The organism is Pandoraea pneumonica (assembly GCF_049918595.1).
Taxonomy (GTDB): Bacteria; Pseudomonadota; Gammaproteobacteria; order Burkholderiales; family Burkholderiaceae; genus Pandoraea; species Pandoraea pneumonica_A.
In genome coordinates this window covers 228821-342049 of the sequence record NZ_JBNCRZ010000005.1, presented here as the reverse complement: position 1 = coordinate 342049, position 113229 = coordinate 228821, and the positions used below count along the sequence as shown (strand labels likewise).

Annotated in this window: 103 protein-coding genes, 1 tRNA gene and 2 riboswitches (1 of these 106 running past the window's edge); of the genes, 59 read left to right on the top strand and 45 right to left on the bottom strand. The window is 63.3% G+C overall.

Annotation, left to right across the window (positions count from 1 at the left end; all coding sequences use genetic code 11):
* Positions 1-835, bottom strand: the 5' portion of a protein-coding gene (locus ACPWR9_RS21665) for a LysR substrate-binding domain-containing protein (protein ID WP_426300487.1). Its footprint begins 152 nt before the window's first position; the window shows 835 of its 987 coding nt (coding positions 1-835); its start codon is at positions 833-835; its stop codon lies beyond the left edge, outside the window.
* Positions 836-1045: 210 nt separating this feature from the next.
* Here ACPWR9_RS21665 and xdhA point away from each other — a divergent pair, with 210 nt between their 5' ends.
* From xdhA to ACPWR9_RS21630, 7 genes are all read left to right on the top strand, one after another.
* Positions 1046-2518 carry a xanthine dehydrogenase small subunit gene (gene xdhA / locus ACPWR9_RS21660; RefSeq protein ID WP_426300485.1) on the top strand — a complete coding sequence of 491 codons (1473 nt, stop codon included), beginning with the start codon at positions 1046-1048 and terminating at the stop codon, positions 2516-2518.
* A gap of 13 nt (positions 2519-2531) precedes the next feature.
* Positions 2532-4880: a xanthine dehydrogenase molybdopterin binding subunit gene (gene xdhB, locus ACPWR9_RS21655; RefSeq protein WP_426300483.1), complete on the top strand. Its 2349-nt coding sequence runs from the start codon at positions 2532-2534 to the stop codon at positions 4878-4880.
* Positions 4880-6007, top strand: a complete 1128-nt coding sequence (gene xdhC / locus ACPWR9_RS21650) for a xanthine dehydrogenase accessory protein XdhC (protein ID WP_426300481.1) — start codon at positions 4880-4882, stop codon at positions 6005-6007. Before xdhB ends, xdhC begins: the two co-directional genes overlap by 1 nt.
* A gap of 133 nt (positions 6008-6140) precedes the next feature.
* Complete coding sequence (locus ACPWR9_RS21645; RefSeq protein ID WP_426300478.1) at positions 6141-7181, top strand: adenosine deaminase; 1041 nt, start codon at positions 6141-6143, stop codon at positions 7179-7181.
* Between the two features lie 287 nt (positions 7182-7468).
* Positions 7469-8893, top strand: a complete 1425-nt coding sequence (locus tag ACPWR9_RS21640; RefSeq protein WP_246182674.1) for an NCS2 family permease — start codon at positions 7469-7471, stop codon at positions 8891-8893.
* 19 nt (positions 8894-8912) lie between these two features.
* On the top strand, positions 8913-10241 hold the full coding sequence (guaD, locus tag ACPWR9_RS21635; protein ID WP_426300476.1) for a guanine deaminase: 1329 nt from the start codon (positions 8913-8915) through the stop codon (positions 10239-10241).
* 291 nt (positions 10242-10532) lie between these two features.
* Positions 10533-10716, top strand: a riboswitch (yybP-ykoY riboswitch).
* Positions 10717-10739: 23 nt separating this feature from the next.
* On the top strand, positions 10740-11297 hold the full coding sequence (locus ACPWR9_RS21630; protein WP_426300474.1) for a TMEM165/GDT1 family protein: 558 nt from the start codon (positions 10740-10742) through the stop codon (positions 11295-11297).
* A gap of 118 nt (positions 11298-11415) precedes the next feature.
* Here ACPWR9_RS21630 and ACPWR9_RS21625 read toward each other — a convergent pair whose 3' ends face one another.
* Positions 11416-12027 carry a DUF4136 domain-containing protein gene (locus ACPWR9_RS21625; RefSeq protein WP_426300472.1) on the bottom strand — a complete coding sequence of 204 codons (612 nt, stop codon included), beginning with the start codon at positions 12025-12027 and terminating at the stop codon, positions 11416-11418.
* Between the two features lie 213 nt (positions 12028-12240).
* Between ACPWR9_RS21625 and pepN the strand changes: the two genes are divergently transcribed.
* Positions 12241-14952, top strand: coding sequence for an aminopeptidase N (gene pepN, locus ACPWR9_RS21620; RefSeq protein WP_426300470.1), 2712 nt, complete (start codon positions 12241-12243; stop codon positions 14950-14952).
* A gap of 118 nt (positions 14953-15070) precedes the next feature.
* Here pepN and ACPWR9_RS21615 read toward each other — a convergent pair whose 3' ends face one another.
* The 4 genes from ACPWR9_RS21615 to ACPWR9_RS21600 all read right to left on the bottom strand — a co-directional run bounded on the left by ACPWR9_RS21615 (position 15071) and on the right by ACPWR9_RS21600 (position 20456).
* Complete coding sequence (locus tag ACPWR9_RS21615; RefSeq protein WP_426300468.1) at positions 15071-15664, bottom strand: class I SAM-dependent methyltransferase; 594 nt, start codon at positions 15662-15664, stop codon at positions 15071-15073.
* A 50-nt stretch (positions 15665-15714) separates the two neighbouring features.
* Complete coding sequence (locus tag ACPWR9_RS21610; protein WP_426300654.1) at positions 15715-17139, bottom strand: MFS transporter; 1425 nt, start codon at positions 17137-17139, stop codon at positions 15715-15717.
* A gap of 298 nt (positions 17140-17437) precedes the next feature.
* Complete coding sequence (locus ACPWR9_RS21605) at positions 17438-19381, bottom strand: aconitase family protein (protein ID WP_426300466.1); 1944 nt, start codon at positions 19379-19381, stop codon at positions 17438-17440.
* Positions 19382-19523: 142 nt separating this feature from the next.
* Positions 19524-20456, bottom strand: a complete 933-nt coding sequence (locus ACPWR9_RS21600) for a LysR family transcriptional regulator (protein WP_426300464.1) — start codon at positions 20454-20456, stop codon at positions 19524-19526.
* 135 nt (positions 20457-20591) lie between these two features.
* On the opposite strand from ACPWR9_RS21600, the gene ACPWR9_RS21595 reads away from it, so the two are divergent.
* The 4 genes from ACPWR9_RS21595 (at position 20592) to ACPWR9_RS21580 (ending at position 23257) form a co-directional block, all read left to right on the top strand.
* Positions 20592-21875, top strand: a complete 1284-nt coding sequence (locus ACPWR9_RS21595; protein WP_058377817.1) for an aspartate carbamoyltransferase — start codon at positions 20592-20594, stop codon at positions 21873-21875.
* A 105-nt stretch (positions 21876-21980) separates the two neighbouring features.
* A complete protein-coding gene (locus ACPWR9_RS21590) occupies positions 21981-22994 on the top strand; it encodes a class 1 fructose-bisphosphatase (RefSeq protein WP_426300462.1) in 1014 nt (337 codons plus the stop codon).
* Between the two features lie 6 nt (positions 22995-23000).
* Positions 23001-23129, top strand: a complete 129-nt coding sequence (locus tag ACPWR9_RS21585) for a hypothetical protein (protein ID WP_426300460.1) — start codon at positions 23001-23003, stop codon at positions 23127-23129.
* Between the two features lie 52 nt (positions 23130-23181).
* Positions 23182-23257: transfer RNA gene (locus ACPWR9_RS21580), tRNA-Thr, on the top strand.
* A gap of 154 nt (positions 23258-23411) precedes the next feature.
* Here ACPWR9_RS21580 and ACPWR9_RS21575 read toward each other — a convergent pair.
* The gene (locus ACPWR9_RS21575) at positions 23412-24065 is read right to left on the bottom strand and encodes a DUF1415 domain-containing protein (protein WP_426300458.1); all 654 of its coding nucleotides are present in this window, start codon (positions 24063-24065) and stop codon (positions 23412-23414) included.
* Between the two features lie 111 nt (positions 24066-24176).
* Here ACPWR9_RS21575 and ACPWR9_RS21570 point away from each other — a divergent pair, with 111 nt between their 5' ends.
* A complete protein-coding gene (locus ACPWR9_RS21570; RefSeq protein ID WP_426300456.1) occupies positions 24177-25409 on the top strand; it encodes a hypothetical protein in 1233 nt (410 codons plus the stop codon).
* A gap of 41 nt (positions 25410-25450) precedes the next feature.
* Here ACPWR9_RS21570 and ACPWR9_RS21565 read toward each other — a convergent pair whose 3' ends face one another.
* Complete coding sequence (locus ACPWR9_RS21565; RefSeq protein ID WP_426300454.1) at positions 25451-26089, bottom strand: TetR/AcrR family transcriptional regulator; 639 nt, start codon at positions 26087-26089, stop codon at positions 25451-25453.
* A 102-nt stretch (positions 26090-26191) separates the two neighbouring features.
* Between ACPWR9_RS21565 and ACPWR9_RS21560 the strand changes: the two genes are divergently transcribed.
* Both ACPWR9_RS21560 and hmpA read left to right on the top strand, forming a co-directional pair.
* Positions 26192-26812, top strand: a complete 621-nt coding sequence (locus ACPWR9_RS21560; RefSeq protein ID WP_426300452.1) for a flavodoxin family protein — start codon at positions 26192-26194, stop codon at positions 26810-26812.
* A 103-nt stretch (positions 26813-26915) separates the two neighbouring features.
* The gene (hmpA, locus tag ACPWR9_RS21555) at positions 26916-28115 is read left to right on the top strand and encodes an NO-inducible flavohemoprotein (protein WP_426300450.1); all 1200 of its coding nucleotides are present in this window, start codon (positions 26916-26918) and stop codon (positions 28113-28115) included.
* Between the two features lie 14 nt (positions 28116-28129).
* Here the strand turns inward: hmpA and ACPWR9_RS21550 are convergent, their stop codons facing one another.
* From ACPWR9_RS21550 to ACPWR9_RS21525, 6 genes are all read right to left on the bottom strand, one after another.
* Positions 28130-28957, bottom strand: a complete 828-nt coding sequence (locus ACPWR9_RS21550; protein WP_150681475.1) for a phosphodiesterase — start codon at positions 28955-28957, stop codon at positions 28130-28132.
* 7 nt (positions 28958-28964) lie between these two features.
* Entirely contained in the window at positions 28965-30008 is a 1044-nt protein-coding gene (locus tag ACPWR9_RS21545) for an ABC transporter ATP-binding protein (protein ID WP_426300448.1), read from the bottom strand.
* A gap of 31 nt (positions 30009-30039) precedes the next feature.
* Positions 30040-30843 carry an ABC transporter permease gene (locus ACPWR9_RS21540; protein WP_426300446.1) on the bottom strand — a complete coding sequence of 268 codons (804 nt, stop codon included), beginning with the start codon at positions 30841-30843 and terminating at the stop codon, positions 30040-30042.
* A 5-nt stretch (positions 30844-30848) separates the two neighbouring features.
* Positions 30849-31673 (bottom strand): ABC transporter permease, encoded by an 825-nt coding sequence (locus ACPWR9_RS21535; protein ID WP_426300444.1) that lies wholly within the window; start codon positions 31671-31673, stop codon positions 30849-30851.
* A gap of 36 nt (positions 31674-31709) precedes the next feature.
* Positions 31710-32723: an extracellular solute-binding protein gene (locus ACPWR9_RS21530; protein ID WP_426300442.1), complete on the bottom strand. Its 1014-nt coding sequence runs from the start codon at positions 32721-32723 to the stop codon at positions 31710-31712.
* Positions 32724-32977: 254 nt separating this feature from the next.
* Positions 32978-34015, bottom strand: a complete 1038-nt coding sequence (locus ACPWR9_RS21525) for a LacI family DNA-binding transcriptional regulator (RefSeq protein ID WP_426300440.1) — start codon at positions 34013-34015, stop codon at positions 32978-32980.
* Between the two features lie 252 nt (positions 34016-34267).
* Here ACPWR9_RS21525 and ACPWR9_RS21520 point away from each other — a divergent pair, with 252 nt between their 5' ends.
* The gene (locus tag ACPWR9_RS21520; protein WP_426300438.1) at positions 34268-34834 is read left to right on the top strand and encodes an SRPBCC family protein; all 567 of its coding nucleotides are present in this window, start codon (positions 34268-34270) and stop codon (positions 34832-34834) included.
* 30 nt (positions 34835-34864) lie between these two features.
* On the opposite strand, the gene ACPWR9_RS21515 is transcribed toward ACPWR9_RS21520, so the two are convergent.
* Entirely contained in the window at positions 34865-35989 is a 1125-nt protein-coding gene (locus ACPWR9_RS21515) for a hypothetical protein (protein ID WP_426300436.1), read from the bottom strand.
* A gap of 275 nt (positions 35990-36264) precedes the next feature.
* A complete protein-coding gene (locus ACPWR9_RS21510) occupies positions 36265-37500 on the bottom strand; it encodes a hypothetical protein (RefSeq protein ID WP_426312900.1) in 1236 nt (411 codons plus the stop codon).
* A gap of 262 nt (positions 37501-37762) precedes the next feature.
* Between ACPWR9_RS21510 and ACPWR9_RS21505 the strand changes: the two genes are divergently transcribed.
* The 11 genes from ACPWR9_RS21505 (at position 37763) to ACPWR9_RS21455 (ending at position 47842) form a co-directional block, all read left to right on the top strand.
* Positions 37763-39235, top strand: coding sequence for a 2-hydroxymuconic semialdehyde dehydrogenase (locus ACPWR9_RS21505; protein WP_426300432.1), 1473 nt, complete (start codon positions 37763-37765; stop codon positions 39233-39235).
* 97 nt (positions 39236-39332) lie between these two features.
* On the top strand, positions 39333-39773 hold the full coding sequence (locus ACPWR9_RS21500; RefSeq protein ID WP_150681484.1) for a RidA family protein: 441 nt from the start codon (positions 39333-39335) through the stop codon (positions 39771-39773).
* A 54-nt stretch (positions 39774-39827) separates the two neighbouring features.
* Complete coding sequence (locus ACPWR9_RS21495; protein ID WP_426300430.1) at positions 39828-40364, top strand: 3-hydroxyanthranilate 3,4-dioxygenase; 537 nt, start codon at positions 39828-39830, stop codon at positions 40362-40364.
* A 60-nt stretch (positions 40365-40424) separates the two neighbouring features.
* Positions 40425-41420, top strand: a complete 996-nt coding sequence (locus ACPWR9_RS21490; RefSeq protein WP_426300428.1) for an amidohydrolase family protein — start codon at positions 40425-40427, stop codon at positions 41418-41420.
* A 210-nt stretch (positions 41421-41630) separates the two neighbouring features.
* Entirely contained in the window at positions 41631-42824 is a 1194-nt protein-coding gene (locus tag ACPWR9_RS21485; RefSeq protein ID WP_426300426.1) for an ABC transporter substrate-binding protein, read from the top strand.
* A gap of 166 nt (positions 42825-42990) precedes the next feature.
* Positions 42991-43863: an alpha/beta hydrolase gene (locus tag ACPWR9_RS21480; protein WP_426300424.1), complete on the top strand. Its 873-nt coding sequence runs from the start codon at positions 42991-42993 to the stop codon at positions 43861-43863.
* Positions 43860-44780: a branched-chain amino acid ABC transporter permease gene (locus ACPWR9_RS21475; RefSeq protein ID WP_426300422.1), complete on the top strand. Its 921-nt coding sequence runs from the start codon at positions 43860-43862 to the stop codon at positions 44778-44780. Before ACPWR9_RS21480 ends, ACPWR9_RS21475 begins: the two co-directional genes overlap by 4 nt.
* An 8-nt stretch (positions 44781-44788) precedes the next feature.
* A complete protein-coding gene (locus tag ACPWR9_RS21470; RefSeq protein ID WP_426300420.1) occupies positions 44789-45763 on the top strand; it encodes a branched-chain amino acid ABC transporter permease in 975 nt (324 codons plus the stop codon).
* A complete protein-coding gene (locus ACPWR9_RS21465) occupies positions 45760-46530 on the top strand; it encodes an ABC transporter ATP-binding protein (protein ID WP_426300418.1) in 771 nt (256 codons plus the stop codon). Before ACPWR9_RS21470 ends, ACPWR9_RS21465 begins: the two co-directional genes overlap by 4 nt.
* Positions 46527-47237: an ABC transporter ATP-binding protein gene (locus ACPWR9_RS21460; RefSeq protein WP_426300416.1), complete on the top strand. Its 711-nt coding sequence runs from the start codon at positions 46527-46529 to the stop codon at positions 47235-47237. The genes ACPWR9_RS21465 and ACPWR9_RS21460 overlap by 4 nt, the downstream gene beginning before the upstream one ends.
* Before the next feature lie 245 nt (positions 47238-47482).
* Complete coding sequence (locus ACPWR9_RS21455) at positions 47483-47842, top strand: helix-turn-helix domain-containing protein (protein ID WP_426300414.1); 360 nt, start codon at positions 47483-47485, stop codon at positions 47840-47842.
* Positions 47843-47927: 85 nt separating this feature from the next.
* On the opposite strand, the gene ACPWR9_RS21450 is transcribed toward ACPWR9_RS21455, so the two are convergent.
* Both ACPWR9_RS21450 and ACPWR9_RS21445 read right to left on the bottom strand, forming a co-directional pair.
* A complete protein-coding gene (locus ACPWR9_RS21450) occupies positions 47928-48884 on the bottom strand; it encodes a LysR substrate-binding domain-containing protein (protein WP_426300412.1) in 957 nt (318 codons plus the stop codon).
* An 11-nt stretch (positions 48885-48895) separates the two neighbouring features.
* Positions 48896-49540 (bottom strand): TetR/AcrR family transcriptional regulator, encoded by a 645-nt coding sequence (locus ACPWR9_RS21445; RefSeq protein ID WP_426300410.1) that lies wholly within the window; start codon positions 49538-49540, stop codon positions 48896-48898.
* Between the two features lie 447 nt (positions 49541-49987).
* Here ACPWR9_RS21445 and ACPWR9_RS21440 point away from each other — a divergent pair, with 447 nt between their 5' ends.
* The 4 genes from ACPWR9_RS21440 to ACPWR9_RS21425 all read left to right on the top strand — a co-directional run bounded on the left by ACPWR9_RS21440 (position 49988) and on the right by ACPWR9_RS21425 (position 52985).
* Complete coding sequence (locus ACPWR9_RS21440; protein WP_426300408.1) at positions 49988-51151, top strand: MFS transporter; 1164 nt, start codon at positions 49988-49990, stop codon at positions 51149-51151.
* 358 nt (positions 51152-51509) lie between these two features.
* Positions 51510-51950 carry a hypothetical protein gene (locus ACPWR9_RS21435; RefSeq protein WP_426300406.1) on the top strand — a complete coding sequence of 147 codons (441 nt, stop codon included), beginning with the start codon at positions 51510-51512 and terminating at the stop codon, positions 51948-51950.
* A gap of 121 nt (positions 51951-52071) precedes the next feature.
* On the top strand, positions 52072-52317 hold the full coding sequence (locus ACPWR9_RS21430; protein WP_150681496.1) for a glycine zipper 2TM domain-containing protein: 246 nt from the start codon (positions 52072-52074) through the stop codon (positions 52315-52317).
* Between the two features lie 71 nt (positions 52318-52388).
* Positions 52389-52985, top strand: coding sequence for an EF-hand domain-containing protein (locus ACPWR9_RS21425; RefSeq protein ID WP_426300404.1), 597 nt, complete (start codon positions 52389-52391; stop codon positions 52983-52985).
* 120 nt (positions 52986-53105) lie between these two features.
* Here ACPWR9_RS21425 and ACPWR9_RS21420 read toward each other — a convergent pair whose 3' ends face one another.
* The 4 genes from ACPWR9_RS21420 to ACPWR9_RS21405 all read right to left on the bottom strand — a co-directional run bounded on the left by ACPWR9_RS21420 (position 53106) and on the right by ACPWR9_RS21405 (position 58256).
* The gene (locus ACPWR9_RS21420; RefSeq protein ID WP_426300402.1) at positions 53106-54476 is read right to left on the bottom strand and encodes a DUF3100 domain-containing protein; all 1371 of its coding nucleotides are present in this window, start codon (positions 54474-54476) and stop codon (positions 53106-53108) included.
* Positions 54477-54740: 264 nt separating this feature from the next.
* Positions 54741-56255 (bottom strand): aldehyde dehydrogenase family protein, encoded by a 1515-nt coding sequence (locus ACPWR9_RS21415; protein WP_426300400.1) that lies wholly within the window; start codon positions 56253-56255, stop codon positions 54741-54743.
* Positions 56256-56330: 75 nt separating this feature from the next.
* Complete coding sequence (locus tag ACPWR9_RS21410; RefSeq protein WP_426300398.1) at positions 56331-57251, bottom strand: NAD(P)-dependent oxidoreductase; 921 nt, start codon at positions 57249-57251, stop codon at positions 56331-56333.
* Positions 57252-57350: 99 nt separating this feature from the next.
* The gene (locus ACPWR9_RS21405; RefSeq protein ID WP_426300396.1) at positions 57351-58256 is read right to left on the bottom strand and encodes a VOC family protein; all 906 of its coding nucleotides are present in this window, start codon (positions 58254-58256) and stop codon (positions 57351-57353) included.
* 172 nt (positions 58257-58428) lie between these two features.
* Between ACPWR9_RS21405 and ACPWR9_RS21400 the strand changes: the two genes are divergently transcribed.
* Both ACPWR9_RS21400 and ACPWR9_RS21395 read left to right on the top strand, forming a co-directional pair.
* Entirely contained in the window at positions 58429-59367 is a 939-nt protein-coding gene (locus ACPWR9_RS21400) for a LysR family transcriptional regulator (RefSeq protein WP_426300394.1), read from the top strand.
* A gap of 518 nt (positions 59368-59885) precedes the next feature.
* Positions 59886-60947 carry a porin gene (locus ACPWR9_RS21395; RefSeq protein WP_426300392.1) on the top strand — a complete coding sequence of 354 codons (1062 nt, stop codon included), beginning with the start codon at positions 59886-59888 and terminating at the stop codon, positions 60945-60947.
* Between the two features lie 90 nt (positions 60948-61037).
* Here ACPWR9_RS21395 and nrdR read toward each other — a convergent pair whose 3' ends face one another.
* From nrdR to ACPWR9_RS21380, 3 genes are all read right to left on the bottom strand, one after another.
* A complete protein-coding gene (gene nrdR, locus ACPWR9_RS21390) occupies positions 61038-61520 on the bottom strand; it encodes a transcriptional regulator NrdR (RefSeq protein WP_058377782.1) in 483 nt (160 codons plus the stop codon).
* Positions 61521-61538: 18 nt separating this feature from the next.
* Positions 61539-62786 carry a serine hydroxymethyltransferase gene (glyA, locus tag ACPWR9_RS21385; protein ID WP_426300390.1) on the bottom strand — a complete coding sequence of 416 codons (1248 nt, stop codon included), beginning with the start codon at positions 62784-62786 and terminating at the stop codon, positions 61539-61541.
* A gap of 97 nt (positions 62787-62883) precedes the next feature.
* Positions 62884-62991: riboswitch (ZMP/ZTP riboswitch) on the bottom strand.
* Between the two features lie 31 nt (positions 62992-63022).
* Positions 63023-64033 (bottom strand): zinc-dependent alcohol dehydrogenase family protein, encoded by a 1011-nt coding sequence (locus ACPWR9_RS21380; RefSeq protein WP_426300652.1) that lies wholly within the window; start codon positions 64031-64033, stop codon positions 63023-63025.
* Between the two features lie 127 nt (positions 64034-64160).
* On the opposite strand from ACPWR9_RS21380, the gene ACPWR9_RS21375 reads away from it, so the two are divergent.
* Entirely contained in the window at positions 64161-65177 is a 1017-nt protein-coding gene (locus ACPWR9_RS21375) for a LysR family transcriptional regulator (protein ID WP_426300388.1), read from the top strand.
* Here ACPWR9_RS21375 and ACPWR9_RS21370 read toward each other — a convergent pair.
* Positions 65164-66609: a hypothetical protein gene (locus tag ACPWR9_RS21370; protein WP_426300386.1), complete on the bottom strand. Its 1446-nt coding sequence runs from the start codon at positions 66607-66609 to the stop codon at positions 65164-65166. The genes ACPWR9_RS21375 and ACPWR9_RS21370 overlap by 14 nt on opposite strands.
* 173 nt (positions 66610-66782) lie before the next feature.
* On the opposite strand from ACPWR9_RS21370, the gene ACPWR9_RS21365 reads away from it, so the two are divergent.
* Positions 66783-67343: a DUF523 domain-containing protein gene (locus tag ACPWR9_RS21365; protein WP_426300384.1), complete on the top strand. Its 561-nt coding sequence runs from the start codon at positions 66783-66785 to the stop codon at positions 67341-67343.
* 108 nt (positions 67344-67451) lie between these two features.
* Here the strand turns inward: ACPWR9_RS21365 and ACPWR9_RS21360 are convergent, their stop codons facing one another.
* Complete coding sequence (locus tag ACPWR9_RS21360) at positions 67452-68033, bottom strand: DJ-1/PfpI family protein (protein ID WP_426300382.1); 582 nt, start codon at positions 68031-68033, stop codon at positions 67452-67454.
* Positions 68034-68168: 135 nt separating this feature from the next.
* On the opposite strand from ACPWR9_RS21360, the gene ACPWR9_RS21355 reads away from it, so the two are divergent.
* A complete protein-coding gene (locus tag ACPWR9_RS21355) occupies positions 68169-68837 on the top strand; it encodes a TetR/AcrR family transcriptional regulator (protein WP_426300380.1) in 669 nt (222 codons plus the stop codon).
* Between the two features lie 138 nt (positions 68838-68975).
* Here ACPWR9_RS21355 and boxA read toward each other — a convergent pair whose 3' ends face one another.
* The 4 genes from boxA to ACPWR9_RS21335 form a co-directional block, all read right to left on the bottom strand.
* The gene (gene boxA / locus ACPWR9_RS21350; protein ID WP_426300378.1) at positions 68976-70241 is read right to left on the bottom strand and encodes a benzoyl-CoA 2,3-epoxidase subunit BoxA; all 1266 of its coding nucleotides are present in this window, start codon (positions 70239-70241) and stop codon (positions 68976-68978) included.
* A 47-nt stretch (positions 70242-70288) separates the two neighbouring features.
* Positions 70289-71716 carry a benzoyl-CoA 2,3-epoxidase subunit BoxB gene (gene boxB, locus ACPWR9_RS21345; protein ID WP_150681509.1) on the bottom strand — a complete coding sequence of 476 codons (1428 nt, stop codon included), beginning with the start codon at positions 71714-71716 and terminating at the stop codon, positions 70289-70291.
* 76 nt (positions 71717-71792) lie between these two features.
* A complete protein-coding gene (boxC, locus tag ACPWR9_RS21340; RefSeq protein ID WP_426300376.1) occupies positions 71793-73448 on the bottom strand; it encodes a 2,3-epoxybenzoyl-CoA dihydrolase in 1656 nt (551 codons plus the stop codon).
* A 112-nt stretch (positions 73449-73560) separates the two neighbouring features.
* Positions 73561-74475 carry a helix-turn-helix transcriptional regulator gene (locus ACPWR9_RS21335; RefSeq protein WP_426300374.1) on the bottom strand — a complete coding sequence of 305 codons (915 nt, stop codon included), beginning with the start codon at positions 74473-74475 and terminating at the stop codon, positions 73561-73563.
* Positions 74476-74611: 136 nt separating this feature from the next.
* Here ACPWR9_RS21335 and ACPWR9_RS21330 point away from each other — a divergent pair, with 136 nt between their 5' ends.
* From ACPWR9_RS21330 to ACPWR9_RS21315, 4 genes are all read left to right on the top strand, one after another.
* Positions 74612-75082, top strand: coding sequence for a DUF4863 family protein (locus ACPWR9_RS21330; RefSeq protein ID WP_426300372.1), 471 nt, complete (start codon positions 74612-74614; stop codon positions 75080-75082).
* Between the two features lie 85 nt (positions 75083-75167).
* Positions 75168-76745 (top strand): 3,4-dehydroadipyl-CoA semialdehyde dehydrogenase, encoded by a 1578-nt coding sequence (locus tag ACPWR9_RS21325; RefSeq protein WP_426300370.1) that lies wholly within the window; start codon positions 75168-75170, stop codon positions 76743-76745.
* Between the two features lie 177 nt (positions 76746-76922).
* Positions 76923-78497 carry a benzoate-CoA ligase family protein gene (locus ACPWR9_RS21320; protein ID WP_426300368.1) on the top strand — a complete coding sequence of 525 codons (1575 nt, stop codon included), beginning with the start codon at positions 76923-76925 and terminating at the stop codon, positions 78495-78497.
* A 14-nt stretch (positions 78498-78511) separates the two neighbouring features.
* Positions 78512-79351: an alpha/beta fold hydrolase gene (locus ACPWR9_RS21315; protein WP_426300366.1), complete on the top strand. Its 840-nt coding sequence runs from the start codon at positions 78512-78514 to the stop codon at positions 79349-79351.
* A gap of 21 nt (positions 79352-79372) precedes the next feature.
* On the opposite strand, the gene ACPWR9_RS21310 is transcribed toward ACPWR9_RS21315, so the two are convergent.
* Positions 79373-80053 carry a TetR/AcrR family transcriptional regulator gene (locus tag ACPWR9_RS21310; protein ID WP_426300364.1) on the bottom strand — a complete coding sequence of 227 codons (681 nt, stop codon included), beginning with the start codon at positions 80051-80053 and terminating at the stop codon, positions 79373-79375.
* Positions 80054-80197: 144 nt separating this feature from the next.
* On the opposite strand from ACPWR9_RS21310, the gene ACPWR9_RS21305 reads away from it, so the two are divergent.
* Entirely contained in the window at positions 80198-81448 is a 1251-nt protein-coding gene (locus ACPWR9_RS21305; protein ID WP_426300362.1) for an FAD-dependent monooxygenase, read from the top strand.
* Here ACPWR9_RS21305 and selD read toward each other — a convergent pair.
* A complete protein-coding gene (gene selD, locus ACPWR9_RS21300; protein ID WP_426300360.1) occupies positions 81332-82420 on the bottom strand; it encodes a selenide, water dikinase SelD in 1089 nt (362 codons plus the stop codon). The two genes, ACPWR9_RS21305 and selD, sit on opposite strands and share 117 nt — an antisense overlap.
* Before the next feature lie 211 nt (positions 82421-82631).
* On the opposite strand from selD, the gene ACPWR9_RS21295 reads away from it, so the two are divergent.
* Together ACPWR9_RS21295 and ACPWR9_RS21290 are read left to right on the top strand one after the other, a co-directional pair.
* Complete coding sequence (locus ACPWR9_RS21295; protein ID WP_426300358.1) at positions 82632-83792, top strand: transglutaminase-like domain-containing protein; 1161 nt, start codon at positions 82632-82634, stop codon at positions 83790-83792.
* 34 nt (positions 83793-83826) lie between these two features.
* Entirely contained in the window at positions 83827-84426 is a 600-nt protein-coding gene (locus ACPWR9_RS21290; RefSeq protein ID WP_426300356.1) for a TlpA family protein disulfide reductase, read from the top strand.
* 64 nt (positions 84427-84490) lie between these two features.
* Here the strand turns inward: ACPWR9_RS21290 and ACPWR9_RS21285 are convergent, their stop codons facing one another.
* Positions 84491-86332: a sigma 54-interacting transcriptional regulator gene (locus ACPWR9_RS21285; protein ID WP_426300354.1), complete on the bottom strand. Its 1842-nt coding sequence runs from the start codon at positions 86330-86332 to the stop codon at positions 84491-84493.
* A 352-nt stretch (positions 86333-86684) separates the two neighbouring features.
* Here ACPWR9_RS21285 and ACPWR9_RS21280 point away from each other — a divergent pair, with 352 nt between their 5' ends.
* From ACPWR9_RS21280 to ACPWR9_RS21255, 6 genes are all read left to right on the top strand, one after another.
* Entirely contained in the window at positions 86685-87581 is an 897-nt protein-coding gene (locus ACPWR9_RS21280; protein WP_426300352.1) for a VOC family protein, read from the top strand.
* 174 nt (positions 87582-87755) lie between these two features.
* Complete coding sequence (locus ACPWR9_RS21275) at positions 87756-88340, top strand: flavin reductase family protein (protein ID WP_426300350.1); 585 nt, start codon at positions 87756-87758, stop codon at positions 88338-88340.
* A 68-nt stretch (positions 88341-88408) separates the two neighbouring features.
* A complete protein-coding gene (locus tag ACPWR9_RS21270; protein WP_426300348.1) occupies positions 88409-89878 on the top strand; it encodes a 4-hydroxyphenylacetate 3-hydroxylase family protein in 1470 nt (489 codons plus the stop codon).
* 4 nt (positions 89879-89882) lie between these two features.
* A complete protein-coding gene (dmpE, locus tag ACPWR9_RS21265; protein ID WP_426300346.1) occupies positions 89883-90677 on the top strand; it encodes a 2-oxopent-4-enoate hydratase in 795 nt (264 codons plus the stop codon).
* Positions 90678-90741: 64 nt separating this feature from the next.
* Entirely contained in the window at positions 90742-91614 is an 873-nt protein-coding gene (gene bphD / locus ACPWR9_RS21260) for a 2-hydroxy-6-oxo-6-phenylhexa-2,4-dienoate hydrolase (protein ID WP_426300344.1), read from the top strand.
* Between the two features lie 22 nt (positions 91615-91636).
* On the top strand, positions 91637-92569 hold the full coding sequence (locus ACPWR9_RS21255) for a SphA family protein (protein WP_426300342.1): 933 nt from the start codon (positions 91637-91639) through the stop codon (positions 92567-92569).
* 54 nt (positions 92570-92623) lie between these two features.
* On the opposite strand, the gene ACPWR9_RS21250 is transcribed toward ACPWR9_RS21255, so the two are convergent.
* Positions 92624-93550, bottom strand: coding sequence for a LysR family transcriptional regulator (locus tag ACPWR9_RS21250; RefSeq protein WP_426300340.1), 927 nt, complete (start codon positions 93548-93550; stop codon positions 92624-92626).
* 160 nt (positions 93551-93710) lie between these two features.
* On the opposite strand from ACPWR9_RS21250, the gene ACPWR9_RS21245 reads away from it, so the two are divergent.
* Together ACPWR9_RS21245 and ACPWR9_RS21240 are read left to right on the top strand one after the other, a co-directional pair.
* The gene (locus ACPWR9_RS21245; protein WP_426300338.1) at positions 93711-94343 is read left to right on the top strand and encodes a chromate transporter; all 633 of its coding nucleotides are present in this window, start codon (positions 93711-93713) and stop codon (positions 94341-94343) included.
* On the top strand, positions 94340-94870 hold the full coding sequence (locus tag ACPWR9_RS21240; RefSeq protein ID WP_058377762.1) for a chromate transporter: 531 nt from the start codon (positions 94340-94342) through the stop codon (positions 94868-94870). Before ACPWR9_RS21245 ends, ACPWR9_RS21240 begins: the two co-directional genes overlap by 4 nt.
* Before the next feature lie 7 nt (positions 94871-94877).
* Here ACPWR9_RS21240 and ACPWR9_RS21235 read toward each other — a convergent pair whose 3' ends face one another.
* Positions 94878-96125 (bottom strand): hypothetical protein, encoded by a 1248-nt coding sequence (locus ACPWR9_RS21235; RefSeq protein ID WP_426300336.1) that lies wholly within the window; start codon positions 96123-96125, stop codon positions 94878-94880.
* 531 nt (positions 96126-96656) lie between these two features.
* Here ACPWR9_RS21235 and ACPWR9_RS21230 point away from each other — a divergent pair.
* The 3 genes from ACPWR9_RS21230 (at position 96657) to ACPWR9_RS21220 (ending at position 100120) form a co-directional block, all read left to right on the top strand.
* On the top strand, positions 96657-97283 hold the full coding sequence (locus tag ACPWR9_RS21230) for a LysE family translocator (protein WP_426300334.1): 627 nt from the start codon (positions 96657-96659) through the stop codon (positions 97281-97283).
* Positions 97284-97329: 46 nt separating this feature from the next.
* Positions 97330-98091, top strand: coding sequence for a DUF3047 domain-containing protein (locus tag ACPWR9_RS21225; protein WP_426300332.1), 762 nt, complete (start codon positions 97330-97332; stop codon positions 98089-98091).
* Between the two features lie 244 nt (positions 98092-98335).
* Positions 98336-100120, top strand: coding sequence for a peptidoglycan D,D-transpeptidase FtsI family protein (locus ACPWR9_RS21220; protein ID WP_426300330.1), 1785 nt, complete (start codon positions 98336-98338; stop codon positions 100118-100120).
* Between the two features lie 235 nt (positions 100121-100355).
* On the opposite strand, the gene ACPWR9_RS21215 is transcribed toward ACPWR9_RS21220, so the two are convergent.
* From ACPWR9_RS21215 to ACPWR9_RS21195, 5 genes are all read right to left on the bottom strand, one after another.
* The gene (locus tag ACPWR9_RS21215) at positions 100356-100721 is read right to left on the bottom strand and encodes a cytochrome o ubiquinol oxidase subunit IV (RefSeq protein WP_426300328.1); all 366 of its coding nucleotides are present in this window, start codon (positions 100719-100721) and stop codon (positions 100356-100358) included.
* The gene (locus ACPWR9_RS21210) at positions 100722-101348 is read right to left on the bottom strand and encodes a cytochrome o ubiquinol oxidase subunit III (RefSeq protein ID WP_426300326.1); all 627 of its coding nucleotides are present in this window, start codon (positions 101346-101348) and stop codon (positions 100722-100724) included. It lies immediately after the preceding gene.
* Positions 101349-101350: 2 nt separating this feature from the next.
* On the bottom strand, positions 101351-103330 hold the full coding sequence (gene cyoB / locus ACPWR9_RS21205) for a cytochrome o ubiquinol oxidase subunit I (protein WP_426300651.1): 1980 nt from the start codon (positions 103328-103330) through the stop codon (positions 101351-101353).
* Between the two features lie 15 nt (positions 103331-103345).
* Positions 103346-104422 (bottom strand): ubiquinol oxidase subunit II, encoded by a 1077-nt coding sequence (cyoA, locus tag ACPWR9_RS21200; RefSeq protein ID WP_426300324.1) that lies wholly within the window; start codon positions 104420-104422, stop codon positions 103346-103348.
* Positions 104423-104933: 511 nt separating this feature from the next.
* Complete coding sequence (locus tag ACPWR9_RS21195; protein WP_426300322.1) at positions 104934-105563, bottom strand: LysE family translocator; 630 nt, start codon at positions 105561-105563, stop codon at positions 104934-104936.
* A 270-nt stretch (positions 105564-105833) separates the two neighbouring features.
* Here ACPWR9_RS21195 and ACPWR9_RS21190 point away from each other — a divergent pair, with 270 nt between their 5' ends.
* Together ACPWR9_RS21190 and ACPWR9_RS21185 are read left to right on the top strand one after the other, a co-directional pair.
* A complete protein-coding gene (locus ACPWR9_RS21190; protein ID WP_150681536.1) occupies positions 105834-106298 on the top strand; it encodes an Lrp/AsnC family transcriptional regulator in 465 nt (154 codons plus the stop codon).
* An 89-nt stretch (positions 106299-106387) separates the two neighbouring features.
* Positions 106388-107935: a diguanylate cyclase domain-containing protein gene (locus tag ACPWR9_RS21185; protein WP_426300319.1), complete on the top strand. Its 1548-nt coding sequence runs from the start codon at positions 106388-106390 to the stop codon at positions 107933-107935.
* On the opposite strand, the gene ACPWR9_RS21180 is transcribed toward ACPWR9_RS21185, so the two are convergent.
* Together ACPWR9_RS21180 and ACPWR9_RS21175 are read right to left on the bottom strand one after the other, a co-directional pair.
* Positions 107851-108891, bottom strand: coding sequence for a LysR family transcriptional regulator (locus ACPWR9_RS21180; RefSeq protein WP_426300317.1), 1041 nt, complete (start codon positions 108889-108891; stop codon positions 107851-107853). The two genes, ACPWR9_RS21185 and ACPWR9_RS21180, sit on opposite strands and share 85 nt — an antisense overlap.
* On the bottom strand, positions 108888-110381 hold the full coding sequence (locus ACPWR9_RS21175; protein WP_426300315.1) for an MFS transporter: 1494 nt from the start codon (positions 110379-110381) through the stop codon (positions 108888-108890). The genes ACPWR9_RS21180 and ACPWR9_RS21175 overlap by 4 nt, the downstream gene beginning before the upstream one ends.
* A gap of 86 nt (positions 110382-110467) precedes the next feature.
* On the opposite strand from ACPWR9_RS21175, the gene ACPWR9_RS21170 reads away from it, so the two are divergent.
* A complete protein-coding gene (locus ACPWR9_RS21170) occupies positions 110468-111112 on the top strand; it encodes a helix-turn-helix transcriptional regulator (protein ID WP_426300313.1) in 645 nt (214 codons plus the stop codon).
* Between the two features lie 16 nt (positions 111113-111128).
* On the opposite strand, the gene ACPWR9_RS21165 is transcribed toward ACPWR9_RS21170, so the two are convergent.
* Positions 111129-111446 (bottom strand): YnfA family protein, encoded by a 318-nt coding sequence (locus tag ACPWR9_RS21165; protein WP_426300311.1) that lies wholly within the window; start codon positions 111444-111446, stop codon positions 111129-111131.
* A 123-nt stretch (positions 111447-111569) separates the two neighbouring features.
* Here ACPWR9_RS21165 and ACPWR9_RS21160 point away from each other — a divergent pair, with 123 nt between their 5' ends.
* Positions 111570-111773, top strand: a complete 204-nt coding sequence (locus ACPWR9_RS21160; RefSeq protein WP_426300650.1) for a SlyX family protein — start codon at positions 111570-111572, stop codon at positions 111771-111773.
* 200 nt (positions 111774-111973) lie between these two features.
* Entirely contained in the window at positions 111974-112534 is a 561-nt protein-coding gene (locus ACPWR9_RS21155) for a DUF1439 domain-containing protein (protein ID WP_426300648.1), read from the top strand.
* A gap of 115 nt (positions 112535-112649) precedes the next feature.
* On the opposite strand, the gene ACPWR9_RS21150 is transcribed toward ACPWR9_RS21155, so the two are convergent.
* Complete coding sequence (locus tag ACPWR9_RS21150; RefSeq protein ID WP_150681542.1) at positions 112650-113075, bottom strand: organic hydroperoxide resistance protein; 426 nt, start codon at positions 113073-113075, stop codon at positions 112650-112652.
* Between the last annotated feature and the right edge of the window lie 154 nt (positions 113076-113229).

Genomic DNA, 113229 nt, shown 5'->3' with positions numbered 1-113229 from the left:
GATAGAAGCGCATCGGCGGGAACTGGAACGGTGACGGCAGCACGCGAATCGGCAGATAGCGCGCATAGTGCTGCGCGAACTGGCGGCCGGTGGTGAACACCAGATCCGTGCGCATCAGCACGTAGGGCACAAGCCCGAAATACGGCATCGTCATCTGGATGTTGCGCCGCAAGCCCTGCTCAGCCAGACAACCGTCGATAAAGCTCTGACGCTCTGCCACATAGGGCGTCGGCGCCAGATGCGGCAATTCCAGATAGTGCTTGAGCGAGATGCCCTTATTCGCGAGCGGATGCTGTGCGCCGAGCATGCACACCACTTCGTCGTCGAACAGGCGCGACATATGCAATTGCGGCGGCGGTTCGAGCCAGTTGCCGATGACGACGTCGAGCGAGCCATTTTCCAGCGCTCCGGCGTAGTCGAACCCCGCATTGATCGGCTGAACGTGCAGTCGTGCCGACGGCGCGTCACGGCGCAGCACTTCGGCGATATTGGGCAGGAAAACGGCGTCCAGATAGTCAGGGGCGCCCAGCCGGAAGGCCCGCGTGGTGGTCTGCGGGGCGAATTCCGTGGCCGGATGGGTAATGCGGTCGATGGCAGCCAGGGCGTCGGTGGCAAAACCCAGCAATTCCCGGCCGCGCTCGGTAGCGACCATGCCGCTCTTGCCGCGCACCAGAATGGCGTCGCCGGTAATTTCGCGCAGGCGGCGCAGCGAGTTGCTCACGGCCGGTTGCGACTGCCCCAGCTTGAGCGCCGCGCGCGAGACACTTTGTTCGGTGAGCAGCGTATGAAGCACCCGCAGCAGGTAGGCGTCGATCTGTTCGCGGGGTCTTTGCATGGGGCTTGGGGGCTCGGTGGACGTATAAAACGTCTGATATCAGGGGGATGGGTCATAGTTTATGACAATGCCGCGTCATCGGGGCGACCGAATAGCCATCATCATGGCCCCGAAATATTTACCTCCCGCGCCGGTGCTATCTTCGCCTCATCCCCATGCCGGAGCAGTCCCGGCACATCGACAACAATTCACTGCACTACACTGAGAATCATGGAGACACAACCCATCCGCTTTTTCTACCGCGGCAAGGTGCACGAGGTCACGGGCGAGGACACGACCCGCACCGTGCTCCAGTACACCCGCGAAGACCTGCATTGCACCGGCACCAAAGAGGGTTGTGCCGAAGGCGATTGCGGTGCCTGTACCGTCGTCATCGGCGAATTGGCTGGCGATGGCGATGTGTCTCTGCGCGCGGTCAACGCGTGCATCCAGTTTCTCCCCACGCTCGACGGCAAGGCCCTGTTCACCGTAGAAGACCTGCGCGCCCCCACAGGCGAGCTGCACCCGGTGCAACAGGCGCTCGTCGACTGCCACGCTTCGCAATGCGGCTTCTGCACGCCCGGCTTCGTGATGTCGCTATGGGCCATGTACCTGAACCGCCCCGAGTCGGCGGGCTGCCCGAGCCGCCGCGAAATCGACGACGTGCTCTCCGGCAACCTGTGCCGCTGCACCGGCTATCGTCCGATCGTCGACGCCGCGCAAAAGATGTACGACCTGCCGCGTCACGAATTCGACCGTGCAGCACTCGCCAAACAGCTCCAAGCGCTGCAACGCGGCGAGATGCTCAGCTACGAGCACGATAACCACCTGTTCCACGCCCCGCGCACGCTCGCCGAGCTGGGCACGCTGCGCGCCGCGCATCCGGAAGCCCGTATTCTCGCGGGCAGCACCGACGTGGGCCTGTGGGTCACCAAGCAATTCCGCGATCTCAAACACCTGATTTATATCGGGCAGGTGGCGGAACTGCGTGAGATTTCGGAAGGTCCGAACGGCATCTACGTCGGCGCAGGCGCCCTGCTCAACGATGCTTTCGATGCCTTGGTCAAGCACTACCCCGAACTCGCCGAACTGCGTCAGCGCTTCGCGTCGTTCCCGATTCGCAATGCGGGCACGCTCGGCGGCAACGTCGCCAACGGCTCGCCCATCGGCGACTCCATGCCGGGCTTGATCGCGTTGGGCACCTCCATCGTGCTGCGCCGCGAAGACCGCGTGCGCGAAATGCCGCTCGAAGACTTCTACATCGCGTATCAGAAGAGCGCCTTGGAAGCCGGTGAATTCGTGCAGGGCATTCGTGTGCCGTATCCGGGCACCGCACAGCGCTTCCGTACGTACAAGCTGGCCAAGCGCTTCGATCAGGACATCTCGGCCGTGTGCGCCGCCTTCGCTGTCGAGCTCGATGGCGATGTGGTGCGCTCGGCGCGTGTCGCATTCGGCGGCATGGCCGCCACGCCCAAGCGGGGTGCGGCCATTGAAGCGGCGCTGAACGGTCAGCCGTGGAACGAGGCGAGCGTGCGGGCGGCGATGGCTGCACTGCCGACGGACTATCAGCCGCTGTCGGATATGCGGGCGACGAGTGCTTACCGGCTCGCAGGCGCGCAGAATCTGCTGTATCGTTTTTTCCTGGAAACGCGTACCGACGCGCCGCTCGCGGCACACGAGGTCAATGCGTTCGCCACTGTCTGACCGGAGTTGCCCCATGAACACGCAAGTTGAAGGCTTCATGACGCAGACCGGTACCACCGCGGCAGCGAGCGCCCAGGTGGGCCGCTCGCGTCCGCATGAATCGGCAGTGCTCCACGTGGCTGGCGAAGCCACTTACACCGACGACATTCCTGAAGTGCAAGGCACGCTGCACTGCGCACTGGGCCCGTCGCCCAAGGCGCACGCACGCATCGTGTCGCTCGATCTCGAGGCCGTGCGCAACGCGCCGGGCGTGGTGGCCGTGCTGACCGCCGCCGATATCCCCGGCGTGAACGATTGCGGTCCGGTCATTCACGACGATCCGATTCTTGCCGACGGCATCGTGCAATACATCGGCCAGCCGATGTTTGCCGTGGTCGCTGAATCGCATGACGCGGCACGCCGCGCAGCACGTCTGGCGAAGGGCGAGTACGAAGATCTGCCCGCCATCCTCACGCCGCAGGCGGCCAAGGCCGCTGGCGCAGGCGTGTTGCCGCCGTATCACCTGCGCCGTGGCGACGCCGACGCCGCACTGCAAGCCTCGCCCAACCGCCTGACAGGCACGTTCGAATGCAATGGGCAGGAGCAGTTCTATCTCGAAGGGCAGATTTCGTACGCCATTCCGAAAGAAAACGATGGCGTGCACGTCTACTGCTCGACGCAGCACCCGACCGAAATGCAGATGCTCGTCTCGCACGCGCTGCATTGGCACAGCCATCAGGTGCTGGTCGAATGCCGCCGTATGGGTGGCGGGTTCGGCGGCAAGGAATCGCAATCGGGCCTGTTCGCCTGTGTGGCGGCCTTGTGCGCCACGCGCCTCAAGCGTCCTGTGAAGCTGCGTCTCGACCGCGACGACGACTTCATGATGACGGGCAAGCGTCACGGCTTCTACTTCGAATACGACGTGGGTTTCGACGACACGGGCCGCATTACCGGCGCGAAAGTCGACATGACCCTGCGTGCGGGCTTCTCCGCCGACCTGTCGGGTCCGGTCGCCACGCGCGCAATCTGTCACTTCGACAATGCGTACTACGTGCCCGACGCCGATCTGCGCGCGCTGTGCGGCAAGACCAACACGCAGTCGAACACGGCATTCCGTGGTTTCGGCGGCCCGCAAGGCGCGCTGATCATGGAAGTGTTGCAGGACGCTATTGCGCGCCGTCTGGGCAAAGATGCGCTCGACGTGCGCCGCGTGAACTTCTACGGCACGACCGATCGCAACACCACGCCGTACGGGCAAACCGTGAAGGACAACATCATTCACGAGCTCGTCAGCGAACTGGAAACCACCAGCGAATACCGCGCGCGTCGCGAGGCCGTGCGCGAGTTCAATCGCACGAGTCCGGTGCTGCGCAAGGGGCTGGCGCTCACGCCGCTCAAGTTCGGTATCTCGTTCAACGTGCAGGCTTTCAACCAGGCCGGTGCGCTGGTGCACGTGTACCGTGACGGTTCGATGCTGGTCAATCACGGTGGCACCGAGATGGGCCAAGGTCTGAACACCAAGGTGGCGCAAGTCGTGGCGCACGAGTTGGGCGTCGATCTCTCGCACGTTCGCGTAACGGCAACCGACACCAGCAAGGTCGCCAACACCTCGGCGACGGCCGCCTCGACCGGCGCCGACCTGAACGGCAAGGCTGCACAGAATGCCGCATGGCAGATTCGCCAACGACTGGCCGCCTTCGCCGCGCAGAAATACGGCGGCTCGGCCGACGACGTGCGCTTCGCGAACGATGTCGTAAGCGCCAACGGCACTGACGTTCCCTTCCCCGACCTCGTGGAAGCGGCGTACTGGGCACGCGTGCAACTGTGGTCGGACGGCTTCTACGCCACGCCGGGTCTGTCGTGGGATGCCGCGAAGATGAACGGCAATCCGTTCTACTACTTCGCGTACGGTGCGGCCGTCTCTGAAGTCGTGCTCGACACGTTGACCGGCGAGTGGCGTCTGCTGCGCGCCGACGTGCTGCACGACGCGGGCAAGTCGATCAATCCGGCGCTCGATATCGGGCAGGTGGAAGGCGCGTTCATTCAGGGCATGGGCTGGCTGACGACCGAGGAATTGTGGTGGAACAAGGACGGCAAGCTGATGACGCATGCCCCCTCCACGTACAAAATTCCCGGCATCAGCGATTGCCCGACCGACTTCCGCGTGGCGCTCTTCGAGAACACCAACGTCATGGATTCGATCCACCGCTCAAAGGCGGTTGGCGAGCCGCCGTTGCTGCTGCCGTTCTCCGTGTTCAATGCGTTGCGCGATGCTGTCGCCAGCGTGAACGACTATCGCGACGAACCGGTGCTCAATGCCCCGGCCACATCCGAGGCGTTGCTCATGGCGATTACCGAGTTGCGCACGCGGAGCGCTGGCTAATGCACCGCTGGGTCGACGCCGCCCACAAACTGCTCGCACGCGGTGAAGCCGCCGTGTTGATTACGATCGCGCGTGTCGAAGGCTCGGCACCGCGCGAAGCGGGCACGCATTTGCTCGTCACACGTGAGCATGTGTGGGAAACCATCGGCGGCGGCCATCTCGAATGGCGTGCGATGGAAGTCGCGCGTCAACTGCTCAAGCAGTACGGGCAACAAGGCGGACGCCATCTCGAGCGTTTCGCCTTGGGCCCGAGTCTGGGCCAGTGTTGCGGCGGTGCCGTCACGCTGGCGTTCGAAGTGCTGACCCTCACCGATCTGGCGTGGGTCAGCGCCTTGCATAAGCGACTAAGCGCTGGCGAATCGAGTCTGCGCAGCGTCGCCTTCGGTGCTCCCGGTGCCAATGCCGTGACGAGCCAGCAGCAAGGCGGCCCGGTGTTGCTGACCGAACTCGATGCCAACGAGCCGCTGGCGCATCCCCATACGTTGACGCGCGATGCCGACGACGCCGCCTGCGCCTTCTGGCAAGGCAGCGACGGTTGGCTGTGGCTCAGCGAGCGACTCGCGCCCAGCGACTTTCATATCGTGCTGTTCGGCGCGGGCCATGTCGGCCAAGCCATCGTGCAGGTGTTGTCCACCCTGCCCTGCCGCGTGACATGGGCCGACGAGCGTCACGAGACGTTCCCCGACACCGTTCCGCCCAATACCGTCGTCGAATCCACCGACACACCCGAAGCCGTTGTCGCCGACGCGCCGCCGGGGGCGTACTTTCTCGTGATGACGCACAACCATGCGCTCGACCAGCGGCTGTGCGAAGAAATCTTCAAACGCGAAGATTTCGCGTATTTCGGGCTGATCGGCTCGATGACGAAGCGCCGCCAGTTCGAGCACCGTCTGCGCGATCGCGGCGTGCCGCCCGAGCGCTTCGAACAAATGATTTGCCCGATCGGTGTGGCCGGTATCACGGGCAAGGCGCCCGCGACGATCGCCATTGCGGTGGCTGCGCAGTTGCTCCGTGTGCGCGAACAGCAGATGCGCCTGAGCGCACCTGCCGGCACCACGGATGACGCCGCCGCAAACCGTGGCGACACTCCCGCCACCCGTCCCGAGCGTGTCGACGCGTCGATCTGACGCGCGGCTTTTCACCGATTGCCCCAACGCCATGCACGCTTCGCACGCCCGACGCGCGCTCAGACGCACGTGACCGGCACAGGCCTGCGACGGTAGAATCCCGCCCAATCCCCCAACGAGAACATCACATTCCATGCCACTCACGCCCGAATTCGCCAAGACCATCTGCGCCATGCCCAAGGCGGAGCTGCATTTGCATATCGAGGGCACGCTGGAGCCCGAGCTGATTTTCCGGCTGGCGGAACGCAATGGCGTCAAGCTGCCGTATCCGAGCGTGGAGGCCTTGCGCGACGCGTACGCCTTCACCGATCTGCAATCGTTCCTCGACATTTATTACGCGGGCGCAAGCGTCTTACTGACCGAAGACGACTTCTGCGACATGACGCGCGCTTACATCGAACGCTGCGCGGCAGACAACGTGCGTCACACCGAAATCTTTTTCGATCCGCAGACGCATACGGCACGCGGCGTCTCCATCGAGACCGTCATCAACGGCATCGAGCGGGCGTTGGTCGAAGCCGAGACCAAATACGGGATCACGAGCCGTCTGATCCTGTGTTTCCTGCGCCATTTGCCGGAAGAGGACGCTTTGCAGACGCTGGAGACGGCACTGCCGTACTTCAACAGCCACGGGCATCGTTTGATCGGTGTCGGCCTCGATTCGTCGGAACAGGGCCACCCGCCGTCGAAATTCACTCGCGTGTTCGAACGTTGCCGTGCGCTGGGTTTGCGCATCGTGGCGCACGCGGGCGAAGAAGGGCCGCCCGCGTACATTCACGAAGCACTGGACACCCTGCGTGTCGAGCGTGTCGATCACGGCGTGCGCGCCATTGAAGACGAAGCGCTGCTGGAGCGCCTTGCGCGTGAAAGGATTGCATTGACGGTGTGCCCGCTATCGAATGTGCGTTTGAAAGTCTTCGAAGAGATGGGGCAACACACGCTGCACCAGTTGTTGAAGCGCGGCTTGGCCGTGACGATCAACTCGGACGACCCGGCGTATTTCGGTGGCTATTTGAACGAGAATTTCCTGGCGACGTTCATCGCTTTGGACATGACGATGGACGATGCCTACACGCTGGCGCGCAATAGCTTTGAAGCGTCGTTTATCGATGAAAGCGCAAAGCACGCGCTAATTCGCGAATTGGATGAATTCCGCGCGGCAAACCCCACGTAAGCATGAAATAAACGCGTCGCGATCACAAAAAACGCCCGAAATCTTTTCGGGCGTTTTTTTATGGTTTGCACGGGAATATGAGACGCCAATCTGAGAACCCACCGCATCCCGCGAGAATGTAAGCACGATGTATTAGCCCCGGGTGATGACCGACATTCCGCATAAGGAATATTTTCAACAGATGCGAATGCTATTTTTCGAGCGTGCCCAAATGCGCGCTAATCGGTGCCCCCACATCGATACGTCAAGAGGCACTCGACATCTAAGAACATCGGAGACAACACCCCATGGACTCATCGCTCAGCCCCCCGGCAGGCAGCGCCGCGCCCGAAGCGGCACAAGACACCACGCGCGTGGCGGGCGCGCAGCCTGCATCGGCACTCGATCGATATTTCGGTATCACGGCACTCGGATCGACTTTCCGTACCGAAGTGATAGCGGGTATCACCACCTTCCTCGCGGCGATGTACATCATCGTCGTGAACCCGGCCATTCTGTCGAAGACCGGCATGGCCTTCCCGGCAGCGCTCACGGCCACCGTGCTCATCAGCTTCTTCGGCAGCTGCGCCATGGGCCTGTACGCCCGTAACCCGGTGCTCGTCGCCCCCGGCATGGGCCTGAACGCCCTGTTCGCTTTCACGATGGTGCACGGCGTCGGCATGCCGTGGCAGACTGCGCTGGGCTGCGTTTTCTGGTCGGGCATTCTGTTCGCGCTGCTCGCTGCACTGAACGTGCGCCGCTTCGTCGTCGAAGCCATTCCGGCGAACCTGCGCTACGCGATTTCGTGCGGTATCGGCCTGTTCATTACGGTGATCGGTCTGGTCAATGCCAAGCTGGTCGTGAGCGACCCGGTCACCGTCGTGCGTCTGGCGCATCTCTCGCCGCCGACGGTCACGTTCCTGATCGGTCTGGCGCTGACTACCGTGCTCGTCGCCCGCCGCGTGAACGGCGCGCTGATGATCGGTATCGTCGTCACCACGCTGATGGCCATTCCCATCGGCCGTTACTGGGGCGACGGCTCGGCGTATTTCCCGAAGGAAATCGCGACCGCCACGCTCGTGAACTTCCAAGGCTTCTTCGCCGCGCCCGACTTCTCCGGCATCGGCCAGCTCGACCTGCTCGGCGCGCTGAAAGTCGCGTACATGCCGTTCATCTTCGTGATGCTGTTCACCGCGTTCTTTGATACCCTCTCGACCTTCATGAGTATCGCCGAAGCCGGTAACATGAAGGATCGCGACGGCAATCCGCGCAATATGCGTCAGGCCATGATCGTCGATTCGTTCTCGGTGCTGATTTCCGGCCCGCTCGGCACGAGCCCGGCCAACGCCTACATCGAATCCGCAGCAGGCATTGCACAAGGCGGACGCACGGGTTTGACCGCCGTCGTGTGCGCGTTGATGTTCCTGCCGTTCCTGTTCCTCTCGCCGATGCTCTCGCTGGTACCGGCCATCGCCACGGCCCCGGCGCTGATTCTGGTGGGCGTGTTCATGATGGAATCGGTCGCGCGCATCGAATGGCACCGCATGGACGAGGCCATCCCGAGCTTCATCGCGCTCGTGATGATCCCGATTTCGTACTCGATTACCGACGGCATCGCATACAGTTTCCTCGCGTTCGTCGTGCTCAAGCTGTTCACCGGGCGCGTCAAGGAAATCAAGCCGGCGATGTGGATCGTCGCCGCGCTGGCAGTGCTGCTGCTCACGCAAATGTAACGACATAAGGACCCTGCAAATGTCCACCACGACCCAAGCCTTGCGCGCCGTACGCGCGCAACTGGTCTACTTCACGCACGACCCCGCACGCGCCTATCTCGACGGCACGCCGGGCACCGTGCATCACACCGACGGTATCGTCGCGTATGAAAACGGCCGCATCACCGCCGTGGGCGACTACGCCAAAGTGGCGCCCACGCTGCCGCCGGGCACGCCCATCGACGACCTGCGCGACAAGCTCATCACGCCAGGCTTCATCGACACGCATATCCACTATCCGCAGACCGACATGATCGCGTCGCCGGCACCCGGCCTGCTGCCTTGGCTCGAGAAGTACACCTTCCCGACCGAGCGCCGCTTCGAAAACCCGGAATACGCCGCCGACGTCGCGCAGTTCTTCCTCGACGAACTGCTGCGCGGCGGCACCACCACCGCACTCGTGTACTGCACCGTGCACCCGGGCTCGGCCGACGCCTTTTTCAAGGCGAGCGATGCGCGCAACCTGCGCATGGTGGCGGGCAAGGTCATGATGGACCGCAACTGTCCGGAATTCCTGCGCGACACCGCCGAGACCGGCGCGCGCGACAGCGAAGCGCTGATTCAGCGCTGGCACAACCACGGCCGCCAACTGTATGCCCTCACGCCGCGTTTTGCACCGACGTCGACCGAAGCGCAACTCGGCGTGTGCGGTGAGCTCGCCCAGCAGTATCAAGACGTGTTCATTCAAAGCCACGTCGCCGAAAACACCGACGAAGTCGAATGGGTGCGCTCGCTCTTCCCGGGCCACCGCAGCTACCTCGACGTGTACGACCACTACAAGCTGCTGCGCCGTCGCGCCGTCTACGGTCACTGCATCTGGCTCGACGACCACGACCGCCGCCGCATGTTCGAGACGGGCACCGTCGCCGCACATTGCCCGACGTCCAATCAGTTCCTCGGCAGCGGGCTGTTCGACTTCGCGTCGGCCGAAGCCACGCGCATGCCGGTGACGCTGGCCACCGACGTCGGCGGCGGCTCCACGTTCTCGATGCTGCAAACGATGAACGAAGCGCATAAGGTCGCACGCCTGTCGGGCTATCACCTCACGGCCGAACGCATGTTCTATCTGGCCACCGAAGGCGCCGCGCACGCGCTGGATCTGCACGGCACTATCGGCACGCTGGCCGTGGGCGCCGAAGCCGACTTCGTGGTGCTCGATCCGAAGGCCACGCCGTTGCTGGCACGCCGCTCGGCGCTGGCCGAATCGCTCGAAGAACTGCTGTTTGCCTTCGCCATGCTCGGCGACGACCGCGCAATCGCCACCACCTATGCCGCCGGCAAGCCGGTGCATCGACGCACGGCGCACTGACGTCGACGCGCCGACGCTGGCGCGCTGCTGCTGGCGCACTGATGCCGTGCATGACTTTGTTGCACTGCTTACGCGTGGGGACGTACGCCGCTGCCTTGGCGCGGCGCACGTTCCTCCGCGGTCGCCGACCGTGCGCAAGGGGCATGCGGTCGGGGATCTCCTTGGGCGGCTTCGGCCGCCCTTTTTTGCATGGGCGCCCCGGCGATTCGCGCGCTGCGCGTCAAGGCGCGGCAAAACGCCACTGATGCGCGGGGCTTCACTTGCGCGTCACGATTCGGATGCTATAATCCGCTCCGATTCATTGGGGAGTAGCCGCCCTGTCGTGCACATTACGCATCACGTGTACCGATAGGGGCGTACGTCAACAGACTTGGCCGATTCCGGCTATGGCGTGCGCAGCCTAAGGGCCTGGCGAGACCGATGACGATGCTTCCGCCAACCGGGCCGGGATGCATTGTCATTGGCTCGCATTTACATGGCCCGGCGGAGAAAAATAAGGTGTCCCCATTCCTCATCTCGACCGGCGTCGTCGGTCTCGCCGAAATCGGCGACAAAACCCAACTGCTGGCCCTCGTTCTCGCTGCGCGCTTTAAAAAGCCCGTACCGATCATTCTTGGCATTCTGGTCGCCACGCTCGTCAATCACGGCTTTGCCGGTGCGCTCGGCGAATGGCTGTCGACCGCCATCAGTCCGTCGATCATGAAGTGGGCCGTCGTCACGTCGTTCATCGGCATGGCGATCTGGATTCTGATTCCCGATAAGGTCGACGACGAAGACGCCACCACCAAGCGCAAGCTCGGCGTGTTCGCCTCCACGGTGCTCACGTTCTTCATCGCCGAAATGGGCGACAAGACGCAGATCGCAACGGTGATGCTCGCCGCGCGCTATCAAGACTTCTTCGGCGTCGTGGCCGGTACCACGCTCGGCATGATGCTCGCCAATGTGCCCGCGGTGCTGGTCGGCCACAAGTTCTCGGGCCGCCTGCCCACGCGTGCCGTGCATGCGGTCGCCGCCATCATCTTCCTGGTGCTCGGCATCATCACGCTGATGCAGTAAAACAAAACGCCGGACAAGGTGCCGCACCCATACCAACGGTGCGACGCCCTGCCCGGCGTTTGTATGACTTGTCACATGACAATGCGGCAAGCGTCGCGCCGCGTTGCCGCTTCACACATCACTTCCCGACTTTCTGCTCCACGTTGACCGTGCGCCCGCTCGGGAACGGCAACTGCTTGAGTGCCGCATCGATCAGGTACGGCATGGTGGACGCCAGCGACGTGCCGCCATCGCTCGTCTCGGCGGACACGCGGTACACCTCTTTGCCGCTCGCCCGATCGGTGAAGCGCAGTTGCAGGCCCTTGAGCGCATACGGATAGTCACGCTCGATATAGGCCGGGCCCGCGCCCCAATACGGGTTGCCGTACCAACCCCACGGGCGGCCCCAAGGCCCCCACGGTCCCGGCGCGAACATCGGGTCATACGCAGGTTCTGCCACACGCATCATCTGCTGGCTGATGCCGTAGCTCATCCCCACCAGATAGTGCGCCGACGACGAACTCTGCTCGGAGAAACCGTCACCGGCCAGCCGGTTGCGCAGCCACTGCTCGTAGGTCGCGTGCTCCTGATTGTTCTGCTGCTCCGGGGTACGCGTGAGCGCATAAGTGCGCGGCCCGTCGAAACCCGGTGAGTCGCCAAACGCGGTCACCTGGCTCGTGACCGTGCTGGCACAACCGGCCAGCAACGCGCTGGCAGCGACCAGCGTCGCCATTCCCCATTTTTTCCACATGATTCACTGCTCCAGAGAAATGCCAAGTACGGCAAAGCGCGCCCCTCGCGCCGATTTAAGCATAGGACGGCACCTCGTGCACCATCCCGACACTTTGACGTGCGAGCCGGCACAAAATTCTGCAAATTTTGCTGGCGCGCACCAAGGCAACAGCCTGCGCGCGCCAATCCGTTACAATTTGTGAATCCTTGGCCGTCCGCAAAATCACCGTCCATGCTCAGAACCGATATCGCTGGCCTTATTCAGCGCTCCGACTATACGCCCCCGGCGTACCTGATCGACACCGTCCAACTCGACTTCGACCTCGCTCCCGACGTCACCACCGTGACCAACCGCATGCGCTTGCATCGCAACCCGGCAGGCGCGGGCGGCGATCTCGAGCTGGTCGGTCAGGGCCTGCAACTGGTGAGCCTCGAAGTCGACGGCAAGCCATGGACCGGCTACCGCACCGGCGACGAAACGCTGAGCGTCGAAGCGCCGCCCGAAGCGTTCGAGCTCACGCTCGTCACGCGCTGCTGCCCGCAGGAGAACACGTCGCTGATGGGCTTGTACGTGTCGGGCGGCAATTTCTTCACCCAATGCGAAGCCGAAGGCTTTCGCAAGATCACCTACTTCCTCGATCGTCCCGATGTCATGGCGACTTACACCGTCACGCTGCGCGCCGATCGCGAAGCGTATCCGGTGCTGCTCGCCAACGGGAATCTGATCGACAAGGGTGACCTGCCCGATGGCCGTCACTTTGCCATCTGGGACGACCCCTTCAAGAAACCGAGCTATCTGTTCGCCCTCGTCGCCGGCCGTCTCGTGTGCCGTGAAGCGCGCATCGTGGCGGGCGACGGACGCGAGAAGCTGTTGCAGGTCTGGGTTCAGCCGCAAGACCTCGACAAGACCGAACACGCGATGGACTCGCTCATCAATTCCATTCGCTGGGACGAAACGCGCTTTGGCCGCGTGCTCGATCTGGACCGCTTCATGATCGTCGCCGTGAGCGACTTCAACATGGGCGCGATGGAAAACAAGGGCCTGAACATCTTCAACACGAAGTATGTGCTGGCCGATGCCGCCACCGCGACGGACGACGACTTCGGCAACATCGAAGCCGTGGTCGGCCACGAGTACTTCCACAATTGGACCGGCAACCGCGTGACCTGCCGCGACTGGTTCCAGTTGAGTCTCAAGGAAGGTCTGACGGTCTTTCGCGACCAGGAATTCTCGGCCGATATGATGGGCTCGGAGTCGGGCCGCGCGGTCAAGCGTATCGACGACGTGCGCGTGCTGCGTCAAGCGCAGTTCCCCGAAGACGCGGGCCCGATGGCCCACCCGGTGCGCCCCGAGAGCTACGTCGAGATCAACAACTTCTACACCGTCACCGTCTACGAGAAAGGCGCCGAAGTCGTGCGCATGTATCAGACGCTGCTCGGCCGCGACGGCTTCCGCAAGGGCATGGATCTGTACTTCGAGCGTCACGACGGCCAAGCCGTAACGTGCGACGACTTCCGTGCCGCAATGGCTGACGCCAACGGACGCGACCTCACGCAGTTCGGCCGCTGGTACAGCCAAGCCGGTACGCCGCGTGTGACCGTCGACGCCTCGTACGACGAAGCCGCCCGCACCTACACGCTCACGCTCACGCAGCGTTGCCCGAAGGTCGGCGTGGAGTTGCACGACACCGCCCTCGTCAAACAGCCGTTCCATATTCCGTTCGCCGTCGGCCTGCTCGACCGCGACGGGCGCGACATGGCACTGCGTCTGGCCGGAGAACCTGCCGATGCACCGACCGCCACCACGCGCGTGCTCGACTTCACGCAGGAGCGTCAGAGCTTCACCTTCGTGGACGTCGATCACTCGCCGATGCCGTCGCTGCTGCGCGGCTTCTCCGCGCCGGTGATCGTGGAGCACGAGTACACCATCGACGAACTCGCGTTCCTGATGGCGCACGACAGCGATCCGTTCAACCGCTGGGAGGCCGGTCAGCGCCTGGCCACGCGTCAGTTACTGGCGCTGGTTGAATCGATTCAGATGGGCCAGTTGCCGAGCGTCGACAGCTACGTGCTCGAAGCCTTCCGTCAGGTACTGCGCGACGAAACACTCGATCCGGCGTTCCGTGCGCAAGCGCTCACGCTGCCCGCCGAGTCGTATCTCGGCGAACAGATGGCGGAGATCGACCCGGCGGCCATTCATGCGGCGCGTCAGTATCTGCGTCAACGTTTGGCCGCTTCGCTGCACACCGAATGGCTGGCGGCGTATCACAATCACCGTGTGCCGGGCGCGTATCGTCCGGACGCCGCCTCGGCAGGCGAGCGCGCGCTGAAGAATCTGGCGCTCTCGTATCTGATGGAATTGTCGGACGCTGGTGTGGCGCAGACCGCACGCACGCAGTACGACACGGCCGATAACATGACCGATCGCTTCGCCGCGCTCACGGCGCTTGTGCAACGTGGCGGTGCTGCACGCGACGGCGATGCGGCGCACGGGCAGAATCACGCGGCCGAAGCGCTCGACGACTTCTATCAACGCTTTGAACACGAAGCACTCGCCATCGACAAATGGTTTGCCTTGCAGGCCATGCAGCGCGGCGACGGCAGCCATTGTGTGATCGATGCGGTGCGTGCGCTCATGCGTCACCCGGCGTTCACGATCAAGAACCCGAACCGCGCCCGCTCGCTGATCTTCAGCTTCTGTAGCGGCAACCCGGCGCAGTTCCACGCCGCCGACGGTTCGGGCTATCAGTTCTGGGCGGAACAGGTGCTCTCGCTCGACGCGTTGAACCCGCAAGTCGCCGCACGCCTCGCCCGCGTGCTCGACCGCTGGCGCAAGTACACGCCGACGCTGCGCGATCACATGCGCAACGCGTTGCAGCAGGTGGCGGCGCACAAGACGCTGTCGAAAGACGTGCGTGAAATCGTGGAGAAGGCGCTGGCCTAAGCAGGGCCTAAGCAGCAGCACCGGCCTCACAGCGGTGACAAAAAAGGCGATGCGAGAAATACGCATCGCCTTTTTTCATGGCAGTCGGTCGCGTCGAAGCGCGTGGCTCCGATAGCGCTCAGGCAGGACGGCGCACGATCAATCGACATACGCGCTTGCCCGAGCTCGCGCTCGTGACGTCCTCTTCGTGCAGCACGACACCCTCGTGCAACGCGGCGCGCACGACGTCCGGCGCGAAGGCGCTATACAGACGTCCGTCCGCATGGCGCTGGTCGGTTCCTTCGGTCACGCGCCACGACACGTAGAGCACACCACCGGGGCGCACCAGCGTCCAGAGTCGGTCGGTCGCAGCGGGCACGTCGGCTGCGTTCAGATGCATGAGCACCGTCTCGCAGACCACGTTATCGAAGGTTTCCGTGACGTTCTCGAGTTGCGGCAGCTTGCCCACATGGAACGAGACCCACGGAAAGTGCTTGCGGGCGAGTTCGACCAGCGCGGGTGAGTTGTCGTAACCCACCACATCGAACCCTGCCTGCGCCAGCCACGCCGCATCTCGCCCGTTGCCGCAGCCGACGTCGACCGTGCGCCCACCCGGCACGAAGTGACGCACCAGCAGCGCGTACATATCGTCGGGCGGCGGCTGGTTGAGCCAATCTTCGCTGTAGCTTGCGGCATTGGCCTCGTAAGCCGCTTCGGTTTTCAGATCCGCCATGGTCTCGTCCTCCAAAGGACGTAAGAAGTCAGAGGTTGAAGCCCCCGGTTTTACTGCGAAATCTTCTCCAGCGCCACGTCACGCGTGCGCGGCCCCATCAGGCCGATCGACAGCATGACCACGAGCATCGCCAGCGAGATGAACACGAATACGCCCGTCACGCCGAAATTGCGCAGCACCGATGCGATCAGGAACGCCGTGAAAATCGCGGAGAAACGGCTCCACGAATACACGAAGCCGACCGCGCGAGCGCGAATGCCCGTCGGGAACAATTCCGTCTGATAGGCGTGATAGCTGTACGACATGATGTTGTTCGCGAGCGTGAGCCCGATGCCCATCGCGATCAGCAAGAACGACGACGTGACCTGCGAGAACACCAGCCCGCACACGATGCCGATGCCTGCGGTCCATACGATGGCGTGCTTGCGCTCGACCTTGTCGGCCATCCACAGGCCAATCAGCGGCCCGATCGGAGCGGCCAGCGCGATCACGCTCGAATATGCGAGGCTCGTGGTGACGGTGATGCCCTGCTTGATAAGCAATGTCGGCACCCAGTTGGCGAAGCCGTAGAAGCCCACCGTCTGGAAGATATTGAACAGAATCATCATGATGGCGCGCTTGCGATACGGCGGCACCCACATGTCGCCGAAGGCACTCTTAGGCACCACCGGCTCGGGCACGCCCGGCGGCGGCAGCGGCTTGCCGTATTCGGCGGCCACCTTCGCTTCGAGCGCACTCAGCACGCGATCGGCTTCCTCCAGACGCCCTTTTTGCGCCAACCAACGCGGGCTCTCGGGCAGCGCACGGCGAATCCACCACACGAACACGGCCCCGTGCGCGCCGATAAGCACCACCCAGCGCCAGCCTTCGAGCCCCAGAAATTCACGCGGCACGAGCCAGTAGGCGAGGAATGCGACAACTGGCACGGCCGTGAACCCCACCGCCTGTTCGCACGCAAACGCGCGGCCGCGAATCTGCTTGGGCACCAACTCGGCGATATACGTGCCGATGGTGACGAGCTCGACGCCAATACCCAGCCCGACGATGAAACGCCAGAAGTTCACGCCCGTGGCCGTCTCTTGAAACGCCATGATGACGTTGGCGACCGTGTACCAGAGCAGCGAGCCGGTGAAGACTGCGCGGCGCCCGAAGCGATCCGCGAGAAAACCGCAAGCGATCGTGCCGATGAATAAACCCGAGAAGAGCGCAGCAATGAAGCTCGCCACGCCCGTCGTGCCGAATAGCCCCGGCGTGGTCGGCGTCAGAATGCCGCTTTTAACCAGCCCCGGTGCGATGTAGCCGGTGTAGAGCAGATCGTAGAGCTCGAAGAAGAAGCCGAGGCTCAGCAGCACCACCAGTTTCCAGACCGTCCGCGTGGGCGGCAGGCGGTCGAGACGGGCGGAAATGTCACCGGCGGTGAGGCGGGTTGTGGCGCGCGCATTTGCAGCGGCCGATGTGGCGGGCGAAGAAGGCATCGAAACTTGGGGGGATGGCATGAAAGTCGTCTCCGGGCCTGTCCGGTCATGGCCGAACAGCTTTTTGTCGACGCAGCCCCTCACGGATTTACGTGGGCGCTACGCCGCGATACACCATGAATCAACAGGCGCGAGGCCGAAATTCTGCCACGAATGATGCTGCGTCTGTCACCGCTTTCCACTCACTTCTCATGCACAACGAAAAATTGCGATGTTCAGCAACGGCAGCACGGCACCATCGTTGCACCGACACCACACAGCACGTCGTTTCGGTTTCATCTCCCGACACAGCATCGGCTCACGTCGTGCGACGCAACTCGTCGAAACTGGTAATACGTCCCGCCAACGCACTCGCCGCCACCGTATAAGGGCTCGCGAGCCACACGTTGCCCGGCCCCGAGCGTCCCGGGAAATTGCGATTGATCGCACTGATCGTGACCTGATCGGGCGACGTCGATTGCCCTGGCCCACAGTTCGCGCAAGCGCCGCAGCCCGGCATGATCAGCGTGACGCCAGCCGCCTCGAATGTCTTCAAATAGCCGCGCGACTCGCAGTACGCGCGCACATCCATCGTGCCGAATTGCAGGAAGAGCGAACGCCCGGGTGCGACGCGCAGGCCGTGCTCCAGCCCCCACGCGAGCACGTCGTGATAGGCGTCGAAGTCGTCGCGCTTGCCTGCGGTGCATGAGCCGCCGTAGGCAATGTCGATGGATACCGGCGCTTCCAGCGCATTGAGTGCCACGCCGTTGCCGGGGTCCCCCGGGCGCGCAAGCATCGGCGTAAGCGACGACGCATCGATGCGGATCACATCGCGATACACCGCATCGGGGTCGCTCGTCATCCACGCCTCGAGCGTGAAGTCGACGCCACGGCGGTTTTTCAGGAAGGTCACCGTTTTCTCGTCGGGCGCGACGATGCCGGTGAAGCCGCCCAGCTCGGCCACCATATTGGTGAGCGTGGCGCGCTCGTCGATGGACATGGCGCGCACAGCGCCGCCGCCGTATTCGAAGACCAGCCCGATCGCGCCGCCACTGCGAATCGCGTCGAGATGCAGCAAGTGCAGCACGACGTCCTTGGCGGTCACACCCGGCGGCAATTCGCCATCGATGTCGATACGCAGCGTCTCGGGCACCTTGCAGCGCACATAGCCCGTCGTCCAGCTATTCGCGATATCCGTCGCGCCTGCGCCGAAGGCGAGACAGCCGAGCGCGCCCGCGTGAGGCGTGTGCGAATCGGTGCCGATCACGATCTGCCCGGGCAACGCATAACGCTCTGCCATCAGCGCGTGGCAAATGCCGTCGGCCCCCGCGGCACCGTCCAGTTCGCCATGGGCGAGCACGGGGTAGCGCGCGACGAATTCCCGATGCCCATCGGTCAGGTTCGCCACCCCGGGCAACAGCCCCTGTTTGACATGCGGATAACTCTGCGCGGCCAGCACGAGGTGATCCTGAAACGCGATGATGCGGGCCGGATCGTGCAACGGCGCGGGCTCACCGAACGCGCGATGCATCAGGTGGGCGCACATGCCGGTGAAGTAGTCGTGCGAGAACCGCCAGTCGACCGCCACGAACACGCCGTCGCCGCGCGCAGCGCCGGGCGTCGCCGGATGCAAACGGCGCGCGATGATCTTTTCCACGAGCGTTCGCGGCGGTGCGTCGGCCGCCGTCACTTTCGACTCAGTCGCGGGTGACGGCCACTCGGCAAACTTGCTGTACGCGAGCAGCCCGCCGCTGCGGATAATCTGCTGCGTGAGCGCGTCGCGGCCCTTGAGAAATTCGGTAATGGGGATGGCTTCGCCCGCGAGAATACGGTCGAGTACGCCGAAGTCGGTCGTCGTCAGAATGCCGATGTTGTCGCAGTTCTGCTGATAGATGCGCTCGAAACTCTCGGCGACGATCAGCCGGATACCGGCGGACAACTCGGCGAGCGGGCTCGATTCGCGCGACGAGCCTTTGCCGTAGCGCTTGCCCGCCACGGTGACCTGAAAGCCACCGCGACGGATATCGTGCTCGCCGATGGGGAGCTCGTTTCCCGCTTTGAAACCGACGTAGGGATAGCGGCCAAGACGCTCGTCGTAAGTGAGCATGACCGTGACGGGCGTGATCTCGTCGGTCGAGACGTTGTCACGCAGGGCGCCGGCCTCGGCGAGGGTGACGGTGTCGCCCGCGATCTGCCGGCGCACGATGGCCGGGTCGTCGGACAAAAACAGCAAGCGGCCGTCGAAACGAATGGTGTCTTCCATGCAGCGATTACCTCCGAAAGACAGCATAGCGGCGGCGATTCACGCCTGCCGTGCCGTCTTGGCAATCCCGGCATGACGGTTTGCGAAGGCCTCATCGCCGCTCTGGACCGGCCCTCGCACCGCGCGCTTTCCGGCTTGGCCGTTACGCTGACGCGCCTTGTTGGCCCTGTTCTTGCCCTTGCGCGAGGAAATTCACCACGGCCGAGGCAGTCGCACTCAGTTGGTCGCGCGACGGGAACACCATCCACAGCTGCCGATGCGCCCACTCGTCGGTGAGCGGACGCACCACCACATCGAGCTTGCCGACATACAACTGGCCGACCTGCTCCGGCGCGATGGCGATACCCAACCCCGCATGCGCCATGCGGCACAGCGCGTCGAGGCTCGATACGCGGATCTTGATGCGCAACGACGCACCCGCGGCACTCGCTTGCTGGCGCAGCAACTGCGTGAGTGCGCTATTGCCTTGCAGGCCGACGAGCGTTTCGTTCACGCAGGCCGAGAACGGAATCTCGCCCGTACGTGCGGCGAGCGGATGTCCCACCGGCAGAATCACGGCGAGGCGGTCGCGGCGGTACGGCACCATCGTGAACGCTTCGATACCGGCGACCGCGTTGCAGATGCCCACGTCCACGGCACGCTCGGCCACGCGTTGCAGCACTTCATTGCTGTGCTGTTCATCGAGCTCGACGTCGACCGCCGAGAACACGCGACCGAACGCCGCGAGGTCTTCGGGCAGAAACTGCACGATGGCCGACAGATTGGCAGCGATACGCACGCTGCCGCGCGCACCTTCGTGGAATTGCGACAGCTCGGCACCCAGCGACTCGATGGTGCCGAGGATGCGCTCGGCGTAGCGGCGCACGGTTTCGCCCACCGGGGTGACGGTAATACCGCGTTGGTGACGCTGAATCAGTGGCAGGCCGACGATGGCCTCGATGTCGGCAATTCGCCGGCTGATGGCCGACGGCGCGATGAATTCGCGCTCGGCCGCACGTGCCATGCTCCGCTCCTGGCACACGGCGACGAAAAGGCGTAAAGAAGTGAGGTCTAGCTTGCGGAGAAGGTTTTCCATACCTGTGCGGCAATACACCGGAAATGCCGGAAACGCCCGGCTGGCGCGGCCCCGCGAAGGGCACGTCTTTTGCTGGACAAACAACGAATCGACGCCTATTATACGCATCGCGTACACAGCCCTGCCGACCCGACCATGAGTGCACAGCAGACTTTCCTGCGCGACGCGATGCGTCGCCTGAACATGACCCGCGACACCTTCGCCGAGCGTATCGGCGTTCGCCGGCGCGCCCTTGACACCTGGTTGCTTCCCGAAGATTCGAGCGAATATCGCACGATGCCGAGCATCGTGGAGAAATTCGTCGGCGAAATCCTCGGTCGCGAAGCACCGTCTGCGGAATCTACGCAAAGCGCACACAAGCCGCTGCGTGAACGCATGGGCCTCGACGGCAAGCCGCATCTGATCTCCGTCGACCAGTTCTCGCGCGACTCGCTCGAAGAGCTGTTCCACGTTGCCGACATCATGCAACCGATTGCCCGCCGCCAGAAGATCTCGCGCGTGCTCGAAGGTGCTGTGCTCGGCAATTTGTTCTTCGAAGCCAGTACCCGTACCCGCGTGAGCTTCGGCTCGGCCTTCTGCCGTTTGGGCGGATCGGTGTGCGACACCACGGGCTTCACATTCTCGTCGATGGCCAAGGGCGAGTCGATCTACGACACCAGCCGCGTGATGAGCGGTTATGTCGACGCCCTGGTCGTGCGCCACCCGGAAAAGGGTTCAGTCGCCGAATTTGCGCGTGCTACCAATATTCCGGTGATCAACGGCGGCGATGGCCCCGGCGAACACCCGAGCCAAGCCATTCTCGACCTCTATACCATCGGCCGCGAGTTTTCGCGCCTCGGTAAGCTGGTCGACGGTGCGCACGTGGCGATGGTGGGCGACTTGCGCTACGGCCGCACGGTGCACTCGCTGATCAAGCTGCTCGCGTTGTATCGCGGCCTGAAATTCACGCTGATTTCGCCGCCGTCGCTGGAAATGCCGACGTACATTCTCGATCAGATCTCGCAGAACGGTCACGTCATCGTGCAGAGCAACTCGCTCGCCGATCTGGCCGGTGCCGACGTGGTCTACGCGACGCGCATTCAGAAAGAGCGCTTTGCCGACGAGGCGATCGAAGGCTACACGCCGGATTTCCAGATCAACGAAGCGCTCATCAACACGTATTGCGACAGCCGCACGATCATCATGCACCCGCTGCCGCGCGACAGCCGTCCGGGTGCCAACGATCTGTCGACCGATCTGAATCACGACCCGCGTCTGGCGATCTTCCGTCAAACCGACAACGGCATTCCGGTGCGCATGGCGATCTTCGCGATTCTGCTCGGCGTGGACAAGCAAGTGCAGCACAGCATGCGCGACGCCACGTGGCGCTCGCCGTCGCATGTAGGCCCGGACGACGCGTTGTTCGACGGTCTCGACTGATAGAAAGCGCCCGCCCCGCGTTTTTTCGCCGGGGCGGCGGGTCTTTACGGGTAAAATTGCGTCCGTTACGAAATACGAACGCTTTTTTGCTTTTTGGAGGCCGCCATGCGCCGCAAGACCCTCACCCAATACCTCATCGAACAGCAGCGGGAATACAGCAATATTCCCGCTGAGCTGCGTCTGTTGATCGAAGTCGTTGCGCGCGCGTGCAAGTCGATCAGCCACGCCGTGTCCAAGGGCGCCCTCGGCGGCGTGCTGGGCAGCGCTGGCAGCGAGAACGTCCAAGGCGAAGTCCAGAAGAAGCTCGACGTGATCTCCAACGAGATCATGCTCGAAGCCAACGAATGGGGCGGCCATCTCGCGGCCATGGCCTCGGAAGAGATGGAAGACGTCTTCCACATTCCCAACCGTTATCCGCAAGGCGAATACCTGCTGATGTTCGACCCGCTCGACGGCTCGTCGAACATCGACGTGAACGTGTCGATCGGCACGATCTTCTCGGTGCTGCGTTGCCCGGACGGCGTGACGGACCCGACCGAACAGGACTTCCTGCAACCGGGCACGCAACAGGTCGCCGCCGGATACGCCGTGTACGGCCCGCAAACCGTGCTGGTGCTGACGACCGGTCACGGCGTGAACTGCTTCACGCTCGATCGCGAGATGGGTTCGTGGGTGCTCACGCAAGAAGGCATGCGCATTCCGGAGGACACCAAGGAATTCGCCATCAACATGTCGAACGAACGTCACTGGTACCCGCCGGTGCAGCGTTACATCGGCGAGTTGTTGCAGGGCAAGGAAGGCGTGCGCGGCAAGGATTTCAACATGCGCTGGATCGCCTCGATGGTGGCCGACGTGCATCGTATTCTCACGCGCGGCGGTGTCTTTATGTACCCGGCCGACAAGCGCGATCCGGACAAGCCGGGCAAGCTTCGCATCATGTACGAAGCCAACCCGATGAGCTTCCTCGTTGAACAAGCGGGCGGTGCCGCGACCAATGGCGTGCAGCGCATTCTCGATATTCAGCCGCAGAAGTTGCACGAGCGTGTTGCTGTGTTCCTCGGTTCGAAGAACGAAGTCGAGCGCGTGACGGGCTATCACCACGAAGCCGGTCAGAAGTAAGTCGGCGTGAATGCATTCGTCGTCGCGAGGTGGGCGCACTGCCGACAAAAAATTTTTCGCGGCGACGAAGCGCAGGATTTCTGTAATTTCAAGGATTTACGCGGCGCGCCCGCGCTGGCGATAAAAAATCTCTGAAAAAAGTAGTGACAATCGCCGAAAACCTGCTAATATCTCACTTCTTCGCAGCGCCGGAGTAGCTCAGTCGGTAGAGCAGCTCATTCGTAATGAGAAGGTCGGGGGTTCGATTCCTCTCTCCGGCACCAGCGACTTCTTTAGTCCCTGGTCATGCAAGCAGAAGGTAGTTAGCAGTTAAACAAGAAAGCCGCTCGATTTCGTCGCGCGGCTTTTTTGTTTTTGCATCACCCGCTCATCATATTCAGCGATGCCCCACCTGTCGTGGTGGAGCGCCTATCTGACTTATTCCCCTGCCTTCCCCTCACCCGTAACGTTGTCGTTCGCCCCGTCTTCGTCTTCCGCGGGCTCGGCCATCCACGCGTGGTAACCCGCTACGCCCATCTTGCGCAGCAGTGCTTCGTTGCGCCCGAAAATCTCCTCCGCTTCCGGAAACGCTTCGACCGCGCGGTCAATACTGTCTTCGCGCAGGATATGCAGAATCGGATACGGCGAGCGATTGGTGTAGTTCTCTGCGTCTTCCGGGGCGGTGCCTTCGAACTGATAGTCCGGATGAAAACTCGCGACCTGCAACTCGCCTTCCAGCCCTAACTGCTTGAGCATGCGCTCGGCAAAGAACAGCGCGTCGTTGTACTCGTGAAAATCGAGCAGCGCGTCAGGCAGGATCAGCAGCGTGGTGTCGACCGCTTGGGGATCAGCCTCGGCCAGCCACTGCAATTCATGCTCGAGATCGAGCAGCGCGCCCTCCATATCGTGCGCATGGCTCACGACATAGCGGATCTGCCGCTTCACATGCACGGCCTTCGCAAACGGACAAAGATTGAGGCCGATCACGGCGCGCGTGAGCCAATGACGCGTCGCTGCAATGACGGCAGCGGTCGCTTCGTTTTGGAGGTCTGTTTCGGGCGACGTGGCCCCGAGATCGTTCGAATCGGACATGGGCAAACTACTGTAAAAACGCATCAGAGCGACATTGTAAGCGCGTCGCATGCCGCACAGAGTACGCAATGGCGACGCCGGAAGCGACAGCCATCGCGCGAGCGCCCCCGCATGATGCCGCTCTCCTCCACAACGCACGCGCCATCTCTCGCCGCCATGCCATCCTTGCATCCGATTGCACCCGCATCGTCGTCCCGGCCGTCAGCCGTCTCGTCTACCATTTCCAACGCCACCACACCCTACCCGGCCTCGCTGATGACGCTGCCTTTGACGCGGCTTCTCGCCGAGTTCCGCGAAGGCCATCTCGCTACCCCGACCCGCGCACACATACTCAGGCACCCCGAGGGGGTCGCCGCCAAAGAACTGCTCGCCCTATGCGAATTTGCCAGCGCCGCTGGGCAAGAATTCCAGGGCGGCTTGGCGAACCTGCGTCATGCCGCAATTTCGCTGCTAGCCGTGCCGCCATCGCTCCGGACACTGGATCAACTGCGCGATATCGGCATGTTCCGCACGGTGCCACCCCACGAATTCCCGAGTCGCGACGATCTCGACCTACTGTCTTCGGACGACGGGCTATTGCTGTGGTTGAAATACGGTGCGAACGCCGACGGCTATCAACGGCTATTTATCGACTACGTCAGCGAATTCCTGCGCTTCGAGACGACGAACGTCCCGCCTGCGAGCAACATCGGCCCGGCACTGCGGATGCTCGTCGCGATCAAACGCGACGCTGCTTACGATGTCCCCGATCCGTTGAACGCCGGACACGCGCTGCCCCCGCTGTCGCACCTGTGCGCCACGCATGCCCCGGACTGGTTGCCCTTCCTGCTCGACATCAGCGACTGCGCCAATCAGCGCGATCGGTGTGGCTACCCGCTGCTTTATCCCGCCCTTGTCGCCACGACAAACACCTCGCGCGCTACCGGCCGGACACCGCACGAAATCAATCACGCGTTACAGGATTGCGTCGCCCTTCTCGTGAACCACGGGGCCACGCTGACGGTCTCCGACTTCGAAGGCACACCCCTCACCGTCAGGCTCATACGCGACGGCTATATCGATGCCGCGCGCGTATTGATCCAATGCGGCGCGTGTCCCTCGTCGACGGACAGCGAAATGCGCTCGGTGCTGCATCATCTCTCCACCGCGCTTCAACCCACCTCGCTGCGGAACAGCGCCGCAGTTGTCGCGTATATCGCCGCACTCGCGGCGGGTGCCGATCCGCAACGCGCCAACGCCAGAGGGGAAACCGCGTTCGAACTACTCCCTCGGGCCCAGCGTGAACATTTCAGATTCATCTCGGCGCACTATGCCCGCTGGTCGCATTTCGACGCCCAGCCCTAAGTCCTCATTCTTTTCCGGCACTCGCCGGCGTCGTCTCGGCATTAGCGCCTGAGCGCCAACCCTCCGTGGCGCTCACGCAGATAAGCCCCCACAAAACCGTTGAGCTCCCATCGCACCTCCGGCGAAGCCAGTTCGCCACGCGACGCCGCTGCATGCACCACCCCTTCGACGGCGGACGCGAGTACTTTGGCTGCGACGACATCGCCAGGCGTGCACACCGCCTGCGCATCCGGCACGATCAGCGCCTGATAGCGCCGCAAATACTCGCACTCGAACGCGTGGGTGCGCGCCGAGAGCGGCACCTCCTCAAGCAACACGTGATGCATGCGCTGATCGCCTGCGTGAATCCGAATGACACCGTCGATCAAATCGGTCACGCGTGTTCCCAGTTGCACCGAGTCCTGACAGCGATCCGGATCCGGCAACACCGCGAGCACAGCTTCGAGATGCCGCTCGCGAATCGCTTCGGCGAGCGCTAACTTGTCGGGGAAGTATTGATACAGCGAACCGATGCTCGCGCCAGCGACGCTGGCGACTTCATTCGTGTTGAATTTGGCCCAGCCGCGTGCACCCAGAACGCGAGCCGCAGCTTCGATAATGGCGTCGACTGTCGCCCGCGAACGCTGCTGGCGCGGGACTCTGCGGGCTGTCGCAGCCCCTGAGGGAAAGCGAGTAGGCATGGAGGGGGTTCCACGCAAAAATTTGACTATACCTGCGTCGATTCTCTGACGCACGGTGCTCAATCAACACTCACCTCGTCTTGAGAAACAAAGGAGTCAAGTATGTCGAGCCCACGCGTCGCGATTGTATTTCACAGTCGCTATGGTCATACGGCACGCCAAGCGGCCGCCGTCGCCCAAGGCGTCGAGCGTGCCGATGGCGCGCGCGCCACCCTCATCCCCTGCGAGGAAGCCCCGTCGCGCTGGGACGATCTGGAACAAGCCGACGCCATCATCTTCGGTGCGCCGACTTTCATGGGCGGCACATCAGCGGAGTTCCGAGTCTTCGCCGAAGCTACGTCGAATATCGTGATGACGAAAGGCTACGTGTGGCAGGACAAATTCGCCGCTGGTTTCACCAATTCCGGTGCACACGCGGGCGATAAACTCGCCACCCTTATCCAGATGGCGCTCTTCGCCGCGCAACACGGCATGCATTGGGTGAACCTCGGCTTGCCCCCTGCGAACAACTCCTCGAGAGGCTCGCCGGACGATGTCAACCGTCTTGGCTTCTGGCTCGGCGCGGCGGCACAGTCGAACGTCGACCAAGGCCCGGAACAGGCGCCGCCCGAATCCGATCTCGCCACGGCACGTCACCTCGGCTACCGTGTGGCGCAAACTGCACTTCAGTTCGCACGTGGACGGCGCACCCTACAACCATGCGGCATTCGGACGCACCCTTAAAGATGCATTTGTTTTACATCTTATAATCACTCCGCAGTGCGCGACGTCTGACACCCTCAACGTCGCGCCCGACTCATAACCACAACACTTCGGAGTGTGCCCCATGCTTTCCGCTGCTTCCCGCCCGTATATCGACGCCAGCGTGCCGGTGCTGCGCGACCACGGACTCGCCATCACGCGTCACTTCTACGCCAGCATGTTCGAGGCTCACCCCGAACTGCGCGATCTCTTCAACATGGGGAATCAGGCGAGCGGTGCCCAACAGCAATCGCTCGCTTCGGCGGTGTTCGCCTACGCCGCCAACATCGACAACGCTGCCGCGCTCGCCCCGGTGATGGAGCGCATCGTGCACAAGCACGTTTCGGTCGGCATCACGCCCGCGCATTACCCGATCGTCGGCCGCCATCTGCTCGCTGCCATCAAGCACGTCTTGGGAGATGCCGCCACGCCCGAGCTGATTGCCGCGTGGGACGAAGCGTACTGGCTGCTCGCAGGCGAGCTGATTGCCGCTGAAGCCCGCCTGTCGGAGCGCACCCATGCGCCGCTGGGCGCACTGCGCGAATTGGTCGTGACCGATGTGGATCGCGAGACCGAGCACATCGTTTCCTACTATCTGCAAACCCCGGAAGGCACGTCACCGGGCGAGTTCGTGCCCGGACAATATGTGAGCGTGGCCGTCACGCTACCTGACGGCCTGCATCAGCGCCGCCAATACAGCCTGTCGGACGCACCTACCGCACCGCACTGGCGCATCACCGTCAAGCGCGAAGATGCGACTGACGGCAAACCTGCCGGGCAGGTCTCGAACTGGTTGCACGCGAATCTGAAGGCAGGCGATCGGGTGCAAGTCAGCCCGCCGTACGGCGAGTTCACGACGCCGCTCGACGCGGCGCATCCGCTGGTGTTGCTCAGCGCAGGGGTTGGCATCACGCCGATGATGTCGATGCTCGCGACGTTGGCGGCCAATGGCTCGCGTCGCGAGATCGTGTTCGCCCACGCGGCACGCCATGCTTCGCATGTCGCCCTACGCCGTCAATGGCAGCACGCAGGCACCCAACTGCCGCACCTGCGCGTCGCGACGTTCTTCGAGACGCCGCTCGCGAATGAAACCGAAGGCACCGACTACACCTTTGCTGGCCGTATGGATGTGAGCCGTCTGACATTGCCCGACGGCGCAGACTACCTGCTGTGCGGCCCCACGCCGTTTATGCAAACGCAGTGGCGTGCGCTGCGCGACTTGGGCGTGCCCGCCGAGCGCATCCATCGCGAAGTGTTCGGTCCGGAAGCGCTCGATTTGGGTTGATTCAGCCGATCAACTCAGTCGATCAACTTGCCCGCGGCATCGTAAAACGGATGCGCGCCGCCTGCGTCGTCGACGAAGCCGAGGTGCGAGACGAGCCCGCTTTGCGGTGTGTACCGATGCAACTGGAACGCAGGTGGGTCGAGCACCCACGCTGACGGCCCGCCTTCACGCAAGTCGAGGGCGACCTGATGCGCAGGCGATGGGCAAACGCTGGCGATGGTGCCAGCGAAGCGCGTATGAATCGGGCGATGCACGTGGCCGCAAATCAACCGTTCGACGTTATCGAAACGGCGCACGACAGCAGCAAGTTTCGCCGCATCGCCCGCATCCAGCGCTTGCACGTCCATATGCTCGATGCCGCACGCGAACGGCGGGTGATGCATGGCGATGACCGTCGGCGTGGCCGTATCGGCGGCGAGCGTGGCTTCGAGCCAATCGAGCCGCTCGTCGCACAGACGGCCGCCGCCGTTGGGCGGGTCTTGCGTGTCGAGCGCGACGAGCCGCAACGGCCCGAACATCGCCGTGTACTGCACGAAGTCGCCCGGCTTGCCGAGGTACGTATGCTCGGGAAACACCTCACGTAAGGCATCGCGCCCGTCGTGATTGCCGATGACGAGGTAGTACGGAATTTCAAGCGGCGTGAGCAGACGGCGCAGGTGCTCGTACTCTTCGCGCGCGCCGAAGTCCACCAGATCGCCCGTGAGCACGACGAAGTCGGGCCGCGGCACGAGGGTATTCAGACGCGCCACGCAGCGCTCGAGATAAGCGGCGGTATCCACGCGCCGATAGGCCAGTTTGCCGGGCCGTTTGATGTGAAGGTCGCTGATTTGCGCGAACAGCATGAGCGGGTTATCCGTGAAGCGTAAAGACATGAGCGGCAGGCAACGACAGGCCCACCGAATCGCCGACGCGGCATTCGCGACGGCTCGAAACTTCCACCAGCACCGCACCGGCCGGTGACACACCGCCGACCGTCAGGCGCGTGCGATCGCCGAGGAATTGCACGGCTTCGATTTGCCCGACGAGGGGCGCATCGACCGGCGGCACCACAATGGCGTCTTCCGGGCGGAAATACAGCTCTTGTGCATCGGCGCGCACGTCCGGGCAAGCCACCCGCCCGCCTTCCGTATGAAAGTGACCCTCGCGCCACACACCCGCAATGCGATTGAGCGTGCCGATGAAGTTAGCGACATGGCGCGACGCCGGTTGATAGTAAATATCGCGCGGCGCGCCGATCTGCTCGATGCGCCCGGCGCTCATCACCACGATGCGATCGCCCAGCGCCATGGCCTCATCCTGATCGTGCGTGACATACACCGTCGTCACGCCGAGGCCGCGCAGCAGCTTGTCCATATCGGCACGCACGGTTTCGCGCAGCTTGGCGTCGAGGGCCGTCAGCGGCTCGTCGAGCAGCAACACACGCGGCTCCGGTGCCAGCGCACGGGCGAGCGCAACACGTTGCTTCTGACCGCCCGAGAGTTGCGCGATGGCACGGTCGGCGTACGGCGTCAGATGCACGAGATCGAGTAATTCGTCCACGCGCTTGTCGACTTGCGCGGAGGGCAGGCCGCGCAGCTTCAGCCCATAGGCCACGTTGCCGCGCACGGTGAAGTTGGGGAAAAGCGCGTAGTTCTGGAAGACCATGCCGACGCGGCGTTTTTCGATCGGCAGACGCGTGACGTCCTCATCGCCAAAGCACACACGCCCGCCCGCGTCGGGGCGCTCGAGGCCCGCGATCATGCGCAGCGTGGTGGTCTTGCCGCAGCCCGACGGGCCGAGCAGCACCAGCGTCTCGCCCGCACCGATCGTCAGATCGAGCGGCTGCAACACGGTGTTGCCATTGAACGTCTTGGCACAGCGTTCGAGGTGGATCGGGATCGAAGTCAGTTTCATCGCAATTTCCTAGGCATTCGATGGGCGAGGTTTAGGTGCGTCCGCGGGCATTGCGGACTTTGGCGCGCTGCGCCGTCATCTGCATGACGATGAGCAGCGGCACGATCAGCACGAAAAACACCGCCGTATAAGCGCTACCGATCTCCAGACGCAGCGACGCATACGCGTCCGCCAGCCCCACGGGCAGCGTCTTGGTATCGGGCGTGTGCAGCATCCACGTCAGGTTGAATTCACCGAGCGAGAGCGTCACCACAATGAGCGCTGCCGCCACGATTTCGCTACGAATGTTCGGCAGCACCACCGTCATGAACCGGCGCAGGAAGGTCGCGCCGAGGCTCGCCGCGCCCTCTTCCATCAGCTTGATGCGCGTATCGGCACAGGCCGCGGCCACCGCGCGCACCATAAACGGCAGCGTGAAAATCACGTGCCCCACCACGATGAACGCGAGGCTTTCACGAAAGCCCCGCACACCGCCATACACGCTGATGAGCGCCAGCGCACTCGCCAGCCCCGGCAGCGCGATAGGCAGCGTGAGCAACTCTTCGATCCAGCGAGCCATGCGGCTATTCCAGCGCGCGAGCACGTAGCCCGCTGGCACCCCCAGCAGCGTCACGAGAATGAGCGTGGCGGCGCCGACATACAGCGAGTTGAGAATGGCGTCGTGATAGTCCTGCCAGACCTGAATCACCCACTTGAACGTGAGCCCAGCCGACGGACCGCGGAAATAATTCACCGACAATCCGGCGAGAATCGACATCCCCACGGGCACCAGCAAGAACGCGCACATCAGCAGCGTGAGCAGCAGTTGCAACGTGAAAAGGGTTTTCTTGAGCATGCGAATCAGCCTCCGGCGGCAACCGTTTGCCCGGCGAAGTTGCGCGCGAGCATGAGCACGGCCCACGTAACGATGCCGAGAATCACCGACAGCGCCGCCGCCGTCGCCACATTGGCGTTGAGCGTGAACTCGGTGTAGATCGTCATCGGCAGCACGTCGATGTCGGTCGCGAGCGTGAACGCGGTACCGAACGCGCCGACCGAGGTCGCGAAACACATCGCGCCCGAAGCGATCAACGCGGGGGCGAGCGCGGGCAGCGTCACGTCGCGCAGAATGGCAAACGGCCCGGCGCCCAGCGACGACGCCGCTTCCGAGAGGGAATGATCGAGCGACTCCGCCGCCGCCATCACAGCGAGGATCACGCGCGGAATCGAGAAATAGAGGTAGCCGAGAAAGAGCCCGGCCAACGAATACGCAAACACCAGCTTGTGGCCGACGAGCTTTGACGTCAGGTCGCCAATCAAGCCCTGGCGTCCCGCGAGCATGATGACCATGAAGCCGACCACCACGCCGGGGAACGCCAGCGGCAACGTGAGCATCGACACGAGGATCGATTTGCCCGCGAAGTCATGCCGGGTGAGAAAGAGGCCCGCGACGAGCGAGAGCGCCAGCGTAGCGAGCGTGACCAGTGCCGAGAGCACCACCGTCTGCCACAGGCTGTCGAGATAGCGCGCGTTGGTGAGAATGGCGCGATAGGTCTCGAACGCGTGACCGTCGCCGCTCACCTGCACGAGCGCCGCCATCGGCAATAGCCAGAAGGCCAGAAACACCGCCAGCGCCGGCAGCAGGAGTGCCACGCGCCAACCGCGCGGCAGGGTCAGGTCTCGCATCGTCTTGTTCCTCTTCCTCAGTCCCGTCGCCCGTGCTTAGCGCACGTTCTTCAGATATTGCTGACCGAACGCGTCCTGCTGGTCGGCAAGCTTCTGAAGATCGACCGGCTTCACACGCGCGTAGTCGGTGGCGGGCAGGAACTTCGCTGCCACGTCAGCCGGCATCGTGCTAGCACGCACCGGACGCAGGAACGCTTGCGACCAATGAGCCTGGCCCTTGTCGGAGAGCGTGTAGTCGATCACCTTCTTGCCGTTATCCGCGTGCGGTGCGTTCTTCACGAGCGCGATCACGTACGGCAGCGACACGGTGCCTTCCATCGGAATCACGAACTGCACGTTGGCGCGGTCTTTGTAGATCGCACGATAGGCGTTGAAGTCGAAGTCGATCAGGATGGGGATTTCACCCGAGAGCACGCGCGCATAGGCGGTTTGCTTCGGCACGATCGGCGCGTTGGCCTTGAGCTTCTGGAAGAAGCCGATGGCCGGAGCGAAGTTGTCCATCGAGCCGCCCAGGGCCTGATTGGCGGCAATCGCGGCGGCGTAACCGGCGAAGGCGCTGCTCGGGTCCAGATAGCCCACCATGCCGCGATATTCCGGCTTGAGCAGGTCGGCCCACGAACGCGGCACCGGCTTGCCTTCGAGCGCGTCGCGGTTCACGAAGAAGCCGACCGTGCCCGAGTGGATGGTGGTCCACAGACCGTTCGGATCCTTCATGTTGGCCGGCACTTGGTCCCAGTGCGCGGGCTTGTACGGGGCGAGCAAGCCCTTCTTACCGGCTTCGATGGCCGCCGTGATGCCCAGGTAGACAACATCGGCCACCGGCGCTTTCTGCTCGGCGATCAACTGGGCAACGGCCTGCCCGGAGTTCTTGTTGTCGAGCGGCACGCGAATGCCGGTGTCTTGCGCAATCGCCTTGACCTGACCAGCCCAGTCGGCCCATTCCGGCGGGCAGTTGTAGCAGATCGCCGTCTGCTGGGCCTGCGCAGCGCCAGCGCCGAGCAAGGTGAAAAGCGCCAGCGTACGGGCGGCGCGGGTGATCCAAAGCTTCATTTCTCTTAGCTCCTGTGTGTCTGACCATGGGCGGCACTCGCGTGCTGCCGGGTAGGTGCGGTCATACGTTCCGGTCGGGTAGTGCTGGGCCTCGCGGCCTGATGCCTGATTGCCTGATTGCCTTGGCCGTCGCTGCGCTCTCTGTCATGCCTCGATGGAGCGAGTCGTCAGCCAATTTCCTTGTCAACTTCCGGTACTGCCTGCTGAAAACAAATGCGTTGCGCTACGTTTCGCTGCGGTGCCCTGCCTTGCGCTCACTGACGCGGCGGCGCAGCCACCGTGCCGCCACGGCGGATCGCGTGCGGAAGAATGAGCGCATGGTTCGCATCGGCAGAACCGGGCGTGGCCGGGGCCGTGCGCCCGTCGATCTGCGCCAGCAGACGTTGCGCTGCATGGCGTCCGATCTCGACGCTCGGCTGCACCACGGTGGCCAACGTCGGCGAGAGCAATTCGCCCACGGCCAGGCCATCGAAGCCAAGCACGGAGATATCGTCCGGCACGCGCAGCCCGGCTTCGCGCAGCGCACGCATGGCGCCGAGGGCGAGTAAGTCGTTCGAGCAGAACAGTGCCGTGGGGCGTGCGCCGTCGCGCTCGCGCTCTGCGAGCCATTCGCGCACGCGCTCTCCACGGGCACCGCTGTTGAAATCGATTTCGAAGGCCGGCAGCGGTGTCAGCCCTGCGGCCTGCATCGCGTCGCCGTAACCGAGAAAGCGGCGCTTGGCGCGATCGGAGGCATGCAACGCGCCGGTCACCATCACGATGTCGCGATGGCCCGCTTCGATGAGCATCGACACGCCTTGGGCGGCAGCAGCGCGGTTGTCGACCGACACACAGGGCCGGTTCGGCGCGTCGTTGTAGACAAGCTGGCAGGCCACCCCTTCGGAGGCGAGATCATCGACGAGTGCGCTGTGTTCGGCGTCGGCAAGGGTGAGCAGCAAGCCGTCCACGCGCTGTTGCAACAGCGTTTCGATGGCGTTGCGCTCGCGCTCAGGGTCGTATTGGGTGGTGACGAGCAACAGGCGGCGGCCCGTGCCGTCGATGGCGGCTTCGATGCCTTCAAGGCAATCGGCGAATACGGGGTTGCCCAGCGTAGGGAGCATCACGCCGATGAGGCCAGTGCGCTCGCCGCGCAGTTGGCGGCCCAGCGCGTTCGGTCGAAATTTCAACTCGGCGGCGGCGGCCTGCACGCGGGCCAGCGTCTCGGGACGCACCAGTTGCGGCGAATTGAGCGCACGCGACACCGTCGCAATCGAACAACCTGCCCGCTGCGCTACATCCCGAATATCTGCCACACCCAGTCTCCTTTTGTCGTGCCGCCAACGCTTTTGCCCTTCCGAGCAATAACTACCGTTAGCGGCTTTTGCGCAAATGTAAACGTTTACGAAAACGTTTTCACTCGGGAATTCTATGGATGGATTGTGATGAATTGATGACACAAGCGAGCGCCATCGAAGCCTGGGGATGCGACCTATACTGAAATTCCCCTCGCATCGGGCGTGACGGCAACGCAAGCCCACGCCAACCCACTACGACCGGGATCGGCCATGAACGAATATCACTTCCTTACCTTGTGGCGGCTCACAGCACCGCTCGAAGAAGTCTGGGACACCATTCGAGACGTCGACCACTGGGCCCGCTGGTGGCCGTGCGTGCGCGAAGTGCAAACGCTCGACGCAGGGGGCACCGACGGCGTGGGGGCGGTACGGCGTCTGACGTGGCACGGCGCGCTGCCGTATTCGCTCACCATCGACACACGCGTCACCCATATCGAGCCGATGCGTGAGATTCGGGTGGCTGCCAGCGGCGAAGCAGAAGGCACCGGCGTGTGGCGCTTCGACACCGAGGGCACGATCACGGTCGTGCGCTACGCCTGGGATGTGCACACAACGCGCGCGTGGATGAGCAAACTGGCCCCCCTCGCCCAGCCGCTCTTTCGCTGGAACCACAATTACGTGATGCGCCGCGGCGGCGAGGGGCTCGCCGCCGTGCTCAATGCGCATCTGGTGGAGTGTCTCGATACCGACCTGCCGCCCGCGACCATCGGCGAGGACCGCACACCCCGCGACCTTCGTGCTGCGCGGGCACGGGCCAGTCACGATGGGCGGGGTTGAGCGGCAGACGAGCCGCTCAAGTCGGAGAACTCAGGGTGACGAAGAGATATCCACGCACTGCGTCTCTGCGCGCCCGCTCGCAACGTTGGGCGCGGCCGCTGCCAGCAGAGATCCGTCACCGGCCCCCGCGTGTATCCAATACACCACCGCTGGCGGCATGAGGTTTAGCCTGATGACCCTCAGCGGCTGCATCCCGTCGTTAAGGTTCTCCAATGGCTGACCGGTGTCGAGGCACGACATCACCGCCGGAAACGTCCAATGCCGGATAAGCGAGCCGAACTGGCGCGTATCGATACCCCGCGCATTCGCGAACATCGTGGCCTGTGAGGCATCCGTCGTTGGCCCCGCCTGCGCCCCCCACACCGACAGGTCATCGAGACTCACCAAGCGTCCCTGCCAGCCTGCGCCCACAAACGGCACGTGCGGCTCGCGGAGAATAAATTTTTCCGACATGAACGGCGCCATGGCGCTGCGCGGCACGCCCATCGACAGGGCACTTGCCCATAGCTCGCCGTCGCTGCGGACTCGGCCTCGCATTGCGTGGAGATAACGTGCCAAATCTCGGTCCAGCATGATGGTCGGCGAACTGCCGTGAAGCAGTGGCAGACCTTCGTTCGTCACCAATCGATGCAGATCGCCGCTGATGACTTGGGTGTCGAACGCCGCTGAAGTGCTGCTCACCGACGGCGAGGCCACCGTGGATGCTGGCGCGATGTGGGGGACCACTGGTGCACTGCGCACGAGATAGCTCCACGCATCCTGTTCGAACGAGTCGACGTCTTCCTTCTTGACTGTCGGCAAGTCGCGGAACAGTGTGCGCCACTCCGCTGGCCCATCGGAAAAGCTGGGCCACGCACCGGGCACCGCACCCGGCGTATGAAAAATGGTTGCCGCCTCCGCACGCTGGCATTGCCGAATTGCGGCGCCGACCCACGGGAGCGCCTGAAATCTGGGGATGAGACAACTGTAGCAATCGACTTCCTTGTTGCGAACGTTCCGGTGCGTCAGGCTGACGTGCACCGTATCCCGCATCGCCTCGCACGCGCGCTGCACGGCCGAAAATCTGTCGGCCTGCGCCGTGGCTCCCGGCACGCCCACACTGGCGATATCACGTCGCAAGTCATCGTCGAGCCCGGGCGACGATGTTAGTTGCACCGTCCATCCACTGCCATCTGGCAACCCACGTCGGAAATGAAGTGAGGTACGTCCGGCGAAGGCTAGCTCGAGCGGCGTATGAAGTACATGGGCAATGGCTTCGGCGAGCCGCATGTAGGCAGCGCCGCACTCAGGCGGTGGCGCATTGCCCGTCCCAGTGGGGGACCTCACCGCCGACGTTGACCCACTTACCGACGCGGCCGTCGATGCACCGCTGATGCGCGGAGGATAAGGCCCCACGCGTGCCGTGCGTGGTGGCGGATTACGTATGGGATTCATTGGTCGGCTTCCCCCGCTATGCGTTGACGGCAGCTTTTCACGAAGTACAAGGGTGGCGTCGATGGCGCACGCTCGAAGCGGAAGACGCGTAATCCGATGTGTCCTCGATTGAAGTCTTCAAGTGGCCGCCCTTGGCGGTGGAAGGCAACCAGGTCGCCCACCGGGATCCGCCCAATCATGTCCTCGAACTGACTCGAGTCGACATGACGCGTCTGGGCAAACAGGGAAGCCGACGATACCCGGCGTTGCGTCACGTCGAATTGCGCCCCCGTCTCATCCCAAGCGATCAGGTCGTCGAGGCAAACAAAACGGCCGTTCCACACGTGTTCCAACGCCTCCTGACAGTGCACGCGCGGGCTCAGGTCGCCGCATACGAAGGTCGAAATCGCGGCCCGTCTAAAGCCCCATGCTGCAAGATCGTGCCAAATATCACGCGCTGGCCCGAAGCGGCTGCGCGCGAACGCGTAGCGCGCAAGGTCCCGGCTTCGCATCACGGTCGGCGAAGTCCCGTGAAATGCGGGAATGCCTTCGGGGCACGACAGCGAGGGGGTGACAGACACGAACGGCGAAGGGGGCGGGTTATCCAGCGATATCTCGGACGTCACAGACCCGACGGGGCCATGTGGGAGATGCGACGGCGCCGGCATCGAGGCGCACGGGCACGACGCACTTCTCAGGTATCTCGACATATCGAGCGCAAACGCGTCGACCTCGCCACCGTTGACCATCGGTAATCCCAGCGACTCTATGCGCCACGGCGTTTCGGCACCGATGGCACGCGGCGCGAGCATGCCCGGCACCCATTGGAGGCGTTGATATTGCCGGATCATGGCCCCGGCGCTCATGAACGCGCGCATAAACGGAACCGTGCCAGCGTATTGCGTGATTTGGTGTCCGGTGAAATCGAGATGCCTTAGCGTGAGTTGCAACGCCGGGTGGGTCTCCGGCGTCGCGTCCTGTGGCAAAGGCTCGCCTGGTTTGTCGCATGTCGCGAGGTGAATTTCCCAGAAATTGGCTTCGCGCTGCAAATGCGCCAGCCGAATTTTCGGATGCGGGGGACTCACGATGTCGACGTGCAACTGCAACACATGCGTCAGCGCCGCCGCGAACCGCTCGCGAAGCGCTGCGCAATCGGCCGGCAAGTGGAAGCGGGTGACGGCGCTCGGCGGCGCCGGCCTCGGGTAAGGAGACATGCGCACATTGGCGGATGCCGAAGAACAAGTGGGTTTCATACCGTCTGCCCAGTAAAAAGGAGCCGCAATTCTCATCGCCGCCTCGCTGGCCCGCTGTCGACATCCATCCGCGGCTTTCGGGCGCGGGCGTCTCTTGCGGCGCCTCGTCCGCCTCCACAGCTATTCCACAAAGGAATAGTCGCCACGATAGATTTCATTATTTTTTATATCGACAGATGCCTAGACTTGAGGGCATCTGGTGGTGGCATGCCGTCATGGCTGCGCCGCCGCCCCGCAAAACATCAAAGCTTCTGGAGACCTCGTGAGCCTTTCGACTCCGCCGCTGCTGCGGCACTACGTGGATGGTGCGTTCGTTGCCACCGATCGTCAGTTCGATAACGTGAGTCCCGTTGACGGGCACCTCATCGCGAAGGTTTGCGAAGCCGACGCCGCCACGGTCGATCGTGCCGTCACTGCAGCGCGCCGCGCCCTGCACGACGGCCCGTGGGGCAAGACCACGCCCGCCGAGCGCGCCGCTGTACTGCACCGCATCGCCGACGGCATTCAAGCTCGCTTCGACGACTTCGTCGCCGCAGAAGTCGCCGACACCGGACGCCCGGTCGAACAAGCCCGCACGCTCGATATTGCCCGTGGCATCGCCAACTTCCGTATGTTTGCCGACCTGATCAAGACGGCGGGCACCGAGATGCACGAAATGCGCGCGGCCGATGGTGCCGACGTGATGAACTATGTCGTGCGCAAGCCGCTCGGCGTGATCGGCATCATCTCGCCGTGGAACCTGCCGCTGCTGCTCTTCACGTGGAAAGTGGCCCCGGCGCTCGCCATGGGTAACTGCGTCGTCGCCAAACCCTCGGAAGAAACCCCGTCGTCGGCCACGCTGCTGGCCGAAGTGATGGACGCCGCCGGCGTGCCGCCCGGCGTGTTCAACCTCGTGCACGGCTTCGGCCCCAACTCGGCCGGTGAATTCCTGACCAAGCACCGCGATGTCAGCGCCATCACCTTCACCGGTGAATCGCGTACGGGCAGCGCGATCATGAAAGCCGTGGCCGACGGCGTGAAAGAAATTTCGTTCGAACTCGGTGGCAAAAACGCCGCCGTGGTATTTGCCGACGCCGACTTTGACGCCGCCGTCGACGGCGTGGTGCGCTCGTCGTTCACCAACGCAGGCCAAGTCTGCCTGTGCTCCGAGCGGGTGTATGTCGAGCGCCCGATTTACGAGCGCTTCGTTGCCGCCCTCGCCGAGCGCGCCGCCGCGCTGCGCATCGATGCGCCGGACGCACCGGGCGTGCAGATGGGCCCGCTCGTGTCCCGCAAGCACCGCGAGAAGGTGCTCTCGTACTATCAGTTGGCCGTGGAAGAAGGCGCGACGGTCGTCACTGGCGGTGGCGTGCCCGCGTTCGGCGACGCCCGCGATGAAGGTGCTTTCGTGCAGCCGACCGTCTGGACCGGCCTGCCCGATACGGCCCGTTGCGTGCGCGAAGAGATTTTCGGCCCGGTGTGCCACGTGGCGCCGTTCGACAGCGAAGACGAAGTGATTCGCCGCGTGAACGACAGCGACTACGGTCTGGCTGGCTGCGTGTGGACGACCAACCTGTCGCGCGCGCATCGCGTAGCGCGTCAGTTCCAGACGGGCCTCGTCTGGGTGAATACGTGGTTCCTGCGCGACCTGCGCACGCCGTTCGGCGGCGTGAAGCTCTCGGGCCTCGGGCGCGAAGGCGGGCGTCATTCGCTCGACTTCTATTCCGAAATCACCAACATTTGCATCAAACTCTGACCTGACAATGTGAGGCGACGGTGCGGGGGCTATCGATGGGGGTCGATACCCCCGCACCCGTGCGCCATCCCCACAAGAACACGGAGACAAGACACTCATGAGCGCATCGCAATCGCAAGACACCCAAGCCCGCGTGGTCGAAGGCAAGGCCAAGCCGCGCGGCAAATTCCCGCACATCAAACGCGCAGGCGATTTTCTGTACGTCTCGGGCACCAGCTCGCGCCGCCCCGATAACAGCTACGCCGGTGCACAAGTCGATGCGCTGGGCGTGACCCAGCTCGACATTCGCGAGCAAACGCGGGCCGTCATCGAGAACATTCGCGACATTCTCGCCAGCGAAGGCGCGACGCTCGCCGACGTGGTGGAAGTCGGTTCGTTTCTCGTGAACATGAACGACTTCGGCGGCTACAACGAGGTGTACGGCGAATACTTCGACGAGAACGGCCCCACGCGCACGACCGTGGCCGTGCATCAGTTGCCTCACCCGCTGCTGCTCATCGAAATCAAATGCGTGGCTTACTCGCCGCGCGCGCGTTAAGTACAACGCCAACTGAAAAACATTGATTCATCGCGACATGACCCGGGAGACAGCATGTTGACGTATGGCAAACCCTTTAATTTCCAGCGCTGGATCGACGAGCATGCTCATCTGCTCAAGCCGCCAGTGGGCAACCAGCAAGTCTGGCAGGACAGCGATTTCATCGTGACGGTGGTCGGCGGCCCCAACCACCGCACCGACTATCACGACGATCCGCTCGAAGAATTTTTCTACCAGTTCAAGGGCAATGCGTGGCTCAAGCTCTGGATCGATGGCCGTGAAGAGCGCGTCGATCTTAAGGAGGGCGACATTTTCCTGTTGCCGCCGCATGTGCGTCATTCGCCGCAGCGTCCGGAAGCCGACAGCCTGTGCCTCGTGATCGAGCGCCAGCGCCCGGCGGGTCTCGTCGACGGCTTCGAGTGGTACTGCCTGAACTGCGGCACGCAAGTGCATCGCGTCGAAGTGCAATTGAAGAGCATCGTGACCGACCTGCCGCCGCTGTTCGAAGCGTTTTACGGCAGCGAGACGCTGCGCCGTTGCCCCGGCTGCGGAGAGATTCATCCGGGACGTGCTGCCCCGAAAGCTGCCTGACGCGATCGCGCTTCGATAGACGCGGCGCCAAGCCCATCACCCGACACCACTAGCCACTTCATGAAGAAAATCGACATGCACGCCCACTTCTTCCCGCGTATCACGCGCGAAGAAGCGGCCCGACTGGACGCCGCCACTGCGCCGTGGCTGCGTATCGACGAAGGCGGCGAGACCGGCAACATCATGCTCGCCGACAAAGCGTTCCGCCCGGTTTATCGCGCCCTGTGGGACCCGGCGCTGCGCATCGAAGAACTCGACCGCCACGGCATCGACCTGCAAGTGGTTTGCGCCACGCCGATCATGTTCGGCTATCGCTACGACGGCCACGCGGTGATGGACTGGGTGCAGCGCATGAACGATCTCGCGCTGGAGCACTGCGCTTACGCGCCCACGCGTCTGAAAGCGATGGCGCAAGTGCCGCTGCAAGACCTCGACCTCGCCTGCGCTGAGGCGTCGCGCGCCAAGGCCACCGGCCACGTCGGCGTGCAAATCGGCAACCACCTCGGCCCGAAAGATCTGGACGACGAACATCTGGTGGCGTTTTTGCGGCACTGCGGCAACGAACACATCCCCGTCTTGGTGCACCCGTGGGACATGATGACCGACGGCCGCATGAAGAAGTGGATGATGCCGTGGCTGGTGGCCATGCCCGCCGAGACGCAACTCTCCATCCTCTCGCTAATTCTCTCGGGCGCGTTCGAGCGCCTGCCGCGCTCGCTCAAGCTGTGCTTCGCGCACGGCGGCGGCGGCTTCCCGTACTTGCTGGGCCGCGCCGAGAACGCGTGGCATTGCCGCGACATCGTGCGCGCCGATAGCCCGCATCCGCCGTCTCATTATCTGGACCGCTTCTACGTCGACAGCGCCGTGTTCGATCCGCGCGCGCTGCGCCTGCTGGTCGAGACGATGGGCGTGGAGCGCATCATGCTCGGCTCGGACCACCCGTTCCCGTTGGGCGAGCAGGACATCGGCAAGCTGGTGGCCGAACAGCCTGAGCTCGACGCGCACGCCCGCGAGCGCATTCTCGTGGGCAATGCCCGGGAGTTCTTCGGCCTGTAACTGGTGCTTTCCCGAGGTGTTTTTGAAATTGCTTGCCTACGTAATAGGCGTCGTTTAGGCTGGGCACTGAAATATTTGATGCTTAAACAATCTACATAATATCGACGTGCCGGACCGGTCATGACCGCCATGAAGAAGCGTTCAGGCCGCCCGGCACGGATCCTCTGCTGACAGTGTTTGCCAGTTCCGGAACTTAGTTTGGAGACCATGATGACGGGAACGAAGACCACGCAACGCAAAACGATCGCAGTCCTGGGCGCTATCGCCGCAGCTGCCGCCATGTTCACGGCGGGCGGCGCACACGCGCAGGTCAAGATCGGTTTCATCGGCACGCTCTCCGGCCCGGGCGGCGCGCTCGGTCAGGACCAGTACGACGCCTTCATGCTCGCGGTCGAGCAAAAGGGCGGCAAGCTGGGCGGTGTGCCCGTGCAGGTGATCAAGGAAGACGACCAGCTCAAGCCCGACGTGGGTGTGCAAGCCGCGCAGAAGTTGGTGGAGCGCGACAAGGTGTCGATCATCACCGGCGTGACGTTCTCGAACGTCATGATGGCCATTCACAAGAACGTGACCAATGCGGGCGTGGTCATGGTCGGCTCGAACGCCGGCCCGACCCCGATTGCCGGCGCGCAATGCTCGCCGAACTTCTTCTCCACCTCGTGGGATAACGACGAACTGCATGAAGCCGGCGGTCAGCTCTCGACCGATTTGGGCTACAAGAAGATGTACGTCATGGCCCCGAACTATCAAGCCGGTCGCGATGCCGTGAACGGCTTCAAGCGCGACTACAAGGGCCAGATCGTCGACGAGGTGTACACGCAGGTCAACCAGCCCGACTACTCGGCTGAAATTGCCCAGTTGCAGGCCGCCAAACCCGACGCCGTCTACGTGTTCTACCCGGGCGGCATGGGCGTGAACTTCGTCAAGCAATACCGTCAGGCCGGGCTGCTCGGCAAGATTCCGCTGATCTCGGTCTCGACCATCGACGGCTCGACCCTGCCCGCGCTCAAGGAGCTTGCCGTAGGTGCTATTACCAGCGCCCCCTACTCGCCCGATCTCGATAACGCGCAGAACAAGCAATTCGTCACGGCCTTCCAGAAGAAGTACAACCGCGTGCCGTCGATGTACGCCGCGCAGTCGTACGACGCGGCCAACCTGATCGACTCGGCGCTCACCAAGACGAAGGGCAGCGTCGCCGATCGTGAAGCGCTGCGCGCCGCACTCAAGCAAGCCGACTTCTCGTCGGTGCGCGGTCCGTTCAAGTTTGCGAGCAATCAGTTCCCGGTCGCGCAGTTCTATCGCGTGGACGTCGTCAAGGACAGCGCAGGTGCGGCCTTCGCGACCAAGGGCCAGATCAAGATTCAGACGCGTGCCGACCTGGCCGCGCAGTGCAAGATCAAGTCGTAAGTTCGATTCGCCTGGTGTGATTCGTCTTTAGCGGCCACGCCCGAGTGCATTACGGGTGGCCGCGAGTGCCCCGGTGCCGATGATTCGTCGGCACCGGCGGCCCTGCACTTGCACGTCCCGCACGATCTGTACGAGCTGAGCATTACCTGAGCACTATCGAGGGTTTATGAAGCGCTACCGCAATTTCGACGAGGCCGAGCTGGACGTTGAGTACAACGCCCGCGCCACCACGCCCAACGTTCTCGACATCCTGAAGCAATACGCCGCCCAGAGCGCGCATGCCCGCGCTACGGTTCCCTGCGTCCTCGACGTCGCCTACGGCGATCATCCCGACGAGACGCTCGACATTTTCCCCGCACCCGTCCCCGGCGCCCCGGTGTTCTTCTTCGTTCACGGCGGCTACTGGCGCGCGCTGAACAAGAGCGACTCCAGCAATATGGCCCCGGCGTTCACCAAGGCCGGTGCGACCGTCGTCACGATCAACTATTCGCTCGCGCCGGGCGCGTCGCTCGACACCATCGTCGATCAGACCCGCCGCGCACTCGCCTGGGTGTATCGCCATATCGGCGAGCACCACGGCGACGCGAAACGCATCCACGTGTGCGGCAGCTCCGCTGGCGGGCATCTCGCAGGCATGCTGCTCGCGCAGGGCTGGCATGCGAAATACGGCGTGCCGGAAGACGTTGTCGCCGGTGCCGCACCGCTCTCGGGCCTGTTCGATCTCACACCGATTCCGTTCACGCATATCAACGAATGGATGAAGCTCTCGGCGGACGACGCCACACGCAACAGCCCGCATTTTCATTTGCCCTCGCACGGCTGCCCGATCGTGGTGTCGTACGGCGAGACCGAGACAGCCGAATTTAAGCGCCAGAGCGTGGACTATCTCGCCGCCTGGCGCGAGCGCGGCTTCGCGGGTGAATACGTGCCGATGCCGGGCACCAATCACTTCGATATCGTGCTGACGTTGAACGATGCCACCGCCCCGCTGACGCAGGCCATCTTCCGTCAGATGGGCTTGCTCCAGGGGGCCGCATGAGTCCGACTCTGTTCATCATGCAGTGCCTGAACGGGCTACAGCTCGGGGTGCTGCTGTTTCTGATGGCCGCCGGGCTCACGCTCGTATTCGGCATCATGAACTTCGTGAACCTCGCGCACGGCTCGCTGTACATGATGGGCGCGTTCATCGCGGCCACTGTCTACAACCACACCGGGTCGTTCGCGCTGGCCGCCATCGCGATCATTCCCGCCATGCTGATCATCGGGCTGATCGTCGAGTTTGTTGCGCTCAAAACGCTGTACGACCGTGACCACCTCGATCAGGTGCTCGCGACCTTTGGCCTGATTCTGTTCTTCAACGAACTCGCCCGCATGATTTGGGGCCCGTCGCCCTACTACATGGAAGTGCCCGAGTGGCTGGGCGGCACGGTCGATCTGTTCGGCCTGCAATACCCGGCATATCGCTTCCTCATCATCGTGGTGGGCCTTGCCGTCGCCCTCGGCTGCTATCTGCTGATTCACCGCACGCGCATCGGCATGCTGATTCGCGCCGGTGCCACACACCGCCAGATGGTCGGCGCGCTCGGCGTGAATATCGTGCTGCTCAACTCGCTGCTGTTCGGGCTGGGCGCGATTCTCGCGGGCATTGCTGGCCTGATGGCCGGCCCAATCCTCTCGGTCCAACCGGGCATGGGCGAGCCGATCCTGATTCTGACGATGGTGGTGATCGTGATCGGCGGCATCGGCTCGGTGCGCGGCGCGTTTCTCGCAGCGCTCATCGTCGGCGTGGTCGATACCGTCGGGCGCACGTTGCTGCCCACGCTGCTGCGCAGTTTGATGGAGCGCAGCACCGCCGACACCGCAGGCCCTGCCCTCGCTTCGATGCTCATCTACCTTGTCATGGCTGCGGTGCTCGCAGTGCGTCCGCAAGGCCTGTTCCCGGTCAAACACGGTTGACGATGGAAATGAAACTGAATCTACGCACCGCCGTGCCGCTGCTGTTGCTGGCCTTTCTGGCGCTGGTGCCCCTGTACGCGACGGCTGTGCAACAGCCGTTCTATCTCACCCTGTTCGGGCGCATCGTCGTGTTCGCTATCGCGGCCGTCTCGCTCGATCTGATTCTCGGCTATGGCGGCATGGTGAGCTTTGGCCACGCGTTGTATCTGGGGATCGGGGCTTACGTCGTCGGTATTCTGAGCTTTCACGGCATCGATAACGGCTTCGTGCATCTGGGCGTGACGCTCGTGGTGTGCGCGCTCGTCGGTGCACTGACCGGCCTGCTCTCGCTGCGCACGACCGGCATCGCGTTCATCATGATTACGCTCGCGTTTGCCCAGATGTTCTACTTCCTCGCTGTCGGTCTGAAGCAGTACGGTGGCGACGACGGTCTGCCGGTGGCCGCTGGCAGCCGCTTCGGCACCGTCTCGCTCGACGACCCGGCCGTGCTCTATTACGTGGCGTTCGCCGTGCTCTGCCTGTGCGTCTGGGCGGGCCGCCGCTTGGTCGATGCACGCTTCGGCATGGTCATTCGTGGCAGCCGCCAAAACGACCGCCGCATGCGCGCGCTGGGCTACCCGACGCTGCGCTACAAGCTCGTGGCGTATGTCATTAGCGCGATGGTCTGCGGCGTGGCGGGCATGCTCTACGCCAACCTCACGCACTTCGTCTCGCCCGCCTACATGGCGTGGACGGCGTCGGGAGAGCTGATCGTGATGGTGGTGCTGGGCGGCCTCGGGTCGTTCTTCGGCCCGGTGCTGGGTAGCACCGCGATGTTGCTGATCGAAGAAGGGCTGAAGGGGCTGACCGAACACTGGATGATCATCTTCGGGCCGCTGATCGTGGTGTCGGTGCTGGTCTCGCGCCGCGGCCTCTACGGGCTGCTCGGCGACCTGCAAGTGCGTCTGGCGCGTCGCGCACGCACCGTGGAGGGCAAAGCATGAGCCTGCTCAAAGTCGACCAACTGGTCAAACGCTACGGCGGGCTGACGGCCACCGACCACTTCTGTCTAGATGTCGCCCCCGGCGAACTGCACGCGATCATCGGACCCAACGGCGCAGGCAAGAGCACGCTGATCGGCCAGTTGGCCGGTGAGTTGCGCTCCGACGAAGGTTCGATTCATTTCAACGGGCGCGACATCACGGGCATGCCGATCGAGCAGCGTGCGCGTGCCGGGCTGGCCCGTTCGTATCAGATCACGTCGGTGTTTCGCGAATTCACCGCGTTGGAAAACGTGCTGGTGGCCGTGCAAGCGATGCAAGGTCATAGCTTCGGATTCTGGCGTCCGGCCATTCGTCAGGCGTCGCTCGTCGAACCGGCGCGTGAAATTTTGGCGCGCACCGGGCTGGCGGCACGCATGAACGTCCCCGCTTCCGCACTCGCGCACGGCGAGCATCGTCAGCTCGAACTGGCCATGGCGCTTGCCGGACAGCCCAAGCTGTTGCTGCTCGACGAGCCGATGGCGGGCATGTCGCAAGCCGAATCGGAGCAGATGACGCACCTGCTCGCCGAACTCAAGGGCGATTACGGCATCGTGCTCGTCGAACACGATATGGACGCCGTGTTCGCACTGGCCGACCGCATCACGGTGCTGGTCTACGGCCGCGCGATTGCGTGCGGCGACGCCGACACCATCCGCAACGACGCGGGCGTGCGCGAAGCCTATCTCGGGGACGAAACCCGCAACGAAATGCTGGGAGCGACGGCATGAGCACTTTGTTGTCTTTGGCCGGCGTCGAGTCGTACTACGGGGCGAGTCAGGCGCTGTTCGGCATGCAATTGGATATCGAGCGTGGCGCGTTCGTCACGCTGCTCGGTCGCAACGGCATGGGCAAGTCGACCACGGTGAAGTCGATCACCGGGCTGATGCGCCCGGCGCGCGGCGAGATCGTTTTCGACGGCCAGCCGATTCACGCCAGCCCGTCGCATCGCATCGCGCGAGCCGGGATGGGGCTCGTGCCCGAGGGCCGTCAGATCTTCCCGACGCTGACAGTGCGCGAGAACCTTGTGGCCACTGCGGGCAATCGTCACGGGGCGTCTTCGCCGTGGACGCTCGCGCGCATCTACGAACTGTTTCCCCGCCTGCGCGAGCGCGAGAAAAATCTCGGCAGCAATCTCTCGGGTGGCGAGCAGCAAATGCTCGCGATCGGGCGGGCGCTGATGACGAATCCGAAATTGCTCATTCTCGACGAGGCCACCGAAGGTCTCGCGCCGCTCATTCGCGGTGAAATCTGGCAATGCCTCAAGCAACTCAAAGGCAGCGGGCTGTCGATTCTCTGCATCGATAAGAATCTGGCCCCGATGCTCGAGCTTGGCGATCGCCACTACATCGTCGACAAGGGCCGTGTGGCTTGGCAGGGAGACTCGTCCGGACTGCGTCGCGACATGGCCGAGTTGCAGACGTATCTCGGCGTGTGAGTCTGAATCGAGATGTCGGAATTTGCGCATGCGAGGCGTGCGCACCACCACTCTGCGGCACTCGGGCATCACCTGAGTGCGTAGTACTCGATAGGTGTCAGACGCGAAAATCACGAGAGTTTTGTGAAAGCGCCCGAACAGACGTTGTGTTGCAATCAGTCCCGCTTGATTGACTTCATGCGCCTAGCGCGACCCGCGCTTTTCACGCTTTCCACTTAACTCACCCACTGACACCGGGCAGGACTATGGCTTACTCGAATACGCCTTCCAATCCGTTCCGCTGGCTGCTCTCGCAGGACACCGGTGCGCCACCGCCTACCGAGCCGGCGCACGTCAAAAGCGGACTCCCAGCGGACTTACCGCTCAACATCAAAGAACTGCCACGTACGCCGTTACCGAAGTTGGAAGTCTTTCCAGAGGAGTTGCTTGCCTTGCGCAAGCATCTGGGCATGTCGCGCAATGTCTTTGCGCACTACTTGCGAACCAACCCGCGCACGCTGGAGAACTGGGAGCAAGGTCGCGCGCGGCCCAATGCGCAGGCCGTGTGCCTGATTCGCCTCGTTCAACAGAACCCGGGACTGGTGTCGGCGCTCGCCGGCCTTTGATCCCGGCACACTGAGTACTACGTGCGTATCCGAGGGCGGCCAACGGCATCTAGTCATACGGGCCGGTGAGCCGCCCCACTTTCCCTCAGGGCTTCAGGCCGCAGGCTTCACGCAGACACGCGACGAAGCGCTCGCACGCCGGGCTGGGCTGTTTATCCGAGCGCAGCGAATAGCCCACATCGCCGAAGCTGCCCGATACCGTGTCGGCCAGCACGCGCAGCAACCCCGAATCGACAAACGGCTTGGCCGCGGCTCGCGGCATCAGCGCCACGCGCGGCGATTCGAGCATCAAACCGATGTTGGTGAGAATCGACAGCGACTCGACGACATCTTCCGGCAGCGGCAACCCTGCGTCGTGAAAGAGCCGCTCGGCCGCCAAGCGCGACGGCGACTCGGGCACCGGCAGAATCCATGCGCCTTCGCGCAATTGCGCCAGCGGCACACGCTCCGGCGATGCCGGCCAGTGACGCACCCCGCCAACCACGCAGAGCGATTCGTTGAACAGGATTTCGTGTGTCAGCGCAAACGCGTTGGCCACCGGTAGCGCCCGCTCGGGCAGCCGCCCCACGACGATATCCAGATCGCCGCTCGCGAGCGCCGGGAAAAGCTGCGCCGTGGTCGCTTCGCGCACCGTCACCAACACGCCCGGCGCACGCGACTTGAGCATCGCAATCGTGCGCGGTAGCAGGTCGGCCGATGCCGAGATCAGCGTCCCGACGATCACATGACCACTTGTGCCCGCACTGAACGAATTGACCTCGTCGGTCAGATAACGCAACTCGGCCATCAGCGATTTCACGCGATGGCCGAGCAACTCGCCTAGCTCGGTGGGCTGCATCCCCCGGTTGCTGCGCACGAACAGCGGCCCTTCAAAACAGGCCTCCAGTTCATGCACGATCTTGCTGACCGCAGGTTGCGTAAGCCCCGTCTCGTTGGCGGCACGCACCAGCGAGCCCGTTTCGAGCACGCGATCGAAGACTTGGAGTTGATGGAACTTGAGCTTTCGCCCGAGGTTGAGGGCAGTCCAGGGCAATGAACGCATCGGGATCCCGTTCAGGCCGCAGCCGCCGGGGGCGGCGAACCCGACCCTACCCCCTGCGGCACCGGCGTGGCGTCGGCAGGCTCGCCCGACAAGAAAGCGGCGACGAACTCTTCGAGCATCGCCACGTCCGGCAGCGAGGCCGGGTTGACATGATGATTGACGAGGCAGCCGTCGAAGGTCAGCACCAGCATGTCGACCAGCCGCGCGCGTCGCACGCTGTCGCGGGCCAGACTCGGAGCGCTAGCCGCGAGCATCGCCGAGAGCCGTTCACGAAACCACTGTAGCAACGACGGATCGTACGGATCGCCGGGGCTTACCGTGGCGAGTGCCTGCACGAGATTGTGCGAAAAGCCGTTGTCGAGCCGCGGCGTCTCCACCAGTACCCCGGCCAGCAAGCGGCGCATGCGCGCTTGCGCGCCGTGTGCCGCGAGCACCTCGGCTTCGAGCGTGGTAATGCGCGCCTTGAACCAGCGCTCGTAGACGCAGAAGAAGACTTGCAGCTTCGCAGTGAAGTAACTGTAAATGTTCGCGTGCGAAATACCGGCGCGCTTGGCGATCTGCACCATCGTGGTGTCGACGTACCCCTTCTCGAGAAACAGGGCGTGCGACGCTGCGAGGATGGCCAGACGAATGTCTTCTTTCTTGACTTGTGGCATGAGTAAGCCTGCGCGGGTAAGCCGCGCACCTCAATCGAAATTTCTTGACCTCAGCTGAGGCAATACCGAACGTCAGCGGGGCTAGTATGCCAGCGCTCACGCAGCTTGCGGCGAAAACTAAGCGCAAACACTCCCCCGGACTTTCCCGGTATTCCAACGCATACAACGCGGTTTGCGATGACAGACATCGCGTTATACGCTGGATTACCGCGTATTACACGCATCGCCCGATGGGACTTGTCTGATGTTTTGGCGCGTATCGCCGCAGCGTCCAACATCGTCTCTAGCATGTGGACCTTCCGCCGCTTTCATATACGACGAAATACGCGAAGCCACGTGTCACTCCCGCCATCTCATCAGCCCCCGCCATCGTCCTCACAGTCGTCCTCTTCGTCGTGCTCATCGTCGTCTGTTACGACGTCCTCACGGGTCGCCCCGGCCGCTTCATTGAGTCGTGCCGATATCTGGCTGATGGCGATCGCCTGCGGACTGGCGGTCGCGAATCTCAACTACTGCCATCCGATGCTCGGCCATATCGGCGAACACTTCGGCACGGGGGGCTGGCAACTGTCGCTCATACCGGCAGCGGCCCAACTGGGGTACGCGGCAGGTCTGCTGTTACTCACCCCGCTCGGGGATCGTGTGGCTGACCGGCGTCGACTGATCGTCTGGCAGATGATCGGCCTGTGCGCGGCACTCACCGCCGCGACGTTGGCTACGCAATTTGCGGTACTTGTCGTGGCGAGCTTCGCCATCGGCGTGACCGGCACCGTCGCGCAACACATCGTGCCGATGGCGGCGCAACTTGCGCTGCCCGAGCGGCGCGGTGCCGTGGTCGGCACGGTGGTGAGCGGTCTGCTCATCGGCATTCTCGGCGCGCGCACATTGGCCGGATGGGTGGCCACCTGGTGGCATTGGCGGGCGATGTTCGCCATCGCTGCCGTCGCCATGCTGTGTCTGGCCGCGTTACTCGGCCGCCGGTTGCCTTATGCGCCGCCCACGACGTCGATGACTTACACCGCGTTGTTGCGCTCGATGATCACGCTCTTTGCACGGCATCGCGCGCTGCGGCAATCGGCGCTCATCGGCGGGCTGTTGTTCGCGGCCTTCAGCGCCTTTTGGTCCACGCTGGCGCTCTGGCTGGCTAGCCCGGTGCATGGTCAGCATGCGGGTGTGGCGGGCACGTTCGGTGTCATCGGCATTGCGGGCGCCCTCGCGGCCCCGCTTGCCGGACGCCACACCGATCGCGGTGGGCCGCACCGCGTGCTGTGGATCGGCATCGGCGCGGTGGTGCTCTCATTCGGTGCACTTTGGGTGGGGCAGGCAAGTCTCGTCGGCTTGGCGCTCGGCGTCATCGTGCTCGATCTGGGCATGCAGACTGCACAGATCGCCAATCAGACGCGCATCTACGCGCTCGACGCCGAAGCCACCAGCCGCCTCAACACGCTCTACATGAGTGTTTACTTCTTGATGGGTGCGGCAGGTTCTGCGCTCGGCGTGATGGCGTGGAGCCTCTGGGGATGGGACGGTGTCTGCGCCCTCGGACTGCTCCTCGGCTTGCTCGCCTGTGGCGTGCACCGCGGTGGCGCACGCGGCGACGTATCTCCTTGACGTGTCTCCTCACGTGTTTCTGCGACGAGTTTTTTTCGACTTCTCGACAGGTTTCTACGACCTCTTCTTGCCCTCAAATTTGACGTCATCCACGCGTCCTACACCATCCACCTTCATGGTGTGTCAGCGGCCTCCTACATCGTTCGGAGTGCTTGATATGGTCTACAGTGAAACCACGCTGACTGCGTAGTTCAAGGCGTTTCGGTTCGTACAGCCGTGCGGTGCAAGGCCATTACAAAGACTTACAAGATCGCGCGATCTTATTCACGTATCGAGCGTCGAACCATTGTCGATCCATGATGACGACGGGTGGGATCAACACTGCCCTCGCAAGGAGGTCATGATGCGAAAAAACCGAATGAGCTTGACCGATACGAATCGCGCGGCCACATGCCTGTCGAATCCCTCGACACGCCGAGTGGCCTCCGCGGCAACGGCAGCAGGTTTGCTTTCCGTGCTGCTCACCTTAGCGGGTTGTGCGTACGAAGCGCCGCCGCAGCCTCGGTTGCCGTATCGCGGCAACGAAGCGACGAACCCGGCGTACGACCCGAGGTGCGGTCCGCCGCCGTACGCGGCTGGCACGCCATGCAGTCCGTATGCCGCCCCGCCGCAGCCAGTGGCACCGGCGACCGATGCCTACGGACGTCCGTACCCGCCGACCGATGGCTATGGCCGACCGTATCCGTCCGATGCGCAGGGCCGCCCGTACCCGCCGCCGCCTCCGCCGCCTGCCTATCAGGAGACGTACCCGGCCAACGGCTTGGGGGCGCCGACACCGGGTTCGGAAACGGCCCACTGATCGCTCACCGATGCCATCGAGGCCAACACGGCTATCAAGGCATTACGAACAGCAGGCCCGCGCCGACGAGCGCGGCCTGCAAGTCCCGGGGCACCGTGCCCCTTTGAAGGAGTCATGCTTCATGAATACGACACAACAACGGATCTCGCGCGCTGCCGGCACCCTGCTCATCGGGGCCGCGCTGATCGGCTCGCTGGCAGGTTGCGGTGGAATGACACCGCGTGAATCGCGTAACACGGCAGTCGGTGCCGGTGTCGGCGCGCTGGGCGGGGCACTGATCTCCGGCGGCGACTTGGGTACCACCGTCGGTGGCGCTGTCGTCGGTGGTGTGATCGGTAACGTGATTACGAACGACCGCCGCCGCTAATCCACCGCCGAGCCACGTCGAATCACGTCGACTCGCGCCATTCACCCAGACACTCCAGGAGAAAGTGCGACATGACCACTCCCACTCCCACTACCCAACGCCAACGCTCCCAACGCATGACGGGGACGATTGAAACCCTGCGCACGCGGCGTATCGGCCGCGCGACGCTTGCCGCCATCACACTGTGCGCAGGCGCTGCCGCGCTGTCGCTGGTTGCGCTGCCTAGCTATGCGCAGTCGAATGCACCGATCAACGGCGTCGTACCGACAACGCCCGCACCGCCGCCACCGGCGGCCGCCGCTGGCCCCGATTACAGCGACGCCGCCGATCAGAACGCGGCACTGGGTCTGTATTTGCAGCGCTCGTTCGACGCGATCGATACCAACCACGACGGCAAGATCGACCGCAACGAATGGGCCGCGTACCAACGCAGTCAGATCGATGCCCGCCGCGCCACCTTCGAGCGCTACTTCAAGGCCGCCGACAAGGATGGTGACGGCTACCTGAGCCGCGATGAAGTCGCCGCCGCGGAGCCGTTCCTGTACCAGCATTTCGACGAGATCGACGTCAATCACGACGGCAAGCTCTCGCCCGCCGAAATCCGGGCTTACTTCCGCCGCTACTATCACGAGCGCGCCCAGGCCGACGCCGCCACGACGAAACCCTAACGTCAGGCACGCATCGGGCGTAACCATGCGCTACCCAATGAAAAACGCCACGGCAAATTGCCGTGGCGTTTTTCTTAGCGCGTTGCCTTCAGGGGTGAAGCACCGAAGGCATCTGGCAGCTTACGGATGCGTGAAGAACTGCGCGATCACTGCGGCGCCCATGAAGGTACCGGCGTTCGCGAGGAACGACACGACCACGATGCGCCAGCCCAGCTTGCGGAATGCGGGCACGTCCTTGGCGACCGACAGACCTGCGAACGTCAGCATCGGCGTGACCAGCGACAGGAAGTTGATCTTGCCGGTGAACTGCTCGACGATCGGCGCGTACGGGAACGCGGGCGAGGTCAGGAACATGGCCACGAGCGACACCCAGCACACCGCCGGCACCTTGCGGCGCGTGACGTAGTACAGCGCTTCGCCCACGAGCACGGCACCGATGATCACCAGCATGCCCGGCACACCGTCGATGAACGACGTCTTGAAGGCCATGCTGTTACCCAGCAGTGCCAACGCACCCGAGAAGACCCAAGCGAACAGGCGTGCACCGAAGTTCATGTCGACGGTGTGGGCCTTGCTGGCTTGCTTCAGTTCTTGTGCGGCTTCGGCATCGGCCACGGCAGCGGCTTCCGCGTTGGCACGGCCGCGCTTGGTCATGCGACCCAGCACCGGCTCCATCACGCGATAGCCCCAGACGGCGAGCGGCAGCGAGATGAACAGCGTGAAGTACGTCCCGATGGTCGTCGTAATCAGGTTCGACGCCGCGGCAAACGTGGCGACTTCCTTGGCGACTTCCGGCGTTTGTTGTGCAGCGATGGCACCGGCAGCCGCAGCCATCATCGAGCCCGAACCCACACCGGCACCCATGGCGAGTGCGTGCGGGTTGAAGATGTTCAGGCTGGCGATAAAGCCTGCGAACAGCGAGATGAACACGGCACCGAAGATCGTACCGGTCAGGTACTCGGCGAGCACGCCACGGCCTTCCGGCGAATCGAAACCGTACTTTTCACCGATGATCGCAAGACTCGGCTCACGGCCGACCGAGAAGGTCGCGCCGATGGCTTCGCGCTTGATGCCGAGCATCAGGGCGACCGGCAGGCCAAGAATGATCGTGCCGACGAAGTGGCCGAACTCCTGGAACACGAGCGCCCAGCCAGCGGCCACGAGCTTGGGCAGCGAGCCGCCCACGAGCAGACCGAGCTTGGCGACGAAAAGCAGCAGTGCCGGTTGCAGAATGGCAGCCGCCTTGTGTTGCATCGGCAGATCGATCTGCGCGAAGCGCGGCAGGCGGGCTTGGGCGAGGCCCAACGCGGCGCCGAGCAGCAGTGCCCAGACCATCGGCAACAGCACGATCTTGCCGTGACCGGCGTTGATGCTAATCGCACCAATCAGTTCGGCGATGACGAGAATCACAATTGCCCATACATACAGGCGCACGCCATCGCTGAAGGCGCCCCCTTGCGGCTTGGCCGCGTTTTGTTCCATAACTGCCATCTGGGTCTCCACTGCACTTGCTATTGAACCGGTCCGGCGCCATCCGGGTAACCGGACGGCGTACGAACCATTCGATGGTTAAGGAAATTCGACGCGCCACCCGCCCGACTGCTGCGGACTTCCCCCATCGCGCCTCGCGGCGCCATGTTGGCACGCCTCGGTGACAGTAACAGCGCCCCGCGCAGAACCTCCCGAAGGGCGGCATTATACGCGGGTAAAAAACCCCTTCAGACCACAAATCTCGCAGGCTGAAACGGCGTCTTTTTAGACGTAGCCGAACGGCGTGGCCGGGTTGGCGGCCGTCTCGACCCATACGCTCTTGGTTTGGGTGTACTCGTACAGCGCTTCCACACCGCTGGAACGGCCGTAACCGCTATGGCCGTAGCCGCCGAACGGCGAGGCCACATTGATCGTCTTGTAGCCGTTGATCCAGAACGTCCCGGCATTGACCTGTGCTGCCACGCGATGGGCACGGGCCACGTCTTGCGTCCAGACAGCCCCGGCCAGACCGAACTCGCTGTCGTTGGCGATGGCCAGCGCTTCTTCTTCCGTATCGAACGGAATGGCGACCACCACCGGCCCGAAGATCTCGGTACGTGCCACGCCCATCTGGTTGTTCGCATCGGCCAGCACCGTCGGGCGCACGAAGAAGCCGCCGTCGCTACGGTCCTGCGAACCCGCAGCCAGTCGCGCACCGCCTGCCACGCCCGCGTCGATCATGTTCATCACGTGCTGGTACTGGTTGCGATTGCAGATCGGGCCGACTTCGGTCGCGTCGTCGAGCGGCTCGCCCACGCGAATCTTTTCAGCACCGCGCGCCAGCATCTCGATCATCTGGTCGTAGACACCACGTTGCACCAGCAGACGCGATCCCGCGACGCAGCTTTGACCGGCGCTCGAGAAGATGGCGGCTTGCGCGCCAAGGCATGCGCGCTTGAGATCGGCATCGTCGAACACGATATTGGCCGACTTGCCGCCCAGTTCCAGCACGCTCGGCAGCAGACGCTGCGCCGCGGCCGTGGCGATCTTGCTGCCGGTGGCGGGCGAACCCACAAACACCACCTTCTTGATGACCGGATGCGAGATCGCGGCCTGGCCCGTCGTGTGTCCGAAACCGGCGAGCACGTTGATCAAGCCGCGCGGCAAGCCTGCTTGCTCGGCGAGCGACGCTACGGCCAGCGAACTGGCAGGCGTGAGTTCCGACGGCTTGAGCAGCACACCGTTGCCCATGGCGATGGCCGGGGCGAGTTGCCAGCCGCACGTGAACACCGGCGCATTCCACGGCGTGATTTGCAACACCACGCCCATCGCTTCGCGGCGCGTGTAGTTCAGGTGAGTGCTGGGCACGGGAATCACGTCGCCGAAGAACTTGTCGGTCCAACCGGCGTAGTACTCGAACATCTCGGCGACCTTGCCGACTTCGCCGCGGCAATCGCGAATCGGCTTGCCCGCACCGATCGACTCGAGCTGCGCCAGCGCCTCGGCGTTCTCGCGAATCTTCGCGCCGATGGCCTGCATCACGCGGCCACGTGCGGCGTGCGTCAGTGCCCACCAGGTCTTCTGCGCGGCTTGCGCGGCCTCCGCGGCTTGCGCCACCACGGCGGCACCCGCGTCGCGATAGGCCAGCACCTTCTGGCCGGTGGCCGGATTCACGATATCGATATCGCTCTCACCCGTGCCCGTGACCAGTTCACCGTTGACATACGAACCGATGGTCGTGGCATTGGGGAAGAACTTTGCGAATGCGCCAAGCAAGGCGGCGGCTTGTTGATCTGCCATGAAACTAACTCCGTGCGATGCGAGCCGACGCGCCCGGATGGGCGTATCGGCGTGTGAATGGAATGACTCGGGAAATTACGCGCGACCGGCTTCGATGAACTGCACGATGCGGTTGAAGTCCTCGTCGTCGCCGACGCTCTGCGCGCTGGCCGCCCACAGGCGGCCGACTTCGGCCGACAGCGGCCCCGTCGAGAGCGTGCCGGTCTGTTCGGCAAGCGCCATCGCCAGACGCACGTCCTTGCGCATGAGCTTCATCGTGAAGCCCGAGTCGAAGGCGTCGTTAAGAATCCACGTCGGATAGTTGGTCTGCGTAATGCCGCTGCGGCCCGACCCGGCATTCAGCCCTTCGAGCACCTGCGCGGGCTCGACACCCGCTGCCGTGGCCAGACGCATGGCCTCGCCCGCAACGATCAGGTGCGCCGCGCACATCAAGTTGTTGATGAGCTTGGTCACGTGACCCGCGCCCACGTCGCCGATATGCACGCGCTTGGCAGACATCGTGGCCAGCACCGGCTCGATGCGCGCGATGTCGTCCACCGAGCCGCCCAGCACCATCGTGAGCGTGCCATTGAGCGCGCCCTTCGGGCCACCCGAGACGGGTGCGTCGACCAGCGCAATGCCTTTCTCACGCAGCGTTACGGCCAGTGCACGCGTGCTTTGCGGGTCGGCGGTGGACGTGTCGATCACGATCAGCCCTTCGCGACCGTTGGCTGCAATGCCGTCGGCACCGTTCACCACCGCTTCGACAACTTGCGAAGTCGGCAGCGAGAGCACGAGTGCGTCGGCGTCGCGGGTCAGCTCCGCGACCGAATGACGCAAGCCGATGCCCGCTTCCGCCAGCGCCGCCCCGGCGGCCGGCGACGGATCGAAACCGAACACCGTGAAGCCGCCGCGCTGCAACGACAGCGCCATGCCGCGTCCCATATTGCCCAGACCGACCACTCCGATGATTTTCATGTTGACTCCAGTTTGACTGCCAGAATGGCGCCGCCCCACGGGCGATGCCGCGTTTTTCCACCCGTCGGCCCACGCCGCAGGGTTGTCGATCTATCGATCGTTAATCTATTGGAATACTAATGAATGACTGGGGAAGTCTCAGTGACAGTGATTCACGAACTCCAGCACCACATTGCCTGCAAACTCCGGCTCCACGACGAGGCCGTGCTCGTTGTAGCCATACGGCACGCCGTTCTCGCGCCATAACGCCTCGATGTGGGCGAGGTCCGGCGCGAGCAGCGTGATCGCCACCGCATGCGTGCGCGTGGCTTGCGCCATCGGCAGCCCCACTGCCGCGAAGCGCGCTTCGGCGCGTTGGGGCGAGAGTGCGCGGAATTGCCCGCAGCCCGTGTCGGCCATCGCGCCGCCCTGATACAGGTCGACGTGCCGCGCGCCGTACATTCGTTGCCAGCGCGTCGCCAATTGGCGCAGTGCCTCCGGGTCGGGTGCCACGTAGGTGACACCTACGATGCCCGTCACCCCATTAGGGTGTTGCTGCCACTCCGGCACCCAGATCAGCTCGGGCCGATGCTGGTGACAGATGAAATTCGACGCGTCGCCGAGTCCTTCGTCGAGAAACAGCCCGAGCGACACCACGGCTTCGTCACGCGTGCCATCGGGCTTGGTCATCTGACGCCGAAAGTCGATAAACCCCTGCGAGTCGAGGCCCGCGTTCGCCAGCCGGCCGTGGTCGGCCCGCGCGTCCTTGCTGTGCAACGCCACCAGCGACACGCCTTCTTCGCGGGCCAGAAAACTGCCGAGATAGCGGCCGAAACAAAAATCCCCTTGGGCGAGCGTGCCGAACTTGCGGGCATCGTCCACGCCAATCAGCTCGATGAAGTTCTCGCCGAACATCATCAGTGAGGTCACCGTTCCCCACGGGTGATACGACACGGGCGACGGGGTGAACCCCATACGCTGGTAATGCGACAGACGCCGCGGATGGTCATGCACTGTCACCAGCGGATGATCGATACCGAATCGCGTATTCCCCGGAGGAATCATCTGGCGTCTCCGTATTTATCTGGCGCGGAATCGGGCCACCGTCGTCGGGCCTCGCCTGGGTTCGTTGCCCGTCGAAGGGGCCGATCCGCATGCTTCGCAGTGTGGAGTGAAAAAAAACGACGCTCAATGACAACGCTTGAAGATTTTTGTTCTAATTATTAGTCTTTAGGGCATGACACCCGCCATCAATGAAAACCGCCTGCCCTATCTGTTCGAAGCCGTGCAGTGCGGCACCATTCGCGCCGCCGCCGACCGGCTCGACATCGCCCCCTCCGCCGTCAGCCGCCAGATCGCGTTACTGGAGGCGGAACTCGCGCTCCCCCTCATCGAGCGTCATAAACGCGGGGTGCACTTGACCCAAGCCGGCCGCCTGCTCATGGAGTACTACCGCGAGCAGCGCGCGCACCAGGAAGACTTGCTCGCGAAGCTGCAAGAAGTGAGAGGGCTGCGGCGCGGCCACATTCGGCTGGCCGTGGGCGAAGGGTTCGTGAGCGATCTGATGGGTGCGCCGTTGCGGTACTTCTGCAAGCGCTACCCGGATATCACGCTCACGCTCGACCTCGCCGGGACCAACGAGGTCATGCGGGCTGTGGCGGAGGACGATGCCGACATCGGGCTCGTCTATAACCCGCCCGCCGAGCCCAAGATCGTCTCGCGCGCCCAGATGCGGCAACCGGTGCACGCCATCGTCGCCCCCGACTCACCGTTGCGCGCCCGCCTTGCCGCCAGCCCCGCGGGCTCGGCACTCAAGCTCGACGACCTTTACGACACCCCGCTTGCGCTCATGCATGGCGCATACGGCACGCGACAGTTGATGGAATTAGCCGAGCAGGCCGAGAAACATCGTCTCGTCGCGACCGTGACGACCAACTCGATCTCGGTGCTCAAGCACTTCGTGCGCGGCGGGCTGGGGGCGACCTTCCTGCCCGCGTTCGCGATATCTCAGGAGATCGAGGCGGGCGTGCTTTGTGCCCTGCCCGTCGATCACCCCATTCTCGCAAGCGCCGAAGCGCATCTCATCACGCGTGCGGGGCGGCGATTGTCCGGTGCGGCCAACCGGTTGCTCACCCATCTGGCCAGCAAGATGGAGGCGTTCGGTGCCCCCGATTGAGCTACCCGACGGGCCGCGACGATTGATCCGAGCGTTTGGAATCGCGTGACCAGGTTGGGTTTGGCCGACTGGCCCGGTTGCAGGCACGCAACATTTGGGCTACTAAGCCTTTACCCGATGTTGCGGGCTTGCGAATTCGGATATAAAAGAGCCATTCGAGCGAAGGTGCGCTTTGCGTGACATCAGTGTCACGCCACCGATAAAAGCGCTTCGCCACCGATTCCGGCCACACGGAACGCGCGCTCACCGCGCCCGCTGTGGCCTTAACGCCAGTGGACTGCCATGACTACGAACTCTGACGACCAGAGCGTGACGGCTTCCCTCGCAAACGTGCCCGCCCCCTCCTGCGGCTCGCGTTGCCCCGGCGTTGGCGTATGCCAATTTCTTACCATTCGTGACGATTTTTCAGGCTTTACCGGATGCCGAGTGCTTCGCCCCCGCATGGGCGGCGCGCGACGACGACGGTCATAACCACGCAAATGGAAGGTGCGGGGCAAACGCAACCTGGGGAGCAGACCATGAAAAAGAAGCTCATTGCAGCTAGCCTGCTTTGCAGCATCGGCACATTCGCGCATGCGCAATCGAGTGTGCAACTCTATGGCCGCGTGGATGGCGGCTTTCAGTTCATGAACAATTTGCAGGACGGCAATGGCGGCACCGCCTCGCGCTTCAGCGCGCAGGGTGGCGACTACGGCACCAGCCTGTTCGGCCTGCGCGGTTATGAAGATCTTGGGCAGGGATTGCATGCGGTATTCAACTTGGAAGGCGGCTTCCAGTTGATGAACGGCTACAACAACAACGGCTCGGGTTCGATCTTCGACCGGCGTGCGTTGGTGGGCTTCGTCTCGCAGAGCTGGGGGCAATTCACCATCGGGCGCAACCTGTTTATCAGCAACGGTGTGTGGGACTTCGACCCGTTCCAGCAGCAGGCTTTCTCGTCGGCGTCGCTGGTGCGTGGACGTAACTGGCCGCAGGCGAGTAACACGGTCAATTACCAAAGCCCGAATTGGTACGGCTTCGATATCGCGGGCCAGTACGCGTTTTCCAACGTCGTCGGCCAGTTCAACAGCGGCCGTGGCATGGGCGCGCAATTGACCTACACGCACGACCGATTCCAGTTGCGTGCGTTGTATGACGAAATTCGCGATTCCAACGGGCAATTCACCGACGTGTTTGCCTCGTCGCGCGAGTACTTCGCAGGTGCCAACTTCTTCCTGAATCGCTTCACGGTGTCGTTGGGCTACACGCACATGTCGGCACCGGATGCACCGACGCCGAACTTCGCCACGCGTGCCGACCACTACTGGGCTGGCGTGAAGTATCAGGCAACGCAAGCGTGGGCAGCGAATGCCGCCGTGTATCACGTCAACGTGCCGAGCTTCGGTCACGCCACGATGTTCGAGCTGGGCACGACCTACAACCTCTCGAAGCGCACCTTCTTGTATGGCACGGTCGCTTACGTGCTCAACAGCGCCAATCAGAGCTTCTCGGTCGCGGCCATTCCGAGCGATTCGCTCGACAACCCGCCGCCGGGCAAGGGCCAAACCGGTGCGTACATCGGGGTCTCGCACTCGTTCTGAGTTCGGGCATAAAAAAACCCGTCGTCCCCTGTTGGGTACGACGGGTTTTTTGTTTTCTACCGCATCACATCACACGGCTGATCCGCGTGATTACGCCACCGGCTTGCGCTTGGGCTTCACGTCGGTACTGTCGATCTCTTCGAGTACGTCGCGGAATTCTGCGATGTCTTCGAAGCTGCGATACACCGATGCAAACCGGATGTACGCGATCTTGTCCAGACGCTTCAACTCGCGCATCACCAGTTCGCCGATACGTTGGCTCACCACTTCGCGCTCCGCCCCGGCCAGCAGCTTGTACTCGATGCGCGCAATCGCGGCATCCATCGCTTCGGCACTCACGGGACGCTTACGAATCGCCAACTGCATACTGGCGCGCACCTTCGCGCGGTCGTACTCGGCGCGGCTGCCGTCTTTCTTGACGACCGCCGGCATCGTCAACTCGACGCGCTCGTAGGTAGTGAAGCGCTTGTCGCACGACGGACAACGCCGGCGCCGCCGAATGGCAGCGCCGTCTTCCGCTTCACGCGAGTCGATGACTTGCGTGTCGTCGTGCCGGCAGAACGGGCAGCGCATGCGTGCGAAACCGTCCGCTTAGCCGTAGACCGGGAAACGCTTGGTCAACTCGGCCACTTGTGCACGCACCTTGGCCAGGTTTTCCTCGTTTTCCGGGTTGTCGAGCACGTCGGCGATCAGGTTGCCGACCAGCTTGGCTTCTTCTTCCTTGAAGCCGCGCGTGGTCATTGCCGGCGAACCCAGACGCACGCCGCTCGTCACGAACGGCTTTTCCGGATCGTTCGGGATCGCGTTCTTGTTCACGGTGATGTGCGCAGCACCCAGGGCGGCTTCCGCAGCCTTGCCGGTGATGTTCTTCGCGCGCAGGTCGACCAGCATCACGTGCGATTCGGTCTTGCCCGACACGATGCGCAGACCGCGCGCCACCAGCGTCTCGGCCAGCACGCGAGCGTTCTTCACGACTTGCTCTTGGTAAGCCTTGAATTCCGGCGTGGCAGCTTCCTTGAACGCCACGGCCTTACCGGCGATGACGTGCATGAGCGGACCGCCCTGAATGCCCGGGAAGATGGCCGAATTGATCGGCTTCTCGAACTCGGCCTTCATCAGGATCACGCCGCCGCGCGGGCCGCGCAGGCTCTTGTGCGTGGTGGTGGTCACGAAGTCGGCGTGTGGCACCGGGTTCGGATACACACCCGCAGCGATCAGACCGGCGTAGTGCGCCATGTCGACCATGAAATACGCGCCGACCGACTTGGCGATCTTCGCCATGCGCTCGAAATCGATCTTCAGTGCGAAGGCCGAGGCACCGGCCACGATCAGCTTCGGCTTGTGCTCTTGCGCCAGCTTCTCGGCAGCGTCGTAATCGATGTCTTCGTTTTCGTTCAGGCCGTAGCTCACCACGTTGAACCACTTGCCCGACATGTTCACGGGCGAGCCGTGCGTCAGGTGGCCGCCGTGGGCGAGGCTCATGCCCATGATCGTGTCGCCGGGGCGCAGCATGGCGAAATACACGCCCTGGTTGGCTTGCGAGCCCGAATTCGGTTGCACGTTCGCGGCTTCTGCGCCAAACAGTGCCTTCACACGGTCGATCGCCAGTTGCTCGACGACGTCGACGTATTCGCAACCGCCGTAGTAGCGCTTGCCGGGGTAGCCTTCAGCGTACTTGTTGGTCAGTTGCGAGCCCTGCGCTTCCATCACGGCCGGGCTGGTGTAGTTTTCCGAGGCGATCAGCTCAATGTGGTCTTCCTGACGCTGATCTTCCTTCTGAATCGCGGCCCAGACTTCGGGATCGACGGCGGCAACAGTGGATTTCGATTTATCGAACATGGCGTTTGCGTTGAATTGAACAGGTTTTCCGGGAGGGATGGCGCAGCGCATCTTCCTTTGTGCTTCGGAAGACGATAGACAGGGCAGCACCAACCATCACGGCTGCCCAGGCGAACGGCAAATAAGACCCCAGCGCTTCCCGGTGGGTTGCTCCACCTCGGGCGCACAAGGCTGTGCACCCTAATCGCCAGTCACGCGGGGTTTGTGGCGTCGATAGTGTATGCGAGCTTTCGGCGTTAGGCAACCGGCGTTGCCACGCGCACCACAACCTTGCCGAACGCCCCCCGGCGCAGGTGCGCCAGGGCTTCGGGGAAGTCCGCGAAGTCATAAACGGCATCGACCACGGGCACGATTTCATGGGCATCCACGGCCGCCACGAGCGACGCCAGCGCCTGGCGGTGCCCCACCCCAATGCCCTGAATCTGGGCACGTTTGCCCAGCACACCGTAGACCGGCGCGCGCAGCGTTTCGCCGTCGAGCATGCCGATGACCGACACCTTGCCGTTCGGCGCCAGCGCCTTCATGGTGCCCGCCATGTCGCCGCCGGCCAGTTCCAGCACCTGATCGACGCCACGGCCTTCGGTCAGCGCCAACACTTCGTCGGCCCAGCCGTCGTTGCGCAACACGCCGTGGGTCACGCCCAACGCCGCCGCCCGCGCGAGCTTGTCCGCGCTGCCGCTGGTGACAATGGCCTTCGCGCCGTGCGCGAGCGCCAGTTGGGCGCCGAACAGCGCCACACCGCCCGTGCCCGTCGACAGCACCGTCTGGCCCGGCTGCAACTTGTGCCCCGCCTCGAACAGCGCAAACCACGCGGTCAGCCCGGCGCAGGTCAACGTCGACGCTGCCACGTCGTCGAGCGTGGCCGGGGCTGGCACAAGCGCGTTTTCGGGGAAGACGGCGTATTCGCGCAGCACGCCCTGCAACGTCCCGCCGAAGATTTGCAGCCCGACGGGTGCCGCTTCGCCGTCGATCCAGCGGTCCCAGAACGTATTGATGACGCGCTCACCCACCGCCACGCGCGTCACACCGCTACCGACGGCGATCACCTCGCCCGCCATGTCCGAGCCGGGGACGTACGGGAACGTCACCGGCAAACCCATGCCGTTATCGATCATCAGGGCGTCGCGGAAATTGAGCGACACCGCGTTCACTTTCACCAGCACTTCGCCCGGACCGGGCTGGGGCACGTTGACCGTCGCCAGTTCGAGGGCGGCGTCGCCGAGGGTTGCCATCTGCCATTGCGTCATCGTCGTCATCGCTAATTCCTTATCTTGGGGAGCCCCGGCGTCAGGGAGCGCGTCGGGTAGACAAGCATCAGCTTATTGGAGAATACTTCGCGGCAGTGTTGGCGATTTATCGACTTATTGGTGACATATGGGAATCAATGATGGGTACACACCGGACCGGCTCTCGGGCATATCGGCGTTCGTAGCCGCCGTCGACGCGGGCAGCTTCGCGGGGGCTGCCGAGCGCCTGCACCTCACACGCTCGGCGGTGGCCAAGCGCATTGCCCGGCTGGAGACGCGGCTGGGCGTGCGCCTGTTCCACCGGACAACGCGCAGTCAGCATCTGACCGACGAGGGACAGACCTTCTATCAGCGCTGCACCAAGGTGCTGGCGGAATTGTCGGAAGCGGAAGATGAGTTGAGCGCCGGGACGCAGTCGCCGATGGGAAAGCTCAGGGTGACGATGCCGGTGCAGATCGGGCGGGAGTGCATTGCGCCGGTGTTGCTCGCGCTAGCCAAAGGACATCCGCAACTGCGGCTCGAAATGGCCTTCAGCGACCGGCGCGTCGATCTGATCGAGGAAGGTTACGATCTGGCCGTGCGTAGCGGGCGGCTCGACGATACGCCCGGCCTCAAGGCCCGCTCGCTCGGTGAACAGACGATGATCCTGTGCGCGTCGCCTGGCTATCTGGCCGAATACGGCACGCCGCACGCGCCTGCGGAGTTGGCCGATCACGAACACCTGATGTATGGACGCGGCGGCAACCTGTACGAATGGCCAGCGTTCATCCCGTGTGCGACACCGGAGAATGCGCCTGCCGATGCGTCTGCCGGTGCCCCCATCACCCGCGCCGACACTGCCGGATTCCGCCGAAGCCGAACGCCGCGCTTCGTGCTCGACGATCTCGTCGCCCTCGTGAGCGCAGCGGAGCAAGGATTGGGGATCGCCTGCCTGCCCAGTTGGATCGCTGCGCAGCCATTGCGCACCGGCCTGCTGGTCAGACTGATGCCACACACCCGCTCGACTGGCACGCCCCTGCATCTTGTCTGGCCGGACACGCGACATCCTTCCCCGAAGCTGCGCGCCGCCATCGACGCGCTGGTGCAAGCTGCTCCCGCACTGCTCGGGGACCCCGGTACCGGCGAGAACCTCAACGACGCATGAACGGCGACTGTTGCGCGTCGATGGCCGCAGCACGCGTCGGATGCAAACGCGCCCACGCCTGCGCGGCCCACGCGCCCCCTAACAGACGCGAGAGACTGTCGCGGCGCGTGAGCAGCCGGTGCACCTGCTCGCGAGCGTCGACCCGGCCGTGCAAAGCACCGCTCCCCATTTCGGCGCCGGCAATCTCAATCGCCGCGCTGGCCCACGGCAAGAGCGTTTCCGAATGGATTCGACTTAAGCGATAAGCCATCTCAGCCGCGACGGCACGCACGTTGGTCGGGTTCTTCAATTCATCTGTGGCGACGCTCTCGGGCGCATCGAGCCTAAAGTCGGTCAGTCGCCGCACAAACGGTGCGTATTGTTCGCCATAGGGGAATTGTGTGAGATCGGCCAGTGCCTCGGGAGGCAGTTCCATCGCGAAACACGCCGCGTCGCGCCGGAACGTCGAGGTCAACGGCGGCAGCGCAGGCAGATCGGCCCGCTGCGCCACCGCCACGTCGTAACCCGTGTCTTTGCACGTGCCTTGAAAACCCATGTCCAGACATGCGCCGAAGTCCACCGTCATCATGCGCGGCAAGTTCTCCTTATCGCGCCACACCCCCACGTTCTCCATGAACACGTTGCACAGATCCCAGTTGCCCAGCCAGAGCGCCGCGATGTAGTGCCGCTCAAGCTCGCATTGGTAGACGTCGGGCAGCATCTTGCACAGCAGGCCGAGCATGTCGTTGCGACGCTTAAGCTCGTCCGCGTGAAGGCTCGCGAGATCGGGTGAGAGCGCCCAGAACGGCACACCCGCCTGCTTGCATAGCCGCTCCAGCACTTTGCCCGACATACGGGCACCGACGCCTGCGCCATCGCATATTTTTGCCCGCGTCTCGTCCTGCGACTGCCCCACGATAGCTCGCCGCGCTTCATCGCCCACGAGCCACAAGCCGATATCTTCGTACGTCGGCAAGTAAGCGCTTGCGAGATACACTCGGCCGCACGCCAACGTACCGTCGAACGCCTCATCGCAGCCTCGCACAAGAAATGTTGTCGGCGTCGGCAACCCGAGCGCACCGAAAAGCCGTGACGTGAGCCACGTCTGCGTCGTGTGCCATGGGTCGGGGCAGCGTTTGACCACATACTGCGTGGCATTCGCGTCAGGGGTCAGCGTTATGCGCACCACCGCCCCGGTGGCGCCCATGGGTTGCGTGTCATGGACGCGCTGCGCCGTCGAGAAGTCGTGCGGTCCAATATCCGGCAAGTCGGCCACACTGCCATCGTGCCCCAGCACCGCGCCCTGCATCCCCTGCGGCCCCACCTCCGGCAACGCTGGGCGAAGGACGTCCGCGCCATCGCCCGCGTTCTGTTGCGACGCGTCGTTCGGCACCGACGAGGGCTGGCGGCCATTCGGGGCACTGTAGGCACGGGTAAGGTCAAAGGGCAACATGGCGATCCTCCGTCGTCGTGTGATGGGACTAACACCGCCCGCCTGCGCTGCGCGCCAACGGTGTGGGTCAGGATCGGCGGATTCTGCTGCGGCGCACGACGACGGGCTTTCGAAAATGCGCCGAAATCGGACAAAACTGACGCATGCTCGTCACGCGTGATAGGCTCCGGCGCATGTCTACGAAGTCCTCAGTCCCCTTCACTGCCGCTCGCGTGCCTCGCGTTCTCGTCAGCAGTTGTCTGCTTGGCCAACCGGTGCGTTACCACGGCCGTGCCGCTCCCTGCGAGACCGACGCTGCCGTCATCCTCGATCGCTGGCGCGATGCCGGGCTCATTGCCGCGGTATGTCCAGAAGTCGCAGGCGGCTTGCCCACGCCGCGCCCGCCCGCCGAAATCACCGGCGCCATGAGTGGCGAGCGTGTCTGGCAGCACATGGCACGTGTCGTTGACGACACCGGGGACGATGTCACCGACGCATTCATCGACGGGGCGCAGCGCGCGCTAGCCCTTGCCCAGCGTCATGGCATTCGAATCGCGGTATTGAAGGAAGGCAGTCCGTCGTGCGGCAGCACGTTTGTCTATGACGGAAGCTTTACCGGCGCGAAGATCGCCGGTCGCGGTGTCGCTGCCGCGTTACTTCGCGAACACGGCATCGAGGTTTTCAGCGAGCACACGCTCGCCGAGGCCGACGCCCGCTTGCGAGAATTGAGTCTGCCGCTACCCGACGCAAAATGAAAAACGGGGACCCTCGTAGGTCCCCGTCGCTGACGTCGGCATTACCGGTGAATTTGGCACTCGACCGTGCTCACCGCCGCGCTACCCGTTGGCAGCGCCCCAGCGCCATCAAAGCTCGATCTTCGTCCCCAGCACCGCGAGGAACTGCGCGAGCCACGCCGGATGTGCAGGCCATGCCGGGGCGGTGACGAGTTTGCCGTCGGTATGCGCGGCGTCGATTTCGATCTCCATATACTTGCCGCCCGCGAGTCGCACTTCGGGCGCACAGGCCGGATACGCCGAGCATTCGCGCCCTTCGATCACGCCCGCTGCGGCCAGCAGTTGCGCACCGTGGCAGATCGCGGCGATCGGTTTGTCGTGCTCGGCGAAATGGCGCACGGCAGCGAGCACCTGCTCGTTGAGCCGCAAATATTCGGGAGCGCGTCCGCCGGGAATCACCAGCGCATCGTAATCGGCGGGCGACAGGCCATCGAACGTGGCGTTGAGCGTGAAGTCATGGCCGCGCTTCTCGCTGTAGGTCTGATCGCCTTCGAAATCGTGAATGGCGGTGCGCACCTTGTCGCCTGCCTTCTTGCCCGGACACACCACTTCGACGCGATGTCCCACGGCCATCAGTGCCTGCACGGGCACCATCAGTTCGTAGTCTTCGACGTAGTCGCCGGCCAGTACCAGAATCCGCTTCTTGCCCATGAGACTCTCCGTTCAGAGAAAAAATGGAAGGGAAACAGCACGCCCATGTTACCTAATTCCGATGACGCCCTTGGGACAGCGCTTCGAGACTTCCCTTACACTGACGCCGATTCCCCATTCTCGTGACACGCCCCGATGACTGTGAGACTGCGCAACGCCACGCTGCCGGAGAAAGACCCGGCACGCCCCCGCACAAAACCGGCCGAAGTTCGTCTGGAAGAATTGATGGGGGCGGCGGAATCGTTATTTCTCACCAAGGGCGTGGAGGCCACCACGATCAACGAAATCGTGGAGCACGCGCAGGTCGCGAAGGGCACCTTCTACCACTACTTCGCCTCCAAAAACGACATGCTCGAAGCGCTCGCGATGCGCTATACCGAGCAATTCATGGCGGCCTTGCAGGAAGCGGTCGATGCCTGCGCACCGGATGACTGGGTGCAACGCCTTCGCGTGTGGATTCAGACGAACGTCGAGACCTACGTGAAGACCTACCGCACGCACGACATCGTCTACGCCAATCACCACCATCACGATCGGACCAATCAGGCCAAGAACGCGATTCTCGACCAGTTGACGGAGATCATCGAGCGCGGCAAGGCCGCTGGCGTATGGGCACCGGATCAGCCGAGAATCGTGGCGCTGTTGATTTATTCAGGCGTTCACGGCGCGACGGACGACATCATTGCCGCACAGGCCAACAAGGCGAGCGACGGTAATGACGCGAACGCCTGCGCCGCGTTTGCGCGCAGCCTCTCGGAGGCTTGCCTGCGCATGCTCGCGCCCGTTGCGAAACCGGGTAAATAACCGACAATTTTCGACAAGCGCGGGGGGCAAAAAAAACCGCGTGCCGAAGCACGCGGTGTTAAGCCGGCGCAATGCGCCGTCGGTCAATGGTGAATGTCTTTGCGCACGGCAAAGTGCGCGCGCCAAACGGGTGAAGCGTCAATACGTTTCGAGATGCAGGCGCCCTTCCGTCTTCATCCGCTGCCATAGTGCTTGCCAGTCGAGCCCCGCTTCCCCAGCGATGGCTTGCAACGCCTGCAACACACCGTCTTCCATCCCCTTCAAGCCGCACACGTAGATGTAGGTGTGATCGTGACGCAGCAGCGCCGCCACATCGGTCGCGCGTTCGCGCATCACATCTTGGACGTAGCGCTTGGCTTGTCCCGGCGTACGCGAGAAGGCGAGATTGGTGTCGATGAAATCCTTCGGCAAATTCAGCAGTGGGCCGAAGTACGGCAACTCCCCCTGCGAGCGTGCGCCGAAGAACAGCATGAGCTTGCCGGTCGCGCCTTTCAGCCGGTTGCGGCGACGATACTCGGTCATCGCGCGCATCGGCGCGGCGCCGGTGCCAGTGCAAATCATCAACAGATGCGAGTCCGCGTGATTGGGCATCAGGAACGTGCTGCCGAACGGGCCCATCACGTTCACCACATCGCCCTTCTTCAGATCGCACAAATAGTTCGAGCACACCCCGCCCACCGCTTGCTCGTGATGATCTTTCGTCACGCGCTTCACGGTCAGCGCCAGATTGTTGTACCCGGCACGCTCTCCATCGCGCGGCGAGGCAATCGAGTACTGCCGCGCGTGATGCGCACGGCCATCGACCGTGGTGCCCGGCGGGATGATCCCAATCGACTGGCCTTCGAGCACCGGGAACGGCTGCTTGCCGAAGTCGAGCACGATGTGATGAATGTCGCTTTCCGTGCTCGTATCGGTCAGACGGTAATTGCCGACGACGGTGGCCTGCACCGGCGCCTTGTGGTTGTACAGATTGACGTAGGGTTTGGCGGCAGACCACGGCGGCACGACCGAGCCGCGCACGAGATCCGAGCCACCGATCACCGGCTCAGCCGACTCGGCGGCACCGGACGCGCCACCTGCCGCGCCGTCTTCCGCCGTCTCGCCGATCGTGCCCTGACCGGCGAGCGCATTGTCCTGCGCGGGCAATTCGTCCCACGTGAGCTGATCGTCAACGGAGTACGACGCGGCCTTGAGCACGTCGCGCCAGTTGTCGATGGCCCCCGTCGGGCATGGCGAGATACACGCCATGCAACCGTTGCAGGTGTCCGCGCGCACGACGTAGTTGTTCTCGTCGTGCGTGATCGCGTCGATCGGACACGTCTCTTCGCAGGTATTGCAGCGAATGCAGATCTCCGGATCGATCAGATGCTGCTTCAGAACTTCGACCGGAACGGGGCCGTTCATGATGCTGTCTCCTTGTGGGGTGGCGCTGCGGACTCGAAGGGTCCGCTTTAATTGAAGCGCACGTACTCGAAGTCGATCGGCTGGCGGTTGATACCCAGCGGGGGCGGCGCAATCCAGTTCGCGAACTTGCCCGGTTCGGTCACACGGCCCATCAGCGACGCGACATACGCGCGGTCTTCTGCGCTCGCCAACCACTCGCGCTCGTGGGCGGCCCATTCGGTCTCGCTCACTACGCGGCCATCGGGCGACACACGCACACCGGCAAACGTGCCGATCTGGCGATTGAACGCCTTGTGCGGCACCGTCAGACGGAAGTCGATACCGGCTTTCTCCAGCACCTTGTTCCAGCGATTGACGCCCGCCACCGAATCTTTGATGTAGTCGTCGCGCAGCACTTCGTTCATCGCGTTGAGCATTGGCACTTCGCGCTCGACGAGCTTGCCGTTGTCCACGTCGAGCAAGCGATACATCTGGCCGTTCAACTGATGATCGTCGTCGCGCTTGCCTTCTTCATAGCGGCCCTTCAGACCCGAGCTGTAGAAGATCGCCGCGTTCGACGACTGGTCGGCACCGAACAAATCGATCGTCACCGAGTAGTGGAAGTTGATGTAACGCTGAATCGTCGGCAGATCGATCACCCCGGCAGCGCGCAGCTTCGAGACATCGTCGGTGCCCAGTTCGTTCATCACCTGCGCCGTACGCGAAATCACACGCGACACGCCCGACTCGCCCACGAACATGTGATGCGCTTCTTCGGTCAGCATGAACTTCGTGGTGCGGGCGAGCGGATCGAAACCCGATTCGGCCAATGCCGAGAGTTGGAACTTGCCGTCGCGATCGGTGAAGTACGTGAACATGTAGAACGCCAGCCAGTCCGGCGTCTTCTCGTTGAAGGCGCCCAAGATGCGCGGGTTGTCTTCATCGCCCGAACGGCGGCCGAGCAGTGCTTCGGCTTCTTCGCGGCCATCGCGCCCGAAGTAGCGATGCAGCAGATAGACCATCGCCCACAGGTGACGGCCTTCTTCCACGTTCACCTGAAACAGATTGCGCAGGTCGTACATCGACGGTGCGGTCAGCCCCAGATGGCGTTGCTGCTCCACCGATGCCGGTTCCGTGTCGCCTTGCGTGACGATGATGCGGCGCAGGTTCGCACGATGCTCGCCCGGCACTTCTTGCCACGCGGCTTCGCCCTTGTGCTCGCCGAAATGAATCTTGCGATCGGCGTCGCCCGGCGTGAGGAAGATGCCCCAGCGATAGTCCGGCATCTTCACGTGATCGAAGTGCGCCCAGCCGCTCGGATCCACACTCACGGCGGTGCGCAGGTACACGTCGAAACCGTGCGAGCCTTCCGGGCCCATGTCACCCCACCAGGAGAGGAAGTTCGGCTGCCACTGTTCGAGCGCACGTTGCAGCGTGCGGTCGTCGGACAGGTTGACGTTGTTGGGGATCTTCTCGCTGTAGTTGATCGAAGCCATCGTGGGAATCCTCGTGTCTCGTGCGTATCTGTGGAAACGTCGCGTTGTTTAGCGTGTTGACGTCAGCCGGATGTCGTCAGACGCGGTTCAAATCGAATTGCGCCTTGCTGCCCTTGCCGTAGACCTTCAGCGCGCCCTTCTCGCCAACGGCGTTCGGGCGGATAAAGATCCAGTTCTGCCAGGCCGACAGACGTCCGAAGATGCGCGTGTTCATCGTCTCTTTGCCGTTGAAGCGCAGGTTCGCCTCCAAACCGGTAAGTGCATCGGGCGACATGGCTGCACGTTCTTCGATGGCGATGCGAATCTCGTCCGGCCAATCCAGATCGTCGACAGCGGCGGTCACCAACCCGAGACGCTCAGCCTCGTCCGGACGCACAGGACGGCCGATGGTCTCGCGCACGGCGGCAAGTTCGGCGTTGTCTTCATAGAAACGGCGCGCCAGACGCGACTGGTCGGTCACCATCGGCAGCAAGCCGAAGTTCACTTCCGAGAGCGTGATGGCCGGCTCGTCTTCCTCGCTGGCCGGCAGCGCGGCCATATAGGTGCGATCGGCAGCAAACGCGAATTCGGCAAGCGTGCCGGTGAAGCACGAATCCGGCTCGATGAGCGCGAACAGCGAGCGCGACGACACGTCGATACGGGCAAACGTGCGGCGCAGCAGGCCGATGGTTTCCCGCACGAGCCAGTGGCCCTGATGCGCGATAAGCGATGCGTCGGCGGCCAGCACGTGTTGTGCCTCGCCTTCGGTGCGCAGCAGCCACGTGCCGATATCGAGTTCGTTGGTGCGCAGATTGAGAATGGCGTCGTCGAGTTCGCGGGCCATTTGCAGCGGCCACCAGCGCACGCCAGCGGCTTCGATACCGTCGATATCCTGCGGCGGCGCCGACTTCGGTGCCTTCACGGTCAGGCTTGCCGTGCGATTGACGCGGTCGATTTCCACGTCGACGAATTCGTAGCGGATGGCATCGGGTTCGTCGGTGCGCTCGATGCGGGTGAGCGCCACGCCCTTGCCGCCCGGACGATCGCTTTGTTGCGCCAGTTCCAGCGCGCGCGCCGAAATGGTTTGCGCGAATTGTGCGGGCTTGACCACTTCGTCGACCAGACGCCATTGCTTGGCGCGCTCGCCGCGAATGCCTTCCACGATGGTGCAGAAGATATCGGCACGATCGTTGCGCACATGGCGCTTGTCGGTCAGACGCGTGAGACCGCCCGTACCCGGCAGCACGCCGAGCAGCGGCACTTCAGGCAGCGACACCGACGACGAACGGTCGTCGACCAGATAGATCTCGTCGCAGGCCAATGCCAGTTCGTAACCGCCGCCAGCGCACGCACCATTCACGGCGGCCAGGAATTTCAGGCCCGAGTGGCGGCTGGAGTCTTCCAGACCGTTACGCGTTTCGTTGGTGAATTTGCAGAAGTTGACCTTCCACGCATGCGAGGACACGCCCAGCATGAAGATGTTGGCGCCCGAGCAGAACACGCGGTCCTTGGCGCTCGTGACCACCACCGTCTTGACTTCAGGGTGCTCGAAGCGGATGCGCTGAACGGCATCGTGCAGCTCGATATCCACACCAAGATCGTACGAATTGAGCTTGAGCTTATAGCCCTCGCGAATGCCGCCGTCTTCTGCGATATCGATCGTGAGCGTGGCGACCGGGCCTTCGAAACTCAGCTTCCAGTGCTTGTACTGCGTGGGGTCCGTACGGTAGTCGACGTGGGGTTTGCCGAACATGATTGCCTCCAACTCGAATAATGATCTCGTTGAATTGCAATATAGTGCAGCACAAACCCGCCGTCAACGGTTAACTTGAAGAAAAATGAATTATTTTGCAGATAGCCAACAATCAGTCGGTCGATAACTGCACTGCGAGGCGTCCTCGAAGTTGCAGATAGGCGTCTGCCAGGGCTCGCCCGCCGGTGTCGAAGCTCATATCCGCCTTGGCGTAGAAGTCTTGGTGGCCTGCCAGAATGCGCTTGAGGTCGTCCATGGCTTCGGCGTTCCCCGACATCGGGCGCAGATCGCCTTGCGCCACCACGCGCTTCATATGCTCTTCCGGCGAGGCTTGCAGCCAGACCGTGTAGCAATGCGTGAGCAGGAAGTTGAACGTGGCCGCGTCGCTCACAATCCCGCCCGGCGAGGCGATCACGGCACGCGGATGCTCGGCCACTACCGCTTCGAGCGCCCGCAATTCGTAGCGCCGGTAAGCCGTGGCGCCATAGAGCGAGTAGATCTCCGACGGCGGGCAGCCTGCCAGTTGCTCGATCACGCGATTGAGTTCGACGAAAGGCACGTGCATATCGTCAGCCAGCATGCGACCCAGCGTGGACTTGCCCGCGCCACGCAGGCCGATGAGGGCAATGCGCCCGCGCCGGTCCGGATCGCGCTCGCTGCCCGCAAACAACTCGCTAAGTGCCTGACGCGCGCGGGTCAGCGCCTCGCCGTCGCGGCCGTGCAGGATTTCACGAATCAGCAGCCACTCGGCAGACGACGTGGTCTCATCCCCGACGATTTCCGCCAATGTGCAATTTAGTGCCTGTGCCAGTTGACGCAGGAACAGCACGGACGCGTTGCCCACGCCCGATTCCAGATTAGCCACATGGCGCTCGGACACGTCCGCGTCGAGCGCCAGCGCCTTACGGGTCAGGCCGCGGCGGGCGCGCAGCGTGCGCACACGCTCGCCCAGCGCGACCAGGAACGGGTCTTTCTCTACGGCGGCACGCGCCGTCAACACCCCATCGGCAGGCGCACTCTTATTCATCGGGCGAGATCCTCGGAACAGGTAACATGTAATATATTGCTTGACAGCGAAAATTGCATGCTCTAATTTTCACCATGCGTCGATAAAAAAGCAAACACGGGGCGCAGCCCCCTTGCGTCATCCCCAGGAGACATGGATGGATGTGCCCCAATTTCAGGCGCTGATCGCCGACCTCACACGCCAGCTCGAAGGGCGCGCGCTAGACGCCGACCTCGCCGACTGGCTCAACACACATTACGGTGCCGACACGCCCGGCTTTGCCGCGCTAACCGCCGCCTGCAACACGGGCGTCGCCGACGGCTGGCTCTGCAATCGCGAAGGCGGCGGCATTCGTTATGGCCGTGTGATCAAGCCGACACCCGACACGCATGGTTTTTCCGTCGACGTCGTCGACATGGCCGATCTGGCCGGGCCGCACCATGGGCATCCGAATGGCGAAATCGATCTGATCATGCCGATCACGCCCGGCGCGACGTTCGACGGGCATCCGGCCGGTTGGTGTGTTTATGGCCCTGGCACCGCGCATCGCCCGACGGTCGCGCACGGCCGTGCCCTCGTCCTCTATCTCCTGCCCCAAGGGGCGATCGAATTTACCCGCAGCGCTTGATACCGGATCGCACGACGGCCGCGCCTTCGTGCGGCGCCGTCATCCGCAATCCGGTACACAAGCCCCTGCCTACCGAGCCTTTGTCATGAGTACGCCTGCTTTGCTGGAAAACTACGTCGCCGGTCAATGGGTCGCCGGTCGTGGCGAGGGCACCGCCCTCACTGATCCCGTCACCGGCGAGACGCTCGCACGCGTGTCGAGCGACGGCCTCGATCTGGATGCCGCGTTCACCTTCGCACGCGATACCGCAGGCCCGGCGTTGCGCGCGCTGTCGTTTGCCGAGCGTGCGCAACGGCTCTCGCAAATCGTCGCCACGTTGCAGGCAAATCGCGATGACTACTACGCCATTGCGACCGCGAATTCCGGCACTGTCGCCACCGACTCCGCTGTCGATATCGATGGCGCGATTTATACCCTGTCGACTTACGCCAAGCTGGGCGCATCGTTAGGCGATGCGCACACATTGCTCGATGGTGCCGTGACGCCGCTCGCGAAAGACGGCTCGTTTGCGGTGCGCCATGTCTTGCGACCGACACCGGGCGTCGCGCTCTTCATCAATGCATTCAACTTCCCGTCGTGGGGGTTGTGGGAGAAAGCCGCCGCGGCACTGCTCGCGGGCGTGCCCGTGATCGTGAAGCCTGCGACGTCTACCGCGTGGCTCACGCAGCGCATGGTGGCCGATGTCGTCGCGGCGGACGTGCTGCCGCGGGGCAGTCTCTCGATCATCTGCGGCAGCGCCGCCGGTTTGCTCGATCGCATCGGCCCGTTCGATGTGGTGTCGTTCACCGGGTCAGCCGCCACCGCAGCCACGTTGCGCGCTCACGCGGCGTTCACCGAACGCTCGGCCCGCATCAACGTGGAGGCCGATAGCCTGAATAGCGCCCTCCTTCTGCCCGACGCTGCGCCCGGCACGGCCGCTTTCGACCAATTCGTGCGCGAAGTCGCGCGGGAGATGACCGTCAAGTCGGGGCAGAAGTGCACCGCCATTCGCCGCGCACTGGTGCCGGTGGCACATTTCGATGCCGCCGCGAGCGCCATTGCCGAGCGTCTGGCAAAAACGACCGTCGGCAATCCGCGCAATGAAGCCGTCCGCATGGGCTCGCTCGTGAACGCGGCGCAAAAGCGCACCGTGCTCGAAGGCATTGCCGAACTGCAAGCGGAAGCGCAAACCCTTTACGACGGCAATCGCGAAGCCACGTTTATCGACGCCGCCGCGCATAGCGCCTGTGTCGCGCCTGTGCTGCTCGGTTTGCGCGATGGCGCGTTGGGCCGGCGTGTGCACGACACCGAAGTGTTCGGGCCGGTCGCCACGCTGGTCGGCTATCGCGATGTCGACGAGGCCGTGGCACTGGCCAAACGCGGTCAAGGTTCGCTCGTCGTTTCCCTCTTCAGCAACGACGCCCTCGCCATGCGCGCGCCTGCGCTCGCATTGGCCGATGCGCACGGCCGTGTGCATGCGGTCGATCCGTCGGTAGCCAAGACGCAGACCGGTCACGGCAATGTCATGCCGCAATCGCTGCATGGCGGCCCGGGACGTGCCGGTGGCGGCGAAGAATTGGGCGGCCTGCGTGCGTTGCGCTTCTATCACGTTCGCTCGGCAGTGCAAGGCCCCGCAGCGCTGGTTGAAGCGCTCACGGCCGATGCCGTCGAATTGCCCAAGTGATCGCGATTCGTTGTCGCCGTTTTTCATCGTACTGAGTCGTTAGCCGTTCAAAGTCGCAAGCCGTCGTAGTCAAGGTGTTTCACACAGGTGCCGTCAGAGCGCCGTAGAGAACCAACGCCGTGTGCGCGTTGCCCTCGCACGTATGCAGGGCACGCGCGGCGATCCACCGGAGGCAACATGGAAGCCGTACTGACCCCACCGCCGGCGAACTTCAACTTCGCCGCGCACCTTGAAGCGCTCAATCGCGCTCGCGCCGCCAAGACGGCGTATCTCGACGACACGCAGTCCCTCACCTACGGCGAACTTGCCGAGCGCAGCCGACGCTTCGCCACGGGCCTCGCACGTGCGGGCGTGCACCGCGAGGAGCGCATCCTGCTTGTGATGCTCGACACCATCGACTTGCCCGTCGCCTTTCTCGGCGCGCTCTATGCGGGTGTGGTGCCTGTCGTCGTCAATACGCTGCTCACCGCCGACGATTACGCGTACATGATGGCGCACAGCAAAGCGCAACTCGTGATCGCGTCGGGCGCGCTGATGCCGACCGTGCAGGCCGCCCTCGATCAGATGAGCGCACCGCCGCCGTGCATCGTCTCGCAGCCGGTGGCCGTAGCCGATGCGACCGACACCGCGCAGCAGACACCGCCCGTCACCTTCGATGCGCTTATCGACGGCCCGCCCAGCGCGCTGCCTGCCGATACGGCGGGAGACGACATCGCCTTCTGGCTGTATTCGTCGGGCTCGACCGGCAAGCCCAAGGGCACCGTGCACACACACGCGAATCTGTACTGGACGGTAGAGACTTACGCCCGCAACGTGCTCGGTATTCGCGAAGACGACGTGGTCTTCTCGGCGGCGAAACTGTTTTTCGCCTACGGATTGGGGAATGGACTCACGTTCCCGCTGTCCGTGGGCGCGACCGTGGTGCTGATGGCCGAGCGCCCGACTGCCGAAGCAGTGGCGCAACGCCTGAAACAGCATCGCCCGACCATCTTCTACGGGGTGCCCACGCTGTACGCGAACCTGCTCGCGTCGCCGCATCTGCCCGCGCGCGCCGACGTGTCGCTGCGGTTGTGCACGTCCGCAGGCGAAGCGTTGCCGCGCGAGATCGGCGAGCGTTTCACCGCCCACTTCGGTGCGGAGATTCTCGACGGCATCGGCTCGACCGAGATGCTGCACATCTTCTTGTCGAATCGCGCGGGGCAAGTGGCGTATGGCACGACCGGCGAGCCGGTACCTGGCTACTCGGTGGAACTGCGTGACGAAAACGGACTGCCGGTCCCCGATGGCGAAATCGGCGACTTGTATATCAAGGGCCCGAGCGCGGCGCTGATGTACTGGTGCAATCGCGAGAAATCGCGCGCGACGTTTCTCGGCGACTGGCTCAAGAGTGGCGACAAGTACCAGCGTCTGCCCAGTGGGTATTACGTCTATGCCGGGCGCAGTGACGATATGCTCAAGGTCAGCGGCCAATACGTGTCGCCCATCGAAGTCGAGATGGTGCTGATGCAGCACGACGCCGTCCTCGAAGCGGGCGTGGTCGGTCGCGACGACAACGGTCTGACGAAGACGCAGGCGTTTGTCGTACTCAAGCCCGGTGTGGTGGCCGACGATGCGATGGCCACTGCGCTCAAGGCGTTCGTCAAGGCGCGACTCGCGCCGCATAAATACCCTCGCGAGCTGGTGTTCGTCGACGATCTACCGAAGACGGCCACAGGCAAGGTTCAGCGCTTCAAGCTGCGCGAGATGCTCTAGGAGAAGACGAAACGATGTCGGACGTTCAGTTCGCCCAGATCGAGACGGCCTCGCACGGCGCGCTCTCGCTGGAATACCGGTGGCTCAATCGCGAGCGCACCGTGGCGCCGCTGCTGGTCTTTCTGCACGAAGGGCTGGGGTCGGTCGCCATGTGGAAAGACTGGCCGCAGCAGTTGTGCGATGCAGGCGGCTATCGCGGTCTCGTGTTCTCGCGCAATGGGTACGGCCGCTCTACGCCGCGTCCGCACGGCGAGAAATGGCCGGTGGATTTCATGCACAAGCAGGCGCGCGAAGTGCTGCCCGCGTTTCTCGACGCGGTGGGTGTGGATGCCAAGACTGCCGAGCGTGTGTGGCTCGTCGGTCATAGCGATGGCGGCTCGATTGCGCTGCTGTTCTCGGCAGCCTTCCCCGACCGGATCGCCGGGGCCGTGGTGCTCGCCCCGCACTTGTTCGTGGAAGATGTGTCGGTCGAGAGCATTGCGAAGACGAAGACCGTCTACGAGACGACCGATCTGCGCACGAAGCTCGCGCGCTATCACGACGACGTCGAGAGTGCGTTCTGGGGCTGGAACGATATCTGGCTGAACCCGGCGTTTCGCGAGTGGAATCTGGTCGGTGCGGTGGCGAGTATCGAGAAGCCGCTGCTGGCCATTCAGGGCGAAGACGACGAGTACGGCACGATGGCGCAGATGGACAGCATCGCCGCCAACGTCTCGCACGCGAAGGTCGTGAAACTGCCCAACTGCGGACATTCGCCGCATCGCGACGCGCCCGAAGCGTTAGCGCAAGCCATCGTGTCCTTCATCCATGGCGGGCACGCGGCGAAAGCCGAAGGCGATCAGCGCGCGGCTTGATTGCAGGAAACCGGGGCGCGCTCAGCGCTCCGGTGCCACTTCCATCGATTCAATCGCCCGTGACACCAACTCCCTCGCATCGGCGACGGACGGCGTGCGCCGCACCAACCCGCCGAAGCGCTGATCGACCAGCAGTGCCGCCAGCCCATGCACATACGCCCAGCCAGCCACCATGGCGACGGCGCGCTCGGCGCTCAATTCAATCCGCGCGCCGTTCTCCTCGGCATCCGTCTCAAACGCCGGATCCAGTACGCCTGCGAGCAACCGCATCGAGTGACTACGCGCGTCGCTTAGCGATGGGCGTGTCAGATCCAGCAACTCATTGCGGGCCATCAGACGGAACAGGTCAGGGTTAGCCATCGCGAAATCGACATATGCATGCGCCACCGCCTTACGGCGCGCCTTCCCCGGTTCAACGCCGCTGCCGCTAGCCGCCATTGCCGCCGCCATGCGCCGATGGCCATCGGCCACCAACTCGCTCAACACCCCCGCCGTGTCACCGAAGTGATGCTGCGGCGCGGTGTGCGATACCCCCGCTTCGCGCGCGATCGAGCGCAGTGTCAGCCCACGCAAACCGTCGCGCTTGAGCACCGTCTCGGCCGCCGCCAACAACGCCTCCGGCAGCCCGCCATGATGATACGGACGCTTCTTCGCCCCTTGGGTGCTCTCGCTCGCGGGCTTACTGGCCGATTTTTCAGTCATACACGATGTCAATGTTTCCAACGGAAAAATATGTTGACGCCAATTGGGAGTCTCGTCAAAATCTTTCCACTGGAAACATTGAGCGATTGACGATTCGGTCCACCGCTCGATCTCCAGCGTCACTTTCCCGAACGAGAGGCAGGCATGAAGGCAAACGTATTGATCTCCGGCGCCGGCGTGAGCGGTCTGGCGCTGGCTTATTGGCTCGACCGCGCGGGCTTCGCCACCACGGTGGTCGAGCGTGCGCCGGAATTGCGCCGGGGCGGTCAGGCGATCGACATTCGCGGCGTAGCACTTGATGTGACTGAAGCCATGGGGCTGCTGGCCCCCGCCCGCGCGTTGCGCACGCGGCTCAAAGGCATGTCGATGCTCGACGCGCAGGGCAATGAAATCGATCGGACCGAGGAGCGCACCTTCAGCGGCGGACCGCTCAACACCGCCGATTTCGAGATCTTTCGCGACGATCTGTGCGAAGTACTGATGGGCGCACTTAGCGACGACATCGAGTGGATCTACGACGACAGCATTCTTGCGCTCGACGATCAGGGCGATCGGGTGATGGTGCGTTTCGAGCGCGGCGCGCCGCGTGCCTTCGATCTGGTCATCGGGGCCGACGGCACATATTCCAACGTGCGGCGCTTGTGTTTCAACGACGAAGCGTCGGTCGTGCGGCCGTTGAATATGATCCTTGCGCTGTTCACCACGCCGAATCAGATTGCACTAAAAGACTGGCAGCTCGGCCATCGCGAAGGCGGCGTGGGTTACATCATCTACCCGAGTCTCGATCAGACGACGTTACGCGTCGCCGTGGGATTCGAGGCCCCCTCGCCCGCCCTGCCGCGCAACGACACCGAGGCGCAGAAGCGGCTCGTCACGCAGCGCTGCGAGTCGTTGGGCGGCGACATTCGCGGGCTGATCGACGCCATGCAAACAACGGACGATTTCCATTACAACGAACTGGCGCAGATTCGCATGCCGTCATGGTCGAAGGGACGTGTGGCGCTCGCGGGCGATGCCGCACATTGCGCCTCGCCGTTCTCTGGGCAAGGCACCAGCCTCGCGCTCGTCGGTGCAGCAGTGTTGGCGTACTCACTGGCGCGACACTGGCCGAACCCCTCGCACGCCTTTGCCGAGTACGAGGGGCGCATGCGGCCTTACGTCGATCTCAATCAGGCAATCGTCGATATGGAGCGCAAGGGCCCCATTCCCGATGCCCAGATGGAAGCCGCCAAGCACGGCATCGAAGTCGATGACCTGCTTAGCGACCTGTTGGCCGGATCAGATCACGCGCACGCCTGGCTGGCCCGGCCGCATGGCGCCGACAATGCCTGCCTCGATGAAGCCGTCCGCACGGAACACGGCGAGCACATCGTCGACCGCGCCCGGGGCGCATGACACCAGCAGCCCGCCCGCCGTTTGCGGGTCGCACAGCAAGTCGCGATCCCGCTCGGTGAGGCGATCACCGAGTTCCACGGCACTGCCGTACGACGCCCAGTTGCGGCCCGATGCGCCGGTAATGCACCCCTTGTCGGCCAGTTCGCGCACGCCGTCGAACAGCGGCACGTCCGACATGCGCAAGTAGGCAGCGAGGTTCGCGCCTCGGCACATCTCGAGCGTGTGGCCCAGCAGGCCGAAGCCCGTGACGTCGGTGAGCGCATGCACGCCCGGCAGCGCGGCGAGTGCCGGGCCGACGCGATTGAGGCGCGTCGTCGCATCGATCATGCGGCGGTAGCCCGCGGCATCGAGTTGATTCTTCTTGAGCGCCGCCGACATCACACCGACACCCAGCGGCTTGCCCAGCACCAGTACGTCACCGGCTTGTGCGTCGGCGTTGCGCTTGATGCGCTTCGGATGCACCACGCCCATCGCAGCAAGACCGTAGATCGGTTCTACCGAATCGATGCTGTGACCGCCCGCAATCGGGATGCCCGCTTCGGCACACACCGATTCGCCGCCGCGCAGAATGTCGCGAATGGTCTCGCGCGGCAACACGTTGATCGGCATGCCGACGATGGCCAACGCGAAGATCGGCTTGCCACCCATGGCGTAGATATCCGACAGCGCGTTGGTCGCAGCAATGCGGCCGAAGTCGAACGGATCGTCGACGATCGGCATGAAGAAATCGGTGGTGGCGATGATCGCCTGCTCGTCGTTCAGTTGATAGACGGCGGCATCGTCTGCCGTCTCGGTGCCCACGAGCAATGCGGCGGGCATGGGCATCGGCGATTCGTTGCGTGCGAGCAATTCGGAGAGCACGCCCGGCGCGATCTTGCAGCCGCAGCCGCCGCCGTGCGAGAGCGAGGTCAAACGCGGCGCGGCGGGGGCGGTTTGAGAAGCATCCACCGGGGTGACATCGTGTGCAGTCATGGTCGTTGGCGTTCGTGGCATTCGTTGTGGGATGGGCGGCAATGTCGGTCTGCGGGTACGGACATACCCTGCGCCGCGATGACGACAGTTTGCCAAAAGTCGACGTATTATGGAGCAGCTTTCGCCCGACCATCCGTGCCGTGGCGTAGTCAGTCGCTCGATATCCCAACCACCATGCGCCGTGCGCGCTGCTCTTGACGGGGATTCCATCATGCAACGTCGTCGTTTTCTCTCGCTAGCCGCCTCCACCGTGCCGGCCGCCATGCTGCCCGCCGCATTCTCCAGCGGGGCCAACGCCGCCGCCACGCAACCGAGCGGGGCTAACGCGCCTAACGCCGCCGACGGCTGGCGGACCTTCGAATTGACGACGCAAGTCGACTTGCCCGCCTCGGCAGGCCCGGCCAACGTCTGGCTGCCGGTCGCTATCTCACCGTCTGCGACGTATCAGCAGGCGCTCGGCACCCGCTGGGAAGCCCCGGGCGCACAGGCCGAACTGCGCAAGGTGCGCGGTGCGGCCGGGGTCGATGTCCCGATGCTCGCCGTGGCATGGCCCGATGCCCCAGCGCAAGGTGCCCCGGCGCGCACGGTCACCCTAATCAACACGTTCACCACCCGCGACCGCCGGGTCGATTTATCGCAGCCGCCGTCCGCCAATGCACCGCGCGAATCGGCCGAAGTGCTGCGCCGCTATCTGCAACCGACCGAATTGCAGCCGACCGACGGTCTGGTACGCGAAACGGCCCAACGTATCACGCGCGGGCAGGACGGCGACGTCGCCAAAGCGCAGGCCATCTATCAGTGGATCGTCGATAACTGCCGTCGCGAAGGCTCCGTACGCGGTTGCGGCACTGGCGACGTGCGTTACATCCTGACGACCGGCAATCTCGCGGGCAAATGCGCCGACATCAATGCACTCTTCACGGCGCTCGCCCGCTCGGTCGGCATTCCTGCACGCGACGCGTATGGCGTGCGCGTGGCCGCATCGAATCACGGTTTCAATAGTTTGGGCAAAGCAGGCGACGTGACGCGCGCCCAGCACTGCCGCGCTGAATTCTATGCGGCGGGCTATGGCTGGGTGCCGGTCGATCCAGCCGATGTGCGCAAGGTCGTGCTCGAGGAAGTGCCGGGCGGCCTGCCGGTCGACGATTTGCGCGTGCGCGCGGCTAGGGCGATGCTTTTCGGTCAGTGGGAGATGAACTGGGTCGCGTTCAACCACGGCGCCGACGTGCCGCTGCCGGGCGCTCACGACAAGCGCGATGGCACGGTGCCGTTCCTCATGTATCCGAACGGCGAAGTCGCACAAGGCAAGCTCGACAGTCTGGACCCGGACGCGTTCCGCTACCGCATGAGCGCGCGCGAACTCAAGGCTTGATCGGTAGCGTCAAACAACGAAGGAGAGCTTCACCATGCAACGCCGTCATTTTCTTCAGACGCTTGGCGCACTCGGCACAGCCGGTGCGCTGGCTGGCATCGACACGCCTGCGCTTGCGGCAGGACCAGGCAAGGCCGGTGGCGAAGTCGACGACAGTGCGCTCGCGGGCACGTCCGGTGGCACGCTCTCGGCCTGGCGCGGGGCGACGCCCGCGTTCACGCTGGAGGGGCTGGACGGCAAGCAACACGCGTTGTCCGAGTGGCGCGGCCGTGTGGTGGTGCTCAACTTCTGGGCCACGTGGTGCGGCCCATGCCGCGACGAGATTCCCGCCATGGGCGCAGTCGCCCGGCAATACCGTGATCGCGGTCTGGCGCTCGTCGCGGTCAACGTGAAAGAGTCGCCGCCGACGGTCAAACCGTTCCTCGCCAAGCTGCCGATCGACGGCACCGTATTGCTCGATCGGGACGGTACCGCGTTCAAGAGCTTCGGCTCGCTCGGGCTACCGGCGACGTATCTCGTCGACCGCGCAGGCAACGCGCGCTTCTGGCGCATGGGCGAATTGGAATGGAGCGACGTCGGCCTGCATGGGCATATCGAAGCGCTGCTGCAACAGAAAGGCGGGGCGACGGCTTAAGGACGCCGCGCACTTGCGTGACGGGACGTGGCGAAAGGCGGCGCCCGGTTGCGGCTCACACCGCTCAGGTCGCGTCGCCGAGCCGCTTCACGCGATAGTCGAGTTGCGATCGCGTGATACCGAGCAAACCGGCGGCGCGCGAAATGTTGCCGCCCGCTTGCTTGACCGCCGCGCGCACCAGCGCATCTTCCATCTGCGGCAGCGACATCGTCCCCTGTCGCACGACGTCCTCTGCAATCGCATCGAGCGATACCCCCGGCGCATCGCCGTCCGCCCCCTCGCCCGGTGGCGCATCGTGGTGATCGGTCAGTCCCCCGTCACGACCGACTTCAAGGAACGCCGATGCACTCAGTGCATCCTCGACGCTCGTCAGATGCACGATGTCGAGCGTCTCGCCCGCGGGCACCATGATCAGGCCGCGCTCCAGCATGTTCTCCAGTTCACGGATATTCCCCGGCCAGTCGTGATGCATGAGCGCCTGCATCGCACGTTGCGAGATCGACGGCACTGCGCGCGAATGTCGGTTTGCAAACCGACGCAGCAACACTTGCGCAAGCACCGGAATATCGTCGCGGCGCTCGCGCAGCGGCTGAATCAACATTGGAAACACATTGAGGCGGAAGTAGAGATCCTCGCGAAAGCGCCCTTCCTGCACGGCGATCTTGAGCGGTTCGTTCGTGGCAGATATCACTCGGACATCGGTGGTCACGGTGCGATTACTGCCCAGCCGCTCCATTTGCCCGTTTTGCAGTACGCGCAGCAGTTTGCCCTGCGCGGTCATGCTCAGCGTGGCAATCTCGTCGAGAAACAACGTGCCGCCGTGCGCGGCTTCGAAACGGCCGACGCGCGCCGTGGTCGCCCCCGAATAGGCGCCGCGCTCGACGCCGAACAATTCCGACTCGATCAAGGCTTCGGGAATCGCCGCGCAATTGACTTCGATGAATGGCTGCGCCGCGCGCTGGCTCAGTCGATGAATTTCGCGCGCGATCAGGCTCTTGCCGACGCCGCTCTCACCGAGTAACAGCACCGTCGCCTGTGTGCCCGCGACGCGCTCAATCTTGTGTCGCAGCAGCGTGAAGGCCGTCGACGTCCCCGTGACGAGCGATTCCGGGGCATCGGCGATCGTCACGGCATCCGGCGTGTCGGCGAGAGCGTCCGAGGGCGAAGCCTCGCCTTCAGCACCATGACTGCCGTCACGTCCATCATGGCCCGACATCGTCGCGACATGAATTCGCGTTGGCCGCTCCTGCGGCAGCAAATAGCGAAGATCTTCCTGCGCGTCCGCCCACTCGCTCGCAGGCCGCGCGATGATTCGGCAGTGCACGTGCCCCATCGATCGGCATTCGACTTCACGCACGACGATCTGTCGTTGCGCGCAGACCGTGAGATATCCCGAGCAGTAGCCCACGGCGTTCCAGCACACTGCGTGCGCACCGACGCCATGCGAGGCAATGTGCGCCTCGTCTTCCAACGACTCCTTCCAGATGGCTTCGCCACAATAGTCGTCGGCGTGCAGGTCGCCCGCCGCCAGTCCCGGCCCCGCATGCTCAGGTAGCAGAAAGCCCTGCAACGCGTGCAGCGTCCCACCGGCATTGAGGACCTCACGCCATGAGACGTTGGGGCCGCCCATCTTAGTCACCATCTCGGCATCGCGCTGCCCTGCCTCGTACCCGATGCGCGTGATGATCATGCGCGTCTGCTCCATACCAAGCGTCTCGATCAATGCGTCGCGCAGCGCGGCAAAGGCTTGCGCATGCAGCAAAACGACGCGTCGTTCACCCAGCCAGATACGGCCTTCTGCGACCGAAAAGCGCAGGCGGTTGGCGAGATCGCGAACTTGCGGGAGTTTGAGATCGACGAGCACGTCGGGTACGGCTATGCCCTTCGGGGGCGGGGACACTGGCATCTACAACCTCGACTTGCGGGCTTCAGGATTCGCGCGAGCGGCATTTCCTGAAATTATGAAAACGTGTCTCCTTCGGTCTCGCGCGAATTCATGAAATTCTGAAATTCGTGCGGACAGGGTCGCGCTACAGCAGAGCGAGATCATCGCAAAATCCGGGCGATGTGTGGCGCAGCATCACGAAAAGCACGGGTAAACGTGGAAATTCGCGCGGCCTCGCGTGAGATTCGTGAGACTGGCACGGTATTCGCTATATCGATGACACCTCCCTGAAAACAAGGGACGAACGCGACGCCGCCGAAGCATGCCGGACGGCGCTCGCTCATCGATAACGAAAGTGAGAAGGAGACAAACCGTGGCGAATATTTCGAACCTCGGATACCTCGTGCTTGGCGTAAGCGATCTCGACGCTTGGGAGCGCTTTGCGCTCGACGTCGTCGGCTTACAAGCGGGTCATCGCATCGCCGGAGAAACGCTGGCGCTGCGCATGGACGATTACGCGCAACGCATGTTGCTCGTCAAACACGATGCCGACGACCTGCTCGCCGCTGGCTGGGAGCTCGCGAACGACGAAGCACTCGACGCCTTCGTCGCGTCGCGTCGTGCTGCCGGTACCGCGGTTGAAGCGGGCGACGGCGCGTTAGCTGCACAGCGTGGCGTCACCCGCTTGTTCTGGTGCGAAGACCCCGACGGCATTCGCCACGAGTTCTATGTCGGCGCCACACGCGCCCCGATGTCGGCCCCGTTCCGCTCGTCGGTCATGCGCGGCGGCTTCAGTACTGGGCGCCTCGGCGTCGGCCACCTGGTCGCTGTGCCGAAAGACCCTGTTGCCACCGACGCCTTCGTACGTCACACGCTCGGCCTGAAGGTCAGCGACTACATCAGTGGTGAGATTGCACCAGGCGTCGTCCTCGACATTGCGTTCTTCCACGCGGCAACGGGCCGTCACCACTCACTCGCCAGCGCGCGCGTGCCGTTCCCGCATGCCAAGCGCATTCATCACATCATGGTCGAGGCGCTCGACATGAACGATGTGGGGCTCGCCTATGACCGCTGTGTGGCCGCCGGGCTGCCCATCGTCATGGAGCTCGGCCATCACCCGAACGACCAGATGTTCTCGTTCTATGTGAAAACGCCATCCGGCTTCGCGCTCGAATTCGGCGCAGGCGGCGTTGTCGTCGACGACGCCCAATGGGAAGTGCGCCGCTACGCGCAACTAAGCGACTGGGGCCACCGCCATCCAGCCCACTAATTCAGCCGATTAATCCGGCCCACGAATTGGCCCATTCATTGGCCAATTAGTCGGCCCACTGACCGACGCCAGCTACGCGCCGGTCCATCAGCCAAACCTCGATGCATGACCGAAGACGCCAGACTCGCCGAAGTCTGGCGGTGGCGGCGTGCGTCCTTACGCCTGGAGTCCGATATGGCTATCGCCTCGCATGCTTCGATCGCAGCCGCTGCGATCCCCCCGCGCCCCGCCGTGCCGTATCCGCCGTTGGCCGCCGACACGTTCAAACATGGCATGCGCCGTCTTGCCGGTGCCGTGTGCGTCATTGCCACAGGTGCCGAAGGTACGCGTGCCGGACTGACCGCCACCGCCGTGTGCTCGGTTAGCGCCGAGCCGCCGCGACTGCTCGTCTGCATCAACCAGAGCGCCAGCGCTTACGAGCGCATCGCTAGCGAAGGCCGCTTGTCGGTGAACGTCCTGACCAGCGAACAACAACCCATCGCCGAGCGCTTCGCCACGAGCGCCATCAAGGGCGAAGCGCGCTTCGAAGATTTCGAAAACGCCACTTGGCGCGAGGTCGGTCACGTGCCGTTGCTCGACGACGCCTGCGTCGCATTCGCGTGCGAGATCGTCGAGCGCATTCCCGCCGCATCGCATTCGATTTTTCTGTGCGACGTCGTGACTTGCCGCATCGGCGGTAAGGCCGGAAGCGCCGCCGACGGCCTGTTGTATTTCGACGGCCGCTTCCGCCGTCTCGATGCGGGTGAAGCGCCCGCCTGAGCGCGCCGATTTGCCCCATCTGTTCCGCACCACATTCAAGCCCACACCCAAGTACTAAGGAGACAACCATGGGTATTCGTACCGGCCAGCAGTTCATTGCCTCGCTGCAAGACAACCGCAAACTTTATATCGACGGCAAGCTCGTGCGCGACGTCACCGCCTACGGTCCGCTTAAAGGCGTGATCGCCACGATGGCCGCACTCTACGATCAGCAGCACGATCCCGCGCATGCCGACCTGCTGACGTATCGCTCGCCGACGACCGACGAGCCCGTGTCGAAGACGTATCTCGAGGCGAAGACGCAAGAGGAATTTCGTCAACAGGCGGCGTGCTTTCACTTCCGCACACAATCGACCTTCGGCCTGATGGGACGCCTGACCGACTTCATGTCGGGCTTTCTGCTCGATCAGGCGGTCGGTCTGCGCGCCATGGGCAAATTTGATGCGGCCGAGCGCGCACAACGCATCGTCGAGCATTGCCGCGAGAACGATCTTCAGGTCACCCACGCGCTGATCGATCCGCAAACGGACCGCTCGAAACCGGATGCACCGGTCGAAGCCGTGCGCGTTGTCGAGCGCCGCGCCGACGGTGTCGTCGTGAGCGGCTGCCGCATGCTCTCCACGCTCGCTCCGGTCGCCAATGAGTGCTACGTCGGCCCGTTCTTCCCGCGCAAAGCCGGTGAGGAAGATTTCGCGCTGGCGTTCCTGATTCCGATGAACGCGCCGGGCCTGTCGATCCTTGCCCGCGAATCGTTCGATCGTGGCGAAGACCGCGCACAAGGCACATTCGATCGCCCGCTCTCTTCGCGCTTCGACGAAGGCGACGCGATTCTGCTGTTCGACCGTGTGTTCGTGCCGAACGACCGTCTCGTCGTCAACGGCGATATCGACGCCTACAACACGATGATGAAGCTCGCGACGGGCTACACCTTCGTGCAGGCGTGCACCCGCTCGACCATGAAGTTGCGCTTTCTCACCGGGCTGGCGACAGCCATCGCGCGCGCCAACGGTCGTGACAAGACACCGCGTTTCCAGGCTGCCATCGGCGAGCTGTGCGGTCTGGTCAACGTAGCAGAGGCCATTCGGTCCGGTGTGATTTCGCAAGCGCACGCGCGCGTGAGCGCCTTCGAGCGCGGCGACATCATGCAAGAGGGAGACGGCCGTGGCGAGCCCAAATTCGCCCTGGGTGCCGGCATGGCCGCGCTCAACTTCTTCTTTCCGAGTGCCAACACCAAGGCCGCCGAAGTGCTGCGCATGGCAGCCGGATCGGGTGCCCTCGCCGTGACCGAAGCGGACTACAACCATCCGGACATTGGCCCGTTGCTCGACCGCTGGCTGATCGGCCCCAACATCAACGCCCGCGATCGACTGCGTCTCATGAAGATGGCGTGGGACATGACCGGCACGGAGTTCGGTTCGCGTGCCGGGCTTTACGAGCGCCTGTACTCGGGCGATCCGGAGCGCAACGCCATCGGCTGGTTCCACAGCCCGATCACGGCGGAGTGCGAAGCGCTCGTCAAGCGCGCGCTGGAGGGCTGACGTAATGCTCGATGCCAATGCCATCGCGGCAGCAGGCGACGCCTTGTACGACGCCTGGCGCGACGCGCACGCCATCGATCCGCTCTCGCATCGCTGGCCGTCGATCGACATCGACGACGCGTACCGCATCCAGCAGCACCTTGTCGCGCGCCGCGTCTCGGCCGGAGCACGCGTCGTCGGCAAGAAGATCGGCGTCACGAGTCAGGCGGTAATGCGCATGCTCGATGTCGATCAACCCGACTTCGGCATGTTGCTCGACGACATGGCGTTCGGTCGCGGCGCGCAGATCGACGCGAGCCGTTTGATCGCGCCGAAGGCCGAAGGCGAAATTGCGTTCGTACTCAAGCGCGACTTGTGCGGGCCGGGTGTGTCGGCGGCAGAAGTGCTCGCCGCGACCGAGGGCGTGATGGCCTGCTTCGAGATCGTCGACTCGCGCATTCGAGACTGGCGCATCGGCATTGCCGACACGGTGGCCGACAACGCGTCATGTGGCGTCTACGTGCTCTCGGATCGCTTGGTGCCCGTCAACGGCGACAGGGCTGCCGATCTGTTCAGTTGCGGCATGGTGCTGGAGAAGAACGGCGAGGTGGTGGGTCTCGGGGCGGGTGCCGCCACGATGGGCAGTCCGGTCAATGCCGTGGCGTGGCTGGCCAACACCTTGGGCAAGCACGGCATCGCGCTCAAAGCGGGCGAGGTCATTTTGTCCGGTGCGCTGTCGGCGATGGTGCCGGTACGCGCAGGCGACTTCCTGCATCTCACGCTCGGCGGCATCGGCGAGTGTTCCGTACGTTTGATTTGAAGTGACAAGGGCGGTGCATCGCGAGATGCAGCCGCCCATTTTTATGATCGAGAGGAGACAAGTCATGAGCGTTCTCACCGAAGCATCCACGAGCCGGGTCGTCACGATCGACGCCCCCGGCCTCGAACAATTCCCCATTCATTACAACGAAGCCGGTACTGGCCCGGCACTGGTCATGCTGCACGGCGGTGGCCCGGGGGCCAGCGGCTGGAGCAACTACTACCGCAACATCGAACCGCTGGTTGCCGCCGGTTTCCGCGTGATCTTGATGGACTGCCCGGGCTTCAACAAATCGGGCGAAATCGTCTCCGACGTGCAGCGCGGCCTGCTCAATGCCCGCGCGGTGAAAGGTCTGCTCGATGCGTTGGACATTCGCGTCGCGCATCTGGTCGGCAACTCGCTCGGTGGCGCGACGGCGCTGAACTTCGCGCTCGAATTCCCCGAGCGGCTCGACCGGCTGGTGCTCATGGGCCCGGCGGGGATGGGGCACAGCCTGGTGCAACCGAATCCGCAGGAAGGGATTCGCAAGATGTTCAAGCTCTACACCGCGCCGAGCTACGAGAACTTCGTCGACATGCTCGACGTGTTCGTCTATGACCCGTCGGCCATCACCGAGGAGCTTCGACGTGGCCGCTGGGACAACATCGCCGCGTACCCGGCGCATCTGCGCAACTTCGTCGAGAGCGTGAAACAGGCGCCGGTCACGAGCTGGGACGTGTCGTCGCAAATTCATCGCATCAAACACAAGACGCTCGTCACGTGGGGGCGTGACGACCGCTTCGTGCCCATCGATAACGGCCTGAAGCTGCTGCAAGGTCTGGCCGACGCGCAACTGCATGTGTTCTCGCGCTGCGGCCATTGGGCGCAATGGGAGCACGCCGACGCCTTCAATCGGCTCGTGACCGATTTCCTGAGCGCACCGGCGAGCGCCGCCTGACAACAGACCTCTGGAGGAGACAATGCATAACAACGATCAAAAGCACTTCCGCGCGCACAAGTCCCATACGTCGTGTACGTCGTTTTACCGGCTAGCTGCGCTGGCCACGTTGAGTGTTGCAACGTTCATGGCAGCACCGGCGCAGGCGGCTGGTCACTACGTGCCGGGGGTCGAAGGCATCCAAGCCGCATCGGTGCCGGGCCCCGGCATGTATTTCCTCGGCTACGCCGTGAACTACAACATCAATCGCGTGACCGAAGCGCCGGGGAACAACGACGGCACGGTCAACGCGTTGGCGTTGCGCGGCGCTTGGATTACGCAGGCGACTTTCCTCGGCGCGAACTACGGCGTGGAAGCCATCGTGCCGATGACGGCCAAGTCGTTCACGTTCAACGGCATCGGTTACTCGGGCAGCAGTCGCGGTGTGGGCGACATCTATGTCAGCCCGTTGGTGCTCGGCTGGCATGGCGCCCAGTGGGACCTCTCGTTCGGGCTGGGACAGTGGCTCAACGTGGGGACCTTCTCGGCGACCGATCCGTCGTCGCCCGGTAACGGCTACTCGTCCACGATGCTCTCGTTCGGCGGCACCTATTACCCCGATGCAGCAAAGCAATGGTCGCTGTCCGTGCTCATGCGTGCCGAGAAAAATTATTCGCAGCGGCAGACCGGCATCACGCCGGGTAACGGGTTAGTGGTCGAGTGGGGGGTGGCGCGCCACATCACACCGACCACGCAAATGGGGCTGGTCGGCTACTACCAAGGGCAGATCTCGAACGATAGCGGCGACGGCGCCAGCCCGATGCGACCACGCAAAGCCGCAGTGGGGGTGCAGTTCGACTGGCTGATCCCGAGCGAGAAGCTGTTCCTGAAGGTAGCCGGGTACACCGAGTACATGGCTGGGGGCGGCTCGACGAAGGGCAACTTGATCCGACTGGCGCTCGTTAAGGCCTTCTGAGCGTAAAAATGCCCGCGACTTGCCTCGCGGGCATTTTCATCGCGCCAAGCCAGCTCACGCTGCGTTATCCCCCGCCTTCGCCGCCGCGCGCACATGATCGAGCAATCGCGCCGTCGGCCCGGCGAGTACCCCTTCGCGATACGCGAAATGTAGCGGCGCGCGCGGGGCGGGTGTGAGTGGCCGATAGACAATGCCTTCCACCTGCATGCGCATTAGCGACGCGGGAACGATCGACACGCCCAGCCCGGCGGCGACCAGCGAGAGTGTCGACGGCAGGCGCGGCGCCTCTTGCTCGATGTGCGGACTGAAGCCCGCCCCGTGGCACGCGGCAATGATCGCGTCGTATAGCCCCTGCCCTGTGCGGCGCCGATAGAGAATCAGCTTCTCCGCCGAGAGTTCGGTCAGCGGCACGGCCGCCTTCCCTGCGCGCCCTTTGCGCGCGAGCGGATGCGACGACGGCACCGCCAGCACCATCGGTTCCTCCAACACCGGCATGATCGCGATCTGCGCGATGTCGCCGAGTGGCTGGCGAATGAAGACCGCATCGAGCTGGCCGTCGCGCAAACCATCGATGAGCTCCGTCGTGCTGCTCTCGTCGAGCATGAGCGACACCGCCGGGGCATCGGCCCGGAACGCCCGAATCACCGCAGGGACGAACGGATGCAATGCCGACGAACTCGTGAAGCCCACTGCCAAGCGCCCTTTCACGCCAGCCGCCACACGGCGCACGTCGTCGACCGCCTGATCGAGCTTGCGCACCACGTCGTAGGCGTCGCCCAGAAACGCCTGCCCGGCGTCCGTGAGTGCCATGCCGCGCGGCAGTCGCTCGAAGAGCGTCACGCCTAGCTGCGTCTCCAGCACACGGATCTGTTGCGAGAGCGGCGGCTGCCCGATGCCGAGCCGCTCGGCGGCGCGCGTCATGTGGCCCGTTTCGGCCACCGCAATGAAATAGCGCAGCAGACGGATATCAATGTTTGCCATATTGGTTCGATATGATTCAAGTCACTTCCATATATTGGACAATATAGCGCAATCGACCTACTCTGACGGTGTCCCGCGCGGCGCCCGTGCATCCCCTCACACGATGTCACCTCCTGCCGGGCGGCCCCCACGGCTGTTGTAGTTTTAGAAAGATCCCGCCATGCAAATTCCGGCTCCGCCCACCAAGCTCGCCTCGACGGCGACGCGTCCGCCCGACACTTCGACCCCTCATAGCCCCGGCATCACCGGCCCCGACGACACCGTCATTCCCAGCATTCGCCAGCTTTTCTTCGGCTTTCTTGGCTTGGGAATGACGGCATTCGGCGGCGCGTTGCCGCTGGCACGCCGCATGATCGTCGAAAAGCACCGCTGGCTCACACCTCACGAATTCACCGATTTGCTTGGGCTGTGTCAGTTTCTGCCCGGCGGCAACATCATCAATTTGTCCGTCGCGCTGGGCATGCGCTTTCACGGCTGGCGCGGGGCGCTCGCGTCGATTCTCGGACTGATTGCCGCGCCTTCCGCCGTCGTCATCATGCTCGGCATGGTGTATCAGCACTTTCAGAACGACCCGCATGTGAAGCATCTGTTTGCGGGTCTCGCCGCCGCGGCCGCGGGCTTGCTGATTCAGATGGCGTGGAAAGTGTCGTGGCCGCTGCGTAAGTCCGTCGTGCTCGCGGGTGTGGCGGCGGCGTGTTTCATCATGATCGCCGTGCTGCGTGTGCCGCTCGTGCTCACCATGCTCATCATGACGCCGCTCTCGATTTACGCCACGTGGAGGGTTTCGCAATGACCGGCACCCTCATCTCGCTTGCGCTCATCTTCACGCAGCTCTCGGTGCTCGCGTTCGGTGGTGGCAACACCATCCTGCCGGAGATGGAGCGTCAGGTCGTCGACATTCACCACTGGATGACGTCGGAAGAATTCAGCGCGTTGTTCGCGCTCGGGCAGGCCGCGCCCGGCCCGAACCTCATGATCGTCACGCTGGTGGGCTGGCATGTGGCGAGTTGGCAGGGCATGCTCGTCACCACGCTCGCGAAGTTCGGGCCGTCGTCGCTCATCACCATCTTCGTGCTGCATTTGTGGCAACGCTTCAAAGACCGGCCGTGGCGACGTATCGTGCAGGCCGGGTTGATGCCGATGACGGCAGGACTGGTTGCCGCGAGTGCGGCGTTGATCGCCCAAGCGTCGGCCACGTCGTGGTTGCTTGCAGGCATCACCGCGAGCGTGGCCGTACTGGCGATCCGCACCCGCGTGCATCCGCTGTGGTGGTTGGCCGCGGGCAGTGTGGCGGGGTTGGTGGGTGGCGCGTGGTTGTGACGCGCGCTTATCGGTGACGCCAGTTCGGCTGCCCTCGTCGGTGGCGTGACTTGGATGGTCGGCTGGGCTTCTTGCGCCCACCGCCCGGAGGATCGGGAGGGTTGTCGTCCTCGCCGCCCGCTCCCTCGGCTGGCGGTATGTGCCCGGTTTCCCCCGCCAAACGAACCGTGTCAAACGATGCGTACCAGTGACGCTCGCCCATGACCTCCACGCCTTTCACAAGGTTGGCCCACGACGGTGAGCCGACCACCACTGATGCCGGGGTATCCATGCGCGCCAATGCCATTAAGCCGGACTGGCATTCGGAAGCCGGTGTACCGGGGGCATCTCGCTCAGCGGCGAGCACCCGCACCAGCCACTGCGCCGCGTTCATTGGCATCGATGGTGGACGTGATGCCGCCTCATCGCGGGGGCGATCGTCAGACGCCTGCCAAGTGCCGTAGACGGAGATATCGCGCATCACGGCTTCGCCTAGTCGCGCGAGCATGTCGCCGCAAGTGATGCCGTGGGTTCTCGCGTAGATCAGTGCCAGCTTCGTTTTCACGCGCCAATCGATAGGCTTGTGGGCGCAATCGTCGCGCACGCTATTGGCGATGAGCTTCACGATGCGCGATCGCACGCGCGTCAACGCATCCCTATCGGTGAGTCTTCGACGCCAGTCACGGATGGCCGTCTTCCGCTCCTCCGTTGTTTGCTGCGGTGAGGCATCGGGGGATTGATAAGCGACGAGATCGTCCGTGCTCTCGTTCGAATCGAATAGTTGGGGGTCGACCGGGTGGACCGAAAACGTCGGGTCACCCGGCGTGTCGTGTTTCCAGTCCGGCACGAGTAGGGCGTGAAGCCACGCGAACGAATCGTCATGTTGAATCAGCGTGTGCGGGTGCTTGTCGAGATGAATCGAGGCGGCGTATTTGTCCGCGAGGACGAAACCGAGCCCGTGAGCCAGCAAAGCGCATAACGTGGTGACCCGAGTGCTTTTCACATCGGTGTCTTGCGGTGTATTCGACAAATGGACAATCAATGCCTTGGCGATTTCGATGTCCGCCAATCGGCGATTGGACCTTGGGCAACGCGTCAACGCCAACGCATCGTCGTACTGGCGGTTTGCGCGGCGTTCTGCGTGCGCAAGGCACATATCCTGCGCGGCGCGCCACTTCTCGTACGCCGACGGCTGCGGGAGTCCACCCATCGCCCGCGGCATCCAGTTTCCCGAGCGCAGCCACGGCGAGAAGTGTTCCGAAATCAGGGCTTTCACATTCCTTGCCGCGCACAACCCCAAGCCCAAGCCCACGGCAAGGGCAAACGGTGCGCAATACTGGTTCGCATAGTTCAGCCGTCCAAGTCCCTCGCCTCGCCGTGTAAGCGCGGCAGTCGTGGCGTTGAAGAGTGAAAACTCGCAGCCACCGTGCCGGTCGGCACAATTCACCGCGGCCGCAAAGTTTTGCTCAAATTCGCCCAGTTGAAGCCATTCCAGAACTTCGCCGAATTCCGGGCGCGACGCCGTCCGGTTCGGTCCTGTATAGGGGAAAAATTGCACAGTCGACGATCTCCGGTGAGTGGTTAGGCCGCGCAGCTTGCCGCGCCCACGCCCGCAGCGCTTCCGGGATTCCTCGTATCAATGTGGCAAAACGCTTCGCGACGATTGTCGACGGCGACGATTCGGGGCTTCCAGCGGCCTCGCTGCAAATCTGGGATGATGTCGCCATTACGCCGCCCGGCGGCAGTTGCATACTGGCGACTTCCTGCCGCCCGCTGCCACGCTGCGGCCCTGATCCACGGAGACACCATGCCGACCCTTGCCACCCTTGCCACGTTTTTCGCCGTCGTCCTCGGGCTGTTCCTGATTCCCGGCCCGGCTGTGCTGCTGACCATCACCCGCACCGTACAGGGCGGACGCCGCGCTGGCGTCATGACCGGCATGGGCATTGCGCTGGGCGACCTCGTCCATACCTTGTGCGCGGCCGTGGGTTTGTCGGCGGTGCTGATGACTTCGGCGCTCGCGTTCGACGTCGTCAAGTACATCGGGGCGGCTTACCTGATCTACCTCGGTATCAAGGCATTGCGTGAGCGCCCGAGCGACCCGCAGTTGCCGGTCGCACCGCAAGTCTCGCCCGCACGTGCGTTTGCGCAGGCCGTCGCCACCGAAGTGCTCAATCCCAAGACCGCACTCTTCTTCCTCGCCTTCATGCCGCAGTTCGTGCATGCGAGCGAAGGCAACGTGTTCATGCAGTTTCTGGTGCTCGGGATGGTGTTCGTTGCGATGAGTGCTGTGTACACGGCGGCGATTGCCTTGTCCGTGCGCCCGCTTGGCCGGTTCGTGAAGCGCTTTACGTGGCTGTTGCGCTGGCAGGGTAAGATCATCGGCACCATCTTCATCGGACTGGGCCTGCGCGTGGCCATGCAACAGCGGTAACTTGTCCGGGGCCTTGGCGCCCCTCTCAAAGCCGGAGTCGCTCACTATGCAACGCAACGTCTCGCCGCTTCGCATTTCCCGATTGGCTTCGCTCGCCGTCCTTCTCGGCACTGTGACTGCGCCGATGGCCTTCGCCGCCGATGGTGACACCGACGGCGCCCTCTTCTCGCAAGCCGCCGTGGGCGCGGCACCGCCCGCTGGATGGCAGAACCTGCCGGTCGTCAAAGGCAAGAAAATCACCAAGTACACCGTCGTCGCGGATGGCGGACGCAACGTCATCGAAGCCAATTCTGTCGATTCGGCGTCGGCGCTGATGAACAAGGGTAACGGCATTGATCTGGCGGCGACGCCCACCGTCTCGTGGCGCTGGAAAGTGGCGGGGGCGATTCCGGGGGCAGACAACCGCAATGCCGACAAAGAAGATTCACCTGCCCGGATCGTTTTCTTTTTCGATGGCGACAAGTCCTCGCTGCCGTTCGGCGACCGGGCGGCGATGAGTCTCGCTAAAGCAGGCGGCGAAGACTTGCCGTATGCCACGCTGATGTACATCTGGTCCAACGATGCCGAGCCCGGGAACGTGATTCAGAACCCGCACACCGACCGTGTTCAGATGCTTGTGGTCGCGGGTGGCGATGCGAGCATCGGCAAATGGCAGTCCTTCTCACGCAACCTCGCGGCCGACTACGAGCGCATTTATCATGACAAGCCGGGCAAGTTGCTTGGGTATGGGGTTTTCACCGACAGCGACAACACCCATGCGAGTGCGCACGCTTGGTATGGCGACATTCGGTTTAGTCCGGCGAAGTAGTGGCGTCACGTGTGCCTTTCGGCGGGCGATGATTCGTCGATTTTTCGCGTCTGGTTTCGTCTGCTGACACCCGTTTGCGCTCTGCTCGCCACAGTATCGAAAAAAACGCTGCAAGCCCCGTCTGACGGGGCTTTTGCGCTATTGCAACAGTCGCTTGCGTGCTACGCTATCTCGCCTAGAATTTGAGCCAGAGTCTGCTGATCGGCTCACCGCAGTCATCGCATCTCAACGCCCCGCGAGCGCCATGCAAAAGAAACGCCAGCCCAAGGACGTCACGTTCTCCGCCAGTCCGGTCCTGCAATCGCGCATGTCGTTGTGGCGCTCCAAACTGGTTGTCATCGTCATCACCCTCGCCTTCATCGGCCTCGTCGTCCGCGCGTTCTGGATCGCGGGCCCCGGCAACGGTTTCTATATCGCGCAGGGCGAAAAGCGTTACGAGCACACCATCGTCATGCCTGCCGTGCGCGGCAAGATCGAAGACCGCGACGGTCGCGTGCTCGCGACCAGTCTGCCGATGCGCACCGTCTGGGCGGTGCCGACCGAAGTGCCTGACGACCTATCCGACAGCGACATTCAGCAAGCGAGCAAGCTGCTCGACATGCCGGCCAAGGAATTGCGTAGCAAGCTGATCGGCGAGAAGAAGTTCGTCTACATCAAGCGTCAGGTTTCGCCCGAGATCGGCAAGCAGGTTGAAGCGCTGGGCATTCCCGGCGTGTACGAGAGCAGCGAATACAAGCGTTTCTATCCCGAGGGCGATGTTGCGGCGCACGTCGTGGGCTTCACCAATGTCGAGGACAAGGGACAGGAGGGGATGGAGTTGGGCGAGGAGCCGTTGCTTGAGGGCACGGCGGGTGTGCGGCGAGTGATCAAGGACCGGATCGGACGCACCATTCAGGATCTCGACGATTCCAGCCCGCCGCGCGATGGCAAGGACATTCGCCTGACGCTCGATACCCGCGTGCAGTACATCGCGTACGAGGCGTTAAAGAACGCGTTGGATCGTACTGGCGCGAAGGCAGCGATGGCCGTCGTCATCGATGCCAAGACGGGACAGGTGCTGGCCTTGGCGAATCTGCCGACCTACAACCCGAACGACCGAGAGCATTTGACGGGTGAGCAGTTGCGCAACCGGGTGTTCACTGACGTGTTCGAGCCGGGATCGATTCTCAAGCCGTTCACCATGGCGTTGGCGTTGGACTTGCACCGTCTGACACCGGCGACGCTGATCGACACGGGTCCGGGCCGGTATGTGTTTGAGGGCGCGACGATCAGTGACGACAGTGCGAATGGAGTGTTGACGGCGGCGGGCGTGATTCAGAAGTCGAGCAATATTGGGATGACGAAGGTGTCGACCATGTTGCGGGCGGAGGAAATGTGGGACATGTTCACCGAGATTGGGTTGGGTCAGCAGCCGAAGCTGGGATTCCCGGGTGCGGTGTCGGGCCGTTTGCGCCCGTATAAGTCGTGGCGAAGGATTGAGCAGGCGACGATGGCGTACGGGTACGGTATTTCGGCCTCGTTGTTCCAGTTGGCGCGTGCGTACACGATCTTTGCGAACGATGGTGTGTTGGTACCGATTTCGATCATCAAGCCGGACACCCCGGTGCAGCCGGAGGGTGTACGGGTGATTGATACGCGTACGGCGTCGGAGATGCGCAAGATGTTGGCGGGGGTGGTGGATACGGGAGGGACGGCGACGACGGCGCAGGTAGCGGGTTACAGCATTGGCGGGAAGACGGGTACGGCGTACAAGGCGGGCGCCCATGGGTACGATCACTCGAAGTATCGGGCGTCGTTTGTGGGGATAGCGCCGTTGTCGGCGCCGAGGTTGGTGATTGCGGTGTCGGTGGATGAGCCGAAGGCATCGCAGCACTTTGGGGGACAGGCAGCGGGTCCGGCGTTTGCAGAGATTGCGTCCCAGGCCTTACCGTTGTTGGGCATCAGGCCAGACTTGCCGGTAAGACCGGGTGTGATCTTGGCGGCCCCGACGACGGACACGCCGCCGGACGTACCGGGGTCGCATGGTTAGGGCGGAAGTGGTGAAACGACGGGGAATATGAGCGGTGATCGTCGGCCCTCTGGCGGAGCGACTTTAAATTGGAGTGAGCCGGAGGGCCGGCGAGCGCCGCGGGTGCCGAGGGTTGAGAGAAGGATGGCGGTGGTAGCGAGCGCGGTGTCGACGAATCGTTAGCGCCAGCGCAAAAAGGGCAGTTCGATGACTCGAACTGCCCTTTTTGCTTACCACTAACGCCCAGGGAAAAGACTTACATCCCAGGCATCATCAGCGAGTTGGCGTTGTGCATGATCCACAGCGAGCCGACGAGCACGATGGCGACGATCAGGCCGGTGAACAGGAACGCCATGATGTTCCAGCGTTGTTCCGACGAGCGGTCCATGTGCAGGAAGTAGACCAGGTGGACGATCATCTGGATGAGTGCGGCGCCGAGAATCAGCGGCAGCACAGTCGAGGGCGGCATCGTGCCGTCCATGACCAGTTTGAACGGCACCACGGTCAGGATCACTGCGAGCACGAAGCCGATCAGATACGACTTCACGCTGCCGTGGCTACCGCCGGCGGCATTATGGCCGGCTTCGTGGCCGTGCGATTGCACCGATTTGCTATTGCTCATTTACATCGCTCCCATCAGGTACACGACCGTGAACACGCCGATCCAGACCACGTCCAAGAAGTGCCAGAACAGCGAGAGGCATTGGAGGCGGGTCGTGTTCGTCGAGGTCAGGCCCTTCTTGCCGATTTGGAACATCAGCACGGCCATCCACAGCAGGCCCGAGGCCACGTGCAGACCGTGGGTGCCCACGAGCGCGAAGAACGACGACAGGAATGCGCTGCGTTGCGGGCCAGCGCCCTCGAGGATCAGGTGATGGAACTCATACAGTTCCATGCCGATAAACGCGGCACCCAGCAGCCAGGTCACGGCCAACCAGCCCATGACCGTGCCCTTCTTGCCGCCGTGCAGGCCGACCATGGCAAAGCCGTAGGTGATCGACGAGAACAGCAGGATGAACGTTTCGACCAGCACAAACTTCAGGTCGAACAGTTCCTTGCCCGTGGGACCGCCTGCCGACGAGTCACGCAGCACCGCGAAGGTGGCGAACAGGCCGGCAAACAGCACCAAGTCGGTCATCAGGTACACCCAGAAACCGAAGATCGTGTTGCCGCCGGTGTCGTGGTGCGCGTGGTCGTGCGCATGCGCATCCGCATGCGCGCCCGTGTGTTTAAGAACTTCGCTCGTCATGATTAAGCCTTTGCTGCTACAGCCAGCGCCTGATGGTGAGCCTTTTCAATGGCCACCACTTCCGGCGACTGCACGTAGTAGTCGATCGAATCGTCGTTGCTGCGGCAGATGAATGCCACGATCATGCCGACGAAGCCAACGATAGCCAGCCACCAGATGTGCCAGATTGCGGCGAAACCGAACACCAGCGAGAACGCACTGATGATGAAACCGGCGCCGGTATTCTTCGGCATGTGAATCGGGGCGTAGCTCGTCTTCAGATCGCTCTTGATGCCGTGTTCCTTGCGATAAGCCAGTTCGTCGATGTCGTGCACGCGCGGCTCTTCGGCAAAGTTGTAGAACTGCGGCGGCGAGGACGTCATCCACTCCAGCGTACGGCCGTTCCAGGGGTCGCCCGTCGTGTCGGCCAGCGCCTTGCGGTTCTTGATCGACACCACCACTTGCAGCACCTGGAAGGCGATACCGGCGGCGATGAACAGCGCACCGATCAGCGCGGCGATCAGCCACGGCTGCCAATCCGGGTTGTTGTAGTGGTTCAGACGGCGCGTCATGCCCATCAGACCCAGCACATACAACGGCATGAAGGCGAGGTAGAAACCGATGATCCAGCACCAGAAGCTGTACTTGCCCAGACGTTCGTCGAGCTTGAAGCCGAAAGCCTTCGGGAACCAGTAGTTCATACCGGCGATGTAACCGAACAGCACGCCACCGATGATCACGTTGTGGAAGTGAGCAATCAGGAACAGCGAGTTGTGCAGCACGAAGTCGGCACCCGGCACGGCGAGCAGCACGCCCGTCATACCGCCGATCACGAACGTCACGATGAAGCCCAGCGTCCAGAGCACCGGCACGGTCATTTGCACGCGACCGCGGTACATCGTGAACAGCCAGTTGAAGATCTTCACGCCCGTCGGGATCGAGATGATCATCGTCGCGATACCGAAGAACGCGTTCACGCTGGCACCCGAGCCCATCGTGAAGAAGTGGTGCGCCCACACGAGGAACGACAGCACCATAATCGCGGCCGTGGCGTACACCATCGACTTGTAGCCGAACAGCTTCTTGCCCGAGAACGTCGAGATGATTTCCGAGAAGATACCGAACGCCGGCAGAATCAGGATGTACACCTCAGGGTGCCCCCAGATCCAGATCAGGTTGATATACATCATCGGATTGCCGCCCAACTCATTCGTGAAGAAATGGAAGTCGAGGTAGCGGTCGAGCGAGAGCAGCGCCAGGGTCACCGTCAGCACCGGGAACGCAGCGCACACCAGCACCATCGTGCACAGTGCGGTCCACGTGAAGACCGGCATCTTCATCAGGCTCATGCCCGGGGCGCGCATCTTCAGAATCGTGACGACGAAGTTCACACCCGTGAGCAACGTCCCCAAGCCTGAAATCTGCAAAGCCCAGATGTAGTAATCCACGCCCACGCCGGGGCTGAATTGAATGCCCGAGAGCGGCGGGTAAGCCAGCCAGCCCGTGCGAGCGAATTCACCCACGCCCAGCGACAGGTTCACCAGCGCCATACCGGCCACGAACAGCCAGAACGACAGCGTGTTCAGGAACGGGAAAGCCACGTCGCGTGCGCCGATTTGCAGCGGCACCACGAGGTTCACCAGGCCCGTCATGAACGGCATTGCCACGAAGAAGATCATGATCACGCCGTGGGCGGTGAAGATCTGGTCGTAGTGTTCCGGCGGCAGAATGCCCGGCGAGTTATGCGCGAGCGCCAGTTGGGTACGCATCATCATGGCGTCGGCAAAGCCGCGCAGCAGCATGATGAGGGCGACGAGCACGTACATGATGCCGATCTTCTTGTGATCGACCGACGTGATCCACTCGTTCCACAGGTACTTCCATTTGCCGAAGTAGGTGAGCAGCGCAATGATGCCCAACCCACCCAGCACCATCATGCCCACGGCGCCGACGATGATCGGCTCGTGGTACGGGATGGCTTCGAGGGTCAGTTTGCCAAACAGCGTTGACATTGTTGTTTACTCCTTATGCGCGTGCGCGGCCGTACCGGCGGCGTGCATCGCATGCGCGCCGGCGTCCATGGCCATGGTCATGGGCTGGCCGTTCTGCACGTTCGCTGCCGCAGCCGGCGCTGCAACGGCGTCAGTACCCGCGCCCTTCATTTCCATCTTCATGTCCATGCCCTTCATGTCCATGCCTTCATGGGCATCGTGACCGGCGGCGTGACCCTCATGCTGCTGAGCCATGCCCGCGGCCATCGGGGCGTGCACGATCGACTGGAACATGTTCGCGTCGACCGAGCTGTAATACGTGACCGGCGTGTTCTCGCTCATCGGCACGAGCGACTGCGCGTAGGTCGACTTGTCGAGCACCTTCTTCGACTCACGCACCTTCGCCACCCATTGCTGGAAGTCGTTGTCCGTCATCGCCAGCGTCTTGAAACGCATCCCCGAGAAACCGCCGCCGCTGTAGTTCGCCGAAATACCGTCGTACGAGCCGACGTGATTCGCGATCAGGTGCAGCTTCGTTTCCATGCCGGCCATCGAGTAGATCTGGCTACCGAGTTCCGGGATGAAGAACGAATTCATGATCGATTCCGACGTGATCTTGAAATTCACGGGAGTGTCGACCGGCACGGCCAATTCGTTGATCGTCGCAATACCTTGTTCCGGGTAGATGAACAACCACTTGTAGTTCATCGACACCACTTCGACCGTGATCGGCTTCACGTCGCTTTGCAGCGGCTTGTAGGGATCGAGTTCGTGGGTGCTGACCCAGGTAATGCGCGCAAGAATCGCAATGATGATGATCGGCACCAGCCACACCACGACCTCAATGGCCGTCGAGTGGGACCAGTTCGGCTCATAGCGCGCCGACTTGTTGGTCGCGCGATACTTCCACGCAAACCACAGCGTCATCACGATGACCGGAATCACAACGATCAACATCAGCCAAGTGGCCGTGAGGATCAGGGATTTGGTCTCTTCTCCGACCTGCCCTTTGGGGTTGAGCAGCGCCATGTCGCAGCCAGCCAAAAGCAGCGGCGCGCACAAGGCGAGGAGCCTAAGCAATCGCGGGTTTCTGTGTTTCTTCATGTCACACGACAGGGTTGAGTTGGCCAGCGAACGGCACAACACGGGCTTACCGGCCTGATGCAGGGTCGCAGGAGGTTGGCAAGGGTTAAGGTGAGACGGGAGCAGTCGCCGCGCCGGTATTGCACCGGTCGAGCTACGACGACTGTGTCATCGAAAAGACGGGAACCGGGGCAGGTTGCCGCCCGCAGACCTCAAGTCACTGTCCGACTTCTTGTCTTTTACTTCCATCACGGTGCGGCATTATGCCGAAGTTTAATTAGGCGGGACATGCCAGGCGCGGCTGCGCGACAATGTGTCGCGCCGGTCACACGCGTACGCGCGCGACGTTTTCAACGCAGATGTAGGGGAATTTGACGGCAAACGCTGTGCAATGCAGCAATTGGGTAACGTTCCCATTTTTCAATGGGTGCGACGTTCTGTCGCACCTCACTTTGCCGTGTCGCAGCGAAATGCACCTCGATGGTGCATCAATTTGACTTGCGGGTAGACCCGTAGCTTAACGCGAGTCGGGTCAGTCGAGTGACAGCCTCACAGCGAATGCCATGAGCGCCGCCGCGAACGACCAGCGTTGTACTTTTTGTGCAAGCGGTCGCGTGCGCAGCCAGCGCGCGATGTGGGCGGCCCCGAACGTCAGCGTCACGTCGAACACCGCACCGACCGCCACGAGCAGCACGCCCAACTCCAGCACTTGCGACCAGATCGGTCCGACCTCCGGGCGCACGAACTGCGGCAGCAACACCGAACAGAACAGCAACGCCTTCGGATTCAACACGCTGGAGAGGACACCGCGGCGCACCGCATGGGCGAGCGGTGGCGCCGCTTCGCGCGAGGTCGAGAGCGCCTCGATGCCGAAGGCCGGTGAGCGCCAGATCTGGATCGCGATCCACGCAAGATAGATGGCACCCGCGATACGCACCGTCTCGAACAACCACGGCGCAGCACGCAGCAACGCGGCCACCCCGCAAGCCGAAAGGGTCACATGCCCTGCGCGCGCGAGCGCCAGCCCCGCCGACGTTGCCAGCCCGTGCCGCACGCCTCGCACCATGCTCGTTTGCATCACCAGCGCCATGTCCGGCCCGGGTAGCGCGTACACGACCACAAGCGCGCCGATGAAAACCGTGAGCAACTGAAGCGAAACCATGACACCTCTCCGAAGCCGGCCAAAATGGCCGCAAAGGCGATCATGATCTCGCTAATTCACGAGCGAAATATGGCGTTTTCCAATTACGATAAACGCCATATATAGTTGATTACACCAAAACAACAGCAACATCGATGCATTCCACCCACATCAAAAATCGCCACTATCCGACCGGCTTAAGTCATCCGGATGAGGGGTAACACTTCCCCGGGGTCGCATATCGTGGTGGAATGCCGTCTTTGCAGCTGAATTTGTAGCGGGATACCCACAATGAACGAACTCGACGCCATCGATCGGGCGATTCTCTCCATCGTCCAGCGCGACGGACGCATCTCCAACGCCAAGCTTGCCGAGCGCGTGTCGCTGTCCGAAACCCCGTGTGCGCGCCGCCTCAAACGGCTAGAAGCCGACGGCTATATCACCGGCTACCGGGCCGAGCTGTCGCGCCGTGCGCTGGGTCTGGGTGTCGTGGCTTTCGTACATGTGCGCTTTGCCGTGCACGATCGCGCACTCTCCGAGCAGTTCGAGCGCGAAGTGCAGGCCATCGAGCGCATCGTGTCGTGTCACAACATCTCGGGCAGCGCCGACTACCTGCTCGGCGTGGTGGCCACCGATCTCGACGACTACGGCCTGTTCACGCGCGACGTGCTGCGCGCCCTGCCCGGCGTCTCGTCCATCGAATCGATGCTCTCGCTGCGTGAAGTCAAACGCGACACCGGCGCCCCGTTGCTCTGATTGCCGCCCCTTTTCCCCGTAGGGGTTACGGCGGGTTTGACCGTAGAATGACGGCCTGACCCGACTTCAGGTGCCACATGCCGGACGCCATGCCTGCCGTACCTTCCACGTCTTCCGCCACCACGGCGGCCGCTATCCCGTCAGTTGCCAGCGACGACGCCGTCATGTTCGATCTCGCGCCGGTCTCGCTCTGGCTCGAAGACTTCAGCGGCGTGCGGCAGTTGTTCGATCAATGGAAGGCGCAAGGCGTGACCGATCTGCGCGCGCACTTCAAGACCGACGCGGCTCATGTGTCGGCGTGCTCGCAGCGCATTCGCGTCATCAAGGTCAACCGCAAAACCTTGTCGATGTTCAACGCGCCGTCACTCGACGCGCTCATCGCGAACCTGCCGCGCGTGTTCCGCGACGACATGCTCAAGACCCACATCGAAGAGCTATGTCAGCTCTGGGATGGTCGCACGCACTTCACGAGCAAGACTGTTAACTACACGCTCGACGGTCGGCGTCTGGACGTGCTGCTCAACGGCTCGGTCCTGCCTGGTCACGAAGCCACGCTCGACCGCGTGCTGATTTCGCTCGAAGACGTGACTGAACTTGAACACGCACGCGAGCGCGTCACCATGGGCGAGCAATACGCGCGCGGCCTGTTCGAATACTCGCCGGTGTCGCTGTGGGTGGAAGACTTCAGTGCCATCAAGTTGCTGCTCGACGATGCGCGCGCTCGCGGCATCACCGACTTCCGCACGTTCACCGATGTGCACCCCGAGTTTGTCGAGCGCTGCATGCAGGAAATTCATGTGCTCGACGTGAATCGCCATACGCTCGCGATGTTCGTCGCCACCGACAAGGCCACCCTGCTCTCGCGCTTGCCCGATGTGTTTCGCGACGACATGCGGCACAACTTCCGCGAGCAGCTCGTCGACCTGTGGGACAACAAACTCTTCCAGCAGCGCGAAGTCGTGAACTACGCGCTCGATGGCAACGAGATCAACGTCCATTTGCAATTTGCCGTACTGCCCGGACACGAAGCGCGTTGGGATCTCGTGCTCGTGGCGCTCACCGATATCACGGCGCGCAAGAAGGCCGAGTCGTATCTCGAATTCCTCGGCAAGCACGACGTGCTGACCAAGCTGCGTAATCGCTCGTTCTATGTGGACGAATTGAACCGGCTGGAGCGCAAGGGGCCGTATCCGGTGACGGTGGTCGTCGCCGATCTGAACGGACTCAAGGCCGTGAACGACCAGCTCGGACACGCGGCAGGCGATGCGCTGCTGCGCCGCGCCGGTGAAGTGCTCGGCAAGTCGGTGACGGCGCCGCAGATTGCTGCGCGCATTGGCGGTGACGAATTCGCGCTGCTGCTGCCCTCGACCGATGCGACAGGTGGCGCAGCGATGATGGAGAGCATTCGTCAACTCGTCGAACTCAACAACTCGTTCTATCCGGGCACGCCGCTCTCATTCTCGATGGGCATGGCCACGTGCGAAGCGGGCGAACGCCTCGAAGCGACCGTGCAGAAAGCCGACCTGCTGATGTACGAAGAAAAACGCAATCACTACGCCGGCAGTCTGAACGAGCGCCGTGCCATCGACGGCTTGCCGTCCGGTACCGGCCCGACGGGTGGCGTCGGGGGCGCATAACCCTGTTGTGAGGCGAGCGGCTCGCAAATCTGCGCGAGCCAATCGACAAACGCGCGCACACGCGGTGACACGCGTTTTTGCGCGGGGTACGCCGCCGAGAGTCGCAACGGCGGCGGCGGACACTTCGGCAGCACTGGCACGAGACGCCCCGACGCGAGATAGGGCGCCGCCGCCAGTAACGTCGGCTGAATCAGCCCAAGCCCTTCGAGTCCAGCCGCGAGATACGCGGCCTCATCCCCGACATGCAATTGGCCCCGCGTGCGCACGCACGTCGCACGGCCGCCGACCATCAGCGTGAGATCGCCACAACGCGCCGTGACCGATGACGGCGACGATGGCGTCGACATGAGGGCCAGCGATTCCGCCGGTGCCGTGAGCCACTTCACCGACGTGTGCGCCGTGAGCGCTTCGAGATCGTCGGGCACGCCGTGGGTTTCGAGATAACGACGGCTCGCACACGTCACGCGCGGCAGATCGCCCAGATGCCGAGCCACGAGCCGCGAATCCGGCAACTCCCCCAGCACCACACCGCACTCCACCCCATCGCCGCGCCAGTCGCCGTGCGCAGGCGTCGCATCGAGTGCGATCTCAAGGCCCGGATAACGCGCCTGAAATGCCGCGAGCGCGGGCATCACGATTTCGCGTGCGATCACCGGCGGCAGCACGACGGCGAGGCGTCCGCGCAACTGCACTTCTGCGCCGAACAAACCCGCCTCCACTTCTTCGATGTCCGCGAGTATCGCCGCGCAGCGTTCGTAATAGACCGCCCCTTCCATCGTGAGCGCAATCCGCCGCGTCGAGCGCGTGAAGAGCGCGACGCCGAACCAGCGCTCCAAATGCTGCACTTGTGTCGTCGCCGTCGCACGTGGCAGGTCGAGCGAGGCCGCGGCTTTGGTGAAACTGCCAACGTCGGCCACGCGCACGAAGGTACGCATGGCGGTTATCCGATCGATCATGATGCCTCCTGCCCGGAAACGGGAGCCGCCACGCGGCCACGCAATGCCAGCACGGCCGCCGCCGCCGGTGCCAGCGCAAAGACTGCAAACAACCAGACCGACGCGCGCTGCACATCGGCATATTGGCCATCGGCCAAACCGGCCGAGTTCGCCACGAGCCCCGCCAACGCCGAACCGAGCGCCATCGCGTACAACTGCACCGTCGTAATCGAGGCCGACGCCAGATGCGCCTCCCCCGGGCGCGCCGCCGTCATCACGCGTGTGAGCAGATGCGGCCACCCCATGCCCACGCCCACACCGACCGCAAAGAGCGCAGCGCAAATCGACGTGACACCTGCGACCGACTTGAAGAGATCGGCTTGCGGCAACAGCCATGCGAGCGCCAGCATGCCGAGCGTGACGATCACCGGTCCCAGCCGCACACGCCGTTCCGCGGCGTCGCCGTGGCGTCCGGCACTGGTCATCGATCCGACCGACCAGCCCGCCGCCATGAGCGCGGCCAGATACCCGGCGGCAAACGGCGTCTGCCCGTGCAGGTTTTGCAGAAAATAGGGAATGTAGATTTCGCTCGTCGTCGTAATGCCGAGCAGACTCATGGCGGCGTATAGCGCACCCAAACGTGTGCGCAGCGAGTACGCGCCCGTCGGTAGCAAACGCGGCACCGCATGACGCGCGCTGCGTTCGCGCTGTGCGAGCCACCACGTCAACCCCAGCCCCACGAGTACCCACGCGGCAGCGATCAGGTGAGAGCCGACCACAGCAGCCAGCGAGATAGCCACGACGGAAGCCGACAGCAGCACCACCTTGAACCACGGCACGGCCTGATTCCCATCGGCTTGCGTCGCGTCGGCGTTGCCGGAAGCGTTGTCTTTCGACACCCCTACCCGCCCTGCCGGGACTTGCACACGAATAATTAGCGCGAGCCCGACGACGACCGGCAGCAGCGACCAGAAGGCCCAGCGCCAATGGCCGAATTGCGCGAACACGCCACCGACGGCAGGCCCGCACAACGTGGCGACGCCCCACATCCCGGACACCAACCCCATCGCCCGCGACCACAGCGGCGGCGCGAAGACCACGCGAATCAGCGCATAACTGAGCGAGAGCAGAATGCCGCCGCCGAAACCTTGCAACGTGCGTCCGGCCAGCATCCACGTCATGCTCGGCGCTGCCGCGCAAACGATGGTCCCCGCGCTAAAGCCGATCAGTGCGGCAACGTAGGCCGTACGTGGCCCGAGTGAAGTGAAGAGTTTCGACGCGAGGACCGAGCCGAGAATCGACGCCACGACGAAAAGCGTGGTGTTCCACGAATAGAGATCGAGTCCGCCGATTTCGCGCACGATCGACGGCAACACCGTCGTCGCCACATAGACATTCGTAGCGTGCAATGCCACGCCACCCGCCAGCGCCAGCGATCGCCAGCCATTGTTTCCGCTCAGGAGATCGCGCCATCCCGGCGCAGCGGCATTCGTCGTCGTTGTTGTTGTCATGGATGGACAGCCGGCCGCTGGCCGACTAATATGCAAGATAATTCTTGGATATTACATGCGGCACAATGAATTACCCAAATAACCACTTGGATAATAGGGCGACGGTTCCCAATGCAGGTCATGAGCGCGTACTGCATTGGCTCAAGACACAGGGACCGGCGTCGACGGCGGAAGTCGCGACGGCGCTCGGCATCACCGCCGAGGCAGCGCGTCAGCAGGTGCAGAAGCTCGTCGGCGAAGGCTTGCTGGTTGGCCAGACGATGCCCTCACGCGGTGCCGGCCGCCCACGTCAGGCGTGGATGCTCACAGCGGCCGGGCACAACCGCTTTCCCGACGCGCACTCCCATCTCACCATTCAGTTGATCGGCTCGATCAAGCAGCTCTTCGGCGACGACGGGCTGCATCGGCTGATCTCGCAACGCGCTGCGGAAACGCGCACACAGTACAAGCACGCCATCGATGGGTTGCCGTCGCTTTCACAGCGGCTGACGCGCCTGGCGGAGATTCGGTCGGCGGAAGGGTATATGGCGCGGGTCGAGCGCGATGGCGACGACTGGCTGCTGATCGAAGATCATTGCCCGATCTGCGCAGCGGCAAAAACGTGTCAGGGCTTTTGCAGCTCCGAGCTGGAGCTGTTTCAAGAGTTGGTCGGCACACGCGGCGCGGTGTCCCGCGAGACGCACATCCTCGCGGGCGGTCAGCGCTGTACGTATCGCGTGCGCCCGAGTTGATCGGGAGATCGTGGCTTCAGCGCGGCTGAAACGCGATCAGCCCCATGCCGAGCAGCGCGACGGCCACACCCGCGATATCCCACGGTGTCGGGCGCATGCCATCGACGGCCCACAGCCATACGATGGCCACCGTGATGTAGACCCCGCCATAGGCCGCATACACGCGCCCGGCCGCGGCCGGATGCAACGTGAGCAGCCACGCGAAGAGTGCGAGCGCCAGCGCACCGGGCACGAGCAGCCACGCGCTGCGATCTTGTCTGAGCCACAGCCAGGGCAGATAGCAGCCCACGATTTCCGCCACGGCCGTGACGACATAAAGCAGAAAGGTTTTCATGGTGCGATTATGCCCAGAACCCCTGCCACGGCGGCCAAAGACCCACGCGCAGTACGTCAATGCCACGCTCGATGGCCTACAATGCCGCGTTCAAGGGAGAAGCTCATGGAATCGTTGGAATCGTTGGAATCGCGCATCGTCGAACTCGAGGTCAAGACGGCGTTTCAAGAAGACCTGATCGAGACGCTCAACGAGATCGTCACGCGTCAGGCGCAGCAAATCGATCTGCTGCAAAAGCAGTTCAGCGCGCTGTATCAGCAAATGTTGTCGCAAGGTCAAGGCGGCAACGACAGCAACCCGCGCCACGAAATTCCGCCGCATTATTGATTCGGCACCGCTGCCGAACGATTCGACGTCATCGCAGTCCCATCACCATCGACGAATGACGCACGGATATCTCGTGCGGTGACGTCTCTCATGGCCTCCCGGCCCATTGCGCTATGACTTCACGCCGCTCCTCGCAACGCATCGCACTGCCCGCCACATCCGACCTCATTGACGCCCGCTCGCCCATCGCCCGGCGCGACATGTTGCGCCTCGCGTCGATCGGGGCGGTAGGTTTGATCCTCGCGCCCGTCATGCGTCCCGCGCGCGCCGCGTACAACCTCTGGACCGGCGAATACACGATGACGCGTCAGGAGATCGAGACCGCCGTCGACAAGCGCTTCCCGACGACGCTGCGTTACGGGCAACTCCTCTCGGTGGAGTTGACGCATCCGCAGCTCGGCTTCAATCCGCAGGCCAACCGCGTCAACACGCAGGTGGACGCGCAGGTCGCGAACGTGTTGATCGGCGGGCAGCCGATGAAAGGGGTCATCGCCATGTCGAGCGCGCTCAGGTACGACCCGGTGAAACGCGCTGTCGTACTAGACAATCCCAGCGTAGAGCGAGTGGATGTCGACGGCATGCCGCCCGCCTATGGTCAGCAATTGAGTGCTGTCGGCGGCACGGTCGCGCAGCAGGTACTCAATCAATACCCGATCTACACGTTCAAGCCGGAGCAACTGCGTTACGGTGGACGCGATGTCGAACCCGGCGCCATCACCGTGCTACCCGACGGCATCAAAGTCGAAATCAAGACGAAATAACGCACGCTGGCGGCTAGGCCTCCGGCAATAAAAAAGGCTGAGCGCCCTTACGGCGCCCAGCCTTTTTCACATTGATCCGACGCGCCGGGCTCAAACCATCGGCGCCGAACGTGACTTAGACGATCGTCAGCGTCACGTCGATGTTGCCGCGCGTGGCGTTCGAGTACGGGCACACGATGTGGGCCTTTTGCACCAGCGATTCGACAACGGCACGGTCCACGCCCGGCACGCTGATCTTCAGTTCGGCTTGAATGCCGAAACCGGTCGGGATCTGACCGATGCCGACGCTGCCGTCGATCTTCGTCTCGGCAGGCAGTGCCACCTTTTCCTTACCGGCGACAAACTTCAGCGCGCCCAGGAAGCAGGCCGAGTAACCAGCGGCGAACAGTTGTTCCGGGTTCGTACCACCAACGCCCGGGCCGCCCATTTCCTTGGGCACAACCAACTTCACATCCAGTACACCGTCCGACGAGACGGCGCGGCCATCGCGGCCCCCAGTGGCGGTGGCGTGAGCGGTGTACAGCACTTTTTCGATCGACATGACGAACTCCTAGTGAGTGGAAAAATGATCTTAATGCACCTGCCTGACGATAACCGTGACGCTTTTCAGTTTGGCGCGTCCCGTTTGTCCGGCTTTGAACGACAACTTCACAATACTTATCTACTCATAGATAGACAAACCAACCCAAATAAAC

Excerpts from the sequence above, each read along its gene's own strand:
- ACPWR9_RS21425 (WP_426300404.1), top strand. The coding sequence starts at position 52,389 with ATGACCACTCCCACTCCCACTACCCAACGCCAACGCTCCCAACGCATG.
- ACPWR9_RS21490 (WP_426300428.1), top strand. The coding sequence starts at position 40,425 with ATGAAGAAAATCGACATGCACGCCCACTTCTTCCCGCGTATCACGCGC.
- ACPWR9_RS21570 (WP_426300456.1), top strand. The coding sequence starts at position 24,177 with ATGATGCCGCTCTCCTCCACAACGCACGCGCCATCTCTCGCCGCCATG.
- ACPWR9_RS21445 (WP_426300410.1), bottom strand. The coding sequence starts at position 49,540 with ATGCCACAAGTCAAGAAAGAAGACATTCGTCTGGCCATCCTCGCAGCG.
- ACPWR9_RS21415 (WP_426300400.1), bottom strand. The coding sequence starts at position 56,255 with ATGGCAGATCAACAAGCCGCCGCCTTGCTTGGCGCATTCGCAAAGTTC.
- ACPWR9_RS21540 (WP_426300446.1), bottom strand. The coding sequence starts at position 30,843 with ATGCTCAAGAAAACCCTTTTCACGTTGCAACTGCTGCTCACGCTGCTG.
- ACPWR9_RS21645 (WP_426300478.1), top strand. The coding sequence starts at position 6,141 with ATGCCACTCACGCCCGAATTCGCCAAGACCATCTGCGCCATGCCCAAG.
- ACPWR9_RS21430 (WP_150681496.1), top strand. The coding sequence starts at position 52,072 with ATGAATACGACACAACAACGGATCTCGCGCGCTGCCGGCACCCTGCTC.
- ACPWR9_RS21550 (WP_150681475.1), bottom strand. The coding sequence starts at position 28,957 with ATGCTGTTCGCGCAAATCAGCGACCTTCACATCAAACGGCCCGGCAAA.
- ACPWR9_RS21595 (WP_058377817.1), top strand. The coding sequence starts at position 20,592 with ATGAGTGCACAGCAGACTTTCCTGCGCGACGCGATGCGTCGCCTGAAC.
- ACPWR9_RS21215 (WP_426300328.1), bottom strand. The coding sequence starts at position 100,721 with ATGAGCAATAGCAAATCGGTGCAATCGCACGGCCACGAAGCCGGCCAT.
- cyoA (WP_426300324.1), bottom strand. The coding sequence starts at position 104,422 with ATGAAGAAACACAGAAACCCGCGATTGCTTAGGCTCCTCGCCTTGTGC.
- ACPWR9_RS21285 (WP_426300354.1), bottom strand. The coding sequence starts at position 86,332 with ATGCCAGTGTCCCCGCCCCCGAAGGGCATAGCCGTACCCGACGTGCTC.
- pepN (WP_426300470.1), top strand. The coding sequence starts at position 12,241 with ATGCTCAGAACCGATATCGCTGGCCTTATTCAGCGCTCCGACTATACG.
- nrdR (WP_058377782.1), bottom strand. The coding sequence starts at position 61,520 with ATGCGCTGCCCGTTCTGCCGGCACGACGACACGCAAGTCATCGACTCG.
- ACPWR9_RS21255 (WP_426300342.1), top strand. The coding sequence starts at position 91,637 with ATGCATAACAACGATCAAAAGCACTTCCGCGCGCACAAGTCCCATACG.
- dmpE (WP_426300346.1), top strand. The coding sequence starts at position 89,883 with ATGCTCGATGCCAATGCCATCGCGGCAGCAGGCGACGCCTTGTACGAC.
- xdhB (WP_426300483.1), top strand. The coding sequence starts at position 2,532 with ATGAACACGCAAGTTGAAGGCTTCATGACGCAGACCGGTACCACCGCG.
- ACPWR9_RS21465 (WP_426300418.1), top strand. The coding sequence starts at position 45,760 with ATGAGCCTGCTCAAAGTCGACCAACTGGTCAAACGCTACGGCGGGCTG.
- ACPWR9_RS21165 (WP_426300311.1), bottom strand. The coding sequence starts at position 111,446 with ATGAAAACCTTTCTGCTTTATGTCGTCACGGCCGTGGCGGAAATCGTG.
- ACPWR9_RS21195 (WP_426300322.1), bottom strand. The coding sequence starts at position 105,563 with ATGGTTTCGCTTCAGTTGCTCACGGTTTTCATCGGCGCGCTTGTGGTC.
- ACPWR9_RS21245 (WP_426300338.1), top strand. The coding sequence starts at position 93,711 with ATGCAAATTCCGGCTCCGCCCACCAAGCTCGCCTCGACGGCGACGCGT.
- boxC (WP_426300376.1), bottom strand. The coding sequence starts at position 73,448 with ATGTTCGGCAAACCCCACGTCGACTACCGTACGGACCCCACGCAGTAC.
- ACPWR9_RS21290 (WP_426300356.1), top strand. The coding sequence starts at position 83,827 with ATGCAACGCCGTCATTTTCTTCAGACGCTTGGCGCACTCGGCACAGCC.
- ACPWR9_RS21510 (WP_426312900.1), bottom strand. The coding sequence starts at position 37,500 with ATGAAACCCACTTGTTCTTCGGCATCCGCCAATGTGCGCATGTCTCCT.
- ACPWR9_RS21330 (WP_426300372.1), top strand. The coding sequence starts at position 74,612 with ATGGATGTGCCCCAATTTCAGGCGCTGATCGCCGACCTCACACGCCAG.
- xdhC (WP_426300481.1), top strand. The coding sequence starts at position 4,880 with ATGCACCGCTGGGTCGACGCCGCCCACAAACTGCTCGCACGCGGTGAA.
- ACPWR9_RS21360 (WP_426300382.1), bottom strand. The coding sequence starts at position 68,033 with ATGGGCAAGAAGCGGATTCTGGTACTGGCCGGCGACTACGTCGAAGAC.
- ACPWR9_RS21520 (WP_426300438.1), top strand. The coding sequence starts at position 34,268 with ATGAACGAATATCACTTCCTTACCTTGTGGCGGCTCACAGCACCGCTC.
- ACPWR9_RS21450 (WP_426300412.1), bottom strand. The coding sequence starts at position 48,884 with ATGCGTTCATTGCCCTGGACTGCCCTCAACCTCGGGCGAAAGCTCAAG.
- ACPWR9_RS21400 (WP_426300394.1), top strand. The coding sequence starts at position 58,429 with ATGACACCCGCCATCAATGAAAACCGCCTGCCCTATCTGTTCGAAGCC.
- ACPWR9_RS21210 (WP_426300326.1), bottom strand. The coding sequence starts at position 101,348 with ATGACGAGCGAAGTTCTTAAACACACGGGCGCGCATGCGGATGCGCAT.
- ACPWR9_RS21605 (WP_426300466.1), bottom strand. The coding sequence starts at position 19,381 with ATGGAAGACACCATTCGTTTCGACGGCCGCTTGCTGTTTTTGTCCGAC.
- ACPWR9_RS21435 (WP_426300406.1), top strand. The coding sequence starts at position 51,510 with ATGAGCTTGACCGATACGAATCGCGCGGCCACATGCCTGTCGAATCCC.
- ACPWR9_RS21475 (WP_426300422.1), top strand. The coding sequence starts at position 43,860 with ATGAGTCCGACTCTGTTCATCATGCAGTGCCTGAACGGGCTACAGCTC.
- ACPWR9_RS21355 (WP_426300380.1), top strand. The coding sequence starts at position 68,169 with ATGACTGTGAGACTGCGCAACGCCACGCTGCCGGAGAAAGACCCGGCA.
- ACPWR9_RS21270 (WP_426300348.1), top strand. The coding sequence starts at position 88,409 with ATGGGTATTCGTACCGGCCAGCAGTTCATTGCCTCGCTGCAAGACAAC.
- ACPWR9_RS21470 (WP_426300420.1), top strand. The coding sequence starts at position 44,789 with ATGAAACTGAATCTACGCACCGCCGTGCCGCTGCTGTTGCTGGCCTTT.
- ACPWR9_RS21460 (WP_426300416.1), top strand. The coding sequence starts at position 46,527 with ATGAGCACTTTGTTGTCTTTGGCCGGCGTCGAGTCGTACTACGGGGCG.
- ACPWR9_RS21180 (WP_426300317.1), bottom strand. The coding sequence starts at position 108,891 with ATGATCGATCGGATAACCGCCATGCGTACCTTCGTGCGCGTGGCCGAC.
- ACPWR9_RS21365 (WP_426300384.1), top strand. The coding sequence starts at position 66,783 with ATGTCTACGAAGTCCTCAGTCCCCTTCACTGCCGCTCGCGTGCCTCGC.
- ACPWR9_RS21370 (WP_426300386.1), bottom strand. The coding sequence starts at position 66,609 with ATGTTGCCCTTTGACCTTACCCGTGCCTACAGTGCCCCGAATGGCCGC.
- ACPWR9_RS21405 (WP_426300396.1), bottom strand. The coding sequence starts at position 58,256 with ATGATTCCTCCGGGGAATACGCGATTCGGTATCGATCATCCGCTGGTG.
- ACPWR9_RS21375 (WP_426300388.1), top strand. The coding sequence starts at position 64,161 with ATGGGAATCAATGATGGGTACACACCGGACCGGCTCTCGGGCATATCG.
- selD (WP_426300360.1), bottom strand. The coding sequence starts at position 82,420 with ATGACTGCACACGATGTCACCCCGGTGGATGCTTCTCAAACCGCCCCC.
- ACPWR9_RS21335 (WP_426300374.1), bottom strand. The coding sequence starts at position 74,475 with ATGAATAAGAGTGCGCCTGCCGATGGGGTGTTGACGGCGCGTGCCGCC.
- ACPWR9_RS21275 (WP_426300350.1), top strand. The coding sequence starts at position 87,756 with ATGGCTATCGCCTCGCATGCTTCGATCGCAGCCGCTGCGATCCCCCCG.
- ACPWR9_RS21250 (WP_426300340.1), bottom strand. The coding sequence starts at position 93,550 with ATGGCAAACATTGATATCCGTCTGCTGCGCTATTTCATTGCGGTGGCC.
- ACPWR9_RS21480 (WP_426300424.1), top strand. The coding sequence starts at position 42,991 with ATGAAGCGCTACCGCAATTTCGACGAGGCCGAGCTGGACGTTGAGTAC.
- boxB (WP_150681509.1), bottom strand. The coding sequence starts at position 71,716 with ATGGCTTCGATCAACTACAGCGAGAAGATCCCCAACAACGTCAACCTG.
- ACPWR9_RS21640 (WP_246182674.1), top strand. The coding sequence starts at position 7,469 with ATGGACTCATCGCTCAGCCCCCCGGCAGGCAGCGCCGCGCCCGAAGCG.
- ACPWR9_RS21380 (WP_426300652.1), bottom strand. The coding sequence starts at position 64,033 with ATGACGCAATGGCAGATGGCAACCCTCGGCGACGCCGCCCTCGAACTG.
- ACPWR9_RS21190 (WP_150681536.1), top strand. The coding sequence starts at position 105,834 with ATGAACGAACTCGACGCCATCGATCGGGCGATTCTCTCCATCGTCCAG.
- ACPWR9_RS21175 (WP_426300315.1), bottom strand. The coding sequence starts at position 110,381 with ATGACAACAACAACGACGACGAATGCCGCTGCGCCGGGATGGCGCGAT.
- ACPWR9_RS21590 (WP_426300462.1), top strand. The coding sequence starts at position 21,981 with ATGCGCCGCAAGACCCTCACCCAATACCTCATCGAACAGCAGCGGGAA.
- ACPWR9_RS21325 (WP_426300370.1), top strand. The coding sequence starts at position 75,168 with ATGAGTACGCCTGCTTTGCTGGAAAACTACGTCGCCGGTCAATGGGTC.
- ACPWR9_RS21155 (WP_426300648.1), top strand. The coding sequence starts at position 111,974 with ATGTTGCGCCTCGCGTCGATCGGGGCGGTAGGTTTGATCCTCGCGCCC.
- ACPWR9_RS21600 (WP_426300464.1), bottom strand. The coding sequence starts at position 20,456 with ATGGAAAACCTTCTCCGCAAGCTAGACCTCACTTCTTTACGCCTTTTC.
- glyA (WP_426300390.1), bottom strand. The coding sequence starts at position 62,786 with ATGTTCGATAAATCGAAATCCACTGTTGCCGCCGTCGATCCCGAAGTC.
- ACPWR9_RS21455 (WP_426300414.1), top strand. The coding sequence starts at position 47,483 with ATGGCTTACTCGAATACGCCTTCCAATCCGTTCCGCTGGCTGCTCTCG.
- guaD (WP_426300476.1), top strand. The coding sequence starts at position 8,913 with ATGTCCACCACGACCCAAGCCTTGCGCGCCGTACGCGCGCAACTGGTC.
- bphD (WP_426300344.1), top strand. The coding sequence starts at position 90,742 with ATGAGCGTTCTCACCGAAGCATCCACGAGCCGGGTCGTCACGATCGAC.
- ACPWR9_RS21495 (WP_426300430.1), top strand. The coding sequence starts at position 39,828 with ATGTTGACGTATGGCAAACCCTTTAATTTCCAGCGCTGGATCGACGAG.
- ACPWR9_RS21560 (WP_426300452.1), top strand. The coding sequence starts at position 26,192 with ATGTCGAGCCCACGCGTCGCGATTGTATTTCACAGTCGCTATGGTCAT.
- ACPWR9_RS21225 (WP_426300332.1), top strand. The coding sequence starts at position 97,330 with ATGCAACGCAACGTCTCGCCGCTTCGCATTTCCCGATTGGCTTCGCTC.
- ACPWR9_RS21615 (WP_426300468.1), bottom strand. The coding sequence starts at position 15,664 with ATGGCGGATCTGAAAACCGAAGCGGCTTACGAGGCCAATGCCGCAAGC.
- ACPWR9_RS21565 (WP_426300454.1), bottom strand. The coding sequence starts at position 26,089 with ATGCCTACTCGCTTTCCCTCAGGGGCTGCGACAGCCCGCAGAGTCCCG.
- ACPWR9_RS21305 (WP_426300362.1), top strand. The coding sequence starts at position 80,198 with ATGAAGGCAAACGTATTGATCTCCGGCGCCGGCGTGAGCGGTCTGGCG.
- ACPWR9_RS21420 (WP_426300402.1), bottom strand. The coding sequence starts at position 54,476 with ATGGCAGTTATGGAACAAAACGCGGCCAAGCCGCAAGGGGGCGCCTTC.
- ACPWR9_RS21610 (WP_426300654.1), bottom strand. The coding sequence starts at position 17,139 with ATGCCTTCTTCGCCCGCCACATCGGCCGCTGCAAATGCGCGCGCCACA.
- ACPWR9_RS21625 (WP_426300472.1), bottom strand. The coding sequence starts at position 12,027 with ATGTGGAAAAAATGGGGAATGGCGACGCTGGTCGCTGCCAGCGCGTTG.
- boxA (WP_426300378.1), bottom strand. The coding sequence starts at position 70,241 with ATGAACGGCCCCGTTCCGGTCGAAGTTCTGAAGCAGCATCTGATCGAT.
- ACPWR9_RS21240 (WP_058377762.1), top strand. The coding sequence starts at position 94,340 with ATGACCGGCACCCTCATCTCGCTTGCGCTCATCTTCACGCAGCTCTCG.
- ACPWR9_RS21500 (WP_150681484.1), top strand. The coding sequence starts at position 39,333 with ATGAGCGCATCGCAATCGCAAGACACCCAAGCCCGCGTGGTCGAAGGC.
- ACPWR9_RS21530 (WP_426300442.1), bottom strand. The coding sequence starts at position 32,723 with ATGAAGCTTTGGATCACCCGCGCCGCCCGTACGCTGGCGCTTTTCACC.
- ACPWR9_RS21315 (WP_426300366.1), top strand. The coding sequence starts at position 78,512 with ATGTCGGACGTTCAGTTCGCCCAGATCGAGACGGCCTCGCACGGCGCG.
- ACPWR9_RS21185 (WP_426300319.1), top strand. The coding sequence starts at position 106,388 with ATGCCTGCCGTACCTTCCACGTCTTCCGCCACCACGGCGGCCGCTATC.
- ACPWR9_RS21220 (WP_426300330.1), top strand. The coding sequence starts at position 98,336 with ATGCAAAAGAAACGCCAGCCCAAGGACGTCACGTTCTCCGCCAGTCCG.
- ACPWR9_RS21320 (WP_426300368.1), top strand. The coding sequence starts at position 76,923 with ATGGAAGCCGTACTGACCCCACCGCCGGCGAACTTCAACTTCGCCGCG.
- xdhA (WP_426300485.1), top strand. The coding sequence starts at position 1,046 with ATGGAGACACAACCCATCCGCTTTTTCTACCGCGGCAAGGTGCACGAG.
- ACPWR9_RS21310 (WP_426300364.1), bottom strand. The coding sequence starts at position 80,053 with ATGACTGAAAAATCGGCCAGTAAGCCCGCGAGCGAGAGCACCCAAGGG.
- ACPWR9_RS21485 (WP_426300426.1), top strand. The coding sequence starts at position 41,631 with ATGACGGGAACGAAGACCACGCAACGCAAAACGATCGCAGTCCTGGGC.
- ACPWR9_RS21575 (WP_426300458.1), bottom strand. The coding sequence starts at position 24,065 with ATGTCCGATTCGAACGATCTCGGGGCCACGTCGCCCGAAACAGACCTC.
- ACPWR9_RS21150 (WP_150681542.1), bottom strand. The coding sequence starts at position 113,075 with ATGTCGATCGAAAAAGTGCTGTACACCGCTCACGCCACCGCCACTGGG.
- ACPWR9_RS21295 (WP_426300358.1), top strand. The coding sequence starts at position 82,632 with ATGCAACGTCGTCGTTTTCTCTCGCTAGCCGCCTCCACCGTGCCGGCC.
- ACPWR9_RS21545 (WP_426300448.1), bottom strand. The coding sequence starts at position 30,008 with ATGAAACTGACTTCGATCCCGATCCACCTCGAACGCTGTGCCAAGACG.
- ACPWR9_RS21395 (WP_426300392.1), top strand. The coding sequence starts at position 59,886 with ATGAAAAAGAAGCTCATTGCAGCTAGCCTGCTTTGCAGCATCGGCACA.
- hmpA (WP_426300450.1), top strand. The coding sequence starts at position 26,916 with ATGCTTTCCGCTGCTTCCCGCCCGTATATCGACGCCAGCGTGCCGGTG.
- ACPWR9_RS21535 (WP_426300444.1), bottom strand. The coding sequence starts at position 31,673 with ATGCGAGACCTGACCCTGCCGCGCGGTTGGCGCGTGGCACTCCTGCTG.
- ACPWR9_RS21230 (WP_426300334.1), top strand. The coding sequence starts at position 96,657 with ATGCCGACCCTTGCCACCCTTGCCACGTTTTTCGCCGTCGTCCTCGGG.